At 70.1% G+C, this 115,343-nt stretch carries 101 protein-coding genes, 1 tRNA gene and 3 pseudogenes (1 of these 105 cut by a window edge); 60 read left to right on the forward strand and 45 right to left on the reverse strand.

All coding sequences use genetic code 11. The features are described 5' to 3' along the window. Positions 1-108: 108 nt before the first annotated feature. The 4 genes from QMK30_RS11245 to QMK30_RS11260 form a co-directional block, all read right to left on the reverse strand. Positions 109-1,797, reverse strand: coding sequence for a relaxase/mobilization nuclease domain-containing protein (locus QMK30_RS11245; RefSeq protein WP_283517285.1), 1,689 nt, complete (start codon positions 1,795-1,797; stop codon positions 109-111). After that, positions 1,787-2,359 (reverse strand): hypothetical protein, encoded by a 573-nt coding sequence (locus QMK30_RS11250; protein WP_283517471.1) that lies wholly within the window; start codon positions 2,357-2,359, stop codon positions 1,787-1,789. Before QMK30_RS11250 ends, QMK30_RS11245 begins: the two co-directional genes overlap by 11 nt. A 315-nt stretch (positions 2,360-2,674) precedes the next feature. Next, entirely contained in the window at positions 2,675-4,114 is a 1,440-nt protein-coding gene (locus QMK30_RS11255; protein ID WP_283517287.1) for a DUF3631 domain-containing protein, read from the reverse strand. 148 nt (positions 4,115-4,262) lie between these two features. Beyond that, complete coding sequence (locus QMK30_RS11260) at positions 4,263-4,457, reverse strand: helix-turn-helix transcriptional regulator (protein ID WP_283517288.1); 195 nt, start codon at positions 4,455-4,457, stop codon at positions 4,263-4,265. Positions 4,458-4,578: 121 nt separating this feature from the next. Here QMK30_RS11260 and QMK30_RS11265 point away from each other — a divergent pair, with 121 nt between their 5' ends. Both QMK30_RS11265 and QMK30_RS11270 read left to right on the forward strand, forming a co-directional pair. Continuing rightward, the gene (locus tag QMK30_RS11265) at positions 4,579-5,079 is read left to right on the forward strand and encodes a helix-turn-helix transcriptional regulator (protein ID WP_283517290.1); all 501 of its coding nucleotides are present in this window, start codon (positions 4,579-4,581) and stop codon (positions 5,077-5,079) included. Positions 5,080-5,103: 24 nt separating this feature from the next. After that, complete coding sequence (locus QMK30_RS11270; RefSeq protein ID WP_283517292.1) at positions 5,104-6,258, forward strand: tyrosine-type recombinase/integrase; 1,155 nt, start codon at positions 5,104-5,106, stop codon at positions 6,256-6,258. Positions 6,259-6,265: 7 nt separating this feature from the next. Here QMK30_RS11270 and sodN read toward each other — a convergent pair whose 3' ends face one another. Continuing rightward, entirely contained in the window at positions 6,266-6,661 is a 396-nt protein-coding gene (gene sodN, locus QMK30_RS11275) for a superoxide dismutase, Ni (RefSeq protein WP_283517293.1), read from the reverse strand. Positions 6,662-6,801: 140 nt separating this feature from the next. Here sodN and sodX point away from each other — a divergent pair, with 140 nt between their 5' ends. Continuing rightward, positions 6,802-7,227, forward strand: a complete 426-nt coding sequence (gene sodX, locus QMK30_RS11280; protein WP_283517295.1) for a nickel-type superoxide dismutase maturation protease — start codon at positions 6,802-6,804, stop codon at positions 7,225-7,227. Here sodX and QMK30_RS11285 read toward each other — a convergent pair. Then, entirely contained in the window at positions 7,131-7,760 is a 630-nt protein-coding gene (locus QMK30_RS11285) for a CGNR zinc finger domain-containing protein (RefSeq protein WP_283517297.1), read from the reverse strand. The two genes, sodX and QMK30_RS11285, sit on opposite strands and share 97 nt — an antisense overlap. A 150-nt stretch (positions 7,761-7,910) precedes the next feature. On the opposite strand from QMK30_RS11285, the gene QMK30_RS11290 reads away from it, so the two are divergent. After that, the gene (locus QMK30_RS11290; RefSeq protein ID WP_283517298.1) at positions 7,911-8,672 is read left to right on the forward strand and encodes a class I SAM-dependent methyltransferase; all 762 of its coding nucleotides are present in this window, start codon (positions 7,911-7,913) and stop codon (positions 8,670-8,672) included. A gap of 91 nt (positions 8,673-8,763) precedes the next feature. On the opposite strand, the gene QMK30_RS11295 is transcribed toward QMK30_RS11290, so the two are convergent. From QMK30_RS11295 to QMK30_RS11305, 3 genes are read right to left on the reverse strand one after another with little or no spacing between them, the layout of a single operon-like run. Beyond that, entirely contained in the window at positions 8,764-9,525 is a 762-nt protein-coding gene (locus tag QMK30_RS11295; RefSeq protein WP_283517300.1) for an amino acid ABC transporter ATP-binding protein, read from the reverse strand. Next, entirely contained in the window at positions 9,522-10,496 is a 975-nt protein-coding gene (locus QMK30_RS11300; protein ID WP_283517302.1) for an amino acid ABC transporter permease, read from the reverse strand. Before QMK30_RS11300 ends, QMK30_RS11295 begins: the two co-directional genes overlap by 4 nt. Positions 10,497-10,532: 36 nt before the next feature. Then, the gene (locus QMK30_RS11305) at positions 10,533-11,492 is read right to left on the reverse strand and encodes an ABC transporter substrate-binding protein (protein ID WP_283517304.1); all 960 of its coding nucleotides are present in this window, start codon (positions 11,490-11,492) and stop codon (positions 10,533-10,535) included. A 522-nt stretch (positions 11,493-12,014) separates the two neighbouring features. On the opposite strand from QMK30_RS11305, the gene QMK30_RS11310 reads away from it, so the two are divergent. The 6 genes and pseudogenes from QMK30_RS11310 to QMK30_RS11335 all read left to right on the forward strand — a co-directional run. Continuing rightward, the gene (locus QMK30_RS11310; protein ID WP_283517306.1) at positions 12,015-13,226 is read left to right on the forward strand and encodes an NAD(P)-dependent malic enzyme; all 1,212 of its coding nucleotides are present in this window, start codon (positions 12,015-12,017) and stop codon (positions 13,224-13,226) included. Between the two features lie 225 nt (positions 13,227-13,451). After that, on the forward strand, positions 13,452-14,030 hold the full coding sequence (locus QMK30_RS11315) for a phosphoesterase (protein ID WP_283517308.1): 579 nt from the start codon (positions 13,452-13,454) through the stop codon (positions 14,028-14,030). Next, positions 14,027-15,580, forward strand: a complete 1,554-nt coding sequence (locus tag QMK30_RS11320; RefSeq protein ID WP_283517309.1) for an alkaline phosphatase D family protein — start codon at positions 14,027-14,029, stop codon at positions 15,578-15,580. The genes QMK30_RS11315 and QMK30_RS11320 overlap by 4 nt, the downstream gene beginning before the upstream one ends. Positions 15,581-15,671: 91 nt before the next feature. Further along, positions 15,672-16,637: a zinc-binding dehydrogenase gene (locus tag QMK30_RS11325; RefSeq protein WP_283517310.1), complete on the forward strand. Its 966-nt coding sequence runs from the start codon at positions 15,672-15,674 to the stop codon at positions 16,635-16,637. A 45-nt stretch (positions 16,638-16,682) separates the two neighbouring features. After that, positions 16,683-18,098: a cellulase family glycosylhydrolase gene (locus QMK30_RS11330; protein ID WP_283517311.1), complete on the forward strand. Its 1,416-nt coding sequence runs from the start codon at positions 16,683-16,685 to the stop codon at positions 18,096-18,098. A 54-nt stretch (positions 18,099-18,152) separates the two neighbouring features. Beyond that, positions 18,153-18,437, forward strand: a pseudogene (locus QMK30_RS11335) (Clp protease N-terminal domain-containing protein); the annotation flags it as partial. Between the two features lie 271 nt (positions 18,438-18,708). On the opposite strand, the gene QMK30_RS11340 reads toward QMK30_RS11335, so the two are convergent. Further along, positions 18,709-19,761 carry a PadR family transcriptional regulator gene (locus QMK30_RS11340; protein WP_283517312.1) on the reverse strand — a complete coding sequence of 351 codons (1,053 nt, stop codon included), beginning with the start codon at positions 19,759-19,761 and terminating at the stop codon, positions 18,709-18,711. A 1-nt stretch (position 19,762) separates the two neighbouring features. Then, on the reverse strand, positions 19,763-20,632 hold the full coding sequence (locus QMK30_RS11345) for a DUF4097 family beta strand repeat-containing protein (RefSeq protein ID WP_283517314.1): 870 nt from the start codon (positions 20,630-20,632) through the stop codon (positions 19,763-19,765). Between the two features lie 157 nt (positions 20,633-20,789). On the opposite strand from QMK30_RS11345, the gene QMK30_RS11350 reads away from it, so the two are divergent. Beyond that, on the forward strand, positions 20,790-21,620 hold the full coding sequence (locus QMK30_RS11350) for a hypothetical protein (protein ID WP_283517316.1): 831 nt from the start codon (positions 20,790-20,792) through the stop codon (positions 21,618-21,620). A gap of 40 nt (positions 21,621-21,660) precedes the next feature. Here the strand turns inward: QMK30_RS11350 and QMK30_RS11355 are convergent, their stop codons facing one another. From QMK30_RS11355 to QMK30_RS11375, 5 genes and pseudogenes are all read right to left on the reverse strand, one after another. After that, positions 21,661-21,846 (reverse strand): DUF6104 family protein, encoded by a 186-nt coding sequence (locus QMK30_RS11355; RefSeq protein ID WP_283517318.1) that lies wholly within the window; start codon positions 21,844-21,846, stop codon positions 21,661-21,663. Positions 21,847-21,988: 142 nt separating this feature from the next. Then, on the reverse strand, positions 21,989-25,855 hold the full coding sequence (locus QMK30_RS11360) for a multifunctional oxoglutarate decarboxylase/oxoglutarate dehydrogenase thiamine pyrophosphate-binding subunit/dihydrolipoyllysine-residue succinyltransferase subunit (protein WP_283517320.1): 3,867 nt from the start codon (positions 25,853-25,855) through the stop codon (positions 21,989-21,991). Positions 25,856-26,113: 258 nt separating this feature from the next. Next, complete coding sequence (locus QMK30_RS11365) at positions 26,114-27,190, reverse strand: HAMP domain-containing sensor histidine kinase (protein WP_283517321.1); 1,077 nt, start codon at positions 27,188-27,190, stop codon at positions 26,114-26,116. Then, positions 27,187-27,924, reverse strand: a complete 738-nt coding sequence (locus tag QMK30_RS11370) for a response regulator transcription factor (protein ID WP_283517323.1) — start codon at positions 27,922-27,924, stop codon at positions 27,187-27,189. Before QMK30_RS11370 ends, QMK30_RS11365 begins: the two co-directional genes overlap by 4 nt. A gap of 74 nt (positions 27,925-27,998) precedes the next feature. Further along, a pseudogene (locus tag QMK30_RS11375) lies at positions 27,999-28,720 on the reverse strand (spermidine synthase). A gap of 390 nt (positions 28,721-29,110) precedes the next feature. Here QMK30_RS11375 and QMK30_RS11380 point away from each other — a divergent pair. Together QMK30_RS11380 and lon are read left to right on the forward strand one after the other, a co-directional pair. Then, a complete protein-coding gene (locus QMK30_RS11380; RefSeq protein ID WP_349362061.1) occupies positions 29,111-29,821 on the forward strand; it encodes a rhomboid-like protein in 711 nt (236 codons plus the stop codon). Between the two features lie 602 nt (positions 29,822-30,423). Beyond that, positions 30,424-32,832, forward strand: coding sequence for an endopeptidase La (gene lon, locus QMK30_RS11385; RefSeq protein WP_283517325.1), 2,409 nt, complete (start codon positions 30,424-30,426; stop codon positions 32,830-32,832). Between the two features lie 90 nt (positions 32,833-32,922). Here lon and QMK30_RS11390 read toward each other — a convergent pair whose 3' ends face one another. Together QMK30_RS11390 and QMK30_RS11395 are read right to left on the reverse strand one after the other, a co-directional pair. After that, positions 32,923-33,678 (reverse strand): glycoside hydrolase family 113 protein, encoded by a 756-nt coding sequence (locus tag QMK30_RS11390; RefSeq protein ID WP_283517326.1) that lies wholly within the window; start codon positions 33,676-33,678, stop codon positions 32,923-32,925. A 221-nt stretch (positions 33,679-33,899) separates the two neighbouring features. Continuing rightward, positions 33,900-34,065 (reverse strand): annotated as a pseudogene (locus tag QMK30_RS11395) (site-specific integrase); the annotation flags it as partial. A gap of 287 nt (positions 34,066-34,352) precedes the next feature. Here QMK30_RS11395 and QMK30_RS11400 point away from each other — a divergent pair. Then, positions 34,353-34,859: a MarR family winged helix-turn-helix transcriptional regulator gene (locus tag QMK30_RS11400; protein WP_283517327.1), complete on the forward strand. Its 507-nt coding sequence runs from the start codon at positions 34,353-34,355 to the stop codon at positions 34,857-34,859. A 142-nt stretch (positions 34,860-35,001) separates the two neighbouring features. Here the strand turns inward: QMK30_RS11400 and QMK30_RS11405 are convergent, their stop codons facing one another. Then, on the reverse strand, positions 35,002-35,784 hold the full coding sequence (locus QMK30_RS11405; protein WP_283517329.1) for a hypothetical protein: 783 nt from the start codon (positions 35,782-35,784) through the stop codon (positions 35,002-35,004). 389 nt (positions 35,785-36,173) lie between these two features. On the opposite strand from QMK30_RS11405, the gene QMK30_RS11410 reads away from it, so the two are divergent. The 5 genes from QMK30_RS11410 to QMK30_RS11430 all read left to right on the forward strand — a co-directional run bounded on the left by QMK30_RS11410 (position 36,174) and on the right by QMK30_RS11430 (position 42,149). Further along, on the forward strand, positions 36,174-39,293 hold the full coding sequence (locus tag QMK30_RS11410; protein ID WP_502963119.1) for a sensor histidine kinase: 3,120 nt from the start codon (positions 36,174-36,176) through the stop codon (positions 39,291-39,293). Further along, positions 39,290-39,775, forward strand: a complete 486-nt coding sequence (locus QMK30_RS11415) for a roadblock/LC7 domain-containing protein (protein ID WP_283517330.1) — start codon at positions 39,290-39,292, stop codon at positions 39,773-39,775. Before QMK30_RS11410 ends, QMK30_RS11415 begins: the two co-directional genes overlap by 4 nt. Continuing rightward, on the forward strand, positions 39,772-40,176 hold the full coding sequence (locus QMK30_RS11420) for a DUF742 domain-containing protein (RefSeq protein WP_283517331.1): 405 nt from the start codon (positions 39,772-39,774) through the stop codon (positions 40,174-40,176). Before QMK30_RS11415 ends, QMK30_RS11420 begins: the two co-directional genes overlap by 4 nt. Then, positions 40,157-40,819, forward strand: coding sequence for a GTP-binding protein (locus QMK30_RS11425; RefSeq protein WP_283517333.1), 663 nt, complete (start codon positions 40,157-40,159; stop codon positions 40,817-40,819). The genes QMK30_RS11420 and QMK30_RS11425 overlap by 20 nt, the downstream gene beginning before the upstream one ends. 79 nt (positions 40,820-40,898) lie before the next feature. Beyond that, positions 40,899-42,149, forward strand: a complete 1,251-nt coding sequence (locus QMK30_RS11430; protein ID WP_283517335.1) for a styrene monooxygenase/indole monooxygenase family protein — start codon at positions 40,899-40,901, stop codon at positions 42,147-42,149. Positions 42,150-42,373: 224 nt separating this feature from the next. Here the strand turns inward: QMK30_RS11430 and QMK30_RS11435 are convergent, their stop codons facing one another. The 5 genes from QMK30_RS11435 to QMK30_RS11455 form a co-directional block, all read right to left on the reverse strand. Beyond that, entirely contained in the window at positions 42,374-43,741 is a 1,368-nt protein-coding gene (locus QMK30_RS11435; RefSeq protein ID WP_283517337.1) for a C40 family peptidase, read from the reverse strand. A gap of 189 nt (positions 43,742-43,930) precedes the next feature. Then, positions 43,931-46,549, reverse strand: a complete 2,619-nt coding sequence (locus QMK30_RS11440; protein WP_283517339.1) for an outer membrane protein assembly factor BamB family protein — start codon at positions 46,547-46,549, stop codon at positions 43,931-43,933. 73 nt (positions 46,550-46,622) lie between these two features. After that, positions 46,623-46,898 carry a DUF8847 domain-containing protein gene (locus tag QMK30_RS11445; protein WP_283517341.1) on the reverse strand — a complete coding sequence of 92 codons (276 nt, stop codon included), beginning with the start codon at positions 46,896-46,898 and terminating at the stop codon, positions 46,623-46,625. Between the two features lie 49 nt (positions 46,899-46,947). Further along, complete coding sequence (locus QMK30_RS11450) at positions 46,948-47,679, reverse strand: TetR/AcrR family transcriptional regulator (protein ID WP_283517343.1); 732 nt, start codon at positions 47,677-47,679, stop codon at positions 46,948-46,950. 77 nt (positions 47,680-47,756) lie between these two features. Next, positions 47,757-48,686 carry an AurF N-oxygenase family protein gene (locus QMK30_RS11455; protein ID WP_283517345.1) on the reverse strand — a complete coding sequence of 310 codons (930 nt, stop codon included), beginning with the start codon at positions 48,684-48,686 and terminating at the stop codon, positions 47,757-47,759. Between the two features lie 204 nt (positions 48,687-48,890). Here QMK30_RS11455 and QMK30_RS11460 point away from each other — a divergent pair, with 204 nt between their 5' ends. The 3 genes from QMK30_RS11460 to QMK30_RS11470 all read left to right on the forward strand — a co-directional run bounded on the left by QMK30_RS11460 (position 48,891) and on the right by QMK30_RS11470 (position 52,039). Further along, positions 48,891-50,021: a ferritin-like domain-containing protein gene (locus QMK30_RS11460; protein ID WP_283517346.1), complete on the forward strand. Its 1,131-nt coding sequence runs from the start codon at positions 48,891-48,893 to the stop codon at positions 50,019-50,021. Positions 50,022-50,249: 228 nt separating this feature from the next. Continuing rightward, positions 50,250-51,026 carry an ADP-ribosylglycohydrolase family protein gene (locus QMK30_RS11465; RefSeq protein ID WP_502963120.1) on the forward strand — a complete coding sequence of 259 codons (777 nt, stop codon included), beginning with the start codon at positions 50,250-50,252 and terminating at the stop codon, positions 51,024-51,026. Between the two features lie 146 nt (positions 51,027-51,172). After that, the gene (locus tag QMK30_RS11470) at positions 51,173-52,039 is read left to right on the forward strand and encodes a hypothetical protein (protein ID WP_283517348.1); all 867 of its coding nucleotides are present in this window, start codon (positions 51,173-51,175) and stop codon (positions 52,037-52,039) included. An 18-nt stretch (positions 52,040-52,057) separates the two neighbouring features. On the opposite strand, the gene QMK30_RS11475 is transcribed toward QMK30_RS11470, so the two are convergent. The 6 genes from QMK30_RS11475 to QMK30_RS11500 all read right to left on the reverse strand — a co-directional run bounded on the left by QMK30_RS11475 (position 52,058) and on the right by QMK30_RS11500 (position 58,437). Beyond that, a complete protein-coding gene (locus QMK30_RS11475) occupies positions 52,058-53,515 on the reverse strand; it encodes a penicillin-binding transpeptidase domain-containing protein (RefSeq protein WP_283517349.1) in 1,458 nt (485 codons plus the stop codon). Continuing rightward, positions 53,512-54,891 (reverse strand): FtsW/RodA/SpoVE family cell cycle protein, encoded by a 1,380-nt coding sequence (locus QMK30_RS11480; RefSeq protein ID WP_283517351.1) that lies wholly within the window; start codon positions 54,889-54,891, stop codon positions 53,512-53,514. The genes QMK30_RS11475 and QMK30_RS11480 overlap by 4 nt, the downstream gene beginning before the upstream one ends. A gap of 160 nt (positions 54,892-55,051) precedes the next feature. After that, positions 55,052-55,435 carry an SH3 domain-containing protein gene (locus QMK30_RS11485; RefSeq protein WP_283517353.1) on the reverse strand — a complete coding sequence of 128 codons (384 nt, stop codon included), beginning with the start codon at positions 55,433-55,435 and terminating at the stop codon, positions 55,052-55,054. Positions 55,436-55,569: 134 nt separating this feature from the next. Further along, on the reverse strand, positions 55,570-56,919 hold the full coding sequence (locus QMK30_RS11490) for an ATP-binding protein (protein ID WP_283517355.1): 1,350 nt from the start codon (positions 56,917-56,919) through the stop codon (positions 55,570-55,572). Continuing rightward, positions 56,916-57,755, reverse strand: a complete 840-nt coding sequence (locus tag QMK30_RS11495) for a hypothetical protein (RefSeq protein WP_283517357.1) — start codon at positions 57,753-57,755, stop codon at positions 56,916-56,918. The genes QMK30_RS11490 and QMK30_RS11495 overlap by 4 nt, the downstream gene beginning before the upstream one ends. A 355-nt stretch (positions 57,756-58,110) precedes the next feature. After that, positions 58,111-58,437, reverse strand: coding sequence for a zinc-ribbon domain-containing protein (locus tag QMK30_RS11500; RefSeq protein WP_283517359.1), 327 nt, complete (start codon positions 58,435-58,437; stop codon positions 58,111-58,113). A gap of 171 nt (positions 58,438-58,608) precedes the next feature. On the opposite strand from QMK30_RS11500, the gene QMK30_RS11505 reads away from it, so the two are divergent. Further along, entirely contained in the window at positions 58,609-59,418 is an 810-nt protein-coding gene (locus QMK30_RS11505; RefSeq protein ID WP_283517361.1) for an NERD domain-containing protein, read from the forward strand. Between the two features lie 40 nt (positions 59,419-59,458). Here QMK30_RS11505 and ligD read toward each other — a convergent pair whose 3' ends face one another. After that, on the reverse strand, positions 59,459-60,352 hold the full coding sequence (gene ligD / locus QMK30_RS11510) for a non-homologous end-joining DNA ligase (RefSeq protein ID WP_283517363.1): 894 nt from the start codon (positions 60,350-60,352) through the stop codon (positions 59,459-59,461). 41 nt (positions 60,353-60,393) lie between these two features. On the opposite strand from ligD, the gene ku reads away from it, so the two are divergent. Beyond that, on the forward strand, positions 60,394-61,440 hold the full coding sequence (ku, locus tag QMK30_RS11515; RefSeq protein WP_283517365.1) for a non-homologous end joining protein Ku: 1,047 nt from the start codon (positions 60,394-60,396) through the stop codon (positions 61,438-61,440). 79 nt (positions 61,441-61,519) lie between these two features. Here ku and QMK30_RS11520 read toward each other — a convergent pair. After that, positions 61,520-61,591 (reverse strand) — tRNA-Arg (locus QMK30_RS11520). 225 nt (positions 61,592-61,816) lie between these two features. Here QMK30_RS11520 and QMK30_RS11525 point away from each other — a divergent pair. The 26 genes from QMK30_RS11525 to QMK30_RS11650 all read left to right on the forward strand — a co-directional run bounded on the left by QMK30_RS11525 (position 61,817) and on the right by QMK30_RS11650 (position 89,559). Next, on the forward strand, positions 61,817-62,305 hold the full coding sequence (locus QMK30_RS11525; protein WP_283517367.1) for a response regulator: 489 nt from the start codon (positions 61,817-61,819) through the stop codon (positions 62,303-62,305). Between the two features lie 77 nt (positions 62,306-62,382). Then, positions 62,383-63,333, forward strand: a complete 951-nt coding sequence (nrtL, locus tag QMK30_RS11530; protein WP_283517369.1) for an ArgS-related anticodon-binding protein NrtL — start codon at positions 62,383-62,385, stop codon at positions 63,331-63,333. A 13-nt stretch (positions 63,334-63,346) separates the two neighbouring features. Then, positions 63,347-64,738, forward strand: coding sequence for a diaminopimelate decarboxylase (gene lysA, locus QMK30_RS11535; RefSeq protein ID WP_283517371.1), 1,392 nt, complete (start codon positions 63,347-63,349; stop codon positions 64,736-64,738). 109 nt (positions 64,739-64,847) lie between these two features. Then, positions 64,848-66,149, forward strand: a complete 1,302-nt coding sequence (locus tag QMK30_RS11540) for a homoserine dehydrogenase (protein WP_283517373.1) — start codon at positions 64,848-64,850, stop codon at positions 66,147-66,149. A 3-nt stretch (positions 66,150-66,152) separates the two neighbouring features. Next, a complete protein-coding gene (gene thrC / locus QMK30_RS11545; protein ID WP_283517374.1) occupies positions 66,153-67,223 on the forward strand; it encodes a threonine synthase in 1,071 nt (356 codons plus the stop codon). Between the two features lie 251 nt (positions 67,224-67,474). Continuing rightward, positions 67,475-68,392: a homoserine kinase gene (gene thrB / locus QMK30_RS11550; protein WP_283517375.1), complete on the forward strand. Its 918-nt coding sequence runs from the start codon at positions 67,475-67,477 to the stop codon at positions 68,390-68,392. A gap of 397 nt (positions 68,393-68,789) precedes the next feature. Further along, complete coding sequence (gene rho / locus QMK30_RS11555; RefSeq protein WP_283517376.1) at positions 68,790-70,898, forward strand: transcription termination factor Rho; 2,109 nt, start codon at positions 68,790-68,792, stop codon at positions 70,896-70,898. Between the two features lie 275 nt (positions 70,899-71,173). Next, entirely contained in the window at positions 71,174-72,901 is a 1,728-nt protein-coding gene (locus QMK30_RS11560; RefSeq protein WP_283517377.1) for a trypsin-like serine protease, read from the forward strand. A 194-nt stretch (positions 72,902-73,095) separates the two neighbouring features. After that, the gene (locus tag QMK30_RS11565; RefSeq protein ID WP_283517378.1) at positions 73,096-74,199 is read left to right on the forward strand and encodes an LCP family protein; all 1,104 of its coding nucleotides are present in this window, start codon (positions 73,096-73,098) and stop codon (positions 74,197-74,199) included. 160 nt (positions 74,200-74,359) lie between these two features. Beyond that, the gene (rpmE, locus tag QMK30_RS11570) at positions 74,360-74,581 is read left to right on the forward strand and encodes a 50S ribosomal protein L31 (RefSeq protein ID WP_283517379.1); all 222 of its coding nucleotides are present in this window, start codon (positions 74,360-74,362) and stop codon (positions 74,579-74,581) included. A gap of 135 nt (positions 74,582-74,716) precedes the next feature. Then, positions 74,717-75,796 carry a peptide chain release factor 1 gene (gene prfA / locus QMK30_RS11575; RefSeq protein ID WP_283517380.1) on the forward strand — a complete coding sequence of 360 codons (1,080 nt, stop codon included), beginning with the start codon at positions 74,717-74,719 and terminating at the stop codon, positions 75,794-75,796. A 38-nt stretch (positions 75,797-75,834) separates the two neighbouring features. Continuing rightward, positions 75,835-76,680, forward strand: a complete 846-nt coding sequence (gene prmC, locus QMK30_RS11580) for a peptide chain release factor N(5)-glutamine methyltransferase (RefSeq protein WP_283517382.1) — start codon at positions 75,835-75,837, stop codon at positions 76,678-76,680. Positions 76,681-76,724: 44 nt separating this feature from the next. Beyond that, a complete protein-coding gene (locus tag QMK30_RS11585; RefSeq protein WP_283517383.1) occupies positions 76,725-77,372 on the forward strand; it encodes an L-threonylcarbamoyladenylate synthase in 648 nt (215 codons plus the stop codon). Beyond that, positions 77,369-78,016 carry an arsenate reductase/protein-tyrosine-phosphatase family protein gene (locus QMK30_RS11590; RefSeq protein ID WP_283517384.1) on the forward strand — a complete coding sequence of 216 codons (648 nt, stop codon included), beginning with the start codon at positions 77,369-77,371 and terminating at the stop codon, positions 78,014-78,016. Before QMK30_RS11585 ends, QMK30_RS11590 begins: the two co-directional genes overlap by 4 nt. A 122-nt stretch (positions 78,017-78,138) precedes the next feature. Beyond that, the gene (gene glyA, locus QMK30_RS11595) at positions 78,139-79,398 is read left to right on the forward strand and encodes a serine hydroxymethyltransferase (RefSeq protein ID WP_283517385.1); all 1,260 of its coding nucleotides are present in this window, start codon (positions 78,139-78,141) and stop codon (positions 79,396-79,398) included. 105 nt (positions 79,399-79,503) lie between these two features. After that, entirely contained in the window at positions 79,504-80,871 is a 1,368-nt protein-coding gene (locus QMK30_RS11600) for an MraY family glycosyltransferase (protein ID WP_283517387.1), read from the forward strand. 266 nt (positions 80,872-81,137) lie between these two features. After that, positions 81,138-81,575 carry a Cg1360 family ATP-synthase-associated protein gene (locus QMK30_RS11605; protein WP_283517388.1) on the forward strand — a complete coding sequence of 146 codons (438 nt, stop codon included), beginning with the start codon at positions 81,138-81,140 and terminating at the stop codon, positions 81,573-81,575. A 225-nt stretch (positions 81,576-81,800) separates the two neighbouring features. Then, positions 81,801-82,613 (forward strand): F0F1 ATP synthase subunit A, encoded by an 813-nt coding sequence (atpB, locus tag QMK30_RS11610; protein ID WP_283517390.1) that lies wholly within the window; start codon positions 81,801-81,803, stop codon positions 82,611-82,613. Positions 82,614-82,691: 78 nt separating this feature from the next. Then, positions 82,692-82,955, forward strand: coding sequence for an ATP synthase F0 subunit C (gene atpE, locus QMK30_RS11615; RefSeq protein ID WP_283517392.1), 264 nt, complete (start codon positions 82,692-82,694; stop codon positions 82,953-82,955). Positions 82,956-82,996: 41 nt separating this feature from the next. Further along, entirely contained in the window at positions 82,997-83,539 is a 543-nt protein-coding gene (locus QMK30_RS11620; RefSeq protein ID WP_283517394.1) for a F0F1 ATP synthase subunit B, read from the forward strand. A gap of 2 nt (positions 83,540-83,541) precedes the next feature. Next, entirely contained in the window at positions 83,542-84,357 is an 816-nt protein-coding gene (locus QMK30_RS11625) for a F0F1 ATP synthase subunit delta (protein WP_283517474.1), read from the forward strand. Between the two features lie 145 nt (positions 84,358-84,502). Beyond that, on the forward strand, positions 84,503-86,098 hold the full coding sequence (atpA, locus tag QMK30_RS11630; protein ID WP_283517395.1) for a F0F1 ATP synthase subunit alpha: 1,596 nt from the start codon (positions 84,503-84,505) through the stop codon (positions 86,096-86,098). Positions 86,099-86,118: 20 nt separating this feature from the next. Then, positions 86,119-87,060, forward strand: coding sequence for a F0F1 ATP synthase subunit gamma (locus tag QMK30_RS11635; protein ID WP_283517396.1), 942 nt, complete (start codon positions 86,119-86,121; stop codon positions 87,058-87,060). Continuing rightward, a complete protein-coding gene (gene atpD, locus QMK30_RS11640) occupies positions 87,060-88,502 on the forward strand; it encodes a F0F1 ATP synthase subunit beta (protein ID WP_283517398.1) in 1,443 nt (480 codons plus the stop codon). The genes QMK30_RS11635 and atpD overlap by 1 nt, the downstream gene beginning before the upstream one ends. Before the next feature lie 110 nt (positions 88,503-88,612). Next, positions 88,613-88,987 carry a F0F1 ATP synthase subunit epsilon gene (locus QMK30_RS11645; RefSeq protein ID WP_283517400.1) on the forward strand — a complete coding sequence of 125 codons (375 nt, stop codon included), beginning with the start codon at positions 88,613-88,615 and terminating at the stop codon, positions 88,985-88,987. 125 nt (positions 88,988-89,112) lie between these two features. Beyond that, positions 89,113-89,559 carry a DUF2550 domain-containing protein gene (locus tag QMK30_RS11650; RefSeq protein WP_283517401.1) on the forward strand — a complete coding sequence of 149 codons (447 nt, stop codon included), beginning with the start codon at positions 89,113-89,115 and terminating at the stop codon, positions 89,557-89,559. A gap of 107 nt (positions 89,560-89,666) precedes the next feature. Here QMK30_RS11650 and QMK30_RS11655 read toward each other — a convergent pair whose 3' ends face one another. Next, positions 89,667-91,493 (reverse strand): glycosyl hydrolase family 18 protein, encoded by a 1,827-nt coding sequence (locus QMK30_RS11655; protein ID WP_283517403.1) that lies wholly within the window; start codon positions 91,491-91,493, stop codon positions 89,667-89,669. A gap of 187 nt (positions 91,494-91,680) precedes the next feature. Next, positions 91,681-92,319 (reverse strand): LuxR C-terminal-related transcriptional regulator, encoded by a 639-nt coding sequence (locus QMK30_RS11660; protein ID WP_502963122.1) that lies wholly within the window; start codon positions 92,317-92,319, stop codon positions 91,681-91,683. Between the two features lie 274 nt (positions 92,320-92,593). Here QMK30_RS11660 and QMK30_RS11670 point away from each other — a divergent pair, with 274 nt between their 5' ends. After that, positions 92,594-93,178, forward strand: a complete 585-nt coding sequence (locus tag QMK30_RS11670; protein ID WP_283517404.1) for a hypothetical protein — start codon at positions 92,594-92,596, stop codon at positions 93,176-93,178. A gap of 10 nt (positions 93,179-93,188) precedes the next feature. Here QMK30_RS11670 and QMK30_RS11675 read toward each other — a convergent pair whose 3' ends face one another. Continuing rightward, a complete protein-coding gene (locus QMK30_RS11675; protein ID WP_283517406.1) occupies positions 93,189-93,761 on the reverse strand; it encodes a cob(I)yrinic acid a,c-diamide adenosyltransferase in 573 nt (190 codons plus the stop codon). 354 nt (positions 93,762-94,115) lie between these two features. On the opposite strand from QMK30_RS11675, the gene QMK30_RS11680 reads away from it, so the two are divergent. The 3 genes from QMK30_RS11680 to QMK30_RS11690 all read left to right on the forward strand — a co-directional run bounded on the left by QMK30_RS11680 (position 94,116) and on the right by QMK30_RS11690 (position 98,300). Then, the gene (locus QMK30_RS11680) at positions 94,116-94,964 is read left to right on the forward strand and encodes a 3-hydroxyacyl-CoA dehydrogenase family protein (RefSeq protein ID WP_283517407.1); all 849 of its coding nucleotides are present in this window, start codon (positions 94,116-94,118) and stop codon (positions 94,962-94,964) included. Positions 94,965-95,193: 229 nt separating this feature from the next. Next, entirely contained in the window at positions 95,194-95,517 is a 324-nt protein-coding gene (locus QMK30_RS11685; RefSeq protein ID WP_283517409.1) for an STAS domain-containing protein, read from the forward strand. Positions 95,518-95,753: 236 nt separating this feature from the next. Next, entirely contained in the window at positions 95,754-98,300 is a 2,547-nt protein-coding gene (locus tag QMK30_RS11690) for an ATP-binding protein (protein ID WP_283517411.1), read from the forward strand. Positions 98,301-98,534: 234 nt separating this feature from the next. Here QMK30_RS11690 and nucS read toward each other — a convergent pair whose 3' ends face one another. Further along, positions 98,535-99,206, reverse strand: coding sequence for an endonuclease NucS (gene nucS / locus QMK30_RS11695; protein WP_283517412.1), 672 nt, complete (start codon positions 99,204-99,206; stop codon positions 98,535-98,537). A gap of 219 nt (positions 99,207-99,425) precedes the next feature. Between nucS and QMK30_RS11700 the strand changes: the two genes are divergently transcribed. Then, positions 99,426-99,818 carry an SCO5389 family protein gene (locus QMK30_RS11700; protein ID WP_283517413.1) on the forward strand — a complete coding sequence of 131 codons (393 nt, stop codon included), beginning with the start codon at positions 99,426-99,428 and terminating at the stop codon, positions 99,816-99,818. Positions 99,819-99,961: 143 nt separating this feature from the next. Here QMK30_RS11700 and QMK30_RS11705 read toward each other — a convergent pair whose 3' ends face one another. Continuing rightward, complete coding sequence (locus QMK30_RS11705) at positions 99,962-100,993, reverse strand: LLM class flavin-dependent oxidoreductase (RefSeq protein WP_283517414.1); 1,032 nt, start codon at positions 100,991-100,993, stop codon at positions 99,962-99,964. Between the two features lie 224 nt (positions 100,994-101,217). Here QMK30_RS11705 and QMK30_RS11710 point away from each other — a divergent pair, with 224 nt between their 5' ends. Continuing rightward, positions 101,218-101,550 carry an Rv1322 family protein gene (locus tag QMK30_RS11710; RefSeq protein ID WP_283517476.1) on the forward strand — a complete coding sequence of 111 codons (333 nt, stop codon included), beginning with the start codon at positions 101,218-101,220 and terminating at the stop codon, positions 101,548-101,550. A 144-nt stretch (positions 101,551-101,694) separates the two neighbouring features. Here QMK30_RS11710 and QMK30_RS11715 read toward each other — a convergent pair whose 3' ends face one another. Both QMK30_RS11715 and QMK30_RS11720 read right to left on the reverse strand, forming a co-directional pair. Then, complete coding sequence (locus QMK30_RS11715) at positions 101,695-102,540, reverse strand: ABC transporter permease (RefSeq protein WP_283517415.1); 846 nt, start codon at positions 102,538-102,540, stop codon at positions 101,695-101,697. Continuing rightward, on the reverse strand, positions 102,537-103,763 hold the full coding sequence (locus QMK30_RS11720; RefSeq protein WP_283517416.1) for an ABC transporter ATP-binding protein: 1,227 nt from the start codon (positions 103,761-103,763) through the stop codon (positions 102,537-102,539). The genes QMK30_RS11715 and QMK30_RS11720 overlap by 4 nt, the downstream gene beginning before the upstream one ends. Before the next feature lie 144 nt (positions 103,764-103,907). On the opposite strand from QMK30_RS11720, the gene QMK30_RS11725 reads away from it, so the two are divergent. Continuing rightward, entirely contained in the window at positions 103,908-104,285 is a 378-nt protein-coding gene (locus QMK30_RS11725; protein ID WP_283517418.1) for a hypothetical protein, read from the forward strand. On the opposite strand, the gene QMK30_RS11730 is transcribed toward QMK30_RS11725, so the two are convergent. The 5 genes from QMK30_RS11730 to mce all read right to left on the reverse strand — a co-directional run bounded on the left by QMK30_RS11730 (position 104,266) and on the right by mce (position 111,806). Further along, positions 104,266-105,036 (reverse strand): ABC transporter permease, encoded by a 771-nt coding sequence (locus tag QMK30_RS11730; RefSeq protein WP_283517419.1) that lies wholly within the window; start codon positions 105,034-105,036, stop codon positions 104,266-104,268. The genes QMK30_RS11725 and QMK30_RS11730 overlap by 20 nt on opposite strands. Before the next feature lie 2 nt (positions 105,037-105,038). Beyond that, positions 105,039-106,007 (reverse strand): ABC transporter ATP-binding protein, encoded by a 969-nt coding sequence (locus QMK30_RS11735; RefSeq protein ID WP_283517420.1) that lies wholly within the window; start codon positions 106,005-106,007, stop codon positions 105,039-105,041. A gap of 100 nt (positions 106,008-106,107) precedes the next feature. Next, positions 106,108-107,049 (reverse strand): coiled-coil domain-containing protein, encoded by a 942-nt coding sequence (locus QMK30_RS11740; RefSeq protein WP_283517421.1) that lies wholly within the window; start codon positions 107,047-107,049, stop codon positions 106,108-106,110. 185 nt (positions 107,050-107,234) lie between these two features. Further along, complete coding sequence (scy, locus tag QMK30_RS11745) at positions 107,235-111,197, reverse strand: polarized growth protein Scy (RefSeq protein WP_502963121.1); 3,963 nt, start codon at positions 111,195-111,197, stop codon at positions 107,235-107,237. Between the two features lie 168 nt (positions 111,198-111,365). Beyond that, positions 111,366-111,806 carry a methylmalonyl-CoA epimerase gene (mce, locus tag QMK30_RS11750; protein ID WP_283517425.1) on the reverse strand — a complete coding sequence of 147 codons (441 nt, stop codon included), beginning with the start codon at positions 111,804-111,806 and terminating at the stop codon, positions 111,366-111,368. 138 nt (positions 111,807-111,944) lie between these two features. On the opposite strand from mce, the gene QMK30_RS11755 reads away from it, so the two are divergent. Beyond that, entirely contained in the window at positions 111,945-113,147 is a 1,203-nt protein-coding gene (locus tag QMK30_RS11755; protein WP_283517426.1) for an acetyl-CoA C-acetyltransferase, read from the forward strand. Between the two features lie 82 nt (positions 113,148-113,229). After that, positions 113,230-114,186: a methylmalonyl Co-A mutase-associated GTPase MeaB gene (meaB, locus tag QMK30_RS11760; protein ID WP_283517427.1), complete on the forward strand. Its 957-nt coding sequence runs from the start codon at positions 113,230-113,232 to the stop codon at positions 114,184-114,186. A 285-nt stretch (positions 114,187-114,471) separates the two neighbouring features. On the opposite strand, the gene QMK30_RS11765 is transcribed toward meaB, so the two are convergent. Continuing rightward, positions 114,472-115,056 carry a PepSY domain-containing protein gene (locus QMK30_RS11765; protein ID WP_283517428.1) on the reverse strand — a complete coding sequence of 195 codons (585 nt, stop codon included), beginning with the start codon at positions 115,054-115,056 and terminating at the stop codon, positions 114,472-114,474. A 116-nt stretch (positions 115,057-115,172) separates the two neighbouring features. Here QMK30_RS11765 and QMK30_RS11770 point away from each other — a divergent pair, with 116 nt between their 5' ends. Continuing rightward, a protein-coding gene (locus QMK30_RS11770; RefSeq protein WP_283517429.1) for a response regulator transcription factor crosses the window boundary here: on the forward strand, positions 115,173-115,343 show its start. Its footprint extends 489 nt past the window's final position; only the first 171 of its 660 coding nucleotides appear in the window; it begins with the start codon at positions 115,173-115,175; its stop codon lies beyond the right edge, outside the window.

Genomic DNA, 115,343 nt, shown 5'->3' on the forward strand with positions numbered 1-115,343 from the left:
CCCCCCCGCCCCCCCCCCCCCGCCGCCCACCACCCCCTTGGAGCAACTCCTACAGGTCTTCCGGCAAGAGACGGTCAACGATCGTCGGCGGCTAATGCTCCCGCACGATCACGACAAACGAGATGACTTCCTTGTAACTGGAGAGGCCGAGGCGCGTGGTGTGGTAGATACGGACGTTGTTTTGCTGATGCTGCTTCGGCTTCGAGCCGCTTGGGTTCGTCGGTTCGGTTGGGCGATGACGCGCCAGTTGAGAGTCTCGGCAGGGTATTCGGCGCTGGATTGCTGGCGCTGGGAGCCCAACTCGGAGAGAAGGCGGCGGACGTTGTTGCCGTTGGCTTCAGCGCGAGCGAGGGTGGTGGTCAGCGCAGGCCAGGAAGGGTCGGCCATGAGGCGGTCGGCGTCGTCGGGGATGGCTGCGCGGAGGTCCTTCTCGAAGCGGCGGGCCGTCTCGGCTCGTGGGGTGCGGCGGCTCAGGTCTGCCAGGACGGGGGTGGCGGCCTGCTGGTAGCCGGCCTGGAGGTGGCGGAAGGCTTCGTCGGCTGCTGCGGCTTGCTGTTGGTGGCCTCGCTGCTCGTGCCACTTGGCGGCTGCGCGCGCCAGGTGCACGGTGGCGAAGAGCAGGGCGATGGCGAGTCCGCCGGGCTCGTTGGAGGCATAGGTGAGTTCCTTGGCGGCTTGGCGCAGGGCGGTAGCGGCCTGGTGGTCCGCGCGGGTGGCGGATCGGCGGGCGCGGTTGAACGCCGTGGCTGCTGCGCGTAGCTCTGCGCGGTGCGGGCCGGGTGTGGCGCTGGCGATGTTGTAGAGGGCGCCGCCGAAGGCGGCGAGGTGGGCCTGGGCGGCGGCATCGTCGTCGGAGTCGAGGGCGGTGTGTGCCGTCTGTATCGCGGCGATGGTGTGCTGCCACGGCTCGGCGGGATCTCCTACGAACCGCGGGCGGTCGGCTATCTCCTGGTCGGTGAGGTTTTCGCGGAGGCGATTGATGGAGAGGTCGGGGGAGAGCTTCGATCCGCCGTACCAGACGGGTTCGCCGGCGCTGTTGTTGTCGCCGGGTGCGGCGAGGCTGTAGCCGATCACGTCGCCGCTCTCGGGGCCGAGGCGTGTCTTGACCTTGATGCCGAGGGACTGCAGCACGGTGAAGTAGTCGGCCTCGGTCTGCACGGCGGCGGCGACGGCGTATGCCCGCTCGCGCAGCCACTGTCGTGCTGTCACGGTCTGGCCTTGGCGCTCGGCCTTGGCGCGTTCGGCACCGGTGGGGGTGCGAGGCGCGGTGAGGTCACCGGACTTCAGGCGGCGCAGGCCGAACTCGGCCTCGATCCTGCGGCACTCCGCCTGGGCCCGTCGGCCGTCCTGGTGGGTGCGTGGGCGGCGTCCGTCGGCGCGGACGGTGGTAGCCATGATGTGGATGTGGTCGTCGGCGTGGCGCACTGCGATCCATCGGCATGCCCTCTCGTCGCCTTCAGGGGCGATGCCCGTGGCATGCACGACGCGGCGGGCTACCTCGGCCCACTCGGCGTCGGTGAGGTAGCGGTCGCCGGGCGCGGTGCGGACCGGGCAGTGCCAGACGTGCTGCGGTGGCTTCTTGCCGCCGAGCTCGCGGGTGCGGAGGTCGACGTGGTGGTCGAGTCGTTTGGCGAGCTGGGAGTAGGTTGCTGCCGGGTCGCGGCCGGGGTCGGGGGCGCCGGCCATGTCCCAGGCGGCGACGATGTGGGGGTTGGTGTGTTCGTCGCGGCGGCCGGGGCCGAAGAGGTAGGCGATCAGTCCGCGGCTGTCGGAGCCGGTGGAGACGTCAGGAACCATGAACCTTTCCTCCCGCCAGGAGTTGGTCGATGAGGTGGAAGCTGTTCTGCGCTGCTTGCTCGACGCGGTCGAGAACGGTCTCGGCGCGTTCGGGCAAGGTTCCTCGGTTGATGGCTGCGGTGATCTGGTTGAGGTTGCCGCCGATGCGGTTCAGCGCGACCGTGTGCGCCTCGACGGCCTCGATCAGTGGGCGCAGAGGATCGTCCTCCGGACTGCCGACCATCCCCGCCTTGCCCTGCGCAACAGCCAGGGCCGCGTCCCCGACGAATCCGGCGAACCTCTGACCGCGCTGGTGAGCGGCGGCGCTGATCACCTGGACCGCAGTGCGCGTGAAGCGGATGGTCTTCTCCTGGTCGCGCTTCTCCACGGTGCGCTTGCGGTTCATCTGCGCGGGCAGGACGGGGGCGTCGAGATCACGCCAGGACGGCTGCTCGACGAGCGGTGGGACATCGGCTGGCGGATTGCGAGAAGCTACGGGGTCGGCTGTGGGCCGGCAAGAGTCCTCAACCACTCCCTCCTCCGGCTCGGGCGCCCCTTGGCGCTCGGCCTTGTCCTCCGCCACCCCTGGGGCGGGGGCAAGCGCGGACGAAGCCTCGTTAGAGGCTCGTTCGCTCCAGCTTGCTGCTGGTCGTCGGGTGAGCCTGAACAGTTTCCTGCGGCGGCGGGAGGTGGTGTCGTCGGCGTTCGATTCGGGCATGGTGGTGCTCCGTCAGTCGTGTGGGGTGGTGCGTCGTCGCATCCGTCGCATCCGTCGCGTGGCTGGTCAGCACAGGTACGGAGACGACCGCAGGTACGGAGTGATCCGTAACGCCGCGGAGATCCGTCCCCGCGCTGACCTGCGCGGGGACGGATGCGACGGATTGATGCGGACCTGGAGTCAGCGAGTGGGCCTATGGCCTGCGGGCCCTCCCGGCGTGCCGGTGGGCAGCGTCCCGGACGGAGGGGCGGGCGGCCTGCCCTGGGCCGGTCGTGCCGGGACCCCGGCGCTGGGTACCGATGGGGCGGGGTCAGGGCAGTAGCGGGCCCAGGAGTCCACGAACTGGTTACGGGCGTACGCCTTGGCCTGCCTGCCGTTTTCGAACCGGTGGTTGGCCGGGCTGATACCGAAGTCGCGCAACAAGTTCGCCAGGTGATAGGCGTTGAGCCCCTTCGTGCCGTACTCCGCCCACGGGGCCTCGGCGTCCTGGATGAGCACGGCGAGCAGGTCCTGACTGCGCAAAGCCTCCCTACCGCCCTCCTGATCGAAGGCACGGCGGATGTCGCGCAGCAGCCGCGTCTTCAGCGTCGTCTGCTCGTCCTGGACCACCTCGCTGCGCGTCATCGCCAGACAGGCCGCACGTGCCAGCGCGGGCCAGTGCCCACCGGCGAGATCGGCGACGATGACCAGCGGCTCCCATGTGTCGGCGGCGCGGTCCTCGACGGGCATCTTCGGCACCGAGCCCGCGACGGTGCCGCGCAAGGGGACCAGCCAGTCGGCCAGCCGGTCGCGCAGCGCGTGCAGTTCTGGCACGGAGTACCGCGAGCGGAACGGGGTGATCCGCTCGCCCGGCTTCCGCTTCTGCATCCGGATGACGATCGCGCGGTCCATGATCGTGTCCGGCAGGTCGCCGATGCCGGCCAGCGCCGCCATCGCGAAGGTGGGGAACGCGGTCGGCTTGTGCTCCGGCCCGGAGATCCGCCAGGCGGGCCGGTTGCGCTGGTGCCCGGCGTTCAGCAGGCCACGCAGGTCCTCCTTGTCGCCCGCCTTGGGGCCGAAGATGGTGTCGGCCTCATCCACCAGCAGCGTCGGCGGATTCTTGCCGATGACGCGGAAGACGACCGCCGGGGAGGTGTTCACCGTCATCATCGGCTGGTGGACGGTCTCGTAGAGAACGTCCAGGAGACGGGACTTGCCGCACCCCTTGGTCGGCCCGACCACCGCCAGTCGCGGCGCGTGCTGGAGGCCAGGCTGGATGTGGGAGGCCGCGACCCAGAGTGTGACGGCGGTCAGGGCCTCGTCACTCGGCAGTACGACGTACCGCCCGATCGCCGTACGGAGGTCATCCAGCAGCGCGGGGCCTTCGCCTGCCGCCCCGCCGCCGTCTTGGATTTCTGGTCCGCCTGGATCAGGCTCGCCTGCGCTGCCCGACGCGGTCGTCGGGGCACTGACCTTGGCAGGTCGCGAATCGCGCGTGCTCCGGTGCGGAGCATCGGTGGCCGGACCTCCGACGGCGGGGCGTGCTTCCCGGTCACGAGGCAGGCCCTGGCCCGGGACTGCGATGGGCGGCCAGACAACACCGGATGTGTTCGAGGCGGCGGGGGACGTAGGGTCCTTCATAGACGTTCCTCTCGGGTGGAGGGCGAGACGGACAAGGTCCCGCCTCTCACCGGTTCGTTCGTTCAGGGATGGGCGACGTGCAGGGGAATTCCCGGCCCTCGGCGTTGACGCGCCGGGGGCCGTTCCTGCGTCTGGGCGGGGCGGCGGCTCATGAGGCCAGGCCCCACTCGTGCTCGCCGTCGATCAGCGCGCGCTCGTAGCGCAGCAGTTCGGCCTCGGGGTAGAGCACCCGCTTGCCGACCTTGATGCCGCGCGGCCCCTTCTTGAGCTGGCGCCAGTAGCGGACGGTGCTCTCGGCGGTGCGGTAGCGCTCGGCGACCTCGGCGGTGGTCAGGTATCGCATGCGTTCCCATTCGGCTAGGTGGCGATTCGATCTGCATAATCAGTACCTCATGAATCGGCGGTTAGCCAAACCGGGAAGCCCATGTTTCAATTTGGATAGCGACGGTCGCGATGGAGGTTCGATGGCAAGCGAGAAGGCCGAGGGCGGCGAAGTGCCGCTGCTCTACAGCGAAGGCAACGTGGCGGGCCGCGTGGCCCTGGAGCGCGAGGTCAGAGGGTGGAGCACAACCGAGCTGGCCGAACGCGTGACCAGAGCCGGAGTGAAGATGAACCAGACGGCCGTGTGGCGCATCGAGAACGGCTCACCCCGTCGCCGGATCAACCTCGACGAGGCGCTCGCCTTCTCCCGCGTCTTCGAGCTCCCCCTCGAAGAGCTGATGTCGCCGCCCCTCGAAGGGCTCGACGTCGACAGCCGGCGGCTCGTCCAGGAAGCCGTCGAAGCGTTCTACGAAACCCGTGACGCCCGCGATCGTCTGCACCGTGCCGTGGTCGCCGTCGCCGACCACATCAAGGCCCACCCGGACAGCTCGCGGGCGATCCACGAGCAGTGCCTCCGTCTCATGGGCGACGAGCGAGACGCCCGTCTCCTCAGCGGCGACATCGAGGACGGGGGTCACTACTGACAACCAGCATGAAGGAGAAGTCACTTGGCGAACGTCCAGAAGCGGCCCAACGGCAAATGGCGTGCCCGCTACCGCGACCTCGACGGCAAGGAGCACGCCCGGCACTTCGACCGCAAGGTCGACGCCCAGCGTTGGATCGACGAGGTCACTGCCTCGCTCGTCACCGGGCAGTACGTCGATCCCCGCGCGGGGCGGGTCTCGTTCGAGACGTACGCGAAGCGCTGGGAGGATTCACTCATCGCAGGTGAGGCCCGCGAGCGCATCACCGACAACGCGCTCCGGCTCCACCTCATACCGGCCCTCGGTGCGCGGACCATGGCGGCGATACGCCGCAACGACGTACAGGTCCTGTTCAAGGCGCTGTCCGGGCAGCTCTCGCCAGGCAGCGTGCGCAACGTCTACGACGTACTCGTACGGCTGATGACGGCAGCCGTCTACGACAAGGTGATCGCCGAGACGCCCTGTTGCAAGATCACCCTTCCCCCGCTGGCGGACGAGGAGATCACCCCGCCCACCGTCGCGCAGGTGGCGGCGATGGCCGCCGTGATGCCGCCGTACCTCCGCGCAGCCGTCGTCGTACTCGCCGGATCGGGCTTGCGCATAGGGGAGTTGCTGGGGCTGAAGGTCTCGGACGTGGACTTCAAGCTCGGCACGATCCGTATCGAGCGGCAGCGGCTTCAGTCCGGCCTGATCGGGCCGCCGAAGACCAGCAAGTCGCGGCGTACGGTCCCGGTCGGCGAGGTCGTCACCGACGCGCTGCTCACGCATCTCGCCGCACGGCCGTCGCGGGAGTGGCTGTTCACGATGGAGGAGGGGGAACCGCTCAACTACCGACGCTGGAAGACGGAGTGGAACTGCGCACGCAGGGCGCTCCAGGCGGCGGAGAAGGAAGCCGCCGAGCGCGAGGGCCGCAAGCCCGTGGAGCTGCCGCGCATGGTGACCCACGACCTGCGGCACTTCTTCGCCTCCGCGCTCATCGCGGGCGGGGCGAGCGTCAAGCAGGTGCAGTTGGTCCTCGGCCACGCGTCCGCCGTCATCACGCTGCGGATCTACGCGCACCTGTGGCCGGGCGAAGAAGACCGCACCCGCTCCGTCATGGACGCCGTGCTCGGCGGCCTGCGGACCGGGTGCGGACAGGTAAGCGATCTGACTAGCGAAACCGCAGGTCAGACGGCCTAACCAGAGATCAAGCCTTCTTGGTCTCCCAGAAGATCTTGTCGATCTGGGCGATGTAGTCCAGCGCCTTCTGGCCCGTCGCCGGGTCCTTCGAGCCCTTCGCGGCGCTGAGCGCCTTCAGGGTGTCGTTGACCAGATGGTGCAGCTCGGGGTACTTCTCGAAGTGCGGGGGCTTGAAGTAGTCGCTCCAGAGCACCGAGACGTGGTGCTTGGCGAGCTCCGCGCGCTGCTCCTTGATGACCGTCGCGCGCGCCTGGAAGTGCGCGTCGTCGTTCGCCTGCATCTTGTCCTGGACGCCCTTGACCGACTCGGCCTCGATGCGGGCCTGGGCCGGGTCGTACACGCCACAGGGCAGATCGCAGTGTGCGCTGACCTTGACCTTGGGGGCAAACAGTCGGGAGAGCATGAGCTTCCTTCCTCGTGATCGTCTTCTCATGGGGGACATTACTCCGTGAGAGGCGTGTTTTGGCGGGTGCCCCCATGGGCTTAGGCCAAAAGTCCAGGGTGAGTATGGGACTGGTGGAGGATCGGACCGGGAGGTACCGGATGACGGATCAAGGGCGGGAGCCGGGAGCGCTGTTCGGAGTCGCCGAGGTGACAGGTCTTTCCATGGTGCCCACGCTGCGGCACCGGGATCAGCTGCTGGTGCACTACGGAGCGCAGCTCCGTCCGGGTGCCGTGGCCCTGCTGCGCCATCCGTTGCAGCAGGATCTGATCATCGTGAAGCGGCTGGTCGAGCGACGCGACGCCGGCTGGTGGGTGCTCGGGGACAACCCTGACGCCGAGGTCGTGGACAGCCGGGCGTTCGGCGTGGTGCCCGGCGAGCTGGTGCTCGGGCGGGTGCGGGCGCGGTACCGGCCGATCAGGGCAGGGCGTCAGCGGTCCGCCGGTGTGGTGCTGTCCTGGCTGGTGTCGGCCGTGCGGCCGGTGCTCGCCGAACGCTCCGTCTCCAGGCGCTTGCGGGCGCGGTAGGCCGCGACGTTGGCGCGGGTCGCGCAGCGGTCCGAGCAGTAGCGGCGGGAGCGGTTGGTCGAGGTGTCGAGATAGGCGTTGCGGCACGGCGCTGCCTCGCACAGGCCCAGCCGGTCCGCGCCGTGTTCCGTGAGGTGGAAGGCGAGGCCCATCGAGGCGATGGCCGCGTAGCCCGCGGTCGCGTTGGAGGGGTGGTCGGCGAGGTGCATGTGCCAGTCGGGGCGGCCGTCGTCCTTGTGTACTTCGTGTCCCGAGATCTGTGGGCTGACGGGGAACTCCATGAGGAGTGAGTTCAGCAGGTCCACGGCCAGCGTCTCGTCGCGGCCGTCCGCCGCCTCGAAGATCGCGCGCAGGCGGGCCCGCACCGAACGGAAGCGGGTGACGTCCGCGTCCGTGGTGCGGCGGGCCGCCTGGGCGTTGCCCACGAAGAGCGCGCGGACCGCGTCCACCGAGGTGAGGGAGTCCTTGTTGCGGGCCGGCTCCTCGGTGTTGACCAGGCGCACGGCATAGTCCGAGTAATAGGCCAGTTCCACTTGTAGTCCTTACGGCGGCGGTCTAAGGTCTGAGTAATAGCTGGTCTTGCTTCGAGGGTATTACGTAGCGAGTGTTCGCGTAGCGAGTGCATCCGTAGTGGGTGCTTGAGTAGTGGGTGTTTGCGTAGTGGATGCAGTGGAGGCGTTCTGATGGCGGAGACAGTGACGGGAACCGACTGGCGGGCCTGGCAGGAGAGCTGGGACCGGCAGCAGGAGTGGTACATGCCCGACCGCGAGGAGCGGCTGCGGGTGATGCTGGACATGGTCGAGGCCTTCGTCGGCCACGAGCCGAGGGTGCTGGACCTCGCGTGCGGTACGGGAAGTATTACGGACCGGCTGCTCACCCGGTTCCCGCGAGCCACCAGTACGGGTGTGGATCTTGACCCCGCGCTGCTCGCCATCGCCGAGGGGTACTTCGATGGGGACGAGCGGGTCGGGTTCGTCACCGCCGACCTGAAGGACCCGCACTGGGTGAGCGCGCTGCCGTACGACTCGTACGATGCCGTCCTCACCGCCACCGCTCTGCACTGGCTGCACAACGAGCCGCTCACCACTCTGTACGGGCAGCTCGCCGGACTCGTCCGCGACGGCGGCGTCTTCATGAACGCCGACCGCATGAAGGACGAGGGAACCCCGCGCATCAATGAGGCCGAGAGTGCGCACCGGCACGCGCAGATGGAGCGGGGCCGGTCCGCGGGTGCGCTGGACTGGGCCGACTGGTGGGCGCTGGCCGCGAAGGACCCCGTACTCGCCGGGCCCACCGCCAAGCGTTACGCGATCTACGGCGAGCACGCCGACGGCGCGACACCGAGCGCGGAATGGCACGCGCGCGCCCTGCGCGAGGCCGGGTTCGCGGAGGCGCGGACGGTGTGGGGCTCGCCCTCCGACGCGCTCGTTCTCGCCGTGAAGTAGCGAGACACGGAACGGGCGGGACATAGAACGGGGGAGGCGGTACGGCCCATCGGCCCGTACCGCCTCCCCCGTCGTCATCCCGCCGCCTCGGCTACAGCACCTTCGACAGGAACGCCTTCGTACGGTCGTGCTGAGGGTTGTTCAGCACATCGCGCGGGTGGCCCGACTCGACCACCACGCCGTCGTCCATGAAGACCAGCGCGTCGCCGACCTCACGCGCGAAGCCCATCTCGTGCGTGACGACGATCATCGTCATGCCGTCCTCGGCGAGACCGCGCATCACGTCGAGCACCTCGCCCACCAGCTCAGGGTCGAGCGCCGACGTCGGCTCGTCGAAAAGCATCAGCTTCGGCTCCATGGCCAGCGCGCGGGCGATCGCCACGCGCTGCTGCTGGCCGCCGGAGAGCTGCGCCGGGTAGTTGCCGGCCTTGTCGGACAGGCCGACCCGGTCGAGCAGCCGCTCGGCCCGTGCGCGGGCCACGGCCTTGGACTCGCCCCTGACCTGGATCGGCGCCTCCATGACGTTCTCGGTGGCCGTCATGTGCGGGAACAGGTTGAAGCGTTGGAAGACCATGCCGATGTCCCGGCGCTTCAGCGCGACCTCGCTGTCCTTGAGCTCGTACAGCTTGTCGCCCTTCTGGCGGTAGCCGACCAGATCCCCGTCGACGTACAGCCGGCCGGCGTTGATCTGCTCCAGGTGGTTGATGCACCTGAGGAAGGTCGACTTGCCGGAGCCGGACGGGCCGACCAGGCAGAACACCTCACGGGGGGCGACTTCGAGGTCGATGCCCTTGAGGACGTGGACGGGGCCGAAGGACTTGTGGACGCCCTCGGACTTGACCATGGCGGTCATCGCGGGACCTCCGGACGGCGCAGGGACAGCACGTTCGTCTTGACCTTCTGCCAGGGAGTGAGGGGCAGTTCACGCAGCGCACCACGGGCGTAGCGGCGCTCCAGGTAGAACTGGCCGATGCTGAAGACACTGGTCAGCGCCAGGTACCAGAACGAGGCCACGAACAGCATCTCGATCACCGCGTAGTTGCGGCCGGAGATGATCTGCGCGCTGCGCAGCAGGTCCGGGTAGGACACCACGGCGACGAGCGACGAGGTCTTGAGCAGGTTGATGAACTCGTTGCCCGTCGGCGGGATGATCACTCGCATCGCCTGCGGGAGCACCACACGGCGCATGGTCTTCGTCTGAGTCATGCCCAGCGCGTGCGACGCCTCGGTCTGGCCGTGGTCGACCGACTGGATGCCGGCCCGCACGATCTCCGCCATGTAGGCGCCCTCGTTGAGGCCCAGGCCGAGCAGCGCCACGACGAACGGCGTCATGACGTCCGACATCTCGTCCTTGTAGATGAACGGGATCTCGAACACCGGGAAGATCAGCGCGAGGCTGTACCAGAGCAGCAGCTGCACATAGACCGGGGTGCCGCGGAAGAACCAGATGTAGAGCCAGGAGACACCGCCGGTCACCGGGTTCTTGGACATCCGCATCACGGCGAGGACCACGCCGAGCACCAGGCCGATGAGCATCGACAGGACGCTGATCAGCAGGGTCCGGCCCATGCCCGCGATGATGTTGCCGTTGGTGATGTAGTCACCGACGGTGGCCCAGCGGACGTTGCCGCCCGCGAAAGCGAGCACCAGCCACACCAGGACCGCCAGCACCACTGCGCCGCTGACATAGCGGCCGTAGTGGCGGACCGGAATGGCGCGGATGTTCTCCGGCCGCTCCTTGGTCACGGTGGGCCCGGTTGGGACCGGGGCGGGGGATTCGCCCGGTGGGGTGTCGGACGGCCCCTTTTTGAACTTTTCACTCATGGGTAGTGCCCTTCGAGCCTTCGGGACGTGTGCGGATCACTTGCCGCCGTTGATGGCGGACTTCTCGATCGCGCTGTCCGAGGCGCCCCACTTCTCCAGGATCTTCTTGTACGTGCCGTCCGCGATGATCGCGTCGAGGGCTTCCTTGATCGCGTCGCGCAGCTCGCTGTTGCCCTTGTCGACCGCGATGCCGAACGGCGCCGCGTCGACGGGCTCGCCGACGACCTCGAAGGACGCGCCGTTGTCGGCCGTCTTCGCGACGTGCGCCGCGACCGGGAAGTCGTTCAGGTCGGCGTCGGCGCCGCCGGCCTTGACCCGCACCTGGGCCTCGGCGTCGGTGTCGGGCGTCTCGATCGCGATCTTCGGCTTCTTGTCCTTCACGCACTTGGTGGACTGGGCCTTGGCCGCGTCCGCGTACGTCGTGCCGAGCTGCACGGCGACCTTCTTGCCGCACAGGTCGTCGAGGGTCTTGATGCCCTTGGGGTTGCCCTTCTTGACCAGAATGGCGGTGCCGGACTGGAAGTAGTCGACGAAGTCGACGCCCTTGCCGCTCTTCTTGCCCTCGTCCAGACCCTCCTGGCGGTCCTTGGTGTCCGTCATGCCGGACATCGCGAGGTCCACACGGCCCGAGTACAGCGAGCCGATCAGGCCGTCGAACTTGCCGTTCTCGAAGGTCACCTTCACGCCGAGCTGCTTGCCGACCGCCTCGCCGATCTCAGGGTCGATGCCGACGATCTTGTCGCCGTCCATCGACTCCATCGGGGCGTACGCGGCGTCCGTGCCGACCTTGATGACACCGGACTTCTGGTACTTCGCCGGGAGCTTGTCGAAGAGCGGCGCGCTGCTGCCCTTGACGGATCCGGTGTCGGCGTCCTTGCCGCCCTCGGTCTGGTCACCGCACGCGGTGAGCAGCAGGGCGCCGGCGACCGCGATCGCGCCGACCGCGACTGTCCGGGACTTCGCGGCGGTCTTACGACACGGGGCGCTTGCGGTCATGGTGGTTCCTCCGGCGGGATGGGGGAATGTTCGAGAGGTCTGGCACGCGGCTTCGAGTGTCACGACCCTGTGTGATTCAGGCATCTTGCCATTCGGACCGGCCCATTCAGGGTGCTCGCCATGTCAAAATCAGATAACGGGTGATCCCCGAACCCCGAGGGGCCGGTACATCAAGGCCGGACCTTCTGCGGGGTTGCACTGTTGTGACCGGAAAATCTCCGGTGCGTCTCGCGATGCGGAAGCCGAACATGGGGCGTACCGGAAGAGTCCCGACATTCGCGTATGAGTCGTATCACCCAGGTGATATGCACTCGTCGCCGTCGCTCCGGTCCGGTAAGAAGGACGTTTACACCCCTCATCCGGGGCCCAGGGCGCGTGTGCGGCGCGCCCGCGCGTATGTACCTCCTCCCTGCCGGGGCGGGCCAACCGCCCAGCGCGGGGAACGTACGCGGTGCCCACCCACCCCTCCTCAACCAGGAGTGGCCACCCTCAACTGATGATGAAGAATTAAGGGGTCAACACATGGCAGCGGAGATCGTCAATCCTCGCAGCGACAGCAGTACGGAGGGTGCTCCCGAGGAGCCCTTCGATCCGGTCTTCGCCCTGCACCGCGGCGGCAAGATGGCCATCCAGGCGACCGTGCCGGTGCGCGACAAGGACGACCTGTCCCTCGCCTACACGCCGGGCGTCGCCAAGGTCTGCACCGCTATCGCGGAGCAGCCCGACCTGGTGAACGACTACACCTGGAAGTCCAACGTGGTCGCCGTCGTGACGGACGGTACGGCGGTTCTGGGACTCGGTGACATCGGACCCGAGGCCTCGCTCCCTGTGATGGAGGGCAAGGCGATCCTCTTCAAGCAGTTCGGCGGCGTCGACGCGGTGCCCATCGCGCTCGCGACCACCAATGTCGACGAGATCGTCGAGACGGTCGTGCGGCTCGCCCCGTCCTTCGGCGGGGTGAACCTGGAGGACATCTCGGCGCCGCGCTGCTTCGAGATCGAGCGCCGGCTCCAGGAGGAGCTGGACATTCCGGTCTTCCACGACGACCAGCACGGTACGGCCGTGGTCACGCTGGCCGCGCTGCGCAACGCCGCGAAGCTCACCGGACGCACGCTCGCCGAGCTGCGCGCCGTGATCTCCGGCGCGGGCGCTGCCGGGATCGCCATCGCGAAGTTCCTACTGGCGGCCGGCATCGGCGATGTGGCCGTGGCGGACCGCAAGGGTGTCGTCAGCCGGGACCGCGATGACCTGACGGACGTCAAGCGCGAGCTGGCCGAGCTCACCAACCGGGCCGGACTGAGCGGCTCGCTGGAGTCCGCGCTCAATGGCGCCGACGTCTTCATCGGTGTGTCCGGCGGTACGGTGCCCGAGCCCGCGGTGGCTTCGATGGCGCCGGGCGCCTTCGTGTTCGCCATGGCCAACCCGAACCCCGAGGTCCACCCGGACGTCGCGCACCGCTACGCGGTGGTCGTCGCCACCGGGCGCAGCGACTACCCGAACCAGATCAACAATGTGCTGGCGTTCCCCGGAATCTTCGCGGGCGCCCTCCAGGTGCGGGCCTCCCGCATCACCGAGGGCATGAAGATCGCCGCGGCGAACGCGCTGGCGGACGTTGTCGGTGACGCGCTCGCCGCCGACTACGTGATCCCCTCGCCGTTCGACGAGCGGGTCGCCCCCGCGGTCACCGCCGCGGTCGCCGCCGCCGCGCGCGCCGAGGGTGTCGCCCGCCGCTGAGCCGGTCGCACATCGGTCGCACGTCGGTCATACCGGGCCGTACGGGCCGCGTCCCACCCCCACGGGGGCGGGACGCGGCCCGTTTCGTTTTTACGCCTCGCCGGACTTGGACTGTTGTGCGGGGGACTTGGACGCGCCGTACGAAATTCGGCCAACAGGCACCGGCGGTTCATACGAGGCTGTTGTGATTCCCAGCGCTGAACGTTCCCCCATCAGGAGGCGCTTGTGAATCTGGTCGTCAACGGAGATGCCGAGAGCGGGCCGGGCGGCACCGCCGAGCCGGTGCGATCGGTCACCGGTTGGAAAGTCACCCAGGGCGCCCCCGCGCTGGTCGGCTACGACGTCGGAGGCGGCTATCCGACCCCGTCCGACCCCGGGCCCGCCCGGCGGGGAAGCCGGTTCTTCTCCGGGGGCGTCAGCCGGCGGACGGCGCTGATGCAGGACGTCCAGCTGCCCCGCAAGGGCCCCACCGGGCAGGCCGCCGTCGACGCGGGCCGGGTCAGATTCGCCCTCGGCGCCTGGCTCGGCGGCTACGCCGCCCAGGAGGACGGCGTACGGCTCTCCGTGGAGTTCCGGGACCGCCAGGGCACTCCGGTCGCGCTGACCGTGCTCGGGCCCGTGACGGCGGGCGAGCGGGGTGGACGTACCGGCATGGTCGAGCGGGACGGGGAGGCCGCCGTGCCGCCCGGCGCCCGGTCGGCACGGCTGCTGCTGGTCTTCACCCGGACCGGGAGCGGCGCCTCCAACGACGGTTACGCCGACGCGATTTCCCTCACCCTGAGCACCGCTGGAGACCGGTCATGAATCTCAACCGCCGAGATCTGCTCAAGGCCGCGGGCGCGGTGGGTGCGCTCAACGTCGTATGGCCGCTGAGCGCCGGGCTGTCGCCCGCGCAGGCGCGCGAGGCCGCCGAGGTGCTCGGCGCACAGTACGACCCGGCGCCCTTCACTCTCGGAGTCGCCTCCGGTGACCCGCTGACCAGCAGCGTCGTGCTGTGGACCAGACTCGCGCCCGAACCCCTGGCCCCCGAGCAGCCACTGCCCGAGGTCGTCGAGGTGGAGTGGGTCGTCGCCACCGACCGGGCACTGCGCCGAGTCGTGGCACGCGGCGCGGCACCGGCCTCCGCGACGCTCGGCCACAGCGTCCATGTACCGGTCGGCGGGCTGCGGGCGGGCACACACTACTTCTACGCCTTCCGGGCGCTGGGGAGGACCAGCCGGGTCGGGCGGACCAGGACGGCCCCGGCGGGGCGGGTCGGCAAGGTCAGGTTCGCCGCGGCCAACTGCCAGGCCTTCCACGACGGCTTCTACGGCGCGCACCGCGCCATCGCCCGGGAGGACGTCGACTTCGTCGTCCACCTCGGCGACTACATCTACGAGCACGGCCCGGTCGGCGGCGACCACGTCCGCGACCACGACGCCCCGGAGATCCTCACCCTCACCGACTACCGGCGCCGGCACGCGCTCTACAAGGGCGACGCCTCACTGCGCGAGGCGCACGCGGCCCACCCGTGGTTCCTGACCTGGGACGACCACGAGGTCGTCAACGACTACTCGGGCACCGGCGGCGGCGCGCCCCTGATGCAGCGCCGGGCCGCCGCCTACCAGGCCTGGTACGAGCACATGCCGCACCGGGACGGCGGCGAGTCCTCGCTGCCCGACCCGGTGATCCACCGCAACCGCCGCTGGGGCGACCTGCTCGAACTCAGCGTCCTGGACCTGCGCTCGTACCGCTCGGCGCAGAACCTGCCCGACGGGACGATCCTCGGCGCCGGCCAGAAGGCGTGGCTCAAGCAGCACGTCGACCGGGCGCCGGACGCCTGGCACGTCTGGGCCAACTCGATCATGCTCAGCCAGCTGCGCGGGCGGCCCGGTGGCGGGTACATGTTCACCGACCAGTGGGACGGCTTCCTCGCCGAGCGCAAGGAAGTGCTCAACCATGTGCACCAGAGCGGCCTTGAGGACCTGGTGGTGATCACCGGCGACTGGCACTCCGCCTTCGTCGACGACATCAGGACCGACTTCGACGACACCGCGTCGCCGGTGGTCGGCACGGAGTTCACCGCGCACTCGGTCACCTCGGGGGCGTACTCCGCGGAGTGGAACGCCACCAACGGCCCGCTCATGGGCAAGGCCAACCCGCACCTGAAGTACTTCGAGGGCAACCGCTACGGCTACGACGTGTACGAGGTCACGCCGGAGCGGTTCACCACCCATATGCGGGTCATCGAGGACCGCAGGGACCCGCGCTCGCCCGTCTCGACCCTGACCAGCTTCCATGTGGACCGGGGGACGGTCGGCTCGTACGAGGACCCGGCGACGAAGAAGTCCGCCGCGCAGTACCGCAGGGACTGACCGCCGGGCCCTTCGCCCGGGTACGGGCGCGGCGCGTGTCACACCGTTGTGTGGTTCCGCCGCGTCCCGTACGCGCCCTATTCTCGGGATCATGTTCGCCGCCTACGCCGCACGCATCGATCGCGACCAGCCCCTGAACGGCCTCGAGCTGGGCGAACGCCCGGCCCCCGAGGTACGACCCGGCTGGACCACCGTCACCGTCAGGGCCGCCTCCCTCAACCATCACGACCTGTGGTCGCTGCGCGGCGTGGGCCTCGGCGAGGAGGCGCTGCCGATGATCCTCGGCTGCGACGCCGCCGGGATCGACGCCGACGGCAACGAGGTCGTCGTGCACTCCGTCATCGGCGAGAGCGGACACGGCGTCGGGCCGCGCGAGAAGCGGTCCATCCTCACCGAGAAGTACCAGGGGACCTTCGCCGAGCAGGTCACCGTCCCGATCTGGAACGTGCTGCCGAAACCGGCCGAGCTGTCGTTCGCCGAGGCCGCGTGCCTGCCGACCGCCTGGCTCACCGCGTACCGGATGCTGTTCACCAACGCCGGTGTTCGGCCCGGCGATTCGGTCCTCGTGCAGGGCGCGGGCGGCGGCGTCGCGACCGCCGCGATCGTCCTCGGCAAGGCGGCCGGCCTGCGGATGTACGCGACGAGCCGCGACGAGGCGAAGCGCGGGCGGGCCGTGGAACTGGGCGCGGTCGACGCGTTCGAGCCGGGCGCGCGGCTGCCGCAGCGGGTGGACGCCGTCATCGAGACGGTCGGCGCGGCCACCTGGTCGCACTCGGTTAAGTCGCTCAAGCCCGGTGGCACGCTGGTGATTTCGGGCGCCACGAGCGGATCGAACCCGGCGTCGGCCGAGCTGACCCGGATCTTCTTCCTTGAGCTGAGGGTCGTCGGCTCGACCATGGGCTCCAAGGACGAGCTGGAGGACCTGCTGTCCTTCTGTGCGGCGACCGGGGTGCGCCCGGTGATCGATGAGGAACTGCCGCTGGACCGGGCGCGCGAGGGCTTCGAGAAGATGGCGGGCGGCGACCTCTTCGGGAAGATCGTGCTGACCGCACCCTGATGACGGGGTGTTGCTGACATGCCGTCAGGCTGGTTGTATCCGGGCATGCCTGGGATACGAGCGGTCGCGGTCGGGGTGTGCTGTGGTGCGATGCTGGCGGCCGGAGGGCCGGGCCCCGCGGCGCACGCACAAGGCGGTCGGGGTGACGGCGGTGAGATCCCGCGGCTCACCGACGACCGCGGGCGCGTCCTCACCCTGCGCGGCTGGAACGTGGAGGACAAGACCAACCGGGGCGACGCGGCGCTGTCGGCCATCACCGAGAAGCACTTCCGTGACATGCGGGGCAAGGGCTTCAACTTCGCCCGCCTGCTGGTCTTCTGGGACGACCTGGAGCCGCGCCGCGGGCACTACGACACGCGCTATCTGCGCAAGATCGAGCGGATCCTGGACTGGGCGCGCACGTACGACATCCAGGTGCTGCTCGACGCGCACCAGGATGTCTTCGGCCCCGCGTTCGGCCACCGCGGCATCCCCGAATGGGCGACCCGCACCGACGGGTTGCCCTTCACGCCGAACCCCGACGACTGGTTCTCCGAGTACTTCCAGCCCGCTGTGCAGCGCGCCTTCACCCACCTCTACGAGGACCAGGACCTGCGGCGCGCCCAGGCGAAGATGTGGCGGACATTGGCCGACCGCTTCTCCGGCCATCCGGCCGTTCTCGGCTACGACTTGATCAATGAACCCATGGGCGAGCTGAGGGAGGGCGAGGATCTGCCGACGGCCGCCCGGCGCATCGAGCGCGATCAGATCACCCCGATGCACAACCGCCTCGCGGACGCGGTCCGCGCCGTCGACCGTGACAACTGGGTCTTCGTCGAGCCGACGCCGATCGTCGGTGAGGGCGTGCCGACCGGGCTCGGGAAGATCAAGGACCCGAAGGTCGTCTACGCCCCGCACTTCTACAACACCGCGATGGAGGCGGGCGCCGACTACGACCCTTCGGCGGGCTGGATCGAGTCCTACGAGGCCGCTGTCACCGCGTATCCGAAGGAGCATCGCGTCCCGGTCGTGGTGGGGGAGTGGGGCCCGCTCAACAACGCCCTGCCCGCCATGGGCCGCTTCTACCGCGACGCGCTCGCCTCGCTGAACCGCTACAGCTCGGGCTGGGCGGGCTATGTGTGGTGCTACGGAGGCGGCTACTGCGCGGTCGACGGCGCCGGCGACTTCCGTACGAACAAGGAGCAGACGGCCTCCCCGTACGCGGCGGCGGTCGCGGGCGCGGTGCGCACGGACACGTACGACCCGGCTTCGGGGGAGTACCGCCTGGTGTACGACGCGGGGCGCCGGGGGTCGCGCACGACCGAGGTGTCCCTGCCGCCGAGCGCGCACGGCTGGCGGATCACGGTCGACGGCCGGGCGTGGGCGTCGGTGCGCAGGGTGACGGCCGGGGAGAGCGCGGTCGTCCGGGTGAGGGCCAGGCCGGGGGCTCTGGTCGGGGTGCGGGTGTCGGTGAACCGTTGATGTCAACCAGGGGTGACGGGTTCGATCTGTCAACGTAAATTGACAGTTATGACCGAGGAGACGCACGGCGCCGGAGCGATGCTGGGCGGGGGAAGGTCGAGGCGCCGGTGGACGGGACACCGGCCGTTCGGGCGCGCCGCGAAGGGCGCCCTGGAGAAGTCGCTCAGGGTCGCGCTGGGGCGCGGCGACCGGTTCATCGGCGACGAGCGTCTGCTGCTGGCGCTGACCACGCAGCCGGGGGTGGTAGCGGACGTACTGGCGGAGTACGGAGTGACGTACGCGAGCGCGGAACAGGCGCTGTTCGGAACGGGCGGGGAGGGCGTGGCGAAGGCCGGGTGAAGTCGCGCCGGGGCTCCGGTGTGGGCGAGGGCGGGATTCGGGGGCGGTGCCGCGTCGGGGCGTCTCCTCGGGTGTCGAACCTTCGGGCAGCGCCGCGTGAGGTTCGCGGCGGTTGCGTTCGACACCCTGCGGGGAGCGCCCCGACACGGCCCCACCCGGCACCGGGGGAAGTCGCCCCGGTGCTCCGGGGGTGCGGAGCTGGTCTGTCCGGTGGAGGCATGGACGCCGGCCCGGCGCACTCAGTGCTCCGAGCCGGCCTTCTCGCCCACCGTCAGCCCTTCGGCCTCCGCAGGATCGCGCCGATGCGGGCCGCCGCCGTCGAGAGGTGGCGGCGGGTCTCGCGCAGCTGGTCCTCGTCGACGCCCCGGTCGCGCGCCGCGTCGCGGATGTCGTCGCGGAAGCGGTCGAGCAGCCGGTCCAAGTCACGGGCCGGGTCGCCGGACGCGTCCTCGTGCGCCCAGTCCGGCTCGGGCGGCTCGGGAACGGCGTCCTTGATGTCCGCCGCGCCCGCAGCCTCCGCCGTGTCCGCCGTGTACGTGCGCTCCGTCTTCGCCTCGGCCCCGGCTGGGGGCTCGCTCTCGGGCCGGGGGCGGCCGAAGAAGCCGAACTCCTTGGTGATCTCGGCCAGTCCCTCCCGTACCCCCGTGGGCCAGTCGCCCCGCGCGAAGTGGTCCTGGACCTGGTCCTGCACCTGCTGCGCGATGCGCTGCATCTGCTCACGCGCCTTGTCCTGCGCCTCCTTGGCCTGGCGGCGGGCCTGCTGTGCGTCCTCGCGGGCGCGGCGGCTCTCGTCCTTGGCGCGGCGCGCCTGCTCCTTCCACTCCTGCTTGGCCTTGCGCAGCTCCTCCTTCGCCAGCTGCCAGGCCTCCTTGTCGCCGAAGGCGTTCTCCCAGCCGCCCGTCGGGGGCTCGGTGTCCTTCTGGCCGTTCGATGTGTGCCGGGTCTCGGTCGCCGCGGCCCGCATCTCGCGGCGCAGGTTGCCCGCCGCGCCCCGTACGTCGTCCCGGATCTCGGAGGCCAGCTCGGAGACCGAATCGCGGATCTCCAGCTCCAGGTCGGCCAGTTCGCCGCCGCGCCCTGCCAGCTCGGCACGGCCCGCGTCCGTGATCGAGTAGACCTTGCGGCCTCCCTCTGTGGCGTGGGTGACCAGGCCCTCCGCCTCCAGCTTGGCGAGGCGCGGATAGACGGTGCCGGCGCTGGGCGCGTACAGCCCCTCGAAGCGCTCCTCAAGCAGCCGGATCACTTCGTAGCCGTGGCGCGGTGCCTCGTCGAGCAACTTGAGGAGGTACAGGCGCAGACGGCCGTGGGCGAAGACGGGAGGCATGTCAGAGCACCTTCTTGTCGGCGGGGGGTGCGGCGTGCGCGTCGAAGGGCTCTTTCTCCGTCGGCGGGCGGCGCAGCAGCGCGATGGATCCCGATACGGTCGCCGCCCTGATCTTGCCGTTGCCGTCACCGAGTGTGCCGGTGATCTTCTTGGTGCCCCATTGACCGCTGACCCGCAGGTCGTCGAAGGCGTTGGAGACGCTGCCGCTCGTGGTGTTCGCCTCCACCCGGGTGTCCGCCGGGCGCGGCAGCCGGATGGCGACCTCGCCGGAGACGGTGGTGAGGCTGATGTCGGTGGGCCGGCCCGAGGAGTCGAGGTCGATGACCATGTCGCCGCTGACCGAGTCGGCCTGTACGGACGCACCGGCGCCCTCGATCACGGTCAGGTCGCCGGAGACCGACTTGAAGTGGAGGTCGCCGGTGACGCCCTGGGTCTCCACGTTGCCCGAGACCGTGTGGGCATGGACGGCGCCGGACAGGCCGACCAGGGTCGTGTCACCGGTGACGCCGCGCACGTCCGTGCGCCCGCTGATCCCGGAGACGACCGCGCCCGCGCCGACCACACCCACCTCGACCGAGGCGCCGACGGGGACGGTGAGGGAGACGACCGCGTTGCGGCTCCAGCTCTTGCGGTCCAGCCACTTCAGGAGGTTCTGCCAGGGCAGGTCCTCGTACGCGACGGTGAGGGTGCCGTCCTGTCGGGTCACGATCAGGGGCGGGCCGTCGATCTCGGAGACCTCCAGGCGGGCCGGGCCCTCGTCGGACCCGACGACGTTCACCGTGCCGTTGACGATGCGGACATTGAGCGCCGTCACCGTGCCCTCGAAGGTGAACTTCTCAGGCTCGGCGACTGCCCGCGTCTGATCTGTCATGGTGCTGACCTCCTCGGTCGGCTCGACGCAACATATCGCGTCTCTTGGGAGACACGATATATCGCGGACCGCCGAAGTCAAGGCGGTAAAGGCGGCTCGGGGGCGAGTGGCCCACTCATACCCTCCCAAGAACGACAAAGTGCCCTAGCGTAAGGGTATGAACGCGACACCCGGAACCGGAACCGTGGGAGCGCTGCTGCTGTGCGGGGCCGACCCCGATGCGGTGCGCCCCGCCGCGCACCTGCTGCGCGAACGGCTGCTGCTGGCCCCGGCGGGCGCGGAGCACGGCCGGTGGAGCGTGCTGGTGCCGGAGGGCAAGCCCTGGCTGGACGGCGGCGAACCGGTCGACGCGGTCGTCGCGGGCTGGGCCGCCGCGCTGGCCGTCGGCGTCACCTGGCCGGTCCTCGGCCTGTGGTGGGACGCCGACCGGGCCGGCTTCACGCTCGCCTCGGGCTTCCGGCGGCCGGTCGGCTACGTATGGCTCGCGGACGGCACCCCGCTCGGCGAGGACGAGGCGATGCGGACCTTCGCGGCCCGGCTCGGGCTCGACCCCGTACTCGACGTACAGGCGCTGGAGCCGCTCACGCTTCCCGATCCCGACGCCGACGGCCGGGCCCGCCTGCTGGGTCTGCTCGCGGTGCTGGTCGGCTCGGGCCTGCACCTGCCGCCCGGCCTCACCCCCGGCGAGCCCGCCGACCGGCTGCGCGAGGCGGTCCGGGTGCGGGCCGGCACGGAGACGGTGGAGTGGTCGGGCTGGCGCGACGCGGTCCGCGCGGAACTCGACGTGGTCGACGCCGGCCCACTGGGCCCCTGGCTCCGAGGCCCGAAGGCCCGCCTGCTCGGCGCGGCCCAACTGGCGGCAGGCGTACCGCTGACGCTGTGGGGCCTGCGGCGACGCGGCGGGGGCTGGGTGGTCGCGGGGACGGTACTGGTGGTCCACGGGGCCCTGGGGCTGCTCTACGACCGGGTGCGCGGGCGGCGGCAGTAGCCCCCGCCGCGGCTCCCCGAACCGGCCGGGGCTCCCCGGACTACTCGTCCGCGTCCTCGTCGTCGTCCAGCCGGGCCAGCCAGGTCGCGAGACGCTCGACCGGGACCTCGAAGTCGGGGTTGAGATCGACGAACGTACGCAGCTGCTCGGTGAGCCACTCGAAGGTGACCTCCTCCTCGCCGCGTCGCTTGGCCAGCTCCTCGATACCGCGGTCGGTGAAGTACAAGGGATGCTCCGGTGGGGTGACGTGGGTGTACCCGGCCAGGTTACGACCTCCCCCGGGTCCCGCCAGGCAGCGGGTGATACCCGGATACGGCCGGGCCCTCCTTCGCGTCCTACGGAAGCGTCCTGGGGACGAACAGCCGTGATCAGGCCTCGAAGACCTCGTTCATCAGCTGCTGCTGCTCCGCCTGGTGACGCTTCGCCGAACCGACCGCCGGGGACGAGCCGTGCGGGCGCGAGATGCGGCGCAGGCGCTCGCCGTGCGGGACGTCCGCGCCGACCGCCAGGTCGAGGTGGTCGATCAGGTTGAGCGCGATGAACGGCCACGCACCCTGGTTCGCCGGCTCCTCCTGCGTCCACAGGTATTTCTCGGCGTTCGGGTACTTGGCGATCTCCTGCTGGAGCTCCTTGCCCGGCAGCGGGTACAGGCGCTCCAGACGGATGATCGCCGTGTCCGTGCTGCCGCGCTTCTGGCGCTCGGCCTCCAGGTCGTAGTAGACCTTGCCGGCGCAGAAGACGACCTTGCGGACGGCGGCCGGGTCGACCGACTCGTCGCCGATCACCGGGCGGAACCCGCCGTTGATGAACTCTTCCGCCTTTGACGCCGCCGCCTTCAGCCGCAGCATCGACTTCGGGGTGAAGACGATGAGCGGCTTGTGGTGCGGGTTGTGGACCTGCCAGCGCAGCAGGTGGAAGTAGTTCGACGGCAGAGTCGGCATGGCGACCGTCATGTTGTTCTGCGCGCACATCTGGAGGAAGCGCTCGGGGCGCGCGGACGAGTGGTCCGGGCCCTGGCCCTCGTGGCCGTGCGGCAGGAGCAGCGTGACGCCGGAGGTCTGGCCCCACTTCTGCTCGGCCGAGGAGATGAACTCGTCGACGACGGTCTGCGCGCCGTTGACGAAGTCACCGAACTGGGCCTCCCACATGACCAGTGACTCGGGCCGGGCGAGCGAGTAGCCGTACTCGAAGCCCATGCACGCGTATTCGGAGAGCAGCGAGTCGTAGACGTTGTAGCGGGCCTGCTCCTCCGAGAGGTAGAGCAGCGGGGTGTAGTCCTCGCCGGTCTCCTGGTCGACGAGCACCGCGTGGCGCTGACCGAAGGTGCCGCGGCGGGTGTCCTGGCCCGACAGGCGGACCGGCACCCCCTCCATCAGCAGTGAGCCGATGGCGAGGGTCTCGCCCATGCCCCAGTCGATCGTGCCGTCCTCCACCGAGGCGGCGCGGCGCTGCATCTGCGGCATCAGGCGCGGGTGCACCTTGACCCGGTCGGGGATGTTGACCTGGGACTCGGCGATCCGCTTGACGACCTCCTGCGAGATCGCGGTGGTGACGTGCACCGGGAACTCGGCCTGGGCGTCCGGGACCGGCGCGGCGGCGGGCTGCGAAGTGGCCTCGCGGACCTCCGCGAAGACCTTCTCCAGCTGACCCTGGAAGTCCTGGAGCGCCTGCTCCGCCTCTTCCAGCGTGATGTCGCCGCGACCGATGAGGGACTCGGTGTAGAGCTTGCGCACCGAGCGCTTCTTGTCGATCAGGGTGTACATCTGCGGGTTGGTGAACTGCGGGTTGTCGCCCTCGTTGTGACCGCGGCGGCGGTAGCAGATGAGGTCGATCACGACGTCCTTGTTGAACACCTGGCGGAACTCGAAGGCCAGCCGCGCGACGCGCACCACGGCCTCCGGGTCGTCGCCGTTCACGTGGAAGATCGGCGCCTCGATCATGCGGGCCACGTCGGTCGCGTACATCGAGGAACGTGATGCCTCGGGGGCGGCGGTGAAGCCGACCTGGTTGTTGATGACGACGTGCACCGTGCCGCCGGTCCGGTAGCCGCGCAGCTGCGACATGTTGAGCGTCTCGGCCACGACGCCCTGGCCCGCGAAGGCCGCGTCGCCGTGCAGGGCGATGGGCAGGACCGTGAAGTCCGTACCGCCCTTGTTGATGACGTCCTGCTTGGCGCGGGCGACACCCTCCAGGACCGGGTCGACGGCCTCCAGGTGCGAGGGGTTGGCGACCAGCGAGACCTTGATCTGCTCACCGTCGAGACCCGTGAAGGTGCCCTCGGCGCCCAGGTGGTACTTCACGTCACCGGAGCCGTGCATCGACTTCGGGTCGAGGTTGCCCTCGAACTCCCGGAAAATCTGCGCGTACGACTTGCCGACGATGTTGGCGAGGATGTTCAGCCGGCCGCGGTGGGCCATGCCGATGACGACCTCGTCCAGACGCGACTCGGCGGCCGAGTCGATCACGGCGTCAAGCAGCGGGACGACGGACTCGCCGCCCTCCAGGGAGAACCGCTTCTGGCCGACGTACTTCGTCTGCAGGAAGGTCTCGAACGCCTCCGCGGCGTTCAGCCTGCGCAGGATGCGCAGCTGCTCCTCGCGCTCGGGCTTGGTGCCCTGGCGCTCGACGCGGTCCTGGATCCACTGGCGCTGCTTCGGGTCCTGGATGTGCATGAACTCGATGCCCGTCGTGCGGCAGTACGAGTCGCGCAGGACGCCGAGGATGTCGCGCAGCTTCATCATCGACTTGCCGCCGAAACCGCCGACGGCGAACTCGCGCTCCAGGTCCCACAGCGTGAGCCCGTGCACATTGATGTCGAGGTCGGGGTGCTTGCGCTGGCGGTACTCCAGCGGGTCGGTGTCGGCCATGACGTGGCCGCGGACCCGGTAGGAGTGGATCAGTTCGAAGACCCGCGCGGCCTTGGTGACGTCGTCGTCGTGCGAGACGTCGATGTCCTTGAGCCAGCGGACCGGCTCGTAGGGGATGCGCAGCGACTCGAAGACGTCGTCGTAGAAGCCGCTCTCGCCGAGGAGCATGTTGGCGAGGATCCGCAGGAACTCGCCGGAGGCGGCGCCCTGGATGACCCGGTGGTCGTACGTCGAGGTCAGCGTCATGACCTTGGCGATGCCCAGCTTGTTCAGGGTGTCCTGCGACGTGCCCTGGAACTCGGCCGGGTAGTCCATCGCGCCGACGCCCAGGATGAGGCCCTGATTGGGCATCAGGCGGGGCACGGAGTGGACGGTGCCGATGCCGCCGGGGTTGGTCAGCGACGCGGTGACGCCGGTGAAGTCCTCCATCGTCAGCTTGTTCGCGCGGGCGCGGCGGACGATGTCCTCGTACGCCTGCCAGAACTCGAAGAAGCTGAGCGTCTCGGCCTTCTTGATGGCCGCGACGACGAGCTGGCGGTCGCCGTTCGGCTTCACCAGGTCGATGGCCAGGCCCAGGTTCACATGCTCGGGCTTGACCAGCGTCGGCTTGCCGTCCTTCTCCATGAACGACTGGTTCATGGCCGGCATGGCCTTGATGGCCTGCACCATCGCGTACCCGATGAGGTGCGTGAAGGAGACCTTCCCGCCCCGGGCGCGCTTGAGGTGGTTGTTGATGACGATGCGGTTGTCGAACAGCAGCTTCACCGGGACGGCGCGCACGGACGTGGCCGTGGGCACCTCCAGCGAGGCGTTCATGTTCTTGGCGACCGCGGCGGCGGGACCGCGCAGCGTGACCAGCTCGGGGCCGGTGGGCGCCTCGGCGGCGGCCTTGTCCGCGACGGGCTTGTCCGCGGGGACCTTCGCCGCTGGAGCGGTCGCGGCGGGCTTGGCGGCTGCCGGAGCAGCGGCGGCGGGCTTGGCGGGCGCCGGTGTTGCTGCCGCGGGCTTCGCCGCAGGGGCGGGCGCGGCCGCGGCGGGCGCGGCCGCAGCAGGTGCGGCCGGCGCGGGTGCGGCCGGCGCGGGTGCGGCCGGCGCGGGTGCGGCCTGGGCCGCGGGGGCCGAGGCGGCGGCCGGGGTGGTGGCCTCGGCCCCGTCGGTGGCAGGCTTCTCCGCCGCGCTGGGGGAGCCTGGCTTGTAGTCGGCGAAGAAGTCCCACCAGGCGCGGTCGACCGAATTCGGGTCCTGGAGGTACTGCTGATAGATCTCGTCGACGAGCCACTCATTGGGACCGAAGGCAGCGGCAGGGTTCTTTCCCTGCCCGTTTTGGTCGGTCGAGATGCTCGAGCTACTGGGGGACTGAGACGACACGGCGTGAACCGCCCTCTTCCGCTTCGCAAGGTGATGGACAGCGGAAATAAAGGCTACGCCTCCCCGGCCGACAGGTGCAGGCCGGGCGGGCATCCGTCGCGTAAGTCACATTGCAGTGCTGGTTTCGGCGCGTGGATTGGCGGGAAACGAGCATGGTTCCGCTGTGGTCCGGATAGGCCGGACCGTGGCTACGGCCCACTGGGCCGTACCCCCCTGTGGATGACACGCAGAACGTGGCCTTCCGGTTCGAACCCTACGTCAACTGGTCGGCCGCGGGCTTCCCGGAAGGGTGACCTGGATCCGGCAGCCCCGAGCGGATTCGGCCACTCCGATGCGCCCGCCGTGCAGATCCACCGCCCAGCGGGCGATGGCGAGGCCCAGACCCGTACCGCCGTCACTGCCCGGACCGTGCGGGGACGGCGAGCTGCCGCGGTTGAAGCGCTCGAAGACCCGGTGCCATTCGGACTCCGGGATTCCAGGGCCCTCGTCCAGCACCTCCAGGTCCAGACTCTCCGGCTGCGGTCCGCGCCTGGCCCGGATCGTGACCCGGCCGTGCGGCGGGGAGTGCTTGACGGCGTTGTCCAGGAGGTTGGCGACGACCTGGTGCAACCGCTCCGCGTCCGCGTGCGCGGTCAGCTCGGGCGGCGAGACGTCCAGGTGCAGATGGACGTCGCTGCGCGTGTGGCTGCCCGAGCCCGACGCCAGACCGCGCTGGGAGGCAAGTACGTTCGCCTCCTTGAGCACGCCCGAGAGGTACGGCCAGACCTCGAAGCGCCGCGCCTTCAGCGGTACGACGCCGTTGTCGAGGCGCGACAGGTCCAGCAGGGTCTCCACGAGCCGACCGAGGCGCTCCGTCTGCTTCAGTGCCGTACGCATCGTCTCCGGATCCGCCGCGGACACCCCGTCCACGACGTTCTCCAGCACGGCTCTCAGCCCCGCGATGGGGGTTCTCAGCTCGTGCGAGACATTGGCGACCAGCTCCTTGCGGTGCCGGTCCACGGCCTCCAGATCGTCCGCCATGCGGTTGATCGTGGCGGCGAGGTCGCCCAGCTCGTCGCGGCGCCCGGCGCCGCGCACCCGCCGCGTGTAGTCGCCGTGCGCGATGGACCGGGCCACCGTCGTCATGTCGTCGAGCGGCGACGTCAGGCTGTGCGCCACGAACTGGGTGATCAGCATCGAGGCGATCACCGAGAAGACCGTGATGAAGCGCAGCTCCGTCTTGGTGCGCAGCGCCACCAGGATCAGGCCGGTGGTGATGAAGACCGAGACGACCACCAGTGTGCCGAGCTTGGTCTTGATCGAGAAGGGCCGCAGCCCGTTCCCCTGCCGTGTCATGCGGGCGGAGTCTCCAGTGCGTACCCCACACCGTGCACGGTACGGATCCGCTCCGCGCCGATCTTCCGGCGCAGTGCCTTGATGTGGCTGTCGACGGTCCTGGTGCCCGACGCGTCCGCCCAGTCCCACACCTCGGCGAGCAGCTGTTCGCGCGAGAGCACGGCCCGCGGCGTGTTCGCCAGGCACACGAGCAGATCGAACTCGGTGGGCGTCAGGTGTACATCCTCACCGCGGACCCGGACCCTGCGCTGCGCGTGGTCGATCTCGAGTTCGCCGAGGCGCAGGATTCCGGTGCGCGGAGTCGATGCGGCGAGGGTCGCCCGCTCCACCCGGCGCAGCAGTACGTGCACCCGGGCCGCCAGCTCGCGCATGGAGAACGGCTTGGTCATGTAGTCGTCCGCGCCGACCCCGAGGCCGACCAGCATGTCGGTCTCGTCGTCGCGGGCCGTCAGCATCAGGACCGGCACTGGGCGCTGCGCCTGGACGCGACGGCAGACCTCAAGGCCGTCGAAGCCCGGCAGCATGATGTCGAGAACCATCAGATCGGGTTGCCATGCCTCGGCCGCGTCCACGGCCGCAGGGCCGTCGACTGCCGTCTGGACCTGAAAGCCCTCGGCACGCAGCCGCGCGGCAATGGCGTCGACGATCGTGGCATCGTCCTCGACGACCAGCACCCGGCGCTGAGCGCCGGGAGTGGCCGCGAGGCCGTTGTGGCTGGTGTGTGTCTGCTCCATCGCCCGCCCCTGGGAGTTCTCCGGCTAGATCCCGTGTGTAGGGCAGCAGCGTAGAGGCAGTGAAGGCATCCCGGCTACGCAGGGCGAACGGCAAGACGGACCACGTCAGGCACGCCCCGGGCAACTGGGATCTCTTCGGCCCTAACCAAGTTGAATCCGGCATTCCGCATCGAGTCCTCGAAGAGGGCGGACGGCCGCGCCGACCAGACCGCGAGGATGTCCCCTGGCCTCAACAGCCCCATGCGTCCCGCGAGTCCCAGCGGAGAGTGGAGAGCGTCGTTGTCGTCGGTCACGGTCCAGTCCGGCCCGTTGTCGATGTCCAGGCGGAGCGCGTCGTGTGTGCCGCGGTTTGTATCGAAGGGCGAAGCGGGGCGGACAATCCGGCTTTTGCGTACGTAATCCACAAGGGCGGTGTGAATGATGTCGCACCGGGAATCGCCGAGCGCCACCCCCGAGATCCTGCTCAGCGGCCCTGCGCGATGCCGGTCGAGGACGGCCTGCTCCCGCTCGACCACCACGATCCGCCCCCACCGGGACTGCACGGCGGCCCGCGCCAACGAGAAGCCGACACCCAGCCGCCGATGAGCGGCGCGGGGGCCGGCCGGTCGGCGGGAAGCGCGTCGAGGGCGGCATCGAGCAGGCGCCGCTCGGAGCGCCCGTCGGAAGTGCCCGTCAGGAAGCACCCGTTGGCGATGATCTCGTGGCGCTCCCCGCGCTCCCGCGGAACAACCTCGCCGTACGGCCCCTCGCTCCGGTCGAGGGTGACGGGTGGCGCGCTTTCGGGCACGGCCGCCATCCTCGCGGCTCGATTTCAAGCCTGTACGGCGATGGAGAAGATCGCGACATTGACTTGAATCCGCCCCCGGACCCGCTGCTCGGGCGCCCGGCTCGTACGCCTACGCACGGCGAGGCGTGAAGGTTGCCTCATGTGATGTACGGCACAGGCGGGGCAGGAGCTGATCGTCGAGGGTGAGCGTTGTCCGTAGGTAACGACCTCGGGGGCAATGGAGCGTGGATCAGCGAGCGTCGTCGACCGACGACAACGCCGGAGGCGGAGTCGCAGGGCGTCGGGAGCCCGCGCGCCATCGCCCCCGAGGTCGTGAGACCCGTTAGGGCCGCGGAAGAGACACGATGGCGGAAGGGGCCCCACCCAGTGCGGAGCGCAGCGCCGACCGGGAACAGGACGGTGCGTTCCGACGTCCTGCTGGTAGGCATCCCCGGACAGCGGACGGCGCCCGCGCCCGCCTCCGTATCCGCGCCCGCCGCCGGGCGGCGGCGGTCCTGGCGCCGCTGGCGGCTCCTTCCCACCCCCGTCGGCACCCCCTTCACGTTCTCCTACGCGCTGGTCCTGATCGCCACCTCGCTGTTCGCCGAGTACGCCGACCCGGCGACCGTCTCGGACGCGCTGCGGGGGTCCAGCACCGATGTCGCGCACCTCACCGAGAGCCCGTTGCTCGTCCTGGTGGCCAGCGCCCTGTGGGTCGCCGGTGGCCTCGCGTCGCCGTATGCCGTCGGGTTCGTCTTCGTCCTCACCGCGCTGGAGCGCCGCGTCGGCGGTCTGCGATCGGCGGGGGTGTTCCTGCTCGGGCATGTGGTGGCGACGCTCGCCACCGAGGTCCCGGTCGGGCTTTCGGTGCTGGTGGGGCATCTGCCGGACAGTTCGCTGCACCGGTTCGACTACGGCATCAGCTTCGGCCTGATGGCGAGTGTCGGCGCCCTGGCGGGGCTGCTGACGCCGTGGGTGCGGTGGGCCGTCCTGGCCGGTGTCGGAGCGATGCTGCTCCAGGACCTCCTGGCGTTCACGGACCCGCTGACGAACTGGGGCCATCCACTGGCCCTGCTGCTCGGTGTGGCGTTCTGGCCGCTGGTACGACGCCGGGCCCGCGTTCCCGACTGACACGCTGACCGCGCGCGGCGAAGCCGCCGTCGGGGGCGACGACGAGGACGCGGATGACGCCGCCGCGCGTCCAGGACCTGAGTGTGTAGTCGGCGGGAGTCTCGGCGCTCGACGGGCTCAGGGTGTTCGTCGTCAGCCAGCCGGGACCGTCGGATACCCACCCCGGGCCGAGCCACGGCGCGACGATCTCCGGCTCCAGGAAGATCTTGAGGCAGGCGGCCGGGGCGGCGTACGCCTCGGCGAGCTTGCGGACCGTCGCCCCGTCGGCGTCGGTCATGACATGCCGGGTGGCGTGGTGCGGGGGCCGACGTCGACCGTGAGGCCCCAGGGCCGGGGCAGGGGATCCGCCGTGCCCCGGGACACGACCCAGCCGTCGAACCAGGTGCGGACGATATCGGCGGTGGTGTGGCCCCGGACATGCCGCACTCCCGATTGTTTGGTAATGGCTAGTTATAGATATCAGCCCTTACGTGCGCTGCTTGGGGAGTCGCCTCTGCGACCACCGTGTCCTGATCGCTCAGAGCGAACGCACGCTCGGGAACATTCGGCCGCTCCCCAGCATTGAGTCGGCATAGCTCAACTTCACTGCCCAAGGGGAGATCATGGCATCGACGTCCAATCCACTCACCCTGCCCGTGCTGCCGCTCGACGACGAGGTCGTGCTGCCCGGAATGGTGGTGCCCCTGGACCTGTCCGAACCTGACGTACGCGCCGCGGTGGAGGCCGCACAGGCCGCCGCCCGTTCCAGTGGCAACAAGCCGCAGGTGCTCCTCGTTCCTCGAATCGACGGCACGTACGCGGGGACCGGTGTCCTCGGCAGAGTCGAGCAGGTCGGCCGTCTCTCCGACGGCGATCCCGGCGCCCTCATCCGGGGCGTCGACCGTGTGCGGGTCGGCGCGGGAACGACCGGACCCGGCGTGGCCCTGTGGGTCGAGGGCAACCGCGTCGAGGAGAGCGTCCCGGACCCCCTGCCCGGTTCCGTCACCGAGCTGATCACCGAGTACAAGGCGCTCGCCACCAGCTGGCTGAAGAAGCGCGGCGCCTGGCAGGTCGTGGACCGCGTCCAGCAGATCGAGGGCGTCTCCGCGCTCGCCGACAACTCCGGCTACTCGCCCTTCCTCACCACCACCCAGAAGGTGGAGCTGCTGGAGACCGCCGACCCGGTGGTCCGCCTCAAGCTCGCCGTGAAGTGGCTGAGCGAGCACCTCGCCGAGCAGGACGTCGCCGAGTCCATCGCCAAGGACGTGCAGGAGGGCGTGGACAAGCAGCAGCGCGAGTTCCTGCTGCGCCGCCAGCTCGACGCCGTACGCAAGGAACTGCGCGAGATCAACGGTCAGGATGGCGAGGACGAGTCCGACGACTACCGGACGCGTGTCGAGGCCGCCGACCTCCCCGAGAACGTCCGTGAGGCCGCCCTCAAGGAGGTCGACAAGCTGGAGCGTTCCTCGGACCAGTCGCCCGAGGGCTCCTGGATCCGCACCTGGCTCGACACCGTCCTCGAACTGCCGTGGACCGAGCGGACCGAGGATCAGTACGACGTCCAGGGCGCCAAGGCGATCCTCGACGCGGAGCACGCGGGCCTGGACGACGTGAAGGAGCGCATCACCGAGTACCTCGCGGTGCGCAAGCGCCGGGCCGACCGCGGCCTCGGCGTTGTCGGGGGCCGTCGCGGCGGCGCGGTGCTGGCCCTGGTCGGCCCGCCCGGCGTCGGCAAGACCTCACTGGGCGAGTCCGTCGCGCACGCGATGGGGCGTAAGTTCGTCCGGGTCGCGCTCGGCGGCGTACGCGACGAGGCGGAGATCCGCGGACACCGGCGTACGTACGTCGGCGCTCTCCCGGGACGTATCGTCCGCGCCATCAAGGAGGCCGGTTCGATGAACCCGGTCATCCTCCTCGACGAGATCGACAAGGTCGGCTCCGACTACCGCGGCGACCCGGCCGCGGCCCTGCTCGAAGTCCTGGACCCGGCGCAGAACCACACCTTCCGCGACCACTACCTCGAAGTCGAACTCGACCTGTCCGACGTCGTCTTCCTCGCCACGGCCAACGTCGTCGAAGCCATCCCGGAGGCCCTGCTCGACCGCATGGAGCTGGTCAGGCTCGACGGCTACACGGAGGACGAGAAGGTCGTCATCGCCCGCGACCACCTGCTCCCGCGCCAGCTGGAGCGCGCGGGCCTGGAGCCCGGCGAGGTCACCCTCGACGACTCCGCGCTGCGCAAGCTGGCGGGGGAGTACACCCGGGAGGCGGGTGTACGCAACCTGGAGCGCTCGGTGGCACGGCTGCTGCGCAAGGTCGCGGCGCAGCACGAACTCGGCGAGCGGGAACTCCCGTTCACGATCGCCGACGAGCACCTGCGGGGGCTCATCGGCAGGCCGCACCACGTCCCGGAGTCCGCCCAGGACCCGGCGGAGCGCCGCACGGCGGTCCCCGGCGTGGCCACGGGCCTCGCGGTGACGGGCGCGGGCGGCGACGTGCTGTTCGTCGAGGCGTCCCTCGCGGACGAGGAGACGGGCGCCGCGGGGTTGACCCTGACCGGCCAACTGGGCGACGTCATGAAGGAGTCCGCGCAGATCGCGCTCTCCTTCCTGCGCTCGCACGGCGCCGAACTGGAGCTGCCGGTCGCGGACTTGAAGGACCGGGGCGTGCACATCCACTTCCCGGCGGGTGGCATCCCCAAGGACGGCCCGAGCGCGGGCATCACCATGACGTCGGCGCTGGCTTCGCTCCTTTCTGGCCGCCCGGTCCGTACGGACGTGGCGATGACGGGCGAGGTCTCCCTGACCGGCCGCGTCCTACCGATCGGCGGCCTGAAGCAGAAGCTGCTGGCCGCGCACCGGGCGGGCATCACCACGGTGGTGATCCCCAAGCGGAACGAGGCGGACCTGGACGACGTACCGGCGGAGATCCTGGACAAGCTGGAGGTCCACCCGGTGACGGATGTCCGCCAGGTCCTGGAGATCGCGCTGGCCCCGGCGGGGACGGAGATCAAGGTCCGGGTCGCGGCGTAGGGGCGTAGGGCGTGACATGTGTGTGCCGAGGGACCCGGACGGGGTTTCCTCGGCACACACATGTCCGGCTCCTCGTCTTCCGTCCCCACCTCAGCCCTGCCCGTACCTCGCGGCCACGGCATGGAACGCCTCCTTGGGCTCCCAGCGCGTCTCTCCTCGGGCCCCGCTCGGCGTTGCCTCCGGCATCTCGTCGAGCATGCGCACCACGCCGTACGACGACGCGTCCAGCTCGCCCACCTTGCCGAACCCGGCAAAGGTGAACCAGAGCGCGGTGTCCACGCCTTCCTCCTCGAAGACATCCAAGAGGTCGTTGAAGTAACGGACTTGCTCACCCTCGTCCGCAACCACACCCTCCGGCACCTGCCAGGCCATGCCACCGCGCTCGGCCGCGCCCCGGTACGCGCACGTCCCGTACTCGATCACAGCGACGGGCTTGCCGTGCTTGAAGTGCTCGCGGATCTCGGCGCGGAACGTCTCGGTGTTGTACGCGGCCCGGTACGCGTCGACGCCGACGAGGTCGAACGGCCCCCAGTCGATGAACTCCCAGGGCCCGGCGACGTAAGTGATCCGGCCGCCGAAATGTTCCCGTACGACGGCGGCAGCCTCACGAAGGAACCCGTTGAGCCGCTCCAGCACGGGCCCGAGCGACCTCCACCAGTCCATGTCGGCGCCGGCCATGGCGCCCAGGCGATCCCCGTACGTCGCACCGGGAATGAACCCGTTCCCGAAGCTGCTGATCTCGCACCCGGCAACGAATACGACCTCGGCCCCGCCCACCCGTACCGCTTCGGCCCGCTGCGCGCAGTCCGCGAAGAACGGCAGCATCTCCTCGGCTGATAGGTCCACCGGGAAGGGCGCGAACCAGACCTCAAGCCCAACCCCGGCCGCGACCTCCGCGGCGACACTCAGCCGCGGCGGTTACGACCTCGGGGGTAATAGGGCGTGGATCAGCGAGTGGCGTCACGCGGCTTCGCGTCCAAGGCGGAGGAGGGAGGCGACGCGGAGCGTCGTCGACCGACGACAACGCCGGAGGCGGAGTCGCAGGGCGTCGGGAGCCCGCGCGCCATTGCCCCGGGGGTCGTTAGTGGTTCGAAGCGGCGGCGGGGTGTGCTGGTGCGGACGTTGCGGGCGACGTTTCGCGGAATCTCCTCCTCGCGTACCGCATGCTGCAAGGCGGACTCGAGTGCGGAGCGCACGTAGGCCCAGGGGCAGCGGCGAAAGCTGCTTGGAGCAGTACTTTGCGGACGTTTTTGGCGGTGAGCTTGGCGAGCGCTCTTCCGCGCGGGCTGTGCGCCGCGTCACGGCGCGGTGGGGCCGTACACCGTTTCTGCGGCGCGTGACCTCGGCGTGCTGCGCATCGTACCGACCGGACCCCCGGCGCCCGTGCGCCGGGGGTCCTTCGCGCCCCGGGCCACGGAAGGGGGTCTGGGTACCGCCGCTGGTCCACGCCTGCGAAATACTGGCCGCGCTGCGGCAACGGCCGTCGCTGAAGGAAACTTTCACGATGGGGAAAGCTCGCGATGAGTGCTGACGTGCACGGAAGTGGGGGAGTGGGCGGCCGCCGGGCTCCGGAGGGGGAGGCCGGCAGCGGTGGTGTGGACCACGAATTCCTGTCCCTGGAGCGGGAGCTGGCGGTGTTCCTGCGCCGGGCCCGCGCCGCGTCCGGCGACATGGCCCGCGAGGTCCATCCCGAGCTGGAGCCCGCCGCGTACGGGCTGCTCGTACGCCTCGACGAGGCCGACCGGCAGCGGGCCACCGAGCTGGCCGCCTGGTTCGGCGTCGGCAAGGCGACCATGAGCCGGCAGCTGCGCGCGATGGAGGACCTCGGCCTGGTGACCCGCGAGCCCGACCCGGCCGATGGGCGGGCCTCGCTCGTGGCGCTGACCGACGGGGGGCGCGAGCGCTTCCGCCGGGTACGGGACGCACGCCGAGCGCGGTACGTACGCAAGCTCGCCGACTGGGACCGCCTGGAGGTCGCCGAACTCGCCCGGCTGTTGCATCAGTTGAACAGCCGGGCCGAGAGCTGACGGCGGGGCCGGGCCCTTCGGACGGCCGGGGCGAGGGTGACTGCGGCCACCGGGGAGAGGGGCAACCCCCGCACGGCCGCCGGACCCGGAGCTGAGCCCCGCACGGCCGCCGGGCGCGGCCGGACCGGCAGGCGGCGGTCACTCAGAGCTCCGCGTAGACCACTGCCGCGTCGTCGTGCTTCTTTCCGCGACGCACGACGCCCGGCTCGGCCGCCGCGTCCTCCAGGGCCCGTACGCGGTCGATCAGGCCCTGCGGGCCCTCCTTGCGCAGCAGGCCCAGGCAGTCGGCCCAGTCGCCCTCGCCGAAGGTCTCGACCCAGCGGCCCGCGCCGTCGCTGAGCGCCGCCACCGTACGCACCTGCTCACGCGGTCCCGCCCCCGCCACGGCGCGCGCCGCGACCTCGGGATCGGCCGCCGCGGTGAAGAAGCCGCCCGGCGCGTTGCGCAGGGCGTCGGTCGCGGCGTGCGAGGCGAGCACCTCGGGCGGGACCAGGTCGAGCCGGTCGTCGAGCACCGCGCGGACCGTGCCGTCCGGGGACTCCAGAAGCAGCGCCGAATCGGACAGCACCAGATGTTCGACCTGGTCCGCACCCCAGCGCGCCATGACCACCGTCGCCTGAGGCGTGCGTGAGTGAGAAAGATCACAGGTGTGACGATGGGCGTCCGAGGTGCGCCGGATCGCCTCCGCGAGGATCTCACGGAGGGTCAAATCCCGTCGAGAAGCGGACAAGTGGTGCAGTGCGCCACCGAGCCGTGCGGTGAACCACGGGACCGAATGCACGCAACCGTCGTCGCCCGCCGGGGGTGTCACCCCGTCCAGCAGTACGAGGGCCCCGCCCTGACCGGCGGCGGGCAGGGCGACAGCGACCCAGTCCTCATTGGGGCGTTCGGGATCGCCGGGGGCCGTGGCAAGTTCGATGCGCATGGATCCAGTTTGCGGGAGGCCGGGCGAGGGGCCGGGCGGCGGGCCCGACGTCACCCGCGCGGCCCCGGTCGGCTCGTACCGGCAGCCCGAGGGGTGAATATCGCCCGGAATGAGGGGCTCCGGGAAGCTGCGGGGGCGCATCTTGCCAAAGCCTGCGCGGAAGTTCCAACCGGCGCCCCGCGCGGCCGTTGAGCGGGACTGTTCGAGACTTGTTCGCCAACTCCGGAGTGCTGTTCACTCGTTCGGGTGGCGGAGTGGTTGATGCGCGCCTCCCTCCCAAAAGCACTGGAATGGTCTGAAGCCGTTCCTGGGTGGGGGCGCTCTCTTGTGTGACCAGGCGTCACCTCGGCCACATGGGCAAGACGAGTCGAGCAAGATTGCGAGCACCGGTGCAGAAGAAGCGGCCTCGGGGCGTTAGCGGTAATGGCGAGCGGACCGAACGCACCGTACGGGTACGCAGTCGGCTTGTTGCCGGCGTGGCCGTCGTCGGCGTCACCGTCCTCGCGGCCGGTGCGCCCGCCATTTTCCATGCCTCCTCCGAACTCTCGGAGTCCCAGAGCCTGGTCACCCTCGCCGAGCTGAACCGGCAGGCCGTCACCCTCGCCCACTCCCTCTCCGACGAGCGCGACGACGTCACCGCGTACATCGCGGCCGGGCGCGAAGAGGCTGACGCGGACCAAGGCGACCCGGACCAGGGGGACGAGGGCTCAGGCGCGGGCGCAGGGGCGGAATCCGGCGCGAACAAGTCCGCCAAGGCCCTCTCGTCCAGCCGCAGCGCGCGCGTCGACCGGCAGCTGGACGAGATAGAGGCCGCGGCCCCCGCCTCGCTGCGCCGCGACCTCGCCCGCATCCCCGGCATTCGCAGGGACGCCCTCACCGGTGAAGGCACCGCGCTGGAGGCCCACAAGGCGTACACCGAGGCGATCCAGAAGCTGCAGGACCTCGCCGAGGAACTCGCCGACAGGACGCCGCCGCGCGCCGCCGAGGCGACCCGCGCGCCCTCCGCGCTCGGCCAGGCCGTCGAGCAGGCCGCAGCCACCCGGGGGCTGCTGATCGCCGCGCTGTCCGTGCCACGCGAGAACACCGGCAGCCGCGTCGACCCCATCACCGGGCTCCTGGTGCCGATACAGGAGAGCAAGACCTCCGAGAGCGCCCGTACCCGCAACGCGCTGAGCGCCGCGGCTCAGCAGTCGCGGGTACGTGAACTCGCCGCCCTCGCCGACTTCGACCAGGCCGCGGGGCCCAAGTCCCGGCAGTCGCTCAAGACCACGGTCACCGGCAGCGAGGTCAGGACGGCCGAGCAGTACCTGGCCCGCCTCACCGACCAGCCCCAGCTCTCCAACTCGGAGCTCGGCACCGACCGTCGCAAGGCGGAGGCCGCGCTGTCGGCCCGTATCGACCTGATGCGCGGCGTCGAGTCCTCGCTCGGCTCGGCGCAGGTCCAGCGGCTGGAACTGCTGCGCGACGACGACGTCACCGCGCTGGAGATCCGGATCGCGCTGGCCGGGCTCCTCATGATCATCGCGGTCGGCGTCAGCACGGCCGTCGCCCGTACGCTCACCCAGCCGCTGGCCGTACTGCGGCTCGGTGCGGCCCGGCTGGCCGCTGAGCCCGAGCCGGCGAGCGCCGAAGCCGGGGAGGCCGCCGGCCCCGAGGCCGTCGAGCCGATCCGCTTCACCGGGCGCAACGACGAGTTCGCCCAGGTCGTACGGTCCCTCAACACGCTGCACGCCAGGCTGGCCGAGACCGGCGCCCGCGCCGAGAAGCTCGCCGCCGACCGCACGCACCTGATCGGCCAGCGCGAGAGCCTCGCCGCCGACCGCACCGCACTCCAGGGGCAGGCGGCCGAGGCCGCCGCACAGCTGGAGCGGCTGCGGCACACCGTCCACTCCACCTTCGTCAACCTCTCGCTGCGCACGCTGGGCGTCGTCGAGCGCCAACTGGGCGTCATCGAGGGCCTGGAGGAGCGCGAGCAGGACCCCGAGCGGCTCTCGACCCTCTTCAAGCTCGACCACATGGCGACCGTGATGCGCCGCCACGGCGAGAACCTGCTGGTCCTGGCCGGTACGGAACAGGGACCCGGCCATGCGGGCCCGGTGCCGCTCGTCGATGTACTGCGCGCCGCCGTCAGCGAGATCGAGCGGTACGAGCGGGTGGCGATCCAGTCGCTGCCGCCGCACTCCCACGTCGCGGGCTTCGCGGCGAACGACCTGAGCCACCTCCTCGCGGAGCTCCTGGAGAACGCCACGTCCTTCTCGCCGCCGGACTCCAAGGTCCAGTTCTCCGGCTGGCTGCTGGAGAACGGCGAGGTCATGCTCTCCGTCCAGGACGAGGGCATCGGCATGCCGGAGGCCCGGATCGCCGAGCTGAACGCGCGCCTCACCGAACCGACTTCGTACGAGCCCGGGGAAGGCACCGACGGCGGGATCGGCCTGCACGTGGCCGCGCTGCTGGCCGCGCGGCACGGCGTACAGGTACGGCTGCGGGAGCAGAAGCAGGGCGGGGTCGCCGCTGTGGTCGTACTGCCCGGTGCGCTGCTCCCCACCGCACCGTCGGTGGCCGCGCCGCCGAGCGTGACGGTCGCGGGGGACGCGCCGGCGCTGAACCTGCCGGGCTCGGTCGCGGAGGCGAACTCCAACGCACTGCCGGGGCGTTCGGCGACGCCGGGCACTCCGGCGGCGCCCGAGGCCGTGGACGAGGACCCGCTGGTCACAGCGGCGGAGCGGACGCTCCGCGAGGTGGCGGCGGTGCGACTGGCCGAGGAGGGGAGCGTGACCGACTCCGCTCCGGTGCGCCAGGGCTCGGATACGACGGACGCGCCGAAGTCGTCCGAGATCGACCCGGGTCCCGAGCCGGTGCACGAGAACACGGACCTTGAGCTGGATGCCCGCACCCGGGGCGAGCGTGCCGCGGCGGCGGCCTTCGATCCGTACGCCATCGGGCCCGACACGCACGAGCGTGTCCGTGACGGAAACGTCCCGCAGGACGAGCCATTGGCCGACGAAGGCCCGGCTGATGACCCGCTGGCCGATGAGCCGCTGATCGACGAACCGACCTGGACCATGCGGCTCCCGAAGGTGCCCACCGAGGCCGCTGAGGCCGCTGAGCCCGCCGTGCCGACGGTGATCGAGAGCACGCCCGCGGAGCCTCACTCCGCGGGCTTCGAGGCCGAAGTACCCTCGTCCGCATCTGCCTCTGCGTCTGCGTCCGTACAGGAATCGGCCACGGATACGGATGCAGGCGCTGACGCGTCCGCCCCCACCCCGTGGGAGCGGGTCACCGACAAGGGGCTTCCCAAGCGGACCCCCAAGGTGCTCCAGTCCGGCGCCGCGGAGCCCGCGGCCCGCACCGGCAGCGTCGACGCGGACGCCCTGCGGCGGCGTCTCGGTGGCTTCCAGCAGGGTGCCAACGAGGGCCGGCGCGACGTAGAAGCAGAGATCTCAAGCAGTTCAACCAACGGGGACCGTACTGAGACCGAGGGGGACACCGTTGAGGAGGCCCGTAGTTGACTGCATCGAGCACATTCGGACTGAGCAGCGAAGCCCGTAATCTCCACTGGCTGTTGAGCAATCTCGTGGAGGAGGTGCCGGGTCTCCTCTCGGTCGCCGTCGTGTCCTCCGACGGGCTGCTGCTCCTGTCCTCGGACCCGGAGCGGGCCGTCGGCCCTGCCGCCGCGTTCGCCCGGCAGGACGGCCCCAAGGGGTCGAGCGCGGACCTGGCCACCATCGTCTCCGGCCTCGCCAGCCTCACCCAGGGCGCCGCGAAGCTGATGGACGGCGGGGGCGTCAAGCAGACGATGATCTCGATGGCCGACGGCAGCGTATTCGTCATGTCGATCAGTGACGGCTCGCTGCTCGGCGTCCATGCCACGCCCGACTGCGACATGAGCGTCGTGGCGTACCACATGGCGCTCTTCGTCGGCCGCGCCGGTCACGTCCTCACCCCCGAACTCCGCAGCGAGCTGCGCAAATCGATGGAGAGCGCCCTGTGACGACGTCACACACCGTCAAACTCCCGGTACGGGGCGAGGGCCGTCGGCCCGCCCGCGTACGCCCGTACTCGCTCACCGGCGGCCGTACCCGCTTCACGCACGTGCTGCTCGTCGAGACCTTCGTGGCCGCACTCGAAGGGCCCGAGGACCGGCGCGAGCTCACCGGCGGCGGCCTGCAGCGCGTCATGCCGGAGATGCGGGCCATCGTCGAGCTGTGCCGCCGGATGCGCACCGTCGCGGAGATCTCCGCGCTGCTGAAGATGCCGCTCGGCGTGGTGCGCGTGCTGCTCAGCGACTTGGCCGACCAAGGAAAGATCCGTGTGTACGGGACCGGGCACGGCACCGGCCAGCCCGACCGCGCGCTGCTAGAAAGGGTGATGAGTGGACTCCGTCGTCTCTGACGTCCCTGCCGTCTCCGAGACACCGTCCATACCGGTGCAGCCGCTGCCGCCCCAGGCGGAGGACGGCGCCCGGGACTGGCAGACCGACCGCACCCGGGCCCCCATCGCCACGAAGATCGTGGTCGCGGGCGGCTTCGGCGTCGGCAAGACCACCTTCGTCAAGGCGGTCTCCGAGATCACCCCGCTGGAGACCGAGGCGGTGATGACCACCGCCGGCGAGGAGATCGACGACCTCTCCGCGACGCCGGACAAGCTCACCACCACCGTCGCGATGGACTTCGGCCGCGTCACCCTGGCCGACGATCTCGTGCTGTACGTCTTCGGGACGCCGGGTCAGCAGCGCTTCTGGTTCATGTGGGACGACCTGGTACGGGGTGCGATAGGCGCCGTCGTCATGGCGGACACACGGCGGCTCTCGGACTGCTTCCCCGCCCTCGACTACTTCGAGAGCTGCGGGCTGCCGTACATCGTCGCTGTGAACCATTTCGAAGGCACACCGGGGTACGAGGTCGACGACGTGCGGGAGGCCCTGACGGTGCCGTCGCACATACCGGTGGTGATCATGGACGCGCGCAACCGGATCAAGGTCGTCGAGTCACTGCTGGCCCTGGTCGGCCACGCGCTTGCCGCCAGCCCCGAGTAACCACCCGCCATTCGCGAAACGCAGTACGCAAAACGCAGTACGTCACACGCAGCAGGTCACACGTAACGGAGAACCCGCCATGCGGAAGATACTCATAGTCGGAGCCGGCCAGTCCGGGCTTCAGCTCGCCCTCGGGCTCCAGTCCCGCGGGTACGAGGTCACCCTGATGTCCAACCGCACGGCGGACGAGATCAGGACCGGCCGGGTCATGTCGACGCAGTGCATGTTCGACACCGCGCTCCAGCACGAGCGCGACCTCCAGATCAACTTCTGGGAGTCGCAGGCCCCCCTCATAGAGGGCGTCGGCGTCTCGGTGGCCGCGCCGGACTCCTCGCGTGCCGTCGACTGGGTCGGCAAGCTGGACGGTTACGCCCAGTCCGTGGACCAGCGCGTGAAGATGGCGGGCTGGATGGACACGTTCGCGCAGCGCGGCGGACAGTTGGTCATCCACGGCGCGGCCGTTTCCGACCTGGACTTCTTCTCCCGTACGTACGACCTGGTCATGGTGTCGGCGGGCAAGGGCGAGCTGGTCTCCATGTTCGGTCGGGACGCGTCGCGTTCCCCGTACGACGCTCCGCAGCGCGCACTCGCCGTGGCGTACGTGCACGGGCTCGGCCCGCGCCCGGAGCACCCGGAGTTCGACGCGGTGCGCTGCAACCTGGTGCCGGGGGTCGGCGAGCTGTTCGTGATGCCCACCCTCACCACGTCGGGCCGGGCTGACATTCTCTTCTGGGAGGGCGTCCCCGGCGGCCCCGTCGACGCGTTCAAGGGCGTCAAGAACCCCTCGGAGCACCTCGCGCTCACGCTGGAGCTCATGGAACAGTTCCTCCCGTGGGAGTACGCGCGCGCCACGAAGGTCGAACTGACCGATGCCAACGGGACACTGGCCGGCCGGTACGCCCCGACGGTCCGCAACCCCGTCGGCCGGCTGCCGGGCGGCGGCCTGGTGCTCGGCGTCGCCGATGTGGTGGTCGCGAACGACCCGGTCACCGGGCAGGGCTCCAACTCGGCTGCCAAGTGCGCCGCGTCGTACCTCGACTCGATCGTCTCGCACGGGGACGGCGCGTTCGACGAGTCCTGGATGCAGACCACGTTCGACCGCTACTGGGACAAGGCCCAGCACGTCACCAAGTGGACGAACGCCATGCTGGGCGTTCCGCCGGAGCACGTGCTGAACCTGATCGGCGCGGCGGGCCAGTTGCCGCCGGTCGCGGACCGCTTCGCGAACGGCTTCAACGACCCCTCGGACTTCGAGAACTTCTTCTACGAGCCGGACAGGACGAACGCGTACCTGAAGGAGGCGACGGAGGCCTTGACCCCCCGTTCCTGACTGATGGCTATCGGGCGGGCCCAGGTCACTTGGGCCCGCCCGGCTCATTTCAGCCGGTCCGGCAGGCCACGCGCGCCCGGGCCGCTTCGGGAATCCCCGCGTGCCTGGCCCACCCCGTCCCTCTCAGCCCGTCCGGCGTTCGAGGGTCGGGGTCCGGGGCGGAGCCCCGTCACGTGGCGGCAGCCGCACCATGTCAGCAGCGGGAAGGGGCGGGTAGGGGAATGTCACGCCCCCGGCGCCCCCACCTCCCCGTACCCCGCGTCAGACCCGCCACCGACGGCTTCCCGAGGCAGCGCCGGCGGCGCATAGGCGCCCGCGTCGAGCGACTTCATCAGCGGATCCGGCCGCACCGCGCCGAGCAGTGGATTCGACGCGATCGGCGAGACCTTGACGCGCGTATCCGGCCGCGGGGCCTGCACCACCATCCCCTTGCCGAGGTAGATCGCCACATGAGTGGCCTTGGGGAAGTAGATCACCAGGTCCCCCGGCCGCAGCGCCCGCAACGACACCTTCGGCAGCTGCCGCCACTGCTCCTGACTGGTCCGCGGAATGGTGCGCCCCGCATGCGCCCACGCCTGCGAGGTGAGCCCCGAGCAGTCGAAGGACGCAGGCCCCTCCGCGCCCCACACATACGGCTTGCCGAGCTGCCGTACGGCGTACTCCACCGCCTCGCCGCCCTGCTTGGACGGTGGCCTGGCCGTCGCCGCCGCGCTGCCCAGCGCGCCCGAGGTGACCAGCTCCCGCTGCGCCGCACCCGTGCTCCGCGTCTCCAGCACCGCCAGGTCCGCGAGTTGGTCCTCGGTCAGCGAGGCGAGCAGCGCCTCGACCTTCTTGAGCCGCACGCCCACCGCGTCGCGCTGTTCCTTCTGCTTCTTGGCGAGTGCCTGCTGCACGCCGAGCGCGCGGCGCTCGGTCCGCGCCAGCTCGACGGCCCGCTTCTCGCCGCTCTCCAACCGGGAGATCGTCGCGGCCCGGTCGTCGGCCGCCCGCTGGAGCACATGCCCCTGGTGCAGGGCGTACTGCGGGTCCTTGGCCAGCAACAGCCGTAGATAGGGCGAGAGTTCGGTGCGCCCCTGGTACTGCTCGCGCGCCAGCCGGCCCGCCGTGCCCCGGCTCCCGGCCAGGGTGAACCGGAGCTTGGACAGTCCCGAGGTCACCTTCTTGACCTCGCGCCGCTGCTCCTTGACCGCCTGGTCGGTCGCCTTGTACGTCTCGCCGGCCTCCTCGGCCTGCTGGTACAGCCGCCGGAGTTCCGTCAGCAACTCGGCGACGCTCCTGGACCCGTCGAGCGGGTCGGACCGGTCCGCGGTGTCGGACGCGGCGGGAGCGGCGGGCACACCGAAGGCGTCGGAAGCGGCGGAAGGGCCGGGCGCATCGCCGACACCCGGTCCATCGGATACGCCAGGCACATCAGACTCACCCGGCGCATCGGACCCACCCGGTACGTCCTCACCCGGCACCACTTCCCCCGGCACACCGGGCACCGGCTCCAGGGGGGCCGCGACCGCGACGGTCGCGGCGGGCACCACCGCGAACACCGTGGCCGCCGCCAGCGCCACCGTCCGTACGGACTGGGAGAGCCTTCCTGGCACGTCATCACCTCCGGTTGCGGGCCGGACAGTCCGGCTCACGGCGATGATGCGCCGACGATGACGGGGTGACCTGGTGAGTGGGCGGGTTGGGGCAACCAGGTCACCCGTCGAGGGGGAAGGCGCCGCACCTCCGGCGCGCCTCCCCGCTCAGAACGCGGGGCGTGCAGTCACCCCGCCGCCCCGACCGCCTCAGTCGACTTCGAGCGCGTAGTACGTGCGGTCGCGCCAGACCACGGCGAGCCCGCTCCCCGCGGCCAGCGCCCGGTAGGCGGGCGCGACCTTGTCCTTGCCGTCGTCCGGCTTGCGGACCCCCGCGTCCTGGAACTTCCACAGCCGCCCGCCGTCCTCCGCGGAGAACGCCGTGACCTGGGTGGATTCGACCGCGAGCGCGGTGCTGCCGGTCGTGGACAGCACAACACGCGGTCTTTCGCGCGGCCCGACGCCCTCCGTCGACCGCTTCCACAGGGTGGCGCCGGTCGCCGCGTTCACGGCGTACACGTCGTGGAAGGAGTTCGCCGCGTACAGCGTGCTGTCCCGCAGTGTTCCCTTGGCGAACGCGTGCGGGGCCGTACCGCCCAGCTGCCACTTCCGCTTCCCGGTGCGGGTGTCGTAGGCGTGCAGATCGTCGCCCACGGACGCGTACAGCAGGTCCGAGGAACCGGCGCCCATGACCGTACTGTCCGGCTTGAGCGGCCCGACGGGCCTGCTCCACAACCGCTTGCCGCTCTTGCGGTCGAAGAGCATGAAGGCGGCCTTGTTCTTGGCCTTCTTCTTCTGCTTGGGGGTGAGGGACTCGGTGTCCTGGCGCACGAGGATGCCCTCGGGGCGGACGGCGACCGCGTCGTAGCGCGGGCCGTTGGCTTTGTGCTCGTGCGGTACGGGCGTGCGCCACAGCTCCTCGCGCGCCGCCATGTCGTACGCGAACAGGTAGGCCCGTTCGCGGGGCTTCTTGCCGGTCGTCTTCCTGGTGAGCCCGGTGAACCAGACGACGGGCCCGTCGGAGGCGGCCACGTTCGAGATCCGCAGGCGGTCACCCTTCACCAGGGCCTCGGCGTAGCGGACCCGGTGCCCGACCTTGCCGTCCTTCGCCGAGAGCCACAGGAACTCGCTGTCGGTCACGACCAGGCACAGCTCGTCGTCGACGGCCACCGGCAGGTGGATCGCGGAGGCGTCCGGCTGCTCCCACAGCTGCCGGCCGGTGCGCAGATCCACGCCGACCGTCTGCTTGCCGCCGGGTACGAACAGCACGCGGTCCCGCCAGATCATGGCGCCCGGTGTGCCGGGCGGCTCCGACACGGGGTGCTGGTAGGCCCAGCGCGGCGCCTGATAGAGGCCGGGCAACGGCCGCTTGCTGGGCGTCGGCGGCCTGGGGGCGGGCCTGGGAGTGGGCGCGGGGTCGTCCGAGGCGAAGGCCATCACGCCGCCCCCACCGAGGACCAGCCCCGCTGCGCCCGCCACGACCCCGGTGAGCAGGGACCGGCGGTCCACGCCACCGGATCGGCCCGGTCCGCCCGCGCCTGCGCCCGCGGCTGGGGCCGGGCGCGGGGCCGGGCGCGGGGCCGGGGGAAGCGCGGGAGGCAGGACGGGCCGCTCGGGCCGGATGTAGGCGGGCGCGGCCACCTGCGCGGGGGCGGGCGCGGGCTCCTCGGCAGCGCGTACCAACGGCAGCGTCTGATGCGACACCGGCGCTTGCGCCGGAACCCGCCCGGCGTCCTGCGCCTGCGCCGGGGTCTGCGCCGACACCTGGTCCTGGGCGGGCACTTGGTCCTGGGCGGGCACCTGGTCTTGAGTCGGCGCCTCGATCCGGGCCGGTACCTCGATCCGGGCCGGTACCTCGATCCGGGCCGGCGCCTGAACTGCCACCGCGGCCACCGCCCGCCGGTCCTCCGGCGCTTCCCCCGCCTCCGGCGCTTCACCCGCCTCCGGCGCGGACGCCCGGGAGGCCTGCTCCGCGAGTGCCGTCACCAGCGGTTCGGGGAGCCAGCCGTCGCGTGCGAGCGCCGCGGCGCCTTCCAGGGCCAGCTCGGCCGCCACCGAGCCCGGGGTGGGCCGGGCGGCCGGGTCCTTCACCAGGCAGCGGCCGATCAGTTCCCGCAACTCCTCGGGTACGCGGCCGAGTTCGGGATCGGCATGCGCGATGCGTTCGGCGGCCGTCGCGTCAGGGCCCGCCGAGAACGGGGTCGCGCCGGTTGCCGCGTACGCCAGCAGCAGCCCCAGCACGAAGAGGTCGGATGCGGGGCCGGGCTCTTGGCCGGCCAGCTGCTCCGGGGTGAGGTAACCGAGCCGTACGGACAGTTGCCCGCCGGGCCCGGCCGCGGCCTGCGCCGCCGCACCCAGCGCCCCGAAGGCGGTCAGGCGCGGCCCGTCGGAGGCCAGCAGCACGGTGTCGGCGGCGAGGCCGTGCAGTACGGCGCCCGTGGCATGCACCCGCGACAGGGTCTCGGCGAGAGCGGCGCCCAGTATGCGCACCGACCGCTCGGGCAGCGGCCCGGCCAGCGTGATGGCCTCGCCCAGGGTCAGCGCGGGCACGTACCCGCTCGCCGTCCACAGCTCGGGCCCGTCGTTACGGCACTCCAGCGGCGCCTGCACCCAGCCCCCGGCCAGCCGCTCCGCGGTCCGTGCCTCCGCGGCGAAACGCCGCCGGAACGCGGCCACCCCGGCCAGTTCCGGCCGCGCGACGGCCACCACGACGGTGGAGCCGTCCGGGCCGTGGGCCAGGTACTGCACGGCGCTCGCGGTCTCACGCAGGCGCAACAGTGCGGCGTACGGACCGATTTGGCGTGGATCGTCCTGACGCAGCGCTTCCAAGGCGCACCCCCCGTGGTCCGTGCCGGGGTCGCTCAGTCGGCCACATCGGCCACAACCGGCACAGCGGCCGATCTTATGTGCTGCTGTCGGGCTTCGACCAGGGCCACTTCAGCTCACGCCGCCCACGTCCGTCCGGCGCGTACTCGTACTTCCAGCCCCGCTGGAGCCCCAGCCGCTTGGAGTACCCGGCGGGGACCCGCAGATACGCGTACACGGTCGGCGCTCCACCCGCGTCGTCCGGCACGGGCACCTCGTACCACTTCGGCGGCTGCCCGGTCGGCCCCACAAGGACCGGCAGCACCCGCCCGTCCAGGGGGCCGCCCACGAAGGGCGTGTTCTCGCTTCTCACCCGGCCAGTCTCCCAGGCCGACGGGCCGGGAGCCCGCAGCCCTCCCCGTTCAGAGCAGGTGGGCGGCCTCGGCGACGACCGGCAGCACCCGGCGGGCCAATACCCCGGCCGAACCGTCCGGGGTCTCCAGGGCCAGGGCCGCCCGGGTCGCCACGGCCGTCTGCTCGTCGGTGGCGGCCGTCACGGTGAGCAGCGCGACGAAATGGTCGACCAGCCAGTCGCGCAGCTCGGCGACCGGCGGCTGCTTCTCCTCGTCGAGCCAGATCAGGGAGGCGGCCTCGACGGCCGATATCCAGGTTCGGACCATCATCCGCAGCCTCGGGCCCGCCGTCCCGGCCAGCCCGAGGTGGGTCAGGACCTGCTCGGCGGCGGACCGGCGGACCCCGTCGACCGTCGCGGTCGTGCGGGACGTCTCTGCGACGCTGCCGCCCTGGAGCAACGCGCTGAAGCCCGTGTCGTGTTCGTCGACGAACGTCAGATAGCGGTCCAGGGCGCGGGCGAGCCGCCGGGTCAGCGGCCCGGTCTGCGGCTCGGCGAAACAGAGCTTCAGCTCGTCGGCGGCGGAGCCGAGCGCGGCTTCGTACAACTGCTGCTTGCCGCCCGGGAAGTACCTGTATATGAGCGGCCGTGAGACCCCGGCCACCTCGGCCACCTCGTCGAGCGAGACCTCTTCGGGCGCCCGGTGGGCGAACAGGGACAGGGCGGCGACGAGGAGTTGGGAGCGGCGCTCCGCAACGCCGAGCCTGCGGTACGCGGGGGTGGGGGTCGCTGCCGTGGTCATGTCCGCAGCGTATCCCCGCGTGCCGCCGGCTCCCCGGGCGGTCGCACGGGCGTGTGTGTGAGCAACTGCCGCTGCGCCTAGACGAGTAGCCCCGAGCTCTTCCACAGCTTGCGTCCGACCCCCTGGAGTACGCCGATGTCGTCGAGGAAGTCGGTCAGCCGCCTGGCGCCGTTCTGCATGACCTCCGCGCGGTGGCCGCTCGCCTTGACCTGTGCGATCGCCTGGCGGCGGTCGAGCCCGACGTTCTCGTACACCTTCGGGTTCACGAAACACGTGGAGAAGACGCGGGCCGCCTCTCCGCAGCTCACCCGGGTGAGCTCGCGCTCCCAGAGCGGCGCGGACACCATCTGGCGGCGCAACTCCTCACGGGCGTACCGCACATGGCGGGCCTCCTCCACCACATGGATGCGTGTGACACCGCGCACCAGCGTCTGGACGCGCTCGTCCGGGAAGGTCAGCCGCTGCATCCAGTCGAGAATTTCCTCGCCGAGCAGCGTCGCCGCGAACGAACCCGGCGTCGTCGAGACGGTCTTCAGGACGCGCGCGAGGTTGTGATAGAGCCTGGGGACCGGGTAGTTGGGCGCTCCACCCTTCTCGATCATCTTCCCGAACATGATCGAGTGGCGGCACTCGTCCGCGATCTCGGTGAGCGCGTAGCGCACGTGGTTGCTGGTCACGGGCTTGTCGTAGATGTGCCTGACCAGCAGCTGCATCAGGATGATCTCGAACCAGATTCCGAGCGAGGCGAGCGAGGCGGCCTCGTGCCTGGCCAGGTCCATGCGCTGGTCCTCGGACATCTTGTGCCAGAGCGGGGTGTCGTACAGCGAAACGAGCTCCGGCGGCCAGAACCATTTGCCTTCCTCGACCGGTGCCTCCCAGTCGAGTTCGGTGTCGGGGTCGAAGGAGTGCTTGGCGGACGACTCCAGCAGGCGCTCGGCGACCTGCTCACGGTCCTTGAGGAGGCCGAGCGCGTCCCTGAGTGTGTCGTGATCGGTCACTGTCGTCATGGCTGGGCACCTCACGGGTGGGTGTTACCGGCGGTCACACTTGTGTTCCTTTCTTATGAGACCGCTTGTCAGCAAGCTCGTCAATCCCTCGCGCACGACTTGTTGACCGCCCGTCTACCAACGTGTGAGTCTGCCAACTGTCCGTCCTGATAAGGGATTCCGTCCTGGTAAGGGATATTGGGACAAGAGGCGAAGGAGTCGTCAGTGTCGACGCACGAGCTCTACACCAAGCCCCCGTCGGACCCGCATTGGCAGGTGCCGGCCTCCGGCGCAGCCCGCTTCAGCTGGGAGTACGACGAGGGTCGCGCCCGTCTGCTCGCCCTCTACCAGAAGGGCAAGGACAAGCAGTGGGACGGCGCCACCCGCATCGACTGGAGCCTGGAGGTCGACCCGTACGACCCGCTCGGCACCCCCGACGAGGCCCTCAGCCTCTACGGCAGCCGGCACTGGGCGAAGATGACGGAGCGCGACAAGGGAGACCTGCGGCGGCACTACGCCTCCTGGCAGTTCAGCCAGTTCCTGCACGGTGAGCAGGGCGCGATGGTGTGCGCGGCGCGGATCGTGGAGTCCGTCCCCGATCTGGACGCGAAGCTCTACTCCGCGACCCAGACCATGGACGAGGCCAGGCATGCGGAGATCTACAGCCGCTTCCTGCACGAGAAGGTCGGGATGCTCTACCCGATCAACGACAACCTTCAGTCGCTGCTCGGCGACACCCTGCGCGACTCCCGCTGGGACATGCCGTACCTCGGTATGCAGGTTCTCATCGAGGGCCTGGCGCTCGCCGCCTTCGGCATGATCCGGGACACCACGGACAAGCCGCTGCCCAAGCAGATCCTCGCGTACATCATGCAGGACGAGGCCCGGCATGTGGCCTTCGGGCGGATGGCGCTGCGCGACTACTACAAGCAGCTGTCGGACGCCGAGCTGAAGGAGCGCGAGGAGTTCGTCATCGAGGGCTGCTACCTGATGCGCGACCGGCTGCGCGGCATCGAGGTCCTGGAGAACTTCGGCATTCCCAAGAAGGAGGCCGAGGAGCTCTCCGAGCAGTCCGAATTCCTGCACCTCTTCCGCAAGTTGCTGTTCAGCCGCATCGTGCCGTGCGTCAAGGACATAGGCCTGTGGGGCGAGCGGCTCCAGAAGGCCTACCTCGACATGGGCGTCTTCGACATGGGCGACTCCAACCTCGATCGCCTGATGAGCGAGGACGAGGAGATCGCGGAAAAGCTCGATCAGGAGCGTTTCGAGGCGGAGGAGCACGACCGGCTCGCCGAGATCGACCAGGCGATCGCCGACGGCGCGACGGAGGAGGCCGGGGTCCAGATCTTCCCCTGAGACGGCGCGGCGGAGGAGGAGGCGCAGGTCTCCAGCTGACCGGGCCCGTCGGATGCTCGGGTGTCGGATGCGCGGGTATTCGATGTACGTCCGGACGCCGGCGCGGCACGATGGCACTCATGACGACGACCGCGAACACCCGGGCCGCCCGCCGCAGCCTCGAAGGCCTCGCCCTCGGAGACGCCTTCGGCGAGCGCTGGTTCCCCCCCCTTCCGTGACAGGGGGACGGTGTACGACGAGATCGTGGCGCGCCGGGTCCCCGAGGAGCCGCACTGGCCCTGGACCGACGACACGGCGATGGCGCGCGGCATCATGCGGGTGCTCGACGAACACGGCGAGATCCGGCAGACCCCGCTCGCCAGGTCGCTCTCCCTGATCTTCATGGCCGACCAGGCGCGCGGCTACGGCAGCGGCATGCACGAACTGCTGCCGCAGCTCATGGAGGACGCGTCGGCCTGGCCCGAGCTCACCCGGCGGCTCTTCGGCGGGGAGGGCAGCCTCGGCAACGGCGCGGCGATGCGGGTGGCGCCGCTGGGGGCATGGTTCTCCGCCGATCTCGAACGCGTCGTGGAGCAGGCCGTGTTGTCCGCCCAAGTCACCCATGCCCACCCGCAGGGCATCGCGGGCGCGGTGGCCGTCGCCGTGGCCGCGGCCTTCTCGGTGCGCGGCGAGCTCTCGCTGCCTGCCGTGGCGGAACGCACCCCCGAAGGCCCGGTCCGTGACGGCCTGCTGCGCGCCGCGACCGTCCCGCTGGACGCCGAGCCCCGGCAGGCGGCCGAGGTGCTCGGCAGCGGGAGTCGCATCCGGGCCGACGACACGGTGCCGTTCGCGCTCTGGACGGCGACGCGGCACCCGGACAACCTGGAGGCTGCGCTGTGGTCCACGGCGGAGGGGCTGGGGGACGTGGATACGACCTGTGCGATCACCGGCGGGATCGTCGCTGCCCGTACGGGAGTCGGGGCCATGCCCGAGGTGTGGCTGGAGCGGCGGGAGTCGCTCGTGTGACGGCCGCGGGGTAACGACCTCGGGGGCAATGGAGCGTGGATCAGCGAGCGGCGTCGACCGACGACAACGCCGGAGGCGGAGTCGCAGGGCGTCGGGAGCCGCGCGCTATTGCCCCCGAGGTCGTAAGGGTGAAGTAAGTTTCGCTCATGACCATGCCGCCGCCTCAGCAGCCCTCAGGCCCGTACGGACCCTCGCAGCCGCCGAATCCGAACCCGAACCCGACTCCGAACCCGTACGCGCAGCAGCCCTACCCGCCCCAGCAGTTCCCCCAGCAGCAGCCGTACCCGGGGCACCCGGGACAGCAGGGCCGGCCCTACCCGGGCCAGGGCGCCTGGCAGCAGCCGCCGATGGGCCCGCCCCCGGCCAGGAGCCGGACCGGCAAGGTGCTCGGCATCATCGCGGTCGTGCTGGTGGTGGTCGTGGGCGGGCTCGTATTCGCCGTGTACAAGCTGGTCGGCAGTGGCAGTGGCAGCGGGGGTAGTTTCCCCGCCGCCGAGTACAAGCTCACCGTGCCGCCGACCCTGCTCGACGGCCGGTACAAGCTCGCCCAGGACATGTCGCAGACCGAGGGCAAGAAGGTCGTCGAGGGCAGCTACGACCCGGACATCCGTGACCCGAAGGCCGCGGTCGCCCAGTACAGCGCCGGTTCGCCGCTCGCGCCGAGTGTGGTGGTCGTCTCCGGCATGTACGGGCAGTTCAAGGCTCCCGACGAGGCACGCGGCAAGATGCTGGACGGCGCCGCGAAGGGCAACGGCGCCACCGTGGTCGTACCGGCCAAGGAGATCACCCCGGCCGGCTCCGACGTGACGCTGAGCTGCCAGGTGCTGACCACGACGCAGAACGGCGTCACCGTCACCCTGCCGATGTGCGCCTGGGCCGACGGGAACACGGGCGCGTCCGTCGCCGAGGTCACCCCCGAGACCTCCAAGCAGGACCCCGCTTCCGTCGACCTCGCCAAGGTCGCCGAGACCACCGTCAAGGTGCGCGACGAGGTACGGAAGCCGATCGGCTGATCACGCCGCGGGAGGCGGTCAGTCCTCCAGCGCCGCCTCCATCACCGCCCGCGCGATCGGCGCCGCGCTGCCGCCGCCGCTGATGTCGGCGCGATCGGCCGACGCGTCCTCGACGACAACCGCGACCGCGACCGTCGGCCGGCCGTCGCCGTCCTTCTGCGCCCAGGAGATGAACCAGGCATACGGCGTACCGGAGTTGTCGATGCCGTGCTGCGAAGTGCCGGTCTTGCCGCCGACGGTGACCCCCGGGATAGCGGCGTTGGTGCCCGTGCCGCTCTCCACGACGTCGACCATCATGCGCTGGAGTGCCATGGCGGTGCCCGGCTCCATGGCCTGGTGCAGGGAGTCCGTACCGGACTGCGAGACAACATCACCGTCCGACGCTGTCGTCTTGTCGACCAGGTAGGGGGAGTTGAGGTCGCCGTCGTTGGCGACCGCCGCCGCCACCATCGCCATCTGGAGCGGCGTGGCCGTGGTGTCGTACTGACCGATGGAGGACAGCGCGAGCTGGTCGTCGCTCATGCGGGTGTCGAAGTTACTGGCGGCCACCCCCGAGGGGATCTTGAGGCTGGTGCTGTTGAAGCCGAACTCCCGCACCGTGTCGAGCATTCCCGCCAGCCCCACTCGCACCCCCAGATTCGCCATCACCGTGTTGCAGGAGACCCGGATGGCGTCGGCGAGCGACGCGTTGGCGCAGCCGCTCGCCTCGTTGGGGAGCGTGGTGCTCGTGCCGGGCAGGACATACGGATCGGGTGTCTTCGTGGCGGCGTCGGGATCCTCCACGACACCCGAGTCCAGCGCGGCCGCCGCCGTCACGATCTTGAAGGTGGAGCCCGGCGGGTAGGTCTGCCGGATCGCCCGGTTGAGCATCGGTTGACTCGACGCACCGGTCAGCCGCGCCCAGGCGTCCGTGACCGGCGGCCCGGTCCCGGCGAGCTGCTGGGGATCATACGAAGGGCTGCTGACCAGGCCGAGGATTTTGCCGGTCGACGGCTCGATCGCGGCGACCGCGCCCTTCTTGCCGCCGAGACCCTCGTACGCGGCCCGTTGGACGGCGCCCTTGATGGTGGTGACAGCGTTGCCGCCGGGCTGCTGGGAGCGGGTGATCTCGTTCCAGAAGGGCAGCGGGGCGAGCATCGGGTCGGTGCCGGAGAGGATGTCGTCCTCGGCGTTTTCGATGAAGGTCGTGCCGTACGTCTGGGAGGCGTACCCGGTGACCGGCGCGTACAGCGGGCCGTGCGGATAGGTCCGCTCGAACCGCAGCTGCTCACCGGTGTCCCGGGAGCCGGTGACCGGCTTGCCGTCGACCAGGATGTTGCCGCGCTTCTCGTCGTAACGGGCAATGGTCTGGCGGCGGTTGGCGGGATTGTGGTCGAGCGAGTCGGCCTCGAACACCTGGATACGGGCGGCGTTCAGCAGCAGCGCCACGAGCAGCACCAGACAGAAGCCGGCCGCCCGCCGGATGTAGCGGATCACTGTTCGTCCTCCACGATCGGCGCGATCTCTCCGGTCTCCACGGTCGAGGGGTGCGGGCTGCGGGCCGAGTCGCTGACCCGAATCAGCAGCGCCACGATGATCCAGTTGGTGACCACGGAGGAACCTCCCTGCGCGAGGAACGGCAGGGCCATGCCGGTGAGCGGGATCAGCCCCATCACCCCGCCTGCGATGACGAAGACCTGGAGCGCCAGGATCGAGGCGAGGCCGATCGCGAGGAGCCGGCCGAAGGGGTCGCGCAGGGCCAGGCCCGCCCGGTAGCCGCGCGCCACCAGGAGTGCGTACAGCATGAAGATCGCGGTGAGCCCGACGAGGCCCAGCTCCTCGCCCGCCGTCGCCAGGATGAAATCGGACTTGGCGGCGAAGCCGATGAGGATGGAGTGGCCGACACCGAGACCGGCGCCCAGCATGCCGCCTGCGGCGAACGCGAAGAGCGACTGGGCGAGCTGGCCGGGACCCTCGCCCGCGTCGATGGAGGCGAAGGGATGCAGCCAGTCCTCGACGCGGCTGTTGACATGAGGTTCCAGCGAGCCGACCACGAAGGCGCCGACGGCCGCGAGGATCAGGCCCACCGCGATCCAGCCGGTGCGGCCGGTCGCGACGTACAGCATGATCACGAAGAGCCCGAAGAACAGCAGCGAGGTGCCGAGGTCGCGTTCCAGGACGAGTACGCAGACGCTGATCAGCCAGATCGCCACGATCGGGCCCAGCACGCGACCGGTGGGCAGCTGGAGCTTCCAGAACTTGCGGCCGGTGTACGCGAGGGCGTTGCGGTTGGCGGCGAGGTAGGCGGCGAAGAAGACCGCGAGCAGGATCTTCGCGAACTCGCCTGGCTGGAAGGAGAATCCGCCCAACCGGATCCAGATCTTCGCGCCGTTCACGGCGGGGAAGAAGATCGGCACGATCATCAGGACCAGGGCCGCGGCGACGGACAGATACGCGTACCGCTGGAGGATGCGGTGGTCGCGCAGCGCGATCACCACACCGATGAAGAGCGCGACGCCGATGGTGGACCAGACGAGCTGAGTGGGGGCGGCGTCGTCCTGTGGGGTCTCCAGGTCCAGGCGGTAGATCAGCACCAGGCCGAGGCCGTTGAGGAGGACAGCGATGGGCAGGAGCAGCGGGTCCGCATAAGGAGCACGGAAGCGTACGGCCAGATGGGCGAGGAGGGCGAGGACGCCGAGGCCCGCGCCGTAGCCGATCGCGTCGGGCGGTACCGCGTTGCTCTTGGCGAGGCCGACGTGGAGGTAGCCGTACACGGAGATGAGGACGGCGGCGACGAGGAGCGACAGCTCGACGCCGCGACGCCTGGGGAGGCGTACGTCGGGCGGGGGAGCATCCGCCGTCGTTGCGGTCATGCTCGGCAACGTAGCAAGCGGCCGGGGTGTATGGCCGTATATGTCACCTGGTGCCGAGCGCCGCGTGGGGATGGCCCGAAGCCCCGAGGGGCCCGCCGCACTGCGGGCGGGACCTCTCGGGGCGTGGGGTGTGCGGAAGTGCGCGACCGCTACGAGCGGTTCAGCACCAGCGCGGGGCCGGGCCGATGTTCGCGATGTACTCGGCCGACGCCCAGGCCCAGGTGCCGTTGGTGAGCAGGTACCAGCGGCTGTTGCCGTTCACGTGCTGGCCGGTGGTCTTGCAGAAGATGTGGACTATCGCGCCGTGCGGCTTCTTGCCGATGATCCTGCTGCCGCGGGTGGGCCTGTCCCTCAGGAGCAGCCCGGACTTCGCGGTCACCCGCCCCTTGTACGTCTTGTGCGACGCGGCGTTCTCGGTCTGCGGCCCGGCGGGGTCTTCCGCGACGGCGAGCGCGGGGCCCGCTGCGGTGAGGACGGCGACGGCGCCGGTGGCGGCGTACAGGCCGAGCCTGCGGAGCGTCTTCGGGCGGGTCTGCACTGGCATGCTGCCTCCTGGGGAGGGGGGAGGGCCTTCGCCGGGGCGAAGGGCGGCGGAGAATCACCGTCCACGTAACCGGCTCTCGGCTCGCCCGCTTCACACTAGGTTCGTCACTTATTGATCGCAAAGCGAGCGAAGCATCACTCTGCGTAGATATTTACCGGTGCGTCGGACTCCGGGGCCTCGGGGAGGGTCAGTGTCGCGACGGCCCCGCCGTCCGGCGCGTTGCTGAACGTCAGCCGGGCGTGGATCGCGCCCGCCTGCCCCACGGCGATCGTCAGCCCCAGGCCGTGCCCCTTGGCCCCGGCGCGCGGCTCGGTCCTGAACCGCTGCGGCCCGTGTGCCAGCAGGTATTCCGGATAGCCCGCACCGTGGTCCCGCACCGTCACCACCGGGCCGTCGACGGTCACGACGACCGGCGCGCGGCCGTGCTTGTGGGCGTTGACGAGCAGATTGCCCAACACCCGCTCCAGCCGCCGCCGGTCGGTCTCCACATACGCGTCCCGCATGATCGCCAGCTCCGTCCGCGGCTCCGCGTGCTGCGGCTCTCCCGCGCCGGAAGCCGACGCCTCCGCCGCCGCCCCCGAACCGCGCACCATGCGCACCACGCGTTCCGCCAACGGCCCCAGCCGGTGCAGGTCAGGTTGGATCTTCTCGCTGCCCGCGTCGAGCCGGGAGATCTCCAGCAGATCCTCCGTCAGTAGCCGCATCGCGCGCACCCGGTCCTGGACGAGGTGAGTGGGGCGGCCGGGCGGCAGCAGCTCGGCCGCCGCGTGCAGACCGGTCAGCGGCGTGCGCAGCTCGTGCGCCACGTCGGCGGTGAAGCGCTGCTCGCTCAGCAGCTTGCCCTGGAGGGTGGAGGCCATGGTGTCCAGCGCCCCGGAAACCGTGGCCACCTCGTCCTGAGGGCGTGAAGAACCCTTTGTGCGTGGGTCGTTGACCCGGGCGTCGAGATCGCCCGCGCTGATCCTGCGGGCCACCGTGGCGGTCTGGTGCAGACGGCGCGTGACCCGGGTGACCCCGAAGACCCCGATGAGCAGGGTGACGGCGATGGCGAGGACGGAGGAGCCGACGATCGCCCGGTCCAGGCCCGTGATGGTCCTGACGCTCTGGCTGTAGTCGATCGTGGCCGCGATGGCCCGGTCGTCGGCGGGGCCCGCCGCCCACATGGTGGGCCGGCCGTAGTGATCGGTGACCACCGTGCCGTGTCGGCCGGTCAGCGCGAGGGCGCGCAGCGAGGCCGGCAGCGCCGCCGGGTCTATGCCGGAGCCGGGCGGCAGCGGATCGCCTGCCTCGTACGCCCGCGTCGCGTCCTCCAGCTTGGTCAGCGCCTTCTCGCGGGCCTGGCCGACCGTCTGGTGCGTCACCGAAACGTGCACCAGCGCGCCGAGCAGCGCCGCGAGGGCGCAGCACATCACGGCGATGAAGGCCGCGGCCTTCCAGGTGAGCCGGGCGGTCCAGGCGGGCACCCGGAACCTGCGCGCGCTCATGAACCACTCGCCGACGGCTCCGGGGCCGATGCCGACGACGACTCCGGGGCCGATGCCGGCGACGACTCCGGGGGAGATGCCGGCGACGGACCTGGGGGCGGCGCGCCGGCCCCGCCCGGCCTGTCCGGCGTCCTGGGTCCGCCGGGCCCGTCCGGTCTGTTGTGCTTGTCCTGGGCGACGCGCAGGAACTCGTCATGGGTGGGGAACATCGCGCGCTGCCGGTCGTCCCACGACCAGGCCGTCCGGTACTCGTATCCGGGGATGCCGGAGGTGGCCCGGATGAGCACGTCCCGGCCCGCCAGCTCCACGCTGATCACCGAGTCGGAGCTGGACATGATCCGGGTCAGCCTGCCCTTTTCCGCCATGTAGACGCGTACGACCAGCTGGTTCTCCGGCATCCTGATGCCGACGATCAGATCGTCCGAGCCCTCGCCCGTCAGATCCCGGTAGTACGACGTGAGCACCGGGCAGGACGTGGGCTTCTCGTCGCACCTGCCCAGCTGCCGCACGGTCTCGTCGTAGAGCCCGTCGGTGCCGCTGTACTCGCCCGGATGCGCCCTGACCTCGGCCTGGACGACGGCGACCGGCTTCACCCGGTGGACATCGCTGTCCGGCACCTCGACGCCGGGGACGGATGCCCTGTTCCCCTCGTCGAGGCCGTACGGGTCCGAGGTGGCCGGCGGCAGCTTCGGCCAGAGGCGGGTGGGGCCGACCGCGGTGGGCGTGGCGCCCGCGCTCGTGAGCTCGCCCGCGTCGCCGCAGGCGGACAGGGCAAGCAGCGCGGCGGCCGCGGCCAGGGGCAGCAGGGCGCCGCGTGCCGTGCGGTGCGTGCTCAAGGCTCCCCTCTCCGCCCTGTCCGGGCTGTGCCGTCCGCGTCTGTGTTGTGCCGTCCGCCGCGGGTGATGAGGCGGAGCTCGAGGCGATTCGTCGCACCGTAAACCTTATGCGGAGGGAAGTCGCTTTTCTTCACGCGGGCGCCCTGGCGGGCCTGGGCGGTGGAAGAGCTCCGCACGGTGACGTCGGGGCGGAGCCGGACGAGCGCGAGAGGGGAGCGGAGGTGAAGGTGGCCGCGATCCTGGCCGTGCGGGGCATGGTGGGCGCACTCATGACAAGGACGCTACGTATCCGCTATTGCGCTGTTATGTAACAGCGGGCCTTAATTGTCCGCCCGTCCGCCCGATGCCGTTGCGGTCAGCGCTGGTAGGGGTTCTGTCCGGGCTGCTGCTGCGCCTGCCCCTGGCCGTATCCCTGTGCCTGTCCCCGCGGCTGGCCGTCGGGGCCGCTGCCGCCCTGTATCTGAAGCTGCTCCGCCTGCTCCTTCGTCACCTGCTGCTCGGCGCCGCAGAACGTGCACTGCGTCGAGTGCTTCGTCGAGTACGGGAACACCGGGATGAAGAACAGCGTGAACTTGCTGACGCGCTTCCTGAGCGTGTGCGCCGACGGATTCCCGCAATGGCCGCACACGAGCGTGAGCATCGCCAGCTGATACAGATAGCCCTTGGTGCCAAAGATGATCATGCTGTGGTCCCCTCCACGATCCCTCTCGGTCCGCGCGGCCACTCGCCTGCGCAGGACCGACAGTCTCTCGTAGGAACGGCTGACGAGGTCACCGCGTTCCCCACGGGCCCCGACCGGGATATTGCCCCCGCGGTGCCTGGGCTGTTCCTATGGGCGGCGGGGTGATGGGGCATGACGGGACTGCGGGTGGTACCGGCGAGGCACCGAGGGCAGGAGCGGCTGTATGTGAACCTGCCCGACGGCAGAAGCGTCGCCTGGTACGACCGGGAGACCGGCCGCGTCAGTCTGCTCACCGCCGGGGGCGAGCGGGACGTACTGGCCGCCCTCGCCCCGTTCGTCACCGGCCCCGTCACCGTCGGCCCGCCCCCCGTCCCCACCGTCGCCGACCTGGCGGGCCTGGCGCTGCCCCCCGACGACGACCTGGCCCCCAATCGCCCCGGCGAGGCCCTGCACGCTGAGCTGGCGGCGGACCCCGGCCTTCCGCACCGCTTCCGGGGCGACCCGCGCCGCGTCGCCCTGGCCGCCCAGCAGCTGATGGGCGAGGAGCTGGACCGCCTTGAGGGCGTCGGGTGGCGCGTCCTGCACTCGGTTCCGCTTCCCGGCGCCGCGTGCCTGAGCCACTTGCTGATCGGCCCCGGCGGCGTACTCAACGTCCGCACGCTGCACGCCGGAAACGGCAGGCAGCGGGTCAGGATCAGCGACCCGCTGGTCCAGGTCGGCCGGGCCGAGCCCCTCCCGCAGTTGCGCTGGGCCCGCCGCGAGGCCGAGCGCGCCTCGCTCGCAGTGGCCGTGGCCGTGCGCCCGGTGCTGGCCCTGGTCGGGGCGGGTCGGGTGGACCCCGCGCCGTTGCTCCGCGACGTATGGATTCTGCGCGAGCACGAGGTCCCGGAGCTGGCCGGCAGCGCCGGCGTACTCAAGCCCGCGGACATCGAGGCGCTGTACGCGTCGGCCCGGGACCGCCGCACCTGGCTGCGCGTCTGAAGCGGCACCCACCTACCCCCGCGCCTGAAGCGCCACCCACTCACCCTCGTGGCAGGGGCCGGGCCCGGTTCCGGTTGATGAGCGGGCCGAGCAGATCCCCGTACCGCCCGAGCCGTGCGCCGATGTCCCCGGCCCGGAAGACGAGCAGCTCAGGATCCGCCGGGCCGGCCTCGATCTCCTCCCAGGTCACCGGCGTCGACACGGTCGGCTCGTCCCGCGCCCGCAGCGTGTATGGCGCCGCGGTAGTCTTCGAGGCCGAGTTCTGGCTGAAGTCGACAAAGACCTTGCCAGGCCGCAGCGACCGGGTCATCCGGTGCACGACCAGGTGCGGCAGCGCGCTCTCCGCCTCGAAGGCGAGCGCCTTCGCGTACGCCGTGACCTCGTCGGACGGCGTCGGCTCCAGCGGCGCGAGCAGATGCAGCCCCTTGGATCCCGAGGTCTTCGGATACGCCCCGAGCCCGTCCGCCGCGAGCCGGTCGCGCAGCCACAGCGCGACCTCGCAACACTCGGCGACGGTCGCGGGAGCCCCGGGGTCGAGGTCGATGACCAGCCGGTCGGCGCGGCCGGGATCATCCGCCTGCCACTGCGGGGTATGAAATTCCACCACCAGGTTCGCCGCCCACATCAGCGTCGAAAGATCTTGTACGAGCACCTGCCGCGCCGCCCTGTCGTCGGAGCGCGGCACCTCCGCCGTCCGCACCCAGGAAGGTGTGCCCGGCGGCGGGTTCTTGGTGAAGAACCGCTGCCCGTCCGGCCCGTCCGGATAGCGCAGGAAGGACAGGGGCCGATTGTGGAGGTGGGCCAGGAGGGCGCCGGCGGTGGTGGCGTAGTAGTGCAGCACCTCGCCCTTGGTGGTCCCGGTGGCCGGGTACAGGACCTTGTCCAGATTGCTGAGCGCGAGGCGCCGCCCCTCCACCTCGGTGATGGGCGACATACGATGAGAATCCCATGAAATCGGATTGAAGGGTATGAATCGTGAGATCCATCTGGAACGGTGCCATATCCTTCGGCCTGGTCAGCATCCCCATCAAGCTGGTGAACGCCACCGAGAACCACTCGATCTCCTTCCGTCAGATCCACACCACCGACGGCGGCCGGGTCCGCTACCGCAAGGTCTGCGAGCTGGAGGGCGAGGAGATCCCGACCCACGAGATCGGCAAGGGGTACGAGGACGCCGACGGGTCGATCATCCCGATCACCGACGCCGACCTGGCGGCGCTCCCGCTGCCCACCGCGAAGACGATCGAAATCGTCGCCTTCGTGCCCGAGGCCTCGATCGACCCCCTCCAGATGGACGCGGCGTACTACCTCTCCGCGAACGGCGTGCCCGCCGCCAAGCCGTACACGCTGCTGCGCGAGGCACTCAAGCGCAGCGAGAAGGTTGCCGTCGCCAAATACGCGCTGCGTGGACGTGAGCGGCTCGGCATGCTGCGGGTCGTCGACGACGTCATCGCCATGCACGGCCTGCTCTGGCCCGACGAGATCCGCGCTCCCGACTCCGTGGCGCCGGACACGAAGGTGACCGTCCGCGAGGCCGAACTCGACCTGGCCGATGCCCTGATGGACACCCTCGGCGAGGTCGACATGGACTCGCTGCACGACGACTACCGGGAGGCGGTCGAGGCCATGATCGCCTCGAAGGTCTCCGGCGAGGCGCTCGCCCCCCAGTCCGCGCCCGCGGGCGGCGGCGGAAAGGTCATCGACCTGATGGCCGCCCTGGAGAACAGCGTCCGGGCCGCGAAGGAGGCCCGCGGTGGCGAGGCCGTCGAGAGCGGCGAACACGCCGAGGTCACCTCGCTCCCGGCCCGCAAGGCCCGCAAATCCGCCGCGGCGGCGCCCAAGCAGACCGGCGCGAAGAAGTCGACGTCGACGGCGAAGAAGACCACGGCCAAGAAGGCCACCAAGTCGACGTCCAAGGCCACGTCGAAGACGGCGTCCGCGGCCAAGTCCTCGCAGAAGGCCACCCAGAAGTCATCGGCGGCCAAGAAGACGACGGCACCCAGGAAGCGGACCTCCGCGTAGCCCCGGGGTACATGACAAAGGCCCGGACTCAGCGAACTGAGTCCGGGCCTTCATACTTGGCACTTGCTGTGAAGCGAAGTGCCCCCGGCAGGATTCGAACCTGCGCACCCGGCTCCGGAGGCCGATGCTCTATCCCCTGAGCTACGGGGGCAATGTCGCGTGTCGCGCTGCAACGTCTAGAACCCTACCAGCTCCCACCCGGTGTCCATGAACAGGTATTTCCACCTTCTTCCCGCGCCGGATCCACGCCGATCCCCACCCCCGGCCGAGCCCGCGCCGAGCCTCCGCCGAGCCCGCGCCGCGCCTCCGCCGAGCCCGCGCCGCGCCCCATGACTCGCCCCGCGTCCCTCGTCCCCCATGTGTTCCCCCACACGGGGTGGAAGTGGGCAAAACCCGGACGCAGCCCTGGGCGGCGACCTACTCTCGAGTTGTGGCAGGCGCGTCCGGCCGGGTGCTCGTTGTGGACGACAACAAGGTCATCCGGCAGCTGATCAGGGTCAATCTCGAGCTGGAGGGCTTCGAGGTGGTGACCGCGGCCGATGGTGCCGAATGCCTGGACATCGTCCATCGGGTCTGCCCCGATGTGATCACCCTCGATGTCGTGATGCCGCGCCTGGACGGTCTGCGTACGGCCGCCCGGCTCCGGGACGACCCGCGCACCAGTCATCTGCCCGTCGCCATCATCAGTGCGTGTACGCAGTACGAGGTCGAGAGCGGCCTCGCCGCAGGGGTGGAGGCCTTCCTCTCCAAGCCGTTCGAACCGGCCGACCTGGTCCGGCTCGTACGGCAGTTGGCGCATCGGGAGGGCATGCCGTCTGCCGACGGCAGGCACGAGGCCGGGCGGGCAGGGCGCACGGTCCGCTGATCGCCGGCCGCCCCCTCGGTGACCGGATGGCGAAACCGGTTCGCGAAAGCACCCCCCTCCTCCCATACGCTTGCCCCGTGACCCCCGCAGATCTCTCCCGCACCGTGGTGCGCGCCGTGCGCCGCGCCGTGGCGGAAGGCGTATTGCGCGCGCCGGTGCCCGAGCGGGCCGTCGTCGAGCGCCCGCGTCCCGGTGGGCGCGGGGACTACGCCACCAACGTCGCCCTCAAGCTGGCCGGGCCCGCGGGCATGCCCGCCCGGGAGGTCGCCGAGATCCTTCGCTCCATGCTCGACGCCGACGCCGCCATCGCCGGGGTCGAGATCACCGGCCCCGGCTTTCTGAACTTCACGCTCGCCCCGGACCCGTACGACACGCTGGTACGCACCGTCCTCCAGGAGGGCAGTACGTACGGGCACGGCGCCGTCCTTGCCGGGCAGACCGTCCGCGTCGGCCCCGGGCCGCGCGCCGACGCCGTCGCGCGGCTGCTGCTGGCCCAGGACGCGACCGTGCTGCGGACGGACGAGGACGGGTCCGCGGACGGGCCCACGGAAGGCACCGCCGTGCTCGTCGCGCGGCTCGGACACGACGCCGCCGTCTGGAGCCTGCTCCTGCCCACCGCCGCCGCCACCGACGACGACCTGCTCGCCCAGCGCGAGAGCAATTCGCTCTTCCGGGTGCGCTACGCCCACGCCAGGACCCGCGCGCTGACCCGCAACGCGGCCGACCTCGGCTTCCGTGCGGCGTACGAGGAGGCCGTGGACGCCCCTGGGCTGCTCGGCGCTCTCGCCGACCACCCGGCGGTCCTCGAGGCCGCCGCCCGCCGCCGTGAGCCCGAACGGCTCGCCCGGCATCTCGACACCGTCGCGGACCGGTTCTTCCGCTTCCACGACGCCTGCCCCGTCCTGCCCGTCGGCGACGAGAAACCCTCGGTCGCCCACCGCTCCCGGCTGGCTCTCGCCGAAGCCACCGGTGCGGTGCTGGCAGGCGGCCTTTCACTGCTCGGCATCAGCGCACCAGAACATCTGTGAAAGAGACAGAAGAATGAGCCGTTCCGCACACCCCGCCGGGCCGCGTCACGCCGACGTCTACCCCGAGGGCCACTACACCGCCCCCGCCGACGACCTGAACCTTCTCGACGAGAAGGTCTGGTCGCGGACCGTACGTCGTCACGACAACGGGGTCGTGGCTGTCGGCGGCATCGAAGTGACCCGCCTCGCCGAGGAGTTCGGCACCCCCGCCTACTTCCTCGACGAGTCCGACTTCCGCGCCCGCTGCCGCGCCTGGTCCGACGCCTTCGGCCCCAACGCCGACGTCTTCTACGCCGGGAAGGCCTTCCTCTCGCGCGCCGTCGTGCGCTGGCTGAAGGAGGAGGGGCTCAACCTCGACGTGTGCTCCGGCGGCGAGCTGACCACGGCCCTCGAAGCGGGCATGCCCGCCGACCGCATCGCCTTCCACGGCAACAACAAGTCGACGGAGGAGATCGAGCGGGCGGTCGACGCCGGCGTGGGGCGCGTCGTCCTCGACTCCTACCAGGAGATCGTCCGCGTCGCGCACGTCGCGCAGAGCCGCGGCAAGCGCCAGCGCGTCCAGATCCGGGTGACGGTCGGCGTCGAGGCGCACACCCACGAGTTCATCGCGACCGCCCACGAGGACCAGAAGTTCGGGATCGCGCTCGCCGGGGGACAGGCCGCCGAGGCGGTCCGCAGGGCCCTGCGGCTCGACGGCCTCGAACTCATCGGCATCCACTCCCACATCGGCTCGCAGATCTTCGACATGGCGGGCTTCGAGGTCTCGGCGCGCCGGGTCGTCCAGCTCCTCGCCGAGGTGCGCGACGAGCACGGCGTGGAGCTGCCGGAGATCGACCTCGGCGGCGGCCTCGGTATCGCGTACACCTCGGAGGACGACCCCAGCGAGCCGCACGAGATCGCCAAGTCGCTCCTGGAGATCGTCACGCGCGAGTGCGAGACGCACGGGCTCACCACGCCCCGCATCTCCGTCGAGCCCGGCCGCGCGATCGTCGGGCCGACCGCCTTCACGCTCTACGAGGTGGGGACGATCAAGCCGCTGGAAGGGCTCCGCACGTACGTCAGTGTCGACGGCGGCATGTCCGACAACATCCGTACCGCGCTGTACGACGCCGAGTACAGCGTCGCCCTCGTGTCGCGCACCTCGACCGCCGAGCCGATGCTCTCCCGCGTCGTCGGCAAGCACTGCGAGAGCGGCGACATCGTCGTACGCGACGCCTTCCTCCCCGCCGACCTGGCGCCCGGCGACCTGATCGCGGTCCCCGCCACCGGCGCGTACTGCCGCTCGATGGCCAGCAACTACAACCACTCGCTCCGCCCGCCCGTCGTCGTGGTCCGCGACGGCGAGGCGCGGGTCATCGTCCGGCGCGAGACGGAGGAAGATCTCCTGCGTCTCGATGTCGGCTGATGAAATGGATGTCTCGCAATCTGGACGGGAGACAAAAACTCCCGTCCGGTGAGTGAGACTGGTTCGTACTCAAGTTTTATGGCTGTACTTGATGAAAGGCGTAGGTCGGATGATGCGTACGCGTCCACTGAAGGTGGCGCTGCTGGGCTGTGGCGTGGTCGGCTCAGAGGTGGCGCGCATCATGACGACGCACGCCGAGGACCTCGCCGCCCGAATCGGGGCTCCCGTCGAGCTCGCCGGGGTCGCGGTCCGCCGCCCCTCCAGGATCCGCGAGGGGATCGACCCTGCGCTGGTCACCACCGATGCGAAGGCCCTGGTCGAACGGGGTGACATCGACGTCGTCATCGAGGTCATCGGCGGCATCGAACCCGCCCGCACCCTCATCACCACCGCCTTCGAGCACGGCGCTTCGGTCGTCTCGGCGAACAAGGCACTGCTCGCCGAGGACGGCGCGGCCCTGCACGCAGCGGCCGAGAAGCACGGCAGGGACCTGTACTACGAGGCGGCGGTGGCGGGCGCCATTCCGCTCGTACGGCCGCTGCGCGAGTCCCTCGTCGGCGACAAGGTCAACCGGGTGCTCGGCATCGTCAACGGCACGACCAACTTCATCCTCGACAAGATGGACTCCTCCGGAGCCGGATATTCCGAGGCGCTCGACGAGGCCACCGCCCTCGGATACGCCGAGGCCGACCCCACCGCCGATGTCGAGGGCTTCGACGCCGCCGCCAAGGCCGCGATCCTGGCCGGCATCGCCTTCCACACCCGCGTGCGCATCGGCGACGTCCACCGTGAGGGCCTCACCGAGGTCTCGGCCTCCGACATCGCGTCGGCCCGCCGCATGGGCTGCACCGTCAAGCTGCTCGCCATCTGCGAGCGCGCCGCGGACGGCAAGTCCGTGACGGCCCGCGTGCACCCCGCGATGATCCCGCTGACGCACCCGCTGGCCTCGGTCCGTGAGGCGTACAACGCGGTGTTCATCGAGGCCGAGGCGGCCGGACAGCTGATGTTCTACGGTCCGGGCGCGGGCGGCCCGCCCACCGCCTCCGCGGTCCTCGGCGACCTCGTCGCCGTCTGCCGCAACAAACTGGCCGGGACCACGGGCCCCGGCGAATCCGCGTACACACAGCTGCCTGTCAGCCCCATGGGCGAGGTCGTCACGCGGTACCACATCAGTCTCGACGTGGCCGACAAGCCTGGCGTACTCGCCCAGGTCGCGACGGTCTTCGCCGAGCACGGCGTATCCATCGACACGGTGCGCCAGCAGGGCCGACAGGACGGAGGCGGCGAGGCATCCCTCGTCGTCGTCACCCACCGCGCGCCCGACGCGGCCCTTTCCGGGGTCGTCGAGGCGCTGCGCAAGCTCGACACCGTGCGCGGTGTCGCCAGCATCATGCGTGTTGAAGGGGAGTAGGGGATGACCACCAAGGGCACCCACCAGTGGCGCGGCATCATCGAGGAGTACAGGCACCGCCTTCCGGTGACGGAGACGACGCCGGTCGTCTCCCTCGGCGAGGGTGGCACGCCGCTCGTAGTGGCGCAGGTCCTCTCCGAGCGCACCGGCTGCGAGGTGTATCTCAAGGTCGAGGGCGCGAACCCGACCGGGTCGTTCAAGGACCGCGGCATGACCATGGCGATCACCCGCGCCAAGGAGGAGGGCGCGCAGGCCGTCATCTGCGCCTCCACCGGCAACACCTCGGCCTCGGCCGCGGCGTACGCCGTGCGGGCCGGCATGGTCTGCGCGGTCCTCGTGCCGCAGGGCAAGATCGCGCTGGGCAAGATGGGGCAGGCGCTCGTCCACGGCGCCAAGATCCTCCAGGTCGACGGCAACTTCGACGACTGCCTCACGCTGGCCCGCCGCCTCTCGGACAACTACCCGGTGGCGCTGGTCAATTCCGTCAACCCGGTGCGCATCGAGGGCCAGAAGACCGCGGCCTTCGAGATCGTCGACGCGCTCGGGGACGCCCCGGACGTCCATGTGCTGCCCGTGGGCAACGCCGGTAACATCACGGCGTACTGGAAGGGCTATCGCGAGTACGCGGGCGACAGGATCGCCACGCACACCCCCCGCATGTGGGGCTTCCAGGCCTCGGGCTCGGCGCCCATCGTGCGCGGCGAAGTGGTCAAGGACCCGTCCACCATCGCCACCGCGATCCGCATCGGAAACCCGGCCTCCTGGGACTTCGCGATTGCCGCGCGCGACGAGTCGGGCGGCTTCATCGACGAGGTGACGGACCGCCAGATCCTGTCCGCCTACCGCCTGTTGGCCGCCCAGGAGGGCGTCTTCGTGGAGCCGGCCTCGGCCGCCAGCGTCGCCGGTCTGCTCAAGGCCGCCGACGAGGGCAAGGTCGACCCGGGCCAGAAAATCGTCTGCACGGTCACCGGAAACGGCCTCAAGGACCCGGACTGGGCGGTCGCGGGAGCCCCGCAGCCCGTCACCATCCCGGTCGACGCGGTCGCCGCCGCCGAGTTCCTCGGCCTGGCCTGACCCCACCGGGGCGGACAGACCGGATAGAACGGCACAGAGCGCATGGGAGGCCCGCGACACGCATCGTGCGCCTCCTGTGCGCCCTATGTCGTCACGGAACCTTCCTTCGATAGGCTGTACCGAACCCGCCCCGCCGCATACGCCGCGGTGTTGTCGCCGTCGTGGCCCTCGGGTGTTCGTACGTCTTGAAAATCCCGCGTCTTGAGAAGTCCTCGAAAAGACCGCAGCCCCACAAGGAGAGTCGTCGAGCGATGGCCGGTCCCGCGTTCCGCGCCGCCGCCGTAAGGGTGCGCACCCCCGCCACCAGCGCCAATCTCGGCCCGGGCTTCGACGCCCTCGGCCTGTCGCTGGGGCTGTACGACGACGTGGTCGTCCGGGTCGCCGACTCCGGGCTGCACGTCGACATCGCGGGCGAGGGCGCGGAGGCGCTGCCCCGCGACGAGAGTCATCTGCTCGTACGGTCGCTGCGCACCGCGTTCGACCTGCTCGGCGGGCAGCCGCGCGGCCTCGAGGTCGTCTGTGCCAACCGCATCCCGCACGGCCGGGGCCTCGGCTCCTCGTCCGCCGCCATCTGCGCCGGCATCGTCGCGGCGCGCGCGGTGACCATAGGCGGCGACGCGAAGCTCGACGACGCGGCCCTGCTCGAACTGGCAACCGAGATCGAGGGGCACCCCGACAATGTCGCGGCCTGCCTGCTCGGCGGGTTCACCCTCGCGTGGACCGACGGGGGAGCGGCCCGCGCGATCCGGATGGAGCCTGCGGAGTCCGTCGTTCCGGTGGTCTTCGTGCCCGCAACGGCCGTACTGACCGAGACCGCGCGTGGCCTGCTGCCGCGGACAGTCCCCCATGTGGACGCAGCGGCCAACGCGGGCCGCGCGGCGCTGCTCGTAGAGGCTCTGACCAGGCGTCCCGAGCTGCTGCTCGCGGCGACCGAGGACCGTCTTCACCAGGACTACCGAGCCCCGGCGATGCCGGAGAGCCTGGCCCTGGTCAACCGACTGCGCGCGGACGGCGTCCCCGCGGTCATCTCCGGTGCGGGCCCCACGGTGCTCGCGCTGGTCGAGGACAGTGCGGCCGACAAGGTCGCACGGCTGGCCGGCGAGGGGTGGGCGGCCAATCGGCTGACCCTCGACGCCAGGGGTGCGGTCGTTATGCCGCTCGGAACGTAGGGCTGCACCGGGCTGTACCCAGCTGAAGAGCGTGATTGCCGGTGAGGGAGAGGGGGAATGTTTGTTGGATCCGGTAGTGTTAATGTCAAGTCTGCACCCGACGTCTTTGTGGCGCGGTGCTTTGCGTCCCCATTCGGGACCACCACCCTTCCGGGAGCCTCCCCAACTGCCTGAGCAGCCTGCCTGAGCAGTTTTGAGCACGCTCCGGAACTGGCGCGACACCCCAGGCTCATCCCAGGAGGGGCAGTCGGGGACATCGAGCCGGACCCCACGCACGTTCCTCTCCGCCGTTTCCCGGCGGACCATCGCCCCGGCACGGTCTCCAAGGCCGCAGCCGGACAGCACAACCGGTCGCCGAGCCAGACAGGCCGACGTCCGCTCCAGGGAAGGACCCTTCGTGAGCGACACCACCGATCTGATGGGCGTGACTGCCGACAAGAATGTCGACAACGCCGCGCCCGCCGCAGGTGCTGCCACTGGTAGTGCCGCACGCCGCCGCCGCTCCGGCACCGGCCTCGACGGCATGGTCCTGGCCGAGCTGCAGCAGGTCGCGTCCGGCCTCGGCATCAAGGGCACTGCGCGCATGCGCAAGAGCCAGCTGATCGAGGTCATCAAGGAAACGCAGGCCGGCAGCCCGTCCGCGGAGAAGGGCGCCGACACGGCAGGCCCCGCCGCCGAGACCAAGCCCAAGCGCCGCGCCACGTCCAAGGCACGAACCGGAGACGATGCCGAGGCCACGGCCGCGGCGCCCGCGGCCGAAAGAGCCGTCGCCCAGCAGCAGATCGACATTCCGGGCCAGCCGGCCAACGACGACCAGCCGGTCGGTGAGCGCCGCAGGCGCCGCGCCACCGCGCAGGCGGGCAGCCCCGAGAGCACTGTTGTGACCGACACCAAGACCGAGACGAAGACCGAGACGAAGACCGAGCCCCAGGCCGAGGCGAAGACCGAGGCCCAGCAGGACGGCAAGGCCGAGACCGCGGTTTCCGCGTCGGCCCAGGAAAGCGCGGACGGCCGCCGGGGTGACCGCCAGGAGCGCGGTCAGCGCGGCGACCGTCAGCGCGGCAACCGCCAGGACCGCGGCGACCGCCAGGACCGCGGCGACCGCCAGGACCGCGGCGACCGCCGTGACCGCGGCAAGGGCGACGACCAGGGCGGCCAGCGCCAGCAGCGTCAGGGTGGCCAGGGCGCCCAGGGTGGCGGCCAGGGTGCGCAGAGCAGCCAGGGCCAGGGCGGCCAGAACAACGGGCCGCAGGACGACGACGAGTTCGGTGACGGCCGTCGCGGCCGCCGTGGCCGTTACCGCGACCGCCGTGGCCGTCGTGGCCGCGAGGAGTTCGGCAGCGACGCGCCGCCGGTCACCGACGACGATGTGCTGATCCCCGTCGCGGGCATCCTGGATATCCTCGACAACTACGCGTTCATCCGGACCTCCGGCTACCTGCCGGGCCCGAACGACGTGTACGTATCGCTTGCCCAGGTCCGCAAGAACGGCCTGCGCAAGGGTGACCACGTCACCGGCGCGGTCCGCCAGCCCAAGGACGGCGAGCGCCGCGAGAAGTTCAACGCGCTGGTCCGGCTGGACTCCTCGAACGGCATGGCCGCCGACTCCGGCCGCGGCCGTCCCGAGTTCCAGAAGCTGACGCCGCTCTACCCGCAGGACCGGCTCCGCCTGGAGACCGACCCGGGTGTGCTGACGACCCGCATCATCGACCTCGTCGCGCCCATCGGCAAGGGCCAGCGCGGTCTGATCGTGGCCCCGCCGAAGACCGGCAAGACCATGATCATGCAGGCGATCGCCAACGCGATCACCGTCAACAGCCCCGAGTGCCACCTGATGGTCGTCCTCGTCGACGAGCGTCCGGAAGAGGTCACCGACATGCAGCGGTCGGTGAAGGGCGAGGTCATCTCCTCGACCTTCGACCGTCCCGCCGAGGACCACACCACCGTCGCCGAGCTCGCCATCGAGCGTGCAAAGCGGCTGGTGGAGCTGGGTCACGACGTCGTTGTCCTGCTGGACTCGATCACCCGTCTGGGCCGCGCGTACAACCTCGCGGCCCCGGCCTCCGGCCGCATCCTGTCCGGTGGTGTCGACTCCACCGCGCTCTACCCGCCGAAGCGCTTCTTCGGTGCCGCGCGCAACATCGAGGACGGCGGCTCGCTGACCATCCTGGCGACCGCGCTCGTCGAGACCGGCTCGCGCATGGACGAGGTGATCTTCGAGGAGTTCAAGGGCACCGGCAACATGGAGCTCAGGCTCGACCGGAAGCTCTCGGACAAGCGCATCTTCCCGGCGGTGGACGTCGACGCGTCCAGCACCCGCAAGGAAGAGATCCTGCTCAACTCGGAGGAGCTCGCGATCGTCTGGAAGCTGCGCCGGGTGCTGCACGCACTCGACTCGCAACAGGCGATCGAGCTGCTGCTCGACAAGATGAAGCAGACCAAGTCGAACGCCGAGTTCCTGATGCAGATCGCGAAGACGACTCCCTCGGGCAACAACAGCGACTGATGTCGCCGACTGGTTTCGCCGACTGATTTCGGCTCAATCGGGTCAACTGGGCCGCCCCGTCACGGAAGTGACGGGGCGGCTTTGTCGTTCCCTGACACATCCCTGACGTGATGTTGCCAAGTTGTGTTCACGTTTCCCCCACAAATGGCTGGTGGGGCCCATGAGTCGGTCTACGATCAACCAGCCGCGGGTGGGGGGCTCATCAGGCCGTCGTCCGCGACGCGTTCGCCTCTCTCTGTCTCCGGGCATTCACAGACCTCTGACAGGAGACCGAGTTGTTGTCTGCCAAGCAGGGCGGGAAGCACAGGCGCCGCATACGCGTCGCCGTTCCCGCAGCCGCCGCGCTCATAGCCGCCGGTGTAGCGGGCGCGATGCTGATGGCCCCGGCCGGCGCCACCGAAGCGCCCGTGCCGACCTTCGGGATCGAGCCGGGCGTCAGCGCCCCCACCCAGGCGGAGCTGGAAGCGCGCCTGCAGTCGGCCGTCAAGAAGGCCGAGCGGCCGTCCCGGGCGGCCAGGTTCTCGTCCGGTGCGACGATCGACCCGAAGATCATCAGCGGTACGACGACCTCCATCGCCTCGGCTCCGTGGATGGCGCAGCTCTTTTACGAGGACGGCGACAACTCCTTCTTCTGCGGCGGCGCCGTCATCGCGCCGACGAAGATCCTGACCGCCGCGCACTGCGTCAAGGGCAAGGACTGGAAGTCCAAGGGCGTCATCGTCACCGGCACCGAGAAGCTGGCGACCAACGCGGGCCACGGCGGGGCCATGACCGGTGTCTGGCGCCAGTGGAACCACCCGTCGTACAGCTCGGCCACGCTCGCCAACGACATCGCGGTGCTGACCCTGCCGGAGCCGATCAGGGCCCAGCCGATCGCCATCACGAAGTCGGACGACACAGCGTCGTACAAGCCCGGCACCAGCGCGACCGTGTACGGCTGGGGCCGCACCACCTCCACCAACGACGACATCTCGGCGACGCTGCGCAAGGCGACCGTCCCGATCAACTCCGACGCCACGTGCGCCGACTGGAGCCTGGGCGGCGAATTCGTCAAGGGCCAGATGGTCTGCGCGGGCCAGCCGGCGAGCGGGCAGGACACCGGTACGGTCACGGCCTGCAACGGCGACTCGGGCGGCCCGCTGGTCGTGGGCGGCAGGATCGTCGGCGTTGTCTCGTGGGGCGTCACCGACTGCGTCGAGAAGGGCGCGTACAGCGTCTACGCGAAGGTCAGCTCGTACGTCGGAGCCGTCGTCCCGCGGGTCGACGACACCAACATCACCGGTGACCACCGGGCCGACATCCTCGCCCGGCGCAGCTCGGGCGAGCTGTTCACGTACGCCTCCAACGGCACCTCGTTCGCCGGGCGGGTGTCCGAGGGCGACTACAGCGGCGCCAATGTGGTCCTGCAGACCGACCTGAACCGGGACGGCCGGCAGGACCTGCTCGCGCGGACCACCGGCGGTGACGTCCTCTGGTCGCACGGAGAGGGCAGCACCAAGATCGCCTCCGACTGGGGCTCGCGCAAGCACCTCGTCGTCCCCGGGGACGTCACCGGCGACGCCCTGCCCGACCTGCTGTCCGTCGACTCGGCCGGCGCCCTGTGGATCTACCCGGGCAAGGGCAACGGCACCTTCGCGGCCCGCACCAAGGTCGGCACCGGCTGGGGCCAGTACAGCCAGCTGCGCGGCCACGGCGACTTCACCGGCGACGGCAAGGCCGACCTGATCGCCCGCGGCAGCGGCGGCAAGATGTACCTCTACAAGGGCACCGGCAAGGCGGGCACCGCGGCCTTCTCGGGACGCGTCCTGGTCCGTACGTGGGACGGCTACAACGCCTTCGACGCGGCGGGCGACATCACCGGCGACGGCAAGGCCGACTTCCTGGCCCGTACGCCCGGCGGCACGCTCTACCTCTACCCGGGCACCGGCAAGGCCACCTCGGAGATCTTTGCCACACGGATCACCATCGGGAGCGGCTGGCAGCAGTTCAACCTCTTCGGCTGAAAACCCAGGTGAGAGCCGATTTCCGGTCCCTCGCCCGGCCCGTGTCTCCACGCCCTGTGGCCCCTGCCCCCAGCAGGGGCCACAGGGCGCTGTGCAACCCTTCACGGTGATCCGTCGTCTGACAAGAGCAGACATACCGTGCCTGATCATCACGGCAGGGGGTACTGGGTACCGAACGAGGGACTGAGAAGCGTATGACGGAGCAGGCCAGGAGCGGGCGAATACGGGGGACCGGCAAGCGCCGGAGGGAACCCGAAAAGCGCGCCAAGGCACTCACGATCACCGCGTGGGCCGCGGCGGGCGTGGTGGTGCTGGGCGGCATGGGGCTCGGCTATGTCTACTTCAAGCTCGACGGAAACCTGAAGAGCGTCGACATCAACTCCCAGCTCGGCACCGACCGGCCGGAGAACGTCGACAACGGCTCGCAGGACATCCTGGTCCTCGGCTCCGACTCCCGCGCCGGCGACAACGCCAAGTACGGCAAGGACGAGGGCGGCGCCCGCTCGGACACCGCGATGATCGTCCACGTCTACGAGGGCCACAAGAAGGCCAGCGTCGTCTCGATCCCGCGCGACACTCTGGTCAGCCGCCCCGAGTGCGCCTCCGACGGCGGCCAGAAGGATCCCGGCGGGCAGCGCCAGATGTTCAACACGGCCTACGAGGTCGGCGGCCCGGCCTGCGCGGTCAAGACCGTCGAGAAGATGTCCGGCATCCGCATGGACCACTACATCGAGGTCGACTTCAGCGGCTTCAAGACGCTCATCGACGACCTGGGCGGGGTGGAGATCACCACCAAGCAGGCCATCAACGACAACAAGAGCCACCTGGACCTGAAGCCCGGCACCCATACCCTCAGCGGCGAGCAGTCCCTCGGTCTCGTACGGACCCGCAAGAGCGTCGGCGACGGCAGTGACCTGGGTCGTATCCAGCTCCAGCAGGCCTTCATCAAGGCGCTGATCAACCAGGTCAAGGACGTCGGGGTCTTCAGCAACCCCAAGAAGCTCTACGATCTCGCGAACACCGCCACCAAGACCGTCACCACCGACTCCGACCTGTCCTCGGTCAATGAGCTGGTGACCTTCGCGAACGGCCTCAAGGGCATCGGCGCGGGCGACATGAAGATGGTCACGCTGCCCGTCCAGTACGACCCGGCCGACCTCAACCGCGTCCTACCGCTCCAGCGCGACTCCCGGGAGGTCTGGGACGCACTGCGGCGGGACAAGCCGATCCCGGCCTCCGCGACCAAGGACTCCGCGGGTGACAAGGGCGACGCCGGCGAGGTCGTCAAGAGCTCGTAGCCGGCACTCCGCGGGGTGCCGCGGCGGGTCAGGAATACATCCGGGCCTTCTCCCGTTTTGGGAGATACGGCCAGTGCTGGCAGACTGGTACGTCGGTCCCGGTTCACGTGCGCGCAATCCGCGGGTGCGACCCGGAGCCCTCCCGAAACTAGGAGTCACCTTGAAGCGCGACATCCACCCCGAGTACGTCGAGACCCAGGTCAGCTGTACCTGTGGCGCGTCGTTCACCACCCGCAGCACGATCTCCAGCGGCACCGTCCGCGCCGAGGTCTGCTCCGAGTGCCACCCGTTCTACACGGGCAAGCAGAAGATCCTCGACACCGGTGGCCGCGTGGCCCGCTTCGAGGCCCGCTTCGGCAAGGCAACCGCCGCCGCGAAGTAGCGAGCCACTGCGCCGGTCCTCAGCCGCTCCGTACGGGGCGGCGGAGGACCGGCGTTTTGTCGTGACACACATACGTCGCGGCACCCAGACGCACAGGCTGCTCTTCCCGTTTACACGCAACCCAGGAGCCCGAAGATGTTCGAGGCGGTCGAGGATCTGATCGGCGAGCACGCCGATCTTGAGAAGAAGCTGGCCGATCCCTCGGTCCATGCCGACCAGGCGAACGCGCGCAAGCTGGGCAAGCGCTACGCCGAGCTGACCCCGATCATCCGCACGTACCAGGCCTGGAAGCAGACCGGTGAGGACATCGAGACGGCCCGGGAGTTCGCGGCCAGCGACCCCGACTTCGCCGCCGAGGCGAAGGAGCTGGAGAAGCAGCGCGTCGAGCTCACCGAGAAGCTCCGGCTGCTCCTGGTGCCGCGCGACCCCAGCGACGACAAGGACGTCATCCTTGAGGTCAAGGCGGGCGCGGGCGGCGACGAGTCGGCCCTGTTCGCCGGCGACCTGCTGCGCATGTACCTGCGGTACGCGGAGCGGGTCGGCTGGAAGACCGAGATCATCGACGCCACCGAGTCCGAGCTGGGCGGCTACAAGGACGTCCAGGTCGCGGTGAAGACCAAGGGCGGCAACGGCGCGACCGAGCCCGGCCAGGGCGTCTGGGCGCGGCTGAAGTACGAGGGCGGCGTGCACCGCGTGCAGCGCGTGCCCTCCACCGAGTCGCAGGGCCGCATCCACACCTCGGCGGCCGGTGTGCTCGTCACGCCCGAGGCCGAGGAGGTCGAGGTCGAGGTCGTCGCCAACGACCTGCGCATCGACGTGTACCGCTCGTCGGGCCCCGGCGGCCAGTCCGTCAACACCACCGACTCCGCGGTGCGCATCACGCACCTGCCGACCGGCGTCGTGGCATCGTGCCAGAACGAGAAGAGCCAGCTCCAGAACAAGGAGCAGGCCATGCGCATCCTGCGCTCGCGGCTGCTCGCCGCGGCCCAGGAGGCCGCCGAGCAGGAGGCCTCGGACGTACGTCGCAGTCAGGTCCGTACGGTCGACCGCTCCGAGAAGATCCGGACGTACAACTTCCCGGAAAACCGGATCTCGGACCACCGCGTCGGCTTCAAGGCGTACAACTTGGACCAGGTCCTCGACGGGGACCTGGACGCCATGATCCAGGCCTGTGTCGACGCCGACTCCGCCGCCAAGCTCGCGGCAGCCCAGTAAGCCCCAAGGCCAAACCCCCTGCAAGCCGGAGGACCGCGATGAATCTGCTGCTCGCCGAGGTGGCCCAGGCCACCCAGCGGCTGGCCGACGCCGGCGTGCCCTCACCGCGCTTCGACGCGGAGGAACTCGCGGCGTACGTGCACGGCGTCAAGCGGGGGGAGCTGCACAACGTTCCCGACACCGATTTCGACGCCCGCTACTGGGAGACGGTCGCGCGCCGCGAGGCCCGCGAGCCGTTGCAGCACATCACCGGACGCGCCTTCTTCCGCTACCTGGAGCTCCAGGTGGGCCCCGGCGTCTTCGTGCCGCGCCCGGAGACCGAGTCGGTCGTCGGGTGGGCCATAGACGCCGTCCGGGCGATGGACGTCGTCGAGCCGCTGATCGTCGACCTGTGCACCGGCTCCGGCGCCATCGCGCTCGCCATGGCCCAGGAGGTGCCGCGCTCGCGCGTGCACGGCGTCGAGCTGTCCGACGACGCCCTGAAGTGGACCCGTAAGAACGCCGAGGGGTCCAGGGTCACCGTCCACCAGGGCGACGCCAGGACGGCCCTGCCCGAGCTCGACGGCCAGGTCGACCTGGTGGTCTCCAACCCGCCGTACATCCCGCTCACCGAGTGGGAGTACGTCGCCCCCGAGGCCCGCGACCACGACCCGGAGATGGCCCTTTTCTCCGGCGAGGACGGCCTCGACCTGATCCGCTCCATCGAGCGCACCGCACACCGCCTACTGCGGCCCGGCGGCGTCGTCGTCATCGAGCACGCCGACACCCAGGGCGGCCAGGTCCCGTGGATCTTCACCGAGGAGCGGGGCTGGGCCGACGCGGCCGACCACCCCGACCTGAACAACCGGCCCCGCTTCGCGACGGCGCGCAGGGCCATGCCGTGACCGACGGCGACCCAGACCAGATCCCGTACGAGGAGGCCCGTTAAATGGCACGGCGATACGACTGCAACGACGCGACCGACCGCAAGACCGGTCTGCGCGAAGCCGCGGCCGCGGTCCGTCGTGGCGAGCTGGTCGTGCTGCCGACCGACACGGTCTACGGCATCGGGGCGGACGCCTTCAGCTCCGAGGCCGTCGGCGACCTCCTGGAGGCCAAGGGCCGTGGCCGGAACATGCCCACGCCCGTCCTCATCGGCTCCCCGAACACCCTGCACGGACTCGTCACGGACTTCTCCGAGCAGGCCTGGGAGCTCGTCGACGCCTTCTGGCCCGGCGCCCTGACCCTGGTCGCCCGCCACCAGCCGTCCCTCCAGTGGGACCTGGGCGAGACGCGCGGCACCGTCGCCGTTCGCATGCCGCTGCACCCCGTCGCCATCGAGCTGCTCACCGAGGTCGGCCCGATGGCCGTCTCCAGCGCCAACCTCACGGGCCACCCCGTCCCCGAGGACTGCGACGCCGCGCAGGAAATGCTCGGCGACGCCGTCTCCGTGTACCTCGACGGCGGCCGCACCCCCGGCATCGTCCCGTCGTCGATCGTCGACGTCTCGGGCAAGGTCCCGGTCCTGCTGCGGGCCGGCGCGCTCGACGCCGAGGAGCTGCGCAAGGTCGTACCCGACCTCGAGGTGGCCAATTGACCGCCCTTGACGGGCGTGGCATAGCCGAAGGCACCGCGAGCGACGCCTTCCGTATCCTCCACGTCAGTACCGGCAACGTCTGCCGCTCACCGATCACCGAGCGGCTGACCCGCCATGCCCTCAGCGACCGCTTGGGCGCGCGCCTGGGCGACGGGCTGCTGGTGGAGAGCGCGGGCACCTGGGGCCACGAGGGCGCGCCCATGGAAGCCAACGCGGCGGCCGTCCTCGCCGACTTCGGCGCGGACGCGACCGGCTTCATCGGCCGCGAACTGCTCGACGAGCACGTGATCCGCGCCGACCTCGTCCTCACCGCCACCCGCGACCACCGCGCCCAGGTCATCTCCATGGGGCACTCCGCGGGCCTGCGCACCTTCACGCTCAAGGAGTTCACCCGGCTGGTACGGGCCATAGACCCCGCGACGCTGCCCGACCCGATCGAGGACGGTGTGGTCGCGCGTGCGCGCGCCCTCGTGCGCGCGGCCGCCGCGCTGCGCGGCTGGCTGCTCGCGCCCAACGTGGAGGCCGACGAGGTGTACGACCCGTACGGCGCCCCCATCACGTTCTTCCGCTCCATCGGCGACGAGATCAACACCGCACTCGACCCGGTGGTCACCGCCATCACGGGGATTCCCGCCCACACCTGATACGGGCCGCACCCCACGCCGTCACCGCGCGTACCGGGCGGCGCGAGCGCTGTGGGCCTACATTGGTTTCGAAGCCCTTTTTCGACGCCCAGCGCCCCCTTCAGCCAGGCCCGGAGCCCGACATGCCGGTCACCAACGCACCCGTCCAGTCGCCGCACATCGCCCACGGGCCCGGCTTCGACGACCTGCGCCGCCAGGACCCGGAGATCGCCGATGTCATCCTCGGCGAACTGCGCCGCGAGGCCGCCGGACTCCAGCTGATCGCCGCGGAGAACTTCACCTCGCCCGCCGTCCTCGCCGCGCTGGGCTCCCCCCTCACCAACAAGTACGCCGAGGGCTATCCCGGCGCCCGCCACCACGGCGGCTGCGAGCTGGTCGACGTGGCCGAGCGCATCGCCACCAACCGCGCCACCGGGCTCTTCGGCGCCGAGCACGCCAATGTCCAGCCGCACTCCGGCTCCTCCGCGGTCCTCGCCGCGTACGCCGCGCTGCTGCGCCCCGGTGACACGGTGCTGGCCATGGGGCTCCCGTACGGGGGACATCTGACGCACGGTTCCCCGGCCAATTTCTCCGGCCGCTGGTTCGAGTTCATCGGCTACGGCGTCGACGCCGAATCCGGCCTGATCGACTACGAGCAGGTACGCCTCCTCGCCCATGCGCACCGCCCCAGGGCGATCGTGGTGGGCTCCATCGCCTACCCCCGCCACCCGGACTACCGGCGCTTCCGCGACATCGCCGACGAGGTCGGCGCGTATCTGATCGCGGACGCGGCGCACCCGATCGGCCTGGTCGCGGGGGGAGCGGCGCCGAGCCCCGTGCCGTACGCCGATGTCGTGTGCGCCACCACGCACAAGGTGCTGCGCGGCCCGCGCGGCGGCATGATCCTGTGCGGCGCCGAGCTCGCCGAGCGCATCGACCGGGCGGTTTTCCCCTTCACCCAGGGCGGCGCCCAGATGCACACGATCGCCGCGAAGGCCGTCGCCTTCGGTGAGGCGGCGGCGCCGGCCTTCACGACGTACGCCCATCAAGTGGTCGCCAACGCACGGGCGCTCGCCGAGGGACTGGCGGCCGAGGGCTTCGTGATCACCACAGGCGGCACGGACACCCACCTCATCACCGTGGACACCTCCCCGCTGGGCGTCGAGGGCCGCGTGGCCCGCGGCCGGCTGGCGGCGGCCGGGCTGGTCCTCGACACCTGCGCCCTTCCGTACGGCGAAGAGCGCGGTATTCGGCTGGGCACGGCGGCCGTCACCACGCAGGGAATGGGCGAGGTCGAGATGGCGCGCATCGCCGTCCTCTTTTCGCAAGCCGTGCGGGAAGAGCGCAGAGCGCTGCCGGAAGTACAGGAACTTGTCGGACGATTTCCGCCATATGCCCAGTAGACCTACGTCGTGCAACCATCAACGGGTACTCGAATGTCCTGGAGCATGTGGTCGCGAAGCTAGTGTGTGGGGCTGAGACGGCCGGCGATATCTGTGGGGCAGCCCGTGCGTGAATATCTGCTGACGCTTTGTGTCACGGCGGCAGTGACTTATCTGCTGACCGGGCCGGTGCGGAAGTTCGCCATCGCGATCGGCGCGATGCCGGAGATCCGTGCCCGTGACGTACACCGGGAACCGACACCGCGGCTCGGAGGCATCGCCATGTTCGGCGGTCTGTGCGCGGGTCTGCTGGTCGCGGACAACCTCCAGAACCTCAACGGTGTCTTCGAGCTGTCGAACGAGCCGCGTGCCCTGTTGTCGGGCGCCGCGGTGATCTGGATCATCGGCGTCCTCGACGACAAGTTCGAGCTGGACGCGTTGATCAAGCTGGGCGGTCAGTTCATCGCCGCGGGTGTGATGGTCGCGCAGGGCCTGACGATCCTGTGGCTGCCGATCCCCGGCGTCGGCCCGGTCTCGGTGACGGCCTGGCAGGGCAATCTGCTGACCGTGGCGCTGGTGCTCATCACCATCAACGCGGTGAACTTCGTGGACGGCCTGGACGGCCTGGCGGCCGGCATGGTCTGCATCGCCTCGGCGGCGTTCTTCATGTACGCCTACCGGATCTGGTACGGGTACGGAATCGAGGAGGCGGCGCCGGCCACCCTCTTCGCCGCGATCCTGATGGGCATGTGCCTGGGCTTCCTGCCGCACAACATGCATCCGGCGAGAATCTTCATGGGCGACTCCGGGTCGATGCTCATCGGCCTGGTGCTCGCGGCGGGCGCGGTCTCGGTCACCGGCCAGGTCGACTCGGACGCGCTCAAGCTGTTCACCGGCAGTTCGCGCGAGGCCACGCACGCGATGCTGCCCGTCTTCATCCCGCTGCTGCTGCCGCTGACGATCACCGCCATCCCGATCGCCGATCTGCTCCTCGCGGTGGTGCGGCGCACCTGGCAGGGTCAGTCGCCGTTCGCCGCCGACCGCGGGCACCTGCACCACCGGCTGCTGGAGATCGGCCACTCGCACAGCAGGGCGGTGCTGATCATGTACTTCTGGTCGGCCCTGATCGCCTTCGGCGCCGTCGCCTACTCGGTGCACTCGGCGAGCATGTGGATCGTGCTGGCCATCGTCGCGCTGAGCGCGGTCGGGCTGGTGCTGCTGCTCCTGCCGCGGTTCACCCCGCGCGCCCCGCGCTGGGCAGAGGCGTTCCTGCCGCCGCGCTACCGCAGGCGGCGCAAGGCACTCGCCACGGTGTCCTCCGACGCGTCCTCGCCCCAGAGCGTCCAGGAAGCAGGGGAGATCGCGGAGTCCGGTGAGGAGACGGAAGCTGAGGGGCCTGAGGGGCCGCCGGTGCCGGCGGGCGTCAACGGGGCGACGGCGCTCGGGCACCGACCTCGGTTCCCTCATCGGCCGGGAACCAAGACCCCGCATTGATGATTTGCCGCACCAAGTGCCAATAGCAGACAAAGGGTCGGCCTGTCCTGCACAGAAGGGCAGAGTCACTCTCATGTGTGACAGGCGGCACACTTTCTTGGTAAAGACCTCATCAAATAGTTTGTGATACCGTTCACGAGACCCGGAGACAGAGCCGAAAGACCGTAGTGCGACGGTCTATTGGCCAGAGGTGAGACCTCGGCCCGGGCCTACGCTCGTCCATGACGACACCTACCTGCCCCCCATTAGTAAGCGGAGCTGCCGCCATGCCGTCCAACGACGCCCGGACTCTCCTCCAAGCCGCCGTACCCGCCACTGTCGCCGGCGCGGTCGCCGTTGCCATCAGTGCCGTGGTCGCCGGTGGCAAGGGAGCGCTCGGCGCGATTGTCGGCACCCTGGTGGCCGTCCTGTTCATGGGAATCGGGCTGGTCGTACTCCAGCGAACGGCGAAGTCGTATCCGCAGCTGTTCCAGGCCATGGGGCTTTTGCTCTACACGGCCCAACTGCTGCTGATCTTCGTCCTCATGGCGGTGTTGCAGGACACCACATTGTTCAATCCCAAGGCCTTCGCCATTTCGCTGGTCGCGGCGACGGTTGTGTGGATCGGGGCCCAGGCTCGCGCCTATCTCAAGGCCAAGATCCTCTACGTCGAACCGGACTCCTCCGCCGCTCATCAGAGCAAGAAGTCGGAGTCCTCGTCGTGAGGGGTAGGGCCGGGATAAGTAGTCGTTCGAGACCCTGCTATCGTCCGGTGCCAACTGCGGCACTGCGGGCGCGGGCATCCGAGCTGACGCCTGTTCCATCGCGAGGCTCCATGTCTGAGAGCCGCCCCCACATCCGTTACACCAGTCCAGTGCCGAACCGCGGCTCCTCGCCGCGCCGACACAACGAGGTTGCCGTACCTATGCGCCACGCTGAAGGAGTCCGCGGTGAGTGCTGACCCCCAGATGCTCGCCTTCGACCCGAACTGCCACATCTTTTCCGGCTGTGGGTTCCCGGCGCCGGGGCTTCATACGTTCCTGTACGAGCCCATCGCCACGGTCGCCGGTTTTGAGTTCACGAAGCCGATGCTGCTCGCCCTGTTGGGCACCGTCGTGATCGTCGGATTCTTCTGGGCGGCCTTCAACAAGCCGAAGCTGGTGCCGGGCAAGATCCAGATGATCGGCGAAGCCGGTTACGACTTCGTCCGTCGCGGGATCGTCTACGAGATCATCGGTAAGAAGGACGGTGAGAAGTACGTCCCGCTGATGGTGTCGCTCTTCTTCTTCGTCTGGATTCTGAACGTCTGGTCGATCATTCCGCTCGCCCAGTTCCCGGTGAGCTCGCTGATCGCCTTCCCGGCGGCCCTGGCGCTGATCGTGTACGTCCTGTGGGTCAGCCTGACCTTCAAGAAGCACGGTTTCGTCGGCGGCTGGAAGAACATCACCGGCTACGACAAGTCGCTCGGCTGGATCCTGCCGCTGGTCGTGGTCATCGAGTTCTTCTCGAACCTGCTGATCCGCCCCTTCACCCACGCGGTCCGGCTGTTCGCGAACATGTTCGCCGGCCACCTGCTGATCGTGATGTTCTCGCTGGCGACCTGGTACCTGATGAACGGACTCGGCTTCGTCTACGCCGGCGCCTCGTTCGTGATGGTCATCATGCTGACCGTCTTCGAGCTCTTCATCCAGGCCGTCCAGGCGTATGTCTTCGTGCTCCTGGCCTCCAGCTACATCCAGGGCGCGCTCGCCAAGAGTCACTGAGCCAGCCCCGCCCCCAAGAACCAACAGACGTCCGGTGGCCAACCCCCACCGGTCCGTGAAAGAGAAGGAAGTAACGGCATGTCCGCTGCTCTCGACATCGTCAACCTCGCCGCTGAAGGCTCCGCCAAGACCAACGTGGTGGGCAACGTCGCCTCCATCGGCTACGGCCTTGCGGCGATCGGCCCCGGCGTCGGCGTCGGCATCATCTTCGGTAACGGCACCCAGGCCCTCGCCCGTCAGCCCGAAGCGGCCGGCCTGATCCGTACCAACCAGATCATGGGTTTCGCCTTCTGTGAGGCGCTCGCCCTCATCGGCATCGTCATGGGCTTCGTCTACCAGTAAGCCGGACCGACAGCCCAACCCCTTTCACGGAAGGCACTGATGTGAACGCTCTTAGGCTTGCTGCGGAGGAGCCTCAGAACCCCCTCCTCCCGCATCTCGACGAGCTTGTCATCGGCCTGATCGCCTTCGTCATCGTCTTCGGATTCCTCGCAAAGAAGCTCCTCCCGAACATCAACAATGTTCTGGAAGAGCGTCGCGAGGCGATCGAGGGCGGCATCGAGAAGGCCGATGCGGCCAAGATCGAAGCCGAAAGCGTGCTCGAGCAGTACAAGGCTCAGCTCGCCGAGGCCCGCCACGAGGCCGCCCGCATGCGCCAGGAAGCACTGGAGCAGGGCACTGCGCTGAAGGAAGAACTCCGCGCAGAGGGCCAGCGCCAGCGCGATGAGATCGTCGCCGCCGGCCACACGCAGATCGAAGCCGATCGCAAGCAGGCCGCGCACTCGCTGCGTCAGGACGTGGGCAAGCTCGCCACCGACCTGGCCGGCAAGCTCGTCGGCGAGTCCCTTGAGGACCACGCCCGGCAGAGCCGCACCATCGACCGTTTCCTCGGCGAGCTCGAGGAGAAGGCCGAGGCGGCCCGATGACGATGCATGGAGCGAGCCGCGAGGCACTGGCCACCGCACGGACGAGCCTCGACGCGCTGACCGACAACACGTCGGTCGACGCGGCGAAGCTCGCCGACGAGCTGGCAGCCGTAACCGCGCTGCTCCACCGCGAGGTGTCGCTGCGACGGGTCCTCACCGACCCGGCGCAGGCAGGCGAGGCCAAGGCCCAGCTTGCCGGGCGACTGCTGAGCGGGCAGGTGGGCGGCGAGACTGCCGACCTGGTCTCCGGCATGGTCCGGTCCCGCTGGTCGCAGTCGCGTGACCTGGTCGACGCGATCGAGGAGCTGGCGGCCACCGCCGACCTCACCGCGGCGCAGCAGACCGGCGCGCTCGACGACGTGGAGGATGAGGTGTTCCGGTTCGGCCGGATCGTCTCCTCCAACACCGGCCTGCGATCCGCGCTGACCGACAAGTCGGCTTCGATGTCCGCCAAGAGCGAGCTGCTGCGCAGCCTGCTCGGCGGCAAGGCCAACCCGGTAACCGAGCGCCTTGTGGTCCGTCTTGTGGCTCAGCCGCGTGGACGTAGCCTGGAAGCGGGACTCGAATCCCTCTCCAAGCTCGCCGCGGCGCGCCGGGACCGCATGGTCGCCGTCGTCACCTCGGCGGTGCCGCTCACCGATCAGCAGAAGCAGCGCCTCGGCGGTGCACTGGCGAAGCTTTACGGCCGCCAGATGCACCTGAACCTCGAAGTGGACCCCACGGTCCTCGGCGGGATCCAGGTGCAGGTCGGCGACGAGGTCATCAACGGCACCATCGCGGACCGCCTCGAAGAGGCGACCCGCCGCATGGCCGGCTGACCAGCCACCAACTGAACAGCACGCAATACCCGTAGTAGTACCAGCGGCCCGGTTGGGCCGTGCAGAGATTGCAGAAGATTCCTGGGGGTTGAACCCCAGACCCCTTTAGAACCTTCGGGCCCAACAAGGAGAGCAGGGAACCCAGATGGCGGAGCTCACGATCCGGCCGGATGAGATCCGGGACGCACTGGAGAACTTTGTCCAGTCGTACAAGCCGGACGCGGCCTCGCGCGAGGAGGTCGGCACGGTCAGCGCGGCCGGCGACGGCATCGCCAAGATCGAGGGTCTTCCCTCGGCCATGGCGAACGAGCTGCTGAAGTTCGAGGACGGCACCCTCGGTCTCGCCCTCAACCTTGAGGAGCGGGAGATCGGTGCGGTCGTCCTCGGCGAGTTCAGCGGTATCGAGGAGGGCCAGCCGGTGCAGCGCACCGGTGAGGTGCTCTCCGTCGGCGTCGGCGAGGGCTACCTCGGCCGCGTTGTCGACCCGCTCGGCAACCCGATCGACGGCCTCGGCGACATCGCGACCGAAAGCCGCCGCGCACTCGAGCTGCAGGCGCCTGGCGTCATGGTCCGTAAGTCGGTGCACGAGCCGATGCAGACCGGCTACAAGGCCGTCGACGCGATGGTGCCGATCGGCCGCGGCCAGCGTCAGCTGATCATCGGTGACCGTCAGACCGGCAAGACCGCTCTGGCGATCGACACGATCATCAACCAGCGCGACAACTGGCGCACCGGCGACGTGAACAAGCAGGTTCGCTGCATCTACGTCGCCATCGGCCAGAAGGGCTCCACCATCGCGTCCGTACGCGGTGCGCTGGAGGAGGCGGGCGCGCTCGAGTACACGACGATCGTCGCCGCCCCGGCGTCCGACCCGGCCGGCTTCAAGTACCTCGCCCCGTACACCGGTTCGGCCATCGGCCAGCACTGGATGTACGCAGGCAAGCACGTCCTGATCATTTTCGACGACCTGTCGAAGCAGGCCGACGCCTACCGCGCCGTGTCGCTGCTGCTGCGCCGTCCGCCGGGCCGCGAGGCCTACCCGGGCGACGTCTTCTACTTGCACTCGCGTCTCCTTGAGCGCTGCGCGAAGCTCTCCGACGAGATGGGTGCCGGTTCGATGACCGGTCTGCCGATCGTCGAGACCAAGGCGAACGACGTGTCGGCGTTCATTCCGACCAACGTCATCTCCATCACCGACGGTCAGTGCTTCCTGGAGTCCGACCTGTTCAACGCGGGCCAGCGCCCGGCGCTGAACGTCGGTATCTCGGTCTCGCGTGTCGGTGGCTCCGCCCAGCACAAGGCCATGAAGCAGGTCTCCGGCCGCCTTCGTGTGGACCTCGCCCAGTACCGCGAGCTGGAGGCGTTCGCCGCCTTCGGTTCCGACCTGGACGCGGCCTCCAAGGCTTCGCTGGAGCGCGGCAAGCGCATGGTCGAGCTGCTGAAGCAGCCGCAGTACGCGCCGTTCCCGGTCGAGGAGCAGGTTGTCTCGGTCTGGGCCGGCACCACCGGCAAGATGGACGACGTACCGGTCGAGGACATCCGTCGCTTCGAGGCCGAGCTGCTGGAGTACCTGCGCCGCGAGCGCAAGGAGCTCCTCACCTCGATCGCCGATGGCGGCAAGATGTCCGACGACACGCTGCAGTCCGTGGCCGATGCGATCAAGGCCTTCAAGCAGCAGTTCGAGACCTCGGACGGCAAGCTCCTCGGCGAGGACGCGCCGGCCGTCAACGTCTCCAAGTGACGACGGAAGGGACCTGACTCATGGGAGCGCAGCTCCGGGTCTACAAGCGTCGCATCCGATCCGTCACCGCGACCAAGAAGATCACCAAGGCGATGGAAATGATCGCCGCCTCGCGCATCGTCAAGGCGCAGCGCAAGGTGACGGCGTCGATGCCGTACGCGAACGAGCTCAACCGCGCGGTGACCGCGGTGGCGACCGGCTCGACCACGAAGCACGCCCTGACCACCGAGGTCGAGGCGCCGACCCGCGCCGCGGTGCTGCTCATCACGAGCGACCGCGGTCTGGCCGGCGGCTACTCCTCCAACGCCATCAAGGCGGCGGAGCGGCTCAGGGAGCGGCTCCGTGTCGAGGGCAAGGAAGTCGACTCGTACATCGTCGGCCGCAAGGGTGTCGCCTACTACGGCTTCCGCGAGCGCAAGGTCGCGGAGTCGTGGACCGGCTTCACCGACAGCCCCACTTACGGGGATGCCAAGAATGTGGCCGCACCGCTGATCGAGGCCATCCGGACGGAGACGGCCGAGGGTGGTGTCGACGAGCTGCACATCGTCTTCACGGAATTCGTGTCGATGATGACGCAGAACCCGATCGACAACCGGATGCTGCCGCTTTCACTCGACGCAGTGACATCAGCGGCTTCCGCCGCGGGTGCGGAGGAGAGCAGCACGAAGGGCGAGATCCTTCCGCTGTTCGACTTCGAGCCGTCGGCCGAGGACGTCCTTGACGCCCTTCTGCCGCGCTACGTCGAGAGCCGTATCTACAACGCACTGCTGCAGGCCGCCGCTTCCGAGCACGCCGCCCGTCGTCGTGCGATGAAGTCGGCGACCGACAACGCCGGGGATCTCATCAAGAGCCTCTCCCGGCTAGCCAACGCGGCCCGCCAGGCCGAAATCACCCAGGAAATCAGCGAGATCGTCGGTGGCGCCAGCGCTCTGGCCGACGCGACCGCGGGGAGTGAAAAGTAATGACGACCACTGTTGAGACGGCCACGGCCACGGGCCGCGTCGCCCGGATCATCGGCCCGGTCGTCGACGTGGAGTTCCCCGTCGACGCGATGCCGGAGATCTACAACGCACTGCACGTCGAGGTCGACGACCCGGCCGAGGACGGCGCGCGCAAGCTGCTGACCCTCGAAGTCGCCCAGCACCTGGGTGACGGCGTGGTCCGTGCGATCTCGATGCAGCCCACCGACGGTCTGGTCCGCCAGGCCGCGGTGACCAACACGGGCGCGGGCATCACCGTTCCCGTGGGTGACATCACCAAGGGCAAGGTCTTCAACACCCTTGGCCAGATCCTGAACGACCCGGACGCCGAGGCTCAGATCACTGAGCGCTGGCCGATCCACCGCAAGGCCCCGGCCTTCGACCAGCTCGAGTCCAAGACCGAGATGTTCGAGACCGGCCTGAAGTGCGTCGACCTGCTGACCCCGTACGTCAAGGGCGGCAAGATCGGTCTGTTCGGTGGTGCGGGCGTCGGCAAGACCGTCCTCATCCAGGAAATGATCATGCGTGTGGCGAAGCTGCACGACGGTGTCTCCGTGTTCGCCGGTGTCGGCGAGCGCACCCGTGAGGGCAACGACCTCATCGACGAGATGACCGAGTCGGGCGTCCTGGACAAGACCGCACTGGTCTTCGGCCAGATGGACGAGCCGCCGGGCACCCGTCTTCGGGTCGCGCTTTCCGCCCTGACCATGGCGGAGTACTTCCGCGATGTGCAGAAGCAGGACGTGCTGCTCTTCATCGACAACATCTTCCGCTTCACCCAGGCCGGCTCCGAGGTCTCCACGCTGCTCGGCCGCATGCCGTCCGCAGTGGGTTACCAGCCGACCCTGGCCGACGAGATGGGTGTGCTCCAGGAGCGCATCACCTCGACGCGTGGCCACTCGATCACCTCGATGCAGGCGATCTACGTCCCCGCGGACGACCTGACCGACCCGGCTCCGGCGACCACCTTCGCGCACCTCGACGCGACGACGGTGCTCTCCCGGCCGATCTCGGAGAAGGGCATCTACCCGGCGATCGACCCGCTGGACTCGACGTCCCGCATCCTGGACCCGCGCTACATCACGCAGGACCACTACGACACCGCCATGCGGGTCAAGGGAATCCTGCAGAAGTACAAGGACCTCCAGGACATCATCGCGATTCTCGGCATCGACGAGCTGGGCGAAGAGGACAAGCTTGTTGTCCACCGCGCCCGTCGCGTCGAGCGCTTCCTTTCGCAGAACACGCACGCCGCCAAGCAGTTCACGGGCCTGGATGGTTCGGACGTACCGCTCGACGAGTCGATCGGCGCGTTCAACGCGATCTGCGACGGCGATTACGACCACTTCCCGGAGCAGTCGTTCTTCATGTGCGGTGGCATTGAGGACCTCAAGGCCAACGCCAAGGAGCTCGGCGTCTCCTGAGTCCCCGGACTCGAGGGAGAGGGGTGGGTACGTCCCGCCCCTCTCCGCACGCCCCCTAGAATTGACCCAACACCCGGCCGAACCGCCGGGTGGTGACCCGAGGAGCCACCTTGGCTGCTGAGCTGCACGTCGAGCTGGTCGCGGCGGACCGTAACGTCTGGTCCGGCGAGGCCACCCTGGTTGTCGCGCGCACCACGTCCGGCGACATCGGCGTCATGCCCGGTCACCAGCCGCTTCTCGGTGTGCTGGAATCGGGCCCGGTGACGATCCGTACGAGCGAGGGCGGCACCGTCGTCGCCGCCGTCCATGGCGGTTTCATCTCGTTCGCGGACAACAAGCTCTCGCTGCTCGCCGAGATCGCGGAGCTTGCGGACGAGATCGATGCCCAGCGCGCCGAGCGTGCGCTGGAGCGTGCCAAGTCGGACGACGACGCCGCCGCCGAGCGGCGCGCCGATGTCCGACTGCGCGCGGTGGCGGGGCACTGAGTCCCGCGCCGAGAGATTTGCCCTCAGCCGCGGCCCGTACTGGATAATCCAGAGCGGGTCGCGGCTGAGGCGATGTATCCGAAGTTCTGATTCTGTTACCGGATGAGGCGAGGAGGTCGGTGGAGATGTTCCTCGCTCTGTCCGTGAGCGGCCTGATCGTCGCACTGGTGTTGGTGGGGCTCTTCGTTTTCGGTCTGCGCCGACGGCTGATCCAGCGCTCGGGCGGTACCTTCGACTGCAGCCTGCGCTGGGACACCACCGAGGAGACCGATCTCTCGGGCAAGGGCTGGGTGTACGGCGTCGCCCGCTACAGCGGCGACCGGATCCACTGGTTCCGCGTTTTCTCGTACTCCCCGCGCCCACGCCGTGCTCTTGAGCGTGCGTCCATCGAGGTGCTTTCGCGCCGCTCTCCGGAGGGTGAGGAGGAGCTGGCACTGCTGTCCGACGCCTTCATCCTCGGCTGTTCGCACCGCGGTACGCGCCTTGAGCTGGCAATGAGCGAGGACGCCCTGACCGGCTTCCTCGCCTGGCTGGAGGCCGCGCCTCCCGGCCAGCGCGTCAACGTGGCGTAGTCCCGCGGCCCACCGTCCCGCAGTCCACCACGCACAGCGAAACCGGGGAGACAGTAGCTCGTCTCCCCGGCTTTTCATGCTGTGTGGTGACTACTGCTGTGTGGTGACTACTTCAGACCTTCGTTGATCGCGGTCACCAACTCGCCGTTGGCGGTGTCACCGCTGAACTCCCAGAAGAACGCGCCTCCCAGGCCCTGGTTCTTCGCCCACGTCATCTTGGAGCCGATGGTGGCCGGGGTGTCGTAGCTCCACCAGTCGGTGCCGCAGTGCGCGTACGCCGTGCCCGCGATGGTGCCGTTGGCCGGGCACTTGCCCTTGAGGACCTTGTAGTCCTCGATGCCCGACTCGTACGTGCCCGCCGCGGCGCCGGTCGCCGTGCCGCCCGGCTCCTTCTGCGTCACGCCGGTCCAGCCCCGTCCGTAGAAGCCGATGCCGAGCAGCAGCTTCTTGGCGGGGACGCCCTTCGCCTTGAGCTTGGCTATCGCGTCGGCGGAGTTGAAGCCGGCCTGCGGGATGCCGGCGTACGACGTCAGCGGGGAGTGCGGGGCCGTCGGGCCCTTCGCGGCCCAGGCGCCGAAGAAGTCGTACGTCATCACGTTGTACCAGTCGGAGTACGCGGCCGCTCCGGCGTAGTCGGCGGCGTCGATCTTGCCACCGGCCGAGCCGTCGGCGGTGATGGCGGCGGTGACCAGGTTGTTGGTACCGAACTTGCCGCGCATCGCCTGCATCATGTTCTTGAAGACGGCGGGGCCGCTGGTGTCACAGGACAGACCACACGCGTTGGGGTACTCCCAGTCCAGGTCGATGCCGTCGAAGACATCGGCCCAGCGCGGGTCCTCCACCAGCTTGTGACACGAGTCGGCGAAGGCCGCCGGGTTCTTCATCGCCTCGGCGAAGCCGCCGGACCAGGTCCAGCCGCCGAAGGACCACAGCACCTTGATGTTGGGGTGCTTGGCCTTGAGCTTGCGCAGCTGGTTGAAGTTGCCGCGCAGCGGCTGGTCCCAGGTGTCGGCCTTGCCGTCGACGCTCTGGTCGGCGGTGTACGCCTTGTCGGTCGCCGCGAAGGCGTCACCCATGGTGCACTTGCCACCCTGGACGTTGCCGAACGAGTAGTTGATGTGGGTGATCTTCCCGGCGGAGCCCGAGGTGTCCATGTTCTTCACGTGGTAGTTGCGTCCGTAGATGCCCCACTCGGTGAAGTAACCCAGCTTGACCTGGTCACCCGGGCCCGGGCCCGGGTCGGTGCCCCCGCCGGTGGTCCGCACGGCGCGGGCGCCGCTGACCGGGCCGGTCTGGTCGGCGGTGTCACGCGCCTGGACCGTGTACGAGTAATCGGTGCCCGCGGAGAGCGCGTTGTCCGTGTACGCGGGCGTGGTGACCGTCGCGACCTTGGCGCCGTCACGCAGGACGTCGTAGTTCTTGACACCCTTGTCGTCGGTGGCCGCGGTCCAGGCGAGCTGCGCCGAGGTGTTGGTGATGGCGCTCGCTGACGGGGTGCCGGGTGCGGTCGGCGGGGTGTCGCCGGGCACCGAACCACCGTCGCACGAAGCGCCGTTGAGCTTGCAGCCGCTGGGGGAGCCGGCGCCCTTGCCGTTGAAGCCGAAGCTCGCGGTGGCGCCGGGGGCGATGTTGCCGCCCCAGCTCTTGTTCTTGGCGGTCCAGTGGTTGCCCGAGTTGGTGACATCGGCGTCCCAGGCGGACGTCACGGACGTGCCGGTGGGGAAGTCCCATTCGACGGTCCAGGAGCTGATGGTCGTGGTGCCGGTGTTCTTCACCGTCCACTTGCCCTCGAAGCCGGTGCCCCAGTCGGAGCTCTTGGTGTACGTGGCGGTCGCGGACTCGGCGGCCTCGGCGGGGGAGGCCAGGCCGACCATGGCGGCGAGCGGGACGAGCAGCGCGGTGAGCCCGGCTGTCGCTCTGGATCTCAGACGCATGCGTGGGAGGGGGGATGCAGTACTCAAGGGTGCTCCCGTGAGAGAGGTCCAACAATGACGGAGGTGGGACCTGCGCCGCCGGTGAGCACTTTCTTTGTCATGACAGGCTCACCACTGCGGTGCGGTGAGCGTAAGAAGGTCTGTACCAATCGTCAAGAGGTCTGGACCAGCTGAGTTTGCCGGGCGTTCAGACACCCGACTCCTGAGCGAGCACCGCTGCTTGCACCCGGCTGCGCAGCTCAAGCTTTCCGAGCAGGCGGCTGACGTGGGTCTTCACGGTGGCCTCGGCCATGGTCAGCCGCACGGCGATCTCCGCGTTCGACAGGCCATCGCCGAGGCAGGAGAGTACCTCGCGCTCCCGCCGGGTGAGGGAGTCCAGGGCCGCAGGGCTCGGGGCGTTGGGCGATCGTACGGGCGACGGCGCGGCGAACTCCGCGATCAGCCGCCGGGTGACGGCGGGCGCGATCAGGCCCTCCCCGCGCGCGACGGTACGTACCGCCTCGATCAGATCCTTCGCGTCGGTGTTCTTCAGCAGGAACCCGGAGGCACCCGCGCGCAGCGCCCCGAAGACGTACTCGTCGAGATCGAAGGTGGTCAGCACCAGGACGTCGGCGAGCTGCTCGGCGACCACCTGCCTGGTGGCCGCGACCCCGTCCAGGCGTGGCATCTGCACATCCATCAGGACCAGGTCGGGGCGCAGCTCGCGCGCCAGGAGGACCGCCGCCTCGCCGTCGCGAGCGTGCCGACCAGCAGTGTCGTACGGGGCATGGACCTGCGCAGCAGCTCCATGGAGGCCATCACCACGAGCGGCACCAGGGCCGTCCAGTCCGGCAGCAGGTTCTTGTGCCCCGCGTTGTGCAGCCCCAAGACCCACAGCAGGGCTCCACCGGTCAGGCCGATCACCGACAGGAGTACGTCGTCACGATGGGGGCGGGGGAACCAGGTCACCTCACCATCCAACACGGTGCGTCCGGCCGCGTCCTCCCCGTCCGGGGTGAGCCCGCGGTACATCGAAGGATGCAGTGACGGTTCCTCACTGGCGACGACGCCGCACGGCCGCGCGGGCGACAGGCTTGGAGCGTTAACGGGAGGAGAGCACCGTGATCGTCACGTTGATCGTCATCTGTGAGGTCGGCTTCTGGGTCCTGCTGGCCGGAGGACTGGCCCTGCGGTACGTGGCCAGGATGCCGCGCGCCGGAGCGGCCGTGCTGCTCATGGAACCGCTGCTCGAAGTCGTGCTGCTGGTTGTCACGGCGATCGACCTGAAGAACGGCGCCGAGCCGGACTGGAAGCACGGCCTGGCCGCCGTCTACGTCGGTTTCACGCTGGTCATGGGCCACCGCACCATCAAGTGGATCGATGCCCGGGTCTCGCACCGCTACTTCGGTGGAGCGGCCCCCGTCGCACCGCCGAAGTACGGGATGGCCCGCGCCGTCAACGAGTGGAAGATCGCGGGCCGCTGGGTCCTGGCGGCTGCGATCGCCCTCGGTCTGCTCCAGAGCGCGATCTGGTACGTCGGGGGAGACGGCGACATCGGCTCGCTGCGCACCTGGCAGTACAGGATGCTCGTGCTCGCGGGCATCAACGTGGTCATCGCGGGGGCGTACACGCTGTTCCCGAAGAAGGCCCCGGCGGGCGCGGCCTCTGTCGGGGCCGAGCGCCCCGGCTCCTCCACCAAGCTCTGAGCGAGCGGCCTCAGCGCTCGCCGCCCGGGACCCACAGCACGTCTCCGACCTCCTTGTTGGCCGCACGGGCCAGAATGAACAGGAGGTCGGAGAGCCGGTTGAGGTAGGTGGCGGTCAGCGCGTTCATGACCTCACCGTGCACCTCCATGGCGGCCCAGGTGGAGCGCTCCGCCCGTCGCACCACCGTGCACGCCTGGTGCAGCAGCGCGGCTCCCGGAGTGCCGCCCGGCAGGATGAAGCTGCGCAGCTTCTCCAGCTCCTCCAGGAAGTGGTCGCAGTCCGCCTCCAGCTTGTCGATGTACGACTGCTCGACGCGCAGCGGCGGGTACTTGGGGCTCTCCGCCACCGGGGTCGAGAGGTCCGCTCCCACGTCGAAGAGGTCGTTCTGGACCCGGACGAGGACCTTCACGATCTCCTCGGAGAGCTGCCCCAGGGCGACCGCCGTGCCGATGACGGCATTGGCCTCATTGGCATCGGCGTACGCCGAGATCCGCAGATCGGTCTTGGCGGTGCGGCTCATGTCGCCGAGGGCGGTGGTGCCCTGGTCGCCGGTACGGGTGTAGATGCGCGTCAGATTGACCATGCACCCGAGCGTAGGCGGTGCGGGCCTCGCGCCGGCCCCGCGCAAGACGCGTGTGCCGACCGTCACGCCCACCGGGTCCCCGGCCGGTTCGTCCGGGGTACGGCCGGGGGTCGCGAGGTGACCGAGGTGTCCCGTGAGGCCCTTGTCGTCATGGGCCGCGCAGGGGAACTCCTGAGCGAAAGGGGGCTCAACTATGCGGTACGCAACACCGAATGAGGCGTCCCGGTGTGATGTCCGTCATCTGAGACGTGACGCGCATCTCTTAGCCGCCACACGGCCCCTCACGAGCGCTAACCTCCGCCGAAGAGGCTGAATTGAACAGGCAATGGGGCCAAGGGAATCAAGGGGTACGTCGTGGCCAGGAAGCTCGCCGTCATCGGGGCCGGACTCATGGGGTCCGGAATCGCGCAGGTCTCGGCGCAGGCGGGCTGGGACGTCGTGCTGCGTGACGTCACCGACGCCGCGCTGACCCGCGGCCGGGACGGAATCAGGGCCTCGTACGACAAGTTCGTCGCCAAGGGCAAGCTGGAGGCCGCCGACGCGGACGCCGCGCTCGCCCGCATCACCACGACCACCGACTTCGACGCGGTCGGGGACGCCGACATCGTCGTCGAGGCCGTCTTCGAGAAGCTCGAGGTCAAGCACGAGATCTTCCGGGCGCTCGACAACATCGTCCGCCCGGACACGATTCTCGCGTCCAACACCAGCGCGATCCCGATCACCAAGATCGCGGCCGTGACGGAGCACCCGGAGCGGGTCGTCGGTGCCCACTTCTTCTCGCCCGTACCGATGATGCAGCTTTGCGAGCTGGTGCGCGGGTACAAGACCAGCGACGAAACGATCGCCACCACGCGGGAGTTCGCCGAATCCGTCGGCAAGACCTGCATCGTCGTCAACCGCGATGTCGCCGGCTTCGTCACCACCCGCCTGATCTCGGCGCTCGTCGTCGAGGCCGCCAAGCTCTACGAGTCGGGCGTCGCCTCGGCCGAGGACATCGACATCGCCTGCAAGCTCGGCTTCGGCCATGCCATGGGCCCGCTCGCCACCGCCGACCTGACCGGGGTCGACATCCTGCTCCACGCGACCAGCAACATCTACACGGAGTCGCAGGACGAGAAGTTCGCACCGCCGGAGCTGATGCGCCGGATGGTGGACGCGGGTGACATCGGGCGCAAGAGCGGGCAAGGGTTCTACAAACACTGAGCCGTATCACTCCTCCGGGATCACCCTTAGGAGTGAATTCGGTATCGGTTCGCTTACAGACGGCAACTTCTTTGCCTTCCGGGCAGTCAGTTGCAGTGAGCTCAGCAGAAGTAGAGAAGTGCGAGAAGCGCGAGAAGTCGCGTCGCGCAGCAGAAGTGACGAGAAGTACAGAGCAGTAGAGAAGTTGCGTCCGGTACATACGAGCACCGAGCACTCTTGGGGAGCGCATATGCACATCAGGGGCGACCATGTCGAGCTGGTCGTCGGGGGCCGCCTCGACGTTCGCAGCGCGGCGGACGCCCGGACGGCCCTGCACTCGGCCGTCGACGGCGGCGTCGGCGATCTGGTGCTCGACCTGACCGAGCTGGACTCCTGGGACGCCACTGGTCTGGGCGTCATCATGGGAGCCCACCGGCGGGCCGGACGGGCCGGTCGGCGGCTCGTGCTGCGCGGTGTGCCACCGCAGATGCAGCGCCTGCTGGTGGCCACCCGGCTGCACCGCATCCTCGCCATCGAGGGCGGCATCGTGGCGGAGTCACTGCCTCGCGTGTGACGGGCGTGGTGGGGAGTAATTGTGCGAACGGCGCGTCGCGCACAATCCTCACGAGACTGTGACGTCTAGGACGGGGTGGCACCCCACCCATTCATAGATACTGAGCAAAGGTCTAGGGTTCGGTCGCCTGCTGAATGACGAACCCAAATGCGGCGGGCACCGGACCAGAAGCGACAGCGAGCGTGTGAAAGGCCGGGAGGGGCATCCGCACGCCACGCATCTGGGGGGCTTTGACCATGGACCCGATAATCAGGGGACCGGAAGAGTACGGCCACGAGAACGATCACCTTGGCGAGAGCAGTGCCGGTGACGACGCGCGCCGACCACCGCGAGACGCGCTCACGGCGGACTTCGGGGAGCCGTCACCGACCCTCGTCCGCACCGTCCAGCTCGTTTCGGGCGATCTGATGCTCACCGTCAATCCGGTAGACGGCAGCGAAATAGAGGCCTGCCCGCCCGGCGAGCGCCCGCCCCGCCCGTCCCGGCACGGCGCCGACGACCGCGCCGAGCTGCTGCGCGCGTCCAGGCCGCCGATACCGGCGGGCCCCGACGTGCCCGAGCGCCCGCTCCTGGAGCGCCAGGAGGAGCGTGAGCGGCTCCGACGGCTGCTGGCGCGCGGTCGCTCGGTCCGGCTGACCGGACCGCCCGGATCCGGTCGTACGGCCCTCCTCGACGCGGTCGCCGGCGACTGCGCGGACCTCGCCCCCGATGCCGTCGTACGCCTCAGCGGACACCGTCGTACGCCCGGTGATCTGCTTCACGAGCTCTTCGCCGCCGTCTACAGCGCACCACTGCACCGCCCCGACCGCGCGGAACTGCTCGACCTGGTCCACGACATCGGCGCCGTCGTCGTCCTGGACGACCTGGAGTTCGGCGGAACCTCCCTCGACGAACTCCTCGATGCCACGCCCGAGTGCGCCTTCCTGCTCGCCACCACGCCGGACACCGCCGCGCCCTCGCCCCACGCGCACATCGAGGAGGTTCTCCTCGCCGGCCTCGGCCGCGCCTCCACCGTGGAGCTCCTGGAGCGGGCCGTGGACCGGCCCCTCACGGACGACGAGGCGAACTGGGCGGGCGACCTGTGGTTCGAGTCCGAGGGGCTGCCGCTGCGCTTCGTGCAGGCGGGCGCCCTGCTGGTGCAGCGCGACATGCTGCGCGCCGACCCCAACGCGTTCGACGAGTACGGATACTTCACCGAGCAGCCCGTCGACGCGCCCCTCGACGCGGCGGACGGCCACGACGTGCCGCTGCCGACGCTGGCGGAGGGCGCTGCGCCCGCGCGGCTGCTCGCCTCCCGGCTCAGCGAGTCCGCCCGCGCCACCCTGCGCTTCGCTCTCGCGCTCGGCGGCGAGGTCCCGCACCAGGCACATCTGCCGGCTCTCGTGGGGGACACCCACGCGGATGCCGCGCTCGGCGAGCTGATGAGCTGCGGCCTGCTCTCGCCGGTCGGTGCGCGCCACCGGCTGGCGGCCGGTGTGGCGCTCCAGCTGGAGTCCGCCGGGTACGCCGACGACCTGGCGGAGCGGGCGCACGCCGCGGCCCAGCACTACGCCTGGTGGGCAGGGCATCCCTCGGTCACGCCCGAGCGGGCGGCGACGGAGGCCGACGCGGTCCTGGCGGCGATGACCGCGATGGTGCCCGGCGCCGGGTCCGGGCATCCCAGCGCCGGCGTGCTGCTGGCCCGTACGGCAGCGCCCGCGTTCGCCGCAGGACTCTGCTGGGGCGCGTGGGAGCGGTCCCTGCGAATCGGGCAGGAGGCCGCGCGCATCGCCGGCGAGGTCGCCGAAGAGGCTTACTTCCACCACGAGTTGGGTGTGCTCGCGCTGTGCGCCGGGAGCCTTGACCGGGCCCGCGCCGAGCTGGAGGCCTCCATCGCGCTGCGCGGTGCGCTGGCCGACAGGAGTGGGACCGTCGCCGGCCGCAGGGCGCTCGCCCTGGTCGCCGACCGGTCCGGCGCCCTGGTGCCCGGCGGGCGTACGCCCTCGGGCGAAGAGGTCCCCGCGGCGCGATACGAGGAGTCGGCGTCGCCGCCCGGCGGCGTACCGGCCGCTGTCGTGCCGCTTCTGCTGCCCGCAAGGCCCGAGCGGGCCGCGGTGACGAGTGGCGACAGCACCCTGGTCACCAACCACTCGGGGTCCGCCGGGAGCGGTGGGCGGCGCGGCGTGCTCAATGGCGCGCGGCGCAATGTGGTGGCGGCCGGCGCGGGCGCGCTGCTGGTGGCCGTGCTCGGCACGGTGGTGACGCTCGGGGCGACATCCGGGGGCGAGGGCTCGCCGGACAAGGTCAAGTCGGAGCAGTCGGCCAACGAGGGTGACGGCCAGGACGGCCTGCCGGCCGACGGGCCGACCCAGGGGTCGACCGAACGCCCCGGTGATCCGGGCTTCCCTGCCGCGCCGGGGACCTCCGGCAGTCCCGAGCCGGGCGAGAGTGGTGAAAGAGCGGCGCCCGGTGACCCGTCGACCAGCGGGAAGCCGTCGGACAGCCCGTCGGATCCCTCGACGCCTGGCAAGCCGCCGTCCTCCGGGCCTTCGAAGCCGCCGCCGGGTGGGGGTGGGTCCACGCGGCCGCCGTCGAGTCCGCCGCCGTCCTCGCCCTCCACGCCCCCGACGACGCCGTCGAGTCCGCCGCCGTCCTCGTCCTCCCCGCCTCCTACGACGACCCCTCCGCCGCCGGCCGAGCCGGGTACGTCGGACTCGGCGAGTGCGCCGGTTACGAGTGCGTCGATGAGTAGCAGTGGTGCGCCGGTGAGCAGTGGCGCGTCCGGGGCGGGGTCCGTCATCTAGCGGGTGGTTGCGGGGGCGGGGTGCGGTGGGTGGGTGCGGGTTGCCTGCGGCGCTGCTCCCTACCCGCCGCTTCCTGTAACTGGGGCTCCGCCCCAGACCCCGGTCCTCAAACGCCGGACAGGCTGAAGGGGTGGCCCCGCCCCCCGACCTTGAGTGCCGGACAGGCTGGGGGCTTCGTTACCGGGCGGCCTCGGTTGTTGAGGCCGCCCGGGGGTGAGGGCCGTGGGGGTGGGGTCAGAAGAGCCTGAGCTTGTCGTCCTCGATGCCTCGCATCGCGTTGTAGTCCAGGACCACGCAGCCGATGCCGCGGTCCGTCGCCAGGACGCGTGCCTGCGGCTTGATCTCCTGCGCCGCGAAAACGCCCCGGACGGGCGCCAGATGCGGGTCGCGGTTGAGCAGTTCGAGGTAGCGGGTGAGCTGCTCGACGCCGTCGATGTCGCCGCGCCGCTTCAGCTCGACCGCCACGGTCGCCCCGTCCGCGTCGCGGCACAGGATGTCCACCGGGCCGATGGCCGTGGGGTATTCGCGCCGGATCAAGGAGTAGCCCTCGCCCAGTGTCTCGATCCGGTCCGCGAGCAGCTCCTGAAGGTGCGCTTCCACGCCGTCCTTGATGAGCCCCGGATCCACGCCGAGCTCGTGCGACGTGTCATGAAGGATCTCCTCCATGGTGATGATCAATTTCTCGCCCGCTTTGTTGATCACTGTCCAGACACCGGCGTCGTCCCCGGTGCCCTCCCTGAGTGTGCAGGGCGGTGACATCCAGTTGAGCGGTTTGTACGCCCGGTCGTCCGCGTGAATCGAGACGCTGCCGTCCGCCTTCACCAGGATGAGACGGGGGGCGGAGGGCAGATGGGCGGTGAGCCGGCCCGCGTAGTCCACGGAGCAGCGGGCGATGACGAGACGCATGGTCGGCAACGCTACTCGACGATGGCTCGTCCACGCGATTCGCCCTGTAAGACCCCGTTCGCTACTGGCCGGTTGTGTTCCCAATCTCCTGGTGCGGCGTGTCCTGCGCGCTTACCGTGGAAGCTGGTGGTTGTCGTTCGTGCACTCTGCGTCGCCGACCGCTTTCCCTGCCCGTAAGACTCCATCGCTCCGTGCGGTGGGGTCGCGAGAGGAGAACCCATGTCGCTGGACGTCTCACCGGCACTGTTGGAACAGGCCGAGCGAGGCGAGGTCGACGAAGCCGCATTCGTCGACTGCGTCCGGACTTCCCTGCCTTACGCATGGGAGATGATCAGCTCTCTGGTGGCTCAGCTGAAGGTCGACGGCGGCGAGTTCGCCGACAACCAGACGCCCCCGCCGGACGAGCAGGCACGTGGTCAGCTGCTGCGTGCACTCGCGAGTGACGCGATTCGCGGTGCACTGCAGCGGCACTTCGGCGTACGTCTTGCCTTCCAGAACTGCCACCGCGTAGCGGTGTTCCCGCTGGACGCTTCATCGGACGAGCGGCTCGGCCGCTTCACCTCGATGAGGGGCCAGTTGCTCAACCAGTCTCCGCTGCTGCGGGACTGCTGAGCCTTCGCTGCCGCTCCGCATTGCGGGAGGTGCAACTGATGTCGGAGCGGCAGTGTCCCTCAAGTCCCCTTTCAGGCAGGCCTGTTCCACGCGCCTCCGGGGCGTGTGTGCGCCGCCCGTGCGTGTGCCGACCGGACCTGGCCTCAGGTGAGCAGGGGCAGGACCTCGGCCCCCAGCCTGCGTACGTTCTCCTCGGTCGTCGCCAGATCGCCCGAGCCCTCGACGAGCAGGGCGAAGCGCGTGATGCCCGTGCGCTCCGCGGTGGCCGCCAGTCGGTCCGCGGCCAGCCTGGGCGAGCCCACCGGGTGCAGCCCGCACAGCATCTCCGTATAGGCGACGGGATCGCGCATGGCGCGGTGTCGCCCGTCGACCGTCACATGGGCGTCGAGCCCCTGCTTGAGCCACCCGGGCATCGCCTTCGTCAGCTGCTCCGACGCGTCCGCCGCGCTGTCCCCGATCTGGGCGACACCGGCCGACACATGGGCGGCCCCCGCCACCGCCGCGGGCGAGTGACCGGCGGCCCGCGCGTGCGTACGCCACAGGTTGACCATCTCCGCCTTGTCCTCGTCGCCGCAGTGCATGCCGAGCAGCATCGGCAGTCCGCGCTCGGCGGCCACTCGCACGCTGTTGGGCGAGGTGCAGGCGACGACGACCTCGGGCCCCGAGGGCTTCTCGCGCAGCAGCTCGTCGGCCCTGGGCACCACGGCGACCTCGCGGAACGCGAAACGATCCCCCTGGGCCGAGACACGGGCCTCGCGCAGCCACCGCAGCAGCAGGTCCAGCGACTCCGGGAACCCGTGCTCGTACGCGGAAAGGCCCGATCCGAACACCTCCAGGTCCACCCAGGGACCACCGCGCCCGACGCCGAGCGTGAAGCGTCCGCCGGACGTGAGATGCAGCAGTGCGGCCTGCTCGCCGAGGGTGACGGGGTGCGCGGTCGGCAGGACGCTGACCGCCGTCCCGACGCGGATCCGGCTGGTGCGGCCGAGCAGCAGCGCGGCGAGCGTCACGGCGGACGGACACACGCCGTACGGCACGAAGTGGTGCTCGGCGAGCCAGACCGAATCGAGTCCGGCCTCCTCGGCGACCTCCACCGACCGCACCGCTCGATGCAGCGCCTCCCCCTGGCCCTGGCCCGGAAACTGGGCGGCCAATACGAACGTTCCTACACGCATCGCCTTCTGCCTCCTTACGGCCGACGCGGTCTCCCCCTTACTGGCAACAACGTCTGACACGTGCCAAAGGCACGGCCGGGAGGGAAGTTGTTGCGATTTTCCGCTAAGCCGTCTCCGCGGAGTCTCGCGGTCCGATGCCGTCCTGTGCAGAGCGGCACGCCTCCCCCTGCCGAATGGCCCTAGGCTTGGGGGGAACCAGTCCGATCGGCCCCGTGAGGTTCTACGTGTCCCCGCGCCGCAACCGCCCCAGAGGCGGCGACGAGAAGCCCCCCGAGTTCGACAGCGCTGCGACGGGCGACAGATTCGGGCTGCAGAGCACCGAGTCCTGGCAGGGCGAGCAGTGGTCGCTGCGACATGTGGCCGGTGGTGGCGCGGCGGGCAAGCGCTACCGCTGCCCCGGCTGCGACCAGGAGATTCCGTCCGGGGTCGCGCATCTGGTGGCCTGGTCCGAGTACGGCGGCGTCGACGACCGCAGACACTGGCACAAGGCCTGCTGGAACGCGAAGGACCGCCGCACCTCCCGGGTGCAGCGGTCCCGCAACGCGCCGAAGCACTAGGGGGGTGTCCGGCCGATCTCCGTGGCTTCGCGGGGTCCGGCACGCTCATCCGCGGCCGGCCGGACACCCCCTGGCCGAAGCGCCGGCCGAACCACTCGACGTACTGGACGCAGACGTACTGGATATAGGGGGACCGGCCAGGGGTTATACGTCCCGCTTCTCCAGGGCGAGGAAAGCGCCGCCCAGTGCCAGTACCGCCACTCCCAGCATGATCCACACGGGTTCCCAGCCCGCCGGGCCGGACTCGGAGAGCTCGGCGCCGTAGAGGGCGGCCAGCTGGCTGGGGATCGCGTACTGGAAGAGGGCCTGCTGCACGTCGACGAGCGATTCCGAGAACATGAACATCGCCAGCACCAGCGGGAACAGGAACAGGCCGATCATCACGGTGATCCCGCCGGCGGAGTGCCGCAGCATCGACCCGACCGCGAGTGACACCAGGCCGAGCAGCGCCATGAACAGACCGACGCCCACCGTGGAGCGCAGCCAGACATCGGCGGAGGCGTTCGGGGCGTTCACGATCGCGGTCTGCAACAGGCCCACGACCGTGGTCGATACCGTGGTGATGGCGAAGGACAGCAGGAAGAAGACGATCGCCTTGGCGGTCAGCACGCGGGAGCGGCTGGGGCAGGCCGTCAGGGTGGTTCGGATCATGCCGGTGCCGTACTCCGAGGAGACGGTCAGCACACCGAGCGCGATGATGCAGATGCTGCCGAGCATCGTGCCGACGACGCCGAGCACGAGCGCGGGCTCGCTCACGGGGCCGGAGTCGGTGGTCGAGGACAGGACCAGCGCGATGATCAGGCCGACGCCGAGGACCAGCAGGATCATCACCCCGAGGGTCCACATCGTGGACCGCACGGACCGGATCTTGGTCCACTCGGAGGCGAGCGCGTCGGCGAGGTTCGCCCGGCGCACCGGGATCGGCGAGACGTAGGAAGCGACGCCCTGCTGCTGGTACTGGGGCGGGACCTGCTGGTACGGGGTCGTCATCGGGCGTCCTCGGGGCTGTCGCTCTTGGTCAGGTCCGCGGCGGGCGCTGCCGGGGGAGCGGCCGGCGCCACCGGCGGAGCGGCGGGCGCGGCAGGGGCCGCAGGAGCGGCCTGCGGGGCGGCCTGGGGGGTCGCGTACGGGTTCGCGCCCGGCGCGGTGCCCGGGGGCCCCGAGATGCCACCGAAGGGCTGCTGGCCGCCGGCCTGGGGCGGCGGCGGGGGGTACCAGCCCTGCTGCGGCGCCGCGATCGGCTCGGGCTGGAAGTGCCCGGGGAGGGGCGGCTGCTGGAAACCGCTCAGCTGGTCGGCCGTCGAGCGGTAGTCGACCGCGCCCTGCGTCATCCGCATGTACGCCTCTTCGAGCGAGGCCTGGTGCGGGGAGAGCTCCCACAGCTGTACGTCGGCCTGGTACGCGAGGTCGCTGATTCGCGGCAACGGCAGCCCGACGACACGCAGCGCCCCGTCCGGCTCCGGGACGACCTGGCCGCCGGCCTCGGCTAGCGCCGACGACAGCTTCTCCCGCTGCTGCGGGTCGGTCTGCGGCGTACGCACCCGGGCGAAGTCCGCGGAGTTGTGCGAGATGAAGTCCTTGACGCTCATGTCGGAGAGCAGCTGGCCGCGCCCGATGACGATGAGGTGCTCGGCGGTGACCGCCATCTCGCTCATCAGGTGGCTGGAGACGAAGACCGTACGGCCCTCGGCGGCCAGCGACTTCATGAGGTTGCGGACCCACAGGATGCCCTCGGGGTCCAGACCGTTGATCGGCTCGTCGAAGAGCAGCACCTGTGGGTCGCCGAGCAGCGCCGCGGCGATGCCCAGGCGCTGCCCCATGCCGAGCGAGAAGCCGTTGGAGCGCCGCTTGGCGACGTCCTGGAGGCCGACGACCCCGAGCACCTCGTCGACCCGGCTCGCCGGGATGCCGGACAGCTGCGCCAGCGAGAGCAGGTGATTGCGCGCGCTGCGCCCGCCGTGCACCGCCTTGGCGTCGAGCAGGGCGCCCACCTGACGAGGAGCGTTGGGCAGCTGACGGAAGGGGTGGCCGCCGATGGTGACATGGCCCGCGGTGGGGTTGTCGAGCCCCAGGATCATGCGCATCGTCGTGGACTTGCCGGAGCCGTTGGGCCCCAGGAAGCCCGTCACCGTGCCCGGCCGGACTTGGAAGGAAAGGTTGTACACGGCCGTCTTGGCGCCGTAGCGCTTCGTCAGGCCGACTGCCTCGATCATTCTGAAGCCCATCGACAGGTCGGGTGTCGGGGCTGTGACCTTGTGGCCGAACGCGCCCCCGTAAGGATTAGGAGGATAACCAGCGGTTGACGGTTCCTGCCAAGCCGGGGACGGGAGTGAACCTGCGAGGGCGGCCAGATCGTCGTGGGCCTCGCGTTGCCCTTCACCGAGATCCAGGGCAAGGACCTCTCGGCCGCCACCGATGTGCGGCTGCTGGTGCGGCTGACGGCCAGGACGGTGGGTCTGGGCACGGAGGTCGCCGACGAGCGGTGGTTCGAGCCGCGGGAGGGCAGTGCGTGCGGCTTCGAGCTCGGGCGCTTCGTGCCGCTGGAGGCCGACGTGGACCGGGACGTGTGGTCCTGGGACGGGGGCGGGACTTCGACGGGCTACTGCGAGTCGGCCGACTCCCAGGAGTCGGGGGTCGGCCCGGGACCGGGGGACGGGCCCGGCCCGGGGAGCGGGATCGGGCCGCAGCCCGGCCCCGCCCCGGGCGTCGGGGAGCCTACGCGTCGCGCTTCTTGAGCAGGACGTACCCGCCGAGCAGGGCTGCCGCCGCCCACAGAGCCATGATCAGCAGGCCGCCCCAAGGGCCGTAGGGGACGTCGTCGTCGAGTGGCGCGACCACTTGCATGATCTTGCTGCCGGCCTGGTCGGGGAGGAACTGGCCGATCTTCTTGGTCGCCGAGACATTGCCCAGGATCGGCGCGAGCAGGAAGAAGAACGGCATCAGGATGCCGAGCGCCAGCGTCGGGCCGCGCAGCATCGCCGCGACGCCCATCGAGATCATCGCGATCAGGGTCATGTAGAGCCCGCCGCCGATCACCGCGCGCAGTACGCCCGGGTCGCCGATGTTCGCCTTCAGATCGCCCAGCATCGCCTGGCCGAGGAAGAACGAGATGAAGCTCGTCACCATGCCGACCAGCAGGGCGAGCGCCGAGGCGACCGCGACCTTGCTGAAAAGGAAGGTGCCGCGCTGCGGAACGGCGGCCAGGGACATCCGGATCATTCCGGTGTTGTATTCGTTGGACACCACCAGCACACCGAAAACGATCATCGCGAGCTGACCGAGACTCGTGCCGGCGAAACTCACGAAGGTCGGATCAAAAGTGAGTTTGTCCTCCGCGCTCAGCCTCTTGAAGTCGTTCTTGGACAGAATGCTGATCAGCACGCCGAGAACGATCGTCACCACTGCGGAGAGACCGAGCGTCCAGACCGTGGACTGGACGGATTTGATCTTCGTCCATTCCGACTTGATTACCTGTGCGGTCGCCATGGTCAGGCCCCCTTCTGCTGCTGCGGGGCCGCGCCCCAGCCGGTTCCCGGCGGTGGTGCGCCGTTCTCCGAGTGCGCGTGGTACTCGACGGACTCCGCGGTCAGCTGCATGAAGGCTTCCTCCAGGGAGGCCCGCTGGGGGCTCAGCTCGTGCAGGACGAGGTGATGCCGGGCGGCGAGCTCACCCAGCTGCTCCGAGGTCGAGCCGTCCACTTCGAGCGTGCCGTTGCCCGCGGTGACCGCGGTGATCCCGGCCTGGTGCAGGACATCGAGCAGCCGCTCCTGCTGCGGGGAGCGCAGGCGTACGTAACTGCGCGAGTTCTCCCGGATGAAGTCGGCCATCGTGGTGTCGGCGAGCAGCTTGCCCTGGCCGATGACGACCAAGTGGTCGGCGGTGAGGGCCATTTCGCTCATCAGGTGCGAGGAGACGAAGACCGTACGGCCCTGGGACGCCAGCGACTTCATGAGGTTGCGGATCCAGTGGATCCCCTCGGGGTCGAGCCCGTTGACCGGCTCGTCGAACATCAGGATCTCGGGATCGCCGAGCAGGGCGCCCGCGATGCCAAGGCGCTGGCCCATGCCGAGCGAGAAGCCCTTGGCGCGCTTCTTGGCGACCTGGGTGAGGCCCACCGTGTCCAGCACCTCGGAGACCCGGCTGTTCGGGATGCCGTTGCTCTGGGCCAGGCACAGCAGGTGGTTGTACGCGCTGCGGCCCCCGTGCATCGCCTTGGCGTCGAGCAGCGCGCCGATGTACTTCAGCGGGTCCTTGAGGTCGGCGTAGTGCTTGCCGTCGATCCGGACGTCACCCGCGGTCGGGTTGTCCAGGCCGAGCAGCATCCGCATGGTGGTCGACTTGCCCGCGCCGTTGGGCCCCAGGAAGCCGGTCACGATGCCCGGACGTACGGTGAAGGAAAGTTGATCGACGGCGATTTTATCGCCGTACCGTTTCGTCAGCCCTGTCAGCTCAATCATGCGGCCACGCTATTGCCCCCGAGGTCGTAAGGGCCCACAAAGCCCCCCGCCACTGGATGGCGGAGGGCTCAGGGACTTCACTCACCGTGTCTGACGGGTACTACCGGGACTGCTGGGCCGGGACACCGCGCGAGATCGGCTCGTCGTCGGCGGGGGTACCGGCGGCGGCGACGGCCGCACCGGTCAGCGTGGCCAGCATCTCGCGGACGTTGGTCAGCTGTGCGTTGATCGAGTCGCGGCGGTTGGTGAGCGCCGCGAGCTCGCGCTCGGACTCGCTGCGGATCCGGTCGGCCTTGGCGTTCGCGTCGGCCACGATGTCCTCGGCCTGGCGCTGCGCGGTCTCCACCGTCTGACGGGCACGGCGCTCCGCGTCCGTACGCAGCTTCTCGGCCTCCAGTCGCAGCTGCTCGGCGCGGTGCTCGATCTCGGCCAGACGCTTCTCGGCCTTGGCCTGACGCGAGGCCAGGTCGCGCTCGGACTGCTCGCGGCGCTTGGCCAGGTTGGTCTCGAAGTCCGCGGCGGCCTGGGCGGCCTTGGCGCGGGTCTCCTCGAAGAGGGCGTCCGCCTCCTCGCGCTTGGACTGCGCGTCCTTCTGCGCCTCGGAGCGCAGGGTCGACGCGTCGCCCTTCGCCTTCTCGACGATCCGTACGCCCTCGTCCTCGGCCTTGGCCTTGCGCTCCGTGGAGAACGATTCCGCGTCGTTGCGCACCTGCTGAGCGGCGGACTCGGCAAGCTCGCGGTGCTGCTCGGCGGCGCGGCGGGCCTCCTCACGAAGGTCCTTCGCCTCCTCCTCGGCGAGGCGGAGGATCTTCTCGACGCGCGCACCGAGACCGGCGTACGAAGGCTCGGCCTCGCTTACCTGGGCCTGGGCGTTCTGCGTTTCGAGGTGGAGCTCCTCGATGCGCTTTTCCAGAGCAGTGATACGGGCCAGAGCACTGTCACGGTCGGAGAGCAGCTTGGCAATGCGGTCGTCCACCTGACCGCGGTCGTAACCACGCCGCACCTGCTCGAAGCCGTAGGGGGAGGCGGAAGTGTCGCTCATGGGGTTCCTGTCGAATGAGACCGGTGAGGTGATAGGGGGAATCCTAGGGGCCCAAGCGGCGTGTCACCGAGCCAATGCCCATTTGATCTGGAGAATGACACCCCTTTTGAGTGGCTAACTGTCGGACCGCTTGCCACCCGGAAGGATGAACTCCCTCGTCAGGCACGGAAGAAGCACAACACCCCCTAGCTTTCGGAAGGCTTGCCACCCGAACGTGTTCCGCCGGCCGCCGCACCCGCCTTGACGCCCCCGGTGCCGCCGCCGGCCCCGGACTTGCCGCCCGCGGTGGGGGCCTCGAATGACTCCAACGCCTCAAGTACGTCCTGGACACGGGAGATTTCCGCCTGAATGTCCTCGCGGCGGCGTACCAGCACATCGAGTTCGCGTCGGCCGTCCTCGACCATCTGCTTCGCCTCGGCCTCGGCCTCCGCGTGCACCCGCTCGGCCTCCCGCACCAGCTCGGCCTTCTTCTGCGCGGCTTCTTTCAGCAGATGCTCGGCCTTCTTCACCGCGGAGATCCGGACCGTGCTCGCCTCGGAATTGGCATCGGCCATCAGCTCCTTGGCCTTCTCCTGGGCCTCGGCCTGCTGCTCGGTCGCCGCCTTCACCAGCTTGTCGACCCGCTCGCCGGCCGTCCGCATCTGCTCGGAGGTCTCCCGGCGGGCCCGGTCGTGCAGCTCCTCGATCTCGGTCTCCACCCGGGTGCGCAGCTCCTCCGCGCGCTCCCTTATGGCGGTCGCGTCCCTTCGGGCACCGACCAGCAGCTCGTCGGCGTCCGTACGGGCCTTCTCCACCAGGGAGTTGCCCTCGATCGTCGACTCCGTCACCAGGCGGTCGGCCTCAGTGCGGGCCGCGCCGACCATGATGTCGGCCTGCTCCTCCGCCTGGGTCGCGGCGACCAGCGCCTCTTCCTGCGCCTTCGCGATCAGCTGGTCGGCCTGCTCGGCCGCGTCCGCGCGACGCTTGGACGCCGCCTCGCGCGCCGCGTCGAGCAGCCGGTCCGACTCGGTGCGCGCCTCCGCGCGCATGCGCTCGGCCCCGGCCTCCGCGTCCGCCCCGAGACGCTCCGAATCGGCCCTGATCCGCTCGGCCGCCTGCTGGGCGGAGCCCACCGTCTCGGCGGCCTCCGCGCGCAGCCGCTCGGCCTCGCCCGCCGCCTCGGAGATGAGCTGATCGGCCTGCGTCGCCGCGTCGCCGCGCCGCTTGTCGGCGGCCTGCCGCGCCTCGTCCAGCAACCGCTCGTTCTCGGCACGCGCCTCGGCGCGCAGCCGCTCGGCCTCCGCCTCGCCGTCCACCCTGATCTGCTCGGCCTCGGAACGGATCCGGGTCGCGTCCTGCCCGGCCGCCGTCAGCGCCTGCACGGCCTCGGCCGCCATGCGCTCGGCCTCGTTCCTCGCCTCGCCGACCAGCCGGTCGGCCTGCGTGGCGGCGTCTCCACGGATGCGGTTGGCGTCCTCGCGGGCCTCGGCGCGCGAACGGGCCGCGTCCTGGTCGGCCGACGCCAGCGAGTCCGACGCCTCCGTACGCATCCGCTGCGCCTGCTCGGCGGAGTCCGAGCGCAGCCGCTCCGACTCCTGGATGGCCTCCGCGACGGTCCGCTCGGCGAGCGCCTTCGCGGCGTCCGTCTCCTCCTGCGCCTGACTGCGCACCCGGCCCGCGTCCTCGGCGGCCCGCTCCCGCTCGGCGTACGCGTCGGAGCGGACCCTGTCCGCCTCCTCCTGCGCCTCCGTCCTCGTACGCTCCGCCGCGTGCTCGGCGGCCGAGCGCAGCCCGGTGACGTCCTGCTCGGCCTGTTCGTGCAGCCCGGCCACCGCGTCCCGCACCTGCTGCGCGGTCTGCTCGGCCGCGGCGACCAGCTCGGTCGCCCGGTAGTCCGACTCCTGGACCAGGCGCTGCGCCTCGGTCTGCGCCTCCTCGACCCGCTTGCGAGCGGACGCCAGAAGCTCTTCGCTCTGCTCGCGGGCCTGGGTACGCTCGCGCTCGGCCTCGTCGCGGGCGGCGGCCAGCGTCTCCTCGGCCTCCCGGCGGCGTCTCGCGGCCTCCTCCTGGGCGGCGGCCAGCTCCTCGGCGGCCTCGGCCCCGACGCGCTCCGCTGCGGTCGCGGCCTCGGCGCGCATCCGGTTGGCGCTCTCCTGCGCCTCGGACTTGAGCCGCTCCGCCTCGTTCGCGGCCTCGCTGCGCAGCCGTACGGCGACGGCTTCGCCCTCGGCGCGGGACTGCGCGGCATCGGCCGCGGCCTCGTCACGCAGCCGCTCGGCCTCCGTCTCGGCCTGCGCCTGGAGCGTACGCACGCGCTCGGCGGCATCGGAGCGCAGCCGCTCGATCTCCGCCTCCGCCTCGCGACGGATCCGTTCGGCCTCGCCGCGGGCCTCGCCCAGCGCCTCCTCGGCGGAGGCGACGCGCTGCTCGGCCCCGGTGTGCAGCCGGGTCAGCTCGTCGGCGGCCTCGGCCCGGCGGGCCTCGATGCCACGCTCGGCCTCCTCGCGCAGGGCGCGGGCGGCCTCCTGGGCCTCGGCCGTGGTGAGCTCGGCCTGCTCCTCGGTCTCGGCGCGCAGCCGCTCCGCCTCGGCGCGGGTGCGCTCCAGGGTCTCCTCGGCCTGCTTGCGCAGCGTGGTGGCGCGCTCGATCGCCTCGCCGCGGACCCGCTCGCTCTCGGTCGACGCGGCGGTGCGCAGCTCGTCGGAGTCGGCCTTCGCCTCGGTCAGCAGCTCCTCGGCGGTCCTGGCCGCCTCCTCGATCTGCTGGACGGCCTCCCGGCGGGCCTCGCCGCGGATCCGCTCGCCCTCGGCGACCGCCTCGGCCCGCAGCTGCTCGGCCTCGCCGCGCAGCCTGCGCGCCTCCTCCTGCAGTTCGACCGTCCTGGCCCGGTACTCCTTGGTGTCGTCCTTGGCCGCGCCCTTGAGCTGGTCGGCCTGCTCGGCCGCGTCGCCGCGTAGCCGGTCGATCTCGGCCTCCGCCTCGCGGCGGATCCGCTCGGCCTCCTCGGAGGCCTTGCGGGTGGTCTCCTTGGCGTCGTCGGACGCCTTGGTCAGGACCTCTTCGGCGGTACGGGCGGCCTTGGCGAGCTGGGCCGCGGAGTCCTCGGCGACCAGTGCACGGGCCTTGTCGCCTGCCTCGGCGACCAGCCGCTCGGCCTCCGCGCGGGAGTCGGCCAGCGACTGCTCGGCCTCCGCCTTGAGCGCCTCGGCGTCCTTGGTGGCCTCCCCGACCAGCCGGGCGATCTCGGACTTGGCCGTACGGGTGCGCTGCTCGTTGACGGACTCGACGGTCGTCAGCTGCTTGGCCGCGGAGTCCCTGGCCTCGGTGACGACCTTATCGGCCTCGGCGCGGGCCTCGCGCAGCGCCGTCTCGGCCGCCTGCATCCGCTGCTCGGCGGTGCGGCTCAGCTCGGCGGCCTGCCTGCGGGCCTGGTCGGACTCGGTGGTCGTGGACGTACGCAGCTGCTCGGCGTGGGAGGCCGCCTCCTGCGCCTGGTTGGACGCGGCGGTCAGCAGCCGCTCGGCGTCCTTGCGGGCGCGCAGCAGAATCGCTTCGGCCTCGCTGCGGGAATTCTCGGCCTCCGAGACCAGCCGCTGGCGGGCCTCCTCGGCGACGCGCTCGGTCTCCGCCCTGGCCGCGGCCAGCGCCTGATCGGCCTCGGCCCGCGACTCCTCCAGGAGACGACGGGCCTGCGACTCGGTGCGGGCGCGCAGCTGCTCGGCCCACGCCACGTTCTCGTTGACGTGCGACTCGACGGTCTGGCGGCGCTCCGCCAGCTCCTGGTCGAGGCGCTGGCGGCGGGTGACGGCCTCGGTGTGCAACTCGGCCTGGAGCCTGGCCTGGTGCTCCGCGTGCTCCTGCAGGATCCGCTGCGTCTGCGCCCGGGCGTCGCGCAACTCGCGCTCCGCGTCGGTGCGCAGCTGGTCGGCCTGGGTCTGGGCATTACGAAGCAGCTGCTCGGCCTGGTAGCCGATGTCCGCCGCGTCGTAGGCAGGGCGGGACGCGAGGTTGCGGCGCGCCTCGTGGAGCTTGGCGCGCAACACCTCGACCTGGTAGCCGAGGTCCTCGGCGTGCTGAACGGCCTTCTCCCGATCGGTCTTCAGCCGTTCCATTTCGGCTTCGAACCGCGAAAGATGGTCGTCAGGCTCGTGGCGTTCGTAGCCCCGCACTGCGCGGTCCCATCCGTCCCCTGGTCGCAACTCATGTGAACAAGCACCACCCTGACATCGGGCGGCCCCCGGGGGAATGGTGTCAGATCAACAGTGAGGCATGAGTCACAGGCCCCGACCCGGCCCCGGCCCGGAAGGGCCCACTCTACCGGCCTGGAAATCCCGGGGTCAGTGCTCCGTGGTGACTGGAGGGGCAGAAGTGACCAGTTCGGTCAGTACACCGTGGCAGTCCTTGGGGTGCAGGAACGTGATGCGCGACCCCATGGAGCCGATGCGGGGCTCGTCGTAGAGGACCCGTACACCCTTGTCCCGTACCGCCTGGGCGTCACCGTCGACGTCCTCGGTCCCGAAGGCGATGTGGTGCACGCCCTCACCGTTCTTGGCCAGCCACTTTCCCACCGCGGAGTCCTCCCGAGTGGGTTCGAGGAGCTGAAGGTACGAGGCGCCGCCGTCCGAGGTTTCGTTGATCTTGAGCATGGCCTCCCGGACGCCCTGCTCCTCGTTGACCTCGGTGTGGAACACCTCGAAGCCGTAAGTGGCCCGGTAGAACTCGACGGTCTTGTCGAGGTCGAAACAGGCGATCCCGATGTGATCGATTCGCGTCAGCATGGGTCCAGTGCAGCGCCTCGGAGGGTGGTTACGCAACGTGCGCGCGATCACACTCGCTGCCCGGTGACCCGGCCCGTACCGCTCAGTACATTGAGGTAAACCCTCGTTCACTCCTCACCATCCAAGGGGCCGTGCCTCATGCCTGGAACGAACCGCACCACCTCCGTCATCGTTGCCGGTGCCCGTACGCCCATGGGCCGCCTGCTCGGTTCCCTCAAAACCTTCTCCGGCGCGGATCTCGGCGGGTTCGCCATCAAGGCGGCGCTCGACCGGGCCGGGATCGGCGGCGACCAGGTCCAGTACGTGATCATGGGCCAGGTGCTGCAGGCCGGCGCCGGGCAGATCCCCGCCCGGCAGGCCGCCGCCAAGGCCGGCATTCCCATGAATGTCCCGGCGCTGACCGTGAACAAGGTCTGTCTTTCCGGTCTCGACGCCATCGCGCTGGCCGACCAGCTGATCCGCGCCGGTGAGTTCGATGTGGTCGTCGCGGGTGGTCAGGAGTCCATGACCAACGCGCCCCACCTGCTGCCCAAGTCCCGTGAGGGCTTCAAGTACGGCGCGATCGAGATGCTCGACTCCATGGCGTACGACGGCCTGACCGACTCCTTCGACGGCGTCGCCATGGGCGAGTCCACGGAGAAGCACAACACCCGGCTCGGGATCGCCCGCGGGCCGCAGGACGAGTTCGCCGCGCTCTCGCACCAGCGGGCCGCCGCCGCACAGAAGAACGGGCTCTTCGAGGCTGAGATCACCCCGATCGAGATTCCGCAGCGCAAGGGTGACCCTGTGCTGTTCTCCAAGGACGAGGGGATCCGGCCCGAGACGACGGCCGAGTCGCTCGGGAAGCTCAGGCCCGCCTTCGCCAAGGACGGGACCATCACCGCGGGGACCGCCTCGCAGATCTCCGACGGCGCTGCGGCCGTCGTGGTCATGAGCAAGGCCAAGGCCCAGGAGCTCGGCCTGGAGTGGATCGCGGAGATCGGCGCCCACGGCAACGTGGCCGGGCCGGACAACTCGCTCCAGTCGCAGCCCTCCAACGCGATCGCGCACGCGCTGGGCAAGGAGGGTCTTGGCGTTGAGGATCTTGATCTGATCGAGATCAACGAGGCGTTCGCTGCGGTCGCCGTGCAGTCAATGAAGGACCTCGGGGTATCCCCGGAAAAGGTGAATGTCAACGGCGGCGCGATTGCCCTGGGGCACCCGATCGGCATGTCCGGCGCGCGTGTGGTGCTGCATCTGGCGCTTGAGCTCAAGCGGCGTGGCGGCGGCGTGGGTGCGGCGGCGCTGTGCGGTGGCGGCGGGCAGGGCGATGCGCTGATCCTTCGGGTTTCGGGGAAGTAGGCCCTCGGTCCGTTGGATTGGTTGCCGTTTGTGGTGTGTGCGGGCGTGTGTGCGGTGCGCGTCCTGAGAGAGCGGAGTGGTGATGCAGGACGTCCCCGAGCTGGTGGCTCAGGCACGAGAGGGCCGACCGCGGGCGGTGGCCCGGCTGATCTCGCTGGTCGAGGGGGCGTCTCCGCAGCTCCGTGAGGTGATGGCCGCGTTGGCGCCGCTCTCCGGTCATGCGTACGTCGTCGGGCTCACCGGGTCGCCCGGAGTCGGCAAGTCGACTTCCACCTCGGCGCTGGTGTCGGCGTACCGGCGGGCCGGGAAGCGGGTCGGGGTGCTCGCTGTCGACCCGTCCTCGCCGTTCAGCGGGGGTGCGCTGCTCGGGGACCGGGTGCGGATGTCGGAGCACTCCTCGGATCCCGGTGTCTATATCCGGTCGATGGCGACCCGGGGGCACCTGGGCGGGCTCTCCTGGGCGGCTCCGCAGGCCATTCGGGTGCTTGATGCGGCCGGGTGCGACGTGGTGATCGTGGAGACGGTGGGGGTCGGGCAGTCGGAGGTGGAGATCGCCTCCCAGGCCGATACGTCTGTTGTGCTGCTCGCGCCGGGGATGGGAGACGGGATTCAAGCGGCGAAGGCCGGGATTCTGGAGATCGGTGATGTGTACGTGGTCAACAAGGCCGACCGGGACGGGGCGGATGCCACGGCCCGGGAGCTCAACCACATGCTCGGGCTCGGGGAGGCCCGGGGGCCCGGAGACTGGCGGCCACCGATTGTGAAGACGGTGGCCGCCCGGGGCGAAGGTATCGACGAGGTTGTCGAGGCGCTGGAGAAGCACCGGGCCTGGATGGAAGAGCGGGGCGTCCTGGGGGAGCGGCGGGCCCGGCGGGCCGCCTACGAGGTCGAGACCATCGCGGTCACCGCGCTGCGGGAGCGGATCGCGGATCTGCGGGGCGATCGGCGGCTCGGGGCGCTCGCTTCGCGGATCGTGGCGGGGGAGCTTGATCCTTACGCTGCCGCGGATGAGTTGGTTGCTGGGCTTACCGAGGGGTGACGGTGGGTGCGGTGCGGTGCGGTGCGGTGCGGGGGTGCGGTGCGGTGCGGGTGCGTGAGTGCCGGTGTGTGCGTGCGGGTGCGTGACGTTCCGGGGGCGGCGTTCGGGACTGCATGATTTAGGCGCACTGCGGGGTCATCGAAGTCCCTGACGGGGAGTAGGCCCACAAATCACGCTTTACGTCCCGAACACCACCCCCTCCACGTCCCGCCCCCTCGCGTGGTGTGTGGCGAGGCGACGGGGCGTGCCGGGGGTGGTGTTCGGGACGCGCGTGGTGTGTGGGTGTCAGTCGTCCGAGTCGTCGTTGTCGTCGTCCGTGTCGGGCTGGTCGTGGGTGACCTTGGCCGTCTTCGCGTCCACGTTCAGCTCGTGCCACTTGCCGTCCTTGCCCTTGATCTCGGCTTCCCAGGACAGCTTTCCGTCGTCGTCCAGGTCGATCGACTTGAGGGTGCCGGGGCGGGCCTTCAGCGCTGCCGCGGCGGCCTCGTTCACGTTGATCGCTGAGCTCTTCGGGGCGTGGTCGTCGTCTGCGTCCGTGTGCGTGCCGGTCACCTTGGACGTCTTCGCGTTCACGTCCACCTCGTGCCACTTGCCGTCCTTGCCGTAGACGTCCATCTCCCAGGTGGCGGTCTTGGACTCGTCGTCGTCATCGTTGTGCTGGTCGAGTTCGGCGCTCGTGATCGTGCCGGGGGTCTTTTCGAGCGTTGCCGTTGCTGCCTTGTCGAGTGCTGTCGTCGTTTCCGCCTTTGCCTTGGTGGGGGTGGTCCGGGCCGTGGCGGTGGTGGTGTCCGTTCCTGCGAATGCTGTGGCCGTTCCGCCTGCGATCAGGGCGGTGGTGGCTACCGTGGCGATCAGGATGTTGCGCTTCATGCGTCCTCCCCGGAGTCGTTGTCCGTTGCGATGTGGACCAACTTGCCCGAGTGATGCTGAAGAGGACCTGAAGCCGCCTGAAGGGCTCTTCAGGTTCCATTTGCGAACCTGTGCACATGCGCTTGTTGATCGTGGAGGACGAAAGGCGCCTCGCGGCGTCCCTGGCCAAGGGGCTCACCGCCGAGGGCTTCGCCGTGGATGTGGTGCACGACGGCCTCGAAGGGCTGCACCGGGCCGGGGAGGGCGCGTACGACCTGGTCCTGCTCGACATCATGCTGCCCGGCATG

The sequence above is a fragment of the Streptomyces sp. H27-C3 genome (assembly GCF_030063415.1).
In the GTDB taxonomy this organism is placed as follows: domain Bacteria; phylum Actinomycetota; class Actinomycetes; order Streptomycetales; family Streptomycetaceae; genus Streptomyces.

Bases quoted from the DNA above. Each gene is read 5' to 3' on its own strand.
- QMK30_RS11505 (WP_283517361.1), top strand. From the start codon at position 58,609: ATGACGGGACTGCGGGTGGTACCGGCGAGGCACCGAGGGCAGGAGCGG.
- QMK30_RS11500 (WP_283517359.1), bottom strand. From the start codon at position 58,437: ATGATCATCTTTGGCACCAAGGGCTATCTGTATCAGCTGGCGATGCTC.
- QMK30_RS11755 (WP_283517426.1), top strand. From the start codon at position 111,945: ATGCCTGGAACGAACCGCACCACCTCCGTCATCGTTGCCGGTGCCCGT.
- QMK30_RS11330 (WP_283517311.1), top strand. From the start codon at position 16,683: ATGCCTGGGATACGAGCGGTCGCGGTCGGGGTGTGCTGTGGTGCGATG.
- QMK30_RS11265 (WP_283517290.1), top strand. From the start codon at position 4,579: ATGGCAAGCGAGAAGGCCGAGGGCGGCGAAGTGCCGCTGCTCTACAGC.
- meaB (WP_283517427.1), top strand. From the start codon at position 113,230: ATGCAGGACGTCCCCGAGCTGGTGGCTCAGGCACGAGAGGGCCGACCG.
- QMK30_RS11325 (WP_283517310.1), top strand. From the start codon at position 15,672: ATGTTCGCCGCCTACGCCGCACGCATCGATCGCGACCAGCCCCTGAAC.
- QMK30_RS11320 (WP_283517309.1), top strand. From the start codon at position 14,027: ATGAATCTCAACCGCCGAGATCTGCTCAAGGCCGCGGGCGCGGTGGGT.
- atpE (WP_283517392.1), top strand. From the start codon at position 82,692: ATGTCCGCTGCTCTCGACATCGTCAACCTCGCCGCTGAAGGCTCCGCC.
- QMK30_RS11625 (WP_283517474.1), top strand. From the start codon at position 83,542: ATGCATGGAGCGAGCCGCGAGGCACTGGCCACCGCACGGACGAGCCTC.
- QMK30_RS11715 (WP_283517415.1), bottom strand. From the start codon at position 102,540: ATGACGACCCCGTACCAGCAGGTCCCGCCCCAGTACCAGCAGCAGGGC.
- QMK30_RS11650 (WP_283517401.1), top strand. From the start codon at position 89,113: ATGTTCCTCGCTCTGTCCGTGAGCGGCCTGATCGTCGCACTGGTGTTG.
- QMK30_RS11305 (WP_283517304.1), bottom strand. From the start codon at position 11,492: ATGACCGCAAGCGCCCCGTGTCGTAAGACCGCCGCGAAGTCCCGGACA.
- QMK30_RS11690 (WP_283517411.1), top strand. From the start codon at position 95,754: ATGGACCCGATAATCAGGGGACCGGAAGAGTACGGCCACGAGAACGAT.
- QMK30_RS11765 (WP_283517428.1), bottom strand. From the start codon at position 115,056: ATGAAGCGCAACATCCTGATCGCCACGGTAGCCACCACCGCCCTGATC.
- QMK30_RS11365 (WP_283517321.1), bottom strand. From the start codon at position 27,190: ATGACACGGCAGGGGAACGGGCTGCGGCCCTTCTCGATCAAGACCAAG.
- QMK30_RS11635 (WP_283517396.1), top strand. From the start codon at position 86,119: ATGGGAGCGCAGCTCCGGGTCTACAAGCGTCGCATCCGATCCGTCACC.
- QMK30_RS11605 (WP_283517388.1), top strand. From the start codon at position 81,138: ATGCCGTCCAACGACGCCCGGACTCTCCTCCAAGCCGCCGTACCCGCC.
- QMK30_RS11405 (WP_283517329.1), bottom strand. From the start codon at position 35,784: ATGCGCATCGAACTTGCCACGGCCCCCGGCGATCCCGAACGCCCCAAT.
- thrB (WP_283517375.1), top strand. From the start codon at position 67,475: ATGGCCGGTCCCGCGTTCCGCGCCGCCGCCGTAAGGGTGCGCACCCCC.
- thrC (WP_283517374.1), top strand. From the start codon at position 66,153: ATGACCACCAAGGGCACCCACCAGTGGCGCGGCATCATCGAGGAGTAC.
- QMK30_RS11565 (WP_283517378.1), top strand. From the start codon at position 73,096: ATGACGGAGCAGGCCAGGAGCGGGCGAATACGGGGGACCGGCAAGCGC.
- QMK30_RS11730 (WP_283517419.1), bottom strand. From the start codon at position 105,036: ATGGCGACCGCACAGGTAATCAAGTCGGAATGGACGAAGATCAAATCC.
- QMK30_RS11400 (WP_283517327.1), top strand. From the start codon at position 34,353: ATGAGTGCTGACGTGCACGGAAGTGGGGGAGTGGGCGGCCGCCGGGCT.
- QMK30_RS11720 (WP_283517416.1), bottom strand. From the start codon at position 103,763: ATGATCGAGGCAGTCGGCCTGACGAAGCGCTACGGCGCCAAGACGGCC.
- QMK30_RS11735 (WP_283517420.1), bottom strand. From the start codon at position 106,007: ATGATTGAGCTGACAGGGCTGACGAAACGGTACGGCGATAAAATCGCC.
- QMK30_RS11485 (WP_283517353.1), bottom strand. From the start codon at position 55,435: ATGCCAGTGCAGACCCGCCCGAAGACGCTCCGCAGGCTCGGCCTGTAC.
- prmC (WP_283517382.1), top strand. From the start codon at position 75,835: ATGAATCTGCTGCTCGCCGAGGTGGCCCAGGCCACCCAGCGGCTGGCC.
- nucS (WP_283517412.1), bottom strand. From the start codon at position 99,206: ATGCGTCTCGTCATCGCCCGCTGCTCCGTGGACTACGCGGGCCGGCTC.
- mce (WP_283517425.1), bottom strand. From the start codon at position 111,806: ATGCTGACGCGAATCGATCACATCGGGATCGCCTGTTTCGACCTCGAC.
- QMK30_RS11245 (WP_283517285.1), bottom strand. From the start codon at position 1,797: ATGGTTCCTGACGTCTCCACCGGCTCCGACAGCCGCGGACTGATCGCC.
- QMK30_RS11455 (WP_283517345.1), bottom strand. From the start codon at position 48,686: ATGACGACAGTGACCGATCACGACACACTCAGGGACGCGCTCGGCCTC.
- glyA (WP_283517385.1), top strand. From the start codon at position 78,139: ATGCCGGTCACCAACGCACCCGTCCAGTCGCCGCACATCGCCCACGGG.
- QMK30_RS11705 (WP_283517414.1), bottom strand. From the start codon at position 100,993: ATGCGTGTAGGAACGTTCGTATTGGCCGCCCAGTTTCCGGGCCAGGGC.
- QMK30_RS11255 (WP_283517287.1), bottom strand. From the start codon at position 4,114: ATGAAGGACCCTACGTCCCCCGCCGCCTCGAACACATCCGGTGTTGTC.
- QMK30_RS11470 (WP_283517348.1), top strand. From the start codon at position 51,173: ATGACCATGCCGCCGCCTCAGCAGCCCTCAGGCCCGTACGGACCCTCG.
- QMK30_RS11685 (WP_283517409.1), top strand. From the start codon at position 95,194: ATGCACATCAGGGGCGACCATGTCGAGCTGGTCGTCGGGGGCCGCCTC.
- QMK30_RS11310 (WP_283517306.1), top strand. From the start codon at position 12,015: ATGGCAGCGGAGATCGTCAATCCTCGCAGCGACAGCAGTACGGAGGGT.
- QMK30_RS11450 (WP_283517343.1), bottom strand. From the start codon at position 47,679: ATGACCACGGCAGCGACCCCCACCCCCGCGTACCGCAGGCTCGGCGTT.
- QMK30_RS11295 (WP_283517300.1), bottom strand. From the start codon at position 9,525: ATGACCGCCATGGTCAAGTCCGAGGGCGTCCACAAGTCCTTCGGCCCC.
- QMK30_RS11370 (WP_283517323.1), bottom strand. From the start codon at position 27,924: ATGGAGCAGACACACACCAGCCACAACGGCCTCGCGGCCACTCCCGGC.
- QMK30_RS11490 (WP_283517355.1), bottom strand. From the start codon at position 56,919: ATGAGCGCGCGCAGGTTCCGGGTGCCCGCCTGGACCGCCCGGCTCACC.
- lon (WP_283517325.1), top strand. From the start codon at position 30,424: ATGGCATCGACGTCCAATCCACTCACCCTGCCCGTGCTGCCGCTCGAC.
- QMK30_RS11585 (WP_283517383.1), top strand. From the start codon at position 76,725: ATGGCACGGCGATACGACTGCAACGACGCGACCGACCGCAAGACCGGT.
- sodX (WP_283517295.1), top strand. From the start codon at position 6,802: ATGACGGATCAAGGGCGGGAGCCGGGAGCGCTGTTCGGAGTCGCCGAG.
- QMK30_RS11350 (WP_283517316.1), top strand. From the start codon at position 20,790: ATGAACGCGACACCCGGAACCGGAACCGTGGGAGCGCTGCTGCTGTGC.
- QMK30_RS11675 (WP_283517406.1), bottom strand. From the start codon at position 93,761: ATGGTCAATCTGACGCGCATCTACACCCGTACCGGCGACCAGGGCACC.
- atpD (WP_283517398.1), top strand. From the start codon at position 87,060: ATGACGACCACTGTTGAGACGGCCACGGCCACGGGCCGCGTCGCCCGG.
- QMK30_RS11700 (WP_283517413.1), top strand. From the start codon at position 99,426: ATGTCGCTGGACGTCTCACCGGCACTGTTGGAACAGGCCGAGCGAGGC.
- QMK30_RS11740 (WP_283517421.1), bottom strand. From the start codon at position 107,049: ATGAGCGACACTTCCGCCTCCCCCTACGGCTTCGAGCAGGTGCGGCGT.
- atpA (WP_283517395.1), top strand. From the start codon at position 84,503: ATGGCGGAGCTCACGATCCGGCCGGATGAGATCCGGGACGCACTGGAG.
- ligD (WP_283517363.1), bottom strand. From the start codon at position 60,352: ATGTCGCCCATCACCGAGGTGGAGGGGCGGCGCCTCGCGCTCAGCAAT.
- lysA (WP_283517371.1), top strand. From the start codon at position 63,347: ATGAGCCGTTCCGCACACCCCGCCGGGCCGCGTCACGCCGACGTCTAC.
- QMK30_RS11345 (WP_283517314.1), bottom strand. From the start codon at position 20,632: ATGACAGATCAGACGCGGGCAGTCGCCGAGCCTGAGAAGTTCACCTTC.
- QMK30_RS11655 (WP_283517403.1), bottom strand. From the start codon at position 91,493: ATGCGTCTGAGATCCAGAGCGACAGCCGGGCTCACCGCGCTGCTCGTC.
- QMK30_RS11290 (WP_283517298.1), top strand. From the start codon at position 7,911: ATGGCGGAGACAGTGACGGGAACCGACTGGCGGGCCTGGCAGGAGAGC.
- QMK30_RS11540 (WP_283517373.1), top strand. From the start codon at position 64,848: ATGATGCGTACGCGTCCACTGAAGGTGGCGCTGCTGGGCTGTGGCGTG.
- QMK30_RS11430 (WP_283517335.1), top strand. From the start codon at position 40,899: ATGCGGAAGATACTCATAGTCGGAGCCGGCCAGTCCGGGCTTCAGCTC.
- QMK30_RS11340 (WP_283517312.1), bottom strand. From the start codon at position 19,761: ATGCCTCCCGTCTTCGCCCACGGCCGTCTGCGCCTGTACCTCCTCAAG.
- prfA (WP_283517380.1), top strand. From the start codon at position 74,717: ATGTTCGAGGCGGTCGAGGATCTGATCGGCGAGCACGCCGATCTTGAG.
- QMK30_RS11300 (WP_283517302.1), bottom strand. From the start codon at position 10,496: ATGAGTGAAAAGTTCAAAAAGGGGCCGTCCGACACCCCACCGGGCGAA.
- QMK30_RS11260 (WP_283517288.1), bottom strand. From the start codon at position 4,457: ATGCGATACCTGACCACCGCCGAGGTCGCCGAGCGCTACCGCACCGCC.
- QMK30_RS11480 (WP_283517351.1), bottom strand. From the start codon at position 54,891: ATGACCGCAACGACGGCGGATGCTCCCCCGCCCGACGTACGCCTCCCC.
- sodN (WP_283517293.1), bottom strand. From the start codon at position 6,661: ATGCTCTCCCGACTGTTTGCCCCCAAGGTCAAGGTCAGCGCACACTGC.